This window comes from Halorussus salinus, assembly GCF_004765815.2.
GTDB classification, from domain to species: Archaea; Halobacteriota; Halobacteria; order Halobacteriales; family Haladaptataceae; genus Halorussus; species Halorussus salinus.
Window position 1 is genome coordinate 1,485,390 of the sequence record NZ_ML974127.1, and the last position, 99,813, is coordinate 1,585,202.

Here is a 99,813-nt window from a genome sequence, read left to right on the forward strand (position 1 = left end):
TCTGGTGATGAGCGGAGAAGTTCGAGAAGCTTCATCGCGTCCAATTCGTCCTCTCGGGGCCAAACCCGTTGCTGTTCACATTCTTTATTCGAGCATTTATACAGATACCGATCAGTGGAATCATGCAATGACCGTGGGCCGTTTTCCACCATTAGCGATCGGCAACATGGGCAGTGGATTTCAGTAACGGGACTTGTTTCGAGAACAATAAACACCCCATACTCGTCAACAAAATCATCAACGTCTTTCGCACTGTTCTCCTGTGAGTTTTCCCTGGAGATTTTACGAATTGTCTGTTGAGCCTCCTCCCAGAGGTCTTCATCGACGAGTTGGAGATTTGGTTCGTCAATCCAGCCCTTGTGGTCATATCCGTCAACACGTTCGATGGGAATCGACGGTTGGCCTATATATATCGGGTTTTTCAAACATCTTTTCACTTCGCCTTCCGTGAGTTCTGACTCGAGATACTTCCACTTTGTACAATTAAGTAGATTCGTGGTTTTTGCGTACGATTCTGTCATGAGGAAGTGATTGTACATCGAACGGGCGAGGTTACGGGATTGTTCTTTTGGTGTGGGCCATCTAGAGGTCAGGACATACCCTATGGGTACGCTGTTGTACCAAGCATCCCAGTTCTTGTCTTCGAGGAAGGAGCGTGCCTTTGCCCGCAAGGCCTTCGACCCCTGCTTTTGAACGTCCAACTCTGCGAAAAGTGTCTGCATTGTTGTGTTTATCTTCCCAGAGAAGCTATCAAAATCTAAATCACCATCGAGAGTGATGATTTGAACATCTAGCTCAACCTCAAGTTCATGGATGAAGTACAATGTCTGAACGTGACTACGACCTAATCGGTCAATCGAATCCACAAAGAGATGGGAGATTGTACCGTTCTTTGCAAGCCGAAAGACCGTTCTGATACCACTCCGGTTGAAGTCTGTCCCAGTTTCGCCCTCATCGCGAATCGGGTCTCGGACAAGTCCGACCTCTCGTCTCTCTGCCTCTTTCTTCAATTGGTCAACCTGTGCTTCTAGGCTTCTCCCTTCCTCCGCCTGTTTGTTACTACTCACCCTCGCGTAGATGACTCCGCCAACACATTCTTCATCCATCATTCTCATCTCCACCGTTGAAAGACTCCTCGTCGCTTACGAGCCAACTCTGACCAACCCCCAACCAAGAAGGTGATATTTTTGACATTGCGGCGGTACAAGCTCCAACCAGTTGGCCCTGAACCAAATCACCAACAACCGGCTCTTTTGGTGCCTTATTTAAGTACTGGACAGGATTGTTTATGTAATGTATGAGACGGTCTGCGATGGCTGAGCGACTCCTACGCATTATATGTATGTTGGCCAACTGCGTAAGCCCCTCCAACACCCTCTCGTTCTGACATCCAACTCTACCAACCTCCAAACTACGGATAGTGGTCTGAAAACTTTGACCGCACGCCAACACACAACAACAACTACTCATCCCCTTCGATGTGATATTCCAGTTCATTGGTTCTGGAGCACCTCCATGGGAACAGAAGAATCACCAGAGAGTGGGTGACCATCCGCTGAGTTAGTCTCACTAAGTACTGTCAATTGATCAAGCGCGTCACGGTACGCTTCCACTGGGATCTCCACGTAGACGAGTGTTGCTTGCATTGACATATGCCTAAGTTGACATTTAGCATGATGGAGACCCTCAACATAGGCCAAGTATGTTCCTGTCGACCTCCGGATCGACGTCCACGTGAGCCGCCTATTGGCCTGGCCAATCCCGGCTTCTTCCAAGAGATTATCCAATAGATAATTCAACGTCTTCGAACTGTACGGATTCCCTTCACGATTCAACCACAGATGTTCGGACTCGTCATACTTGTGCAGAGACGACCGTTGTTTCTCCCAGCGATCCAATAGCCGAAGAGTTCGGCTACTCACGGGATTGTTCCAGTATTGGTCGTTCTTGACCGCCCCTTCTTTTGGAATCTGAAACTCACCCTTCGCAGGTTTGTACCACTTAAGAAGACAACGTTCTATCAATTTTGGGCGCGGGCCAAGATCGAGACTTGCGCTAATCAGCGACGGGATTTCCCAACTCCGCCTGCATTGTTCGAAGTCGTCTGGAGTGACGTCTGATTTTGGTTTCCCCAGCTTCTGAGCTAGGTAGCCCTTCTGACGCTCCCGAGCCTCAGGTGAGAGGTCACTGTACCGTCCGAGGTCGTCATATGTGAGTGCGGCTTCGTAAAGTGCTTCTCGCTCTTCTAGCGTGAAGTAGTCCGACTGTTGAAAGTCCGATTGCGAAAACGTCAGGCTCGGCTTCCACGGTTCACCACCTTTCGTCCAGGAAACCCAGAGGAAATATTTCACGACGGCTTCTTGTAGTTTCCGCTTACTACTCTCTACATACGGCTCCCCGGACTCCTTCGTTACGTTGTCGTCCTTCAGATCTTGTTCGTATTCGTCAGCGTGTTCGTGCGTAAACCGCGTCGTGTACTTACCAAGTTGTTCCCAGACTCGTCGATGGAATTGGACGGTTCGACTGAAGACGATCGGGACATTACTTGAGGCAATTCCTTCATCTTCGTCCGGATTTTTCCCCTGTTCCCTTAGCCACACCACATATCCATGGTAGTGATCCTCCAAATCGACCACTTGGCGGTGGGAATACTCTTCTCGGAAGAAATCCGGAACCAACTGGATTGAGTAAGTCGTCTCCACACTGCGTTTGTCCCCGCCATTTTGTTTACTAATGTTCGTACGCTGCGTTTCAAATTCCGATTCGTTGTTCATTCTCTTGGTAAGTACTGGTGGTTATCTTTGATTCCTCACCCTCAGGGCCAACACTGACCCGTCGCTATTTATGCTGTGAAGCACAAAACCAAGATGGAGTACCCGCTCACGGGAACTCCACCAGAAGTTGTGCGTCCCTAAGGGCGTACACGCGTACACACTGACGGAACCAAGGCCTGGAAAACCGGGTTCCGTTAGTGTTTTCCATAGCGATCGTGCGTATCAAGTCACCTCTCCCGTACCACATCAAGAGGGTTCTATATACATGTTGTTGCCGACCAGTGTTACTGGACAAAGACCTCTGCTAGTACAGTCACTACCGTTTCGCTTTACGACATTTCGGAGAACCCGTTAGACGACTCGGGGAGCGCCGCCGCAGACTACTCCGAGGGCGACTTACGCCCGGTCTGCCTGAACAACCTCGCCGACGTACATCGAACGTGGGACTCGGAGAATTCGTCCGCCACTTTGTCTCCTCGAAAGACGTCACTGAGAAGAAGCTCTGAAACTGCCAATCCTTCTATCTGTATTCGTCAGTATATAATATCGTCGCGAATGGCGAATGTTGATATGTAAAGCTGGCTCAGAATCCAAACAGATGGATTCCGCGACTGTCGACGCCGCCGTCTCCGATCTCGGAACTGTGGTCGAGGACTTTCTCGATGAACTGGCCGACCGCAACCTCTCGGCAGACCGACTCGGCGAAATCGTCGAGGGCAACGCCGAGTTCGAAGGCGCCGACCTCCGCCAGTTCCCCGAGAGGTTCGTGGAGGATCACCTGATCTGGCCGGTACTTGACGTCCTCGGGTACGCGGTCACGCCGCGACCGGACTCTCCGGGTCAGAGCCGAGAGGAATACCCGGACTTCCGCGTGGACAATCTCCCGGCCCAAGTCATCGGCGAGAACAAGTCAGTCAACGACATCGAGACTGCCAAAACCGAACTGCTCGACTATCTAGACAACACCCGCTACGAGTACGGCATCGCGACTGACGGCTTTCGATGGGGCGTCTACGAGATTGCCGAAACGGACAGGCGCAGCCTCGTGCTCGAACCCGTTGTCGAACCCCAGAGCCTGAAGCAGGTCATCCAGTACTTTGCCCGCGAGGAGCGGATGGTGCCTTACGCCGACCTGAACGGGCTCCCCGAACCGGACGGCCCGCTCGCCACCTTCTTCCAGAATCTCGGCCATCACCATGTCCGTCGGGCCACCGGCGGCCTGTCGGACTTCCACGACCTGTACGCGGAGACGTTGGTCGGTGAGGGCGATTACGACCACGACGGTATCGAGACGTCGCTTGTCGAAGCCGTTGACGCGCCAGCCGACGCGGGCGAGGCCGAGAAGACAGCGTTCGCAGCCTTGCTGCTTGATCGGCTGGCCTTCGTCCGGCTGATGCGCGACCGCGGCGTGTTGGAGATCGAACTGCACGAGGAGTGGAGTCACCACAACAAGGGTCTGAACCGGTTCCAAGGTTCGTTCTACGATACACAGCTTAAACCTCTGTTCTACGACGTGCTGTCGGAGCCAAAGGGCAAGCGCGAGGAGGACGAGTTCAGCAGTCCTCCGCATTTCGCCGGGGGTCTATTCGAACCGGTGCTTGATGACGAGGACGCGTACGACATTGAGGATTACGTGATGCAAGACGTTCTGACGGTCTTCATCGAAGGCGAGTCGCGGACGGTAATCAACGAGGGGGCTCGCGGATCACTTCTGGAGTCATATCGGGCGACCGAGGAGACGGATCTGGCCGGGCGGATGGCTGAATGGTATGCCGACTTGACGGGGGCGTACGAGTCGGAGTTGGCGTACGTGGAGAAAAACATCAGCCCGACACTTCGACGGCATTCAATCGAGGCCAGGGAAGACTGACAGAAGTCACATCCAAGTGATCCGATAAGGGTGGTTGAGACTCGCGGCTAGTAGTCATCGAAGAGCGTTCGCTGTTTCTTGTAGTCGTACGGTTCCGTGAGTGCAGCCCGAATTGCCGAATAGTCGTGTTGGGCGTGCCTGTTCTCCTCAATGGCCCGGTCGACGATCCACGCCCGGAACTCCTTGTACCGACCTCGATCGTCGATTACCTCCTTGATGTCGACTGTCTGGAGTTCCCCATATCGGGCGTAATAGATTCCCACCCGGTTGATCTCGGGGTACTTCCCCTCAAAGGACTCCTTGCCGTACGTCCTGCCATCCACATCGTGCAGGACGCGTTGCACGTCGCTCAGCACGTAGTACATCAACAGTTGCCGCCAGAAGGCATTCGTGAACGACCTATCCTCGGTCGTCTTGATGTCGACAAGTAGATCGTCCACGATGAAATCTCCCTCCCCGGGAAGGATGTGGCGGTGACCCCCGAAGGCGGGTCGCTCAAATACGGTCTCGTCGTCAGTCCACTCGTTCTCACGCAACAGTCTGAACAACGCTTCCATCTCCTCGAGGACATCTTCCTCGAAGGCCTCACGGTTGATCCACGAGTGGACGGTGTCGTTGGGCTTCCAGCCGGCATTGACGAGTGCGGCTTTTACCACACCTTCGGTGTTCATACCCGTTTTGACGTACTGGTCGGCGAGCTTCGTCAACTCCTCGTCCTCCGTCCACTTGACCGGACTTCTCCGATACCATTCTGGCTCGTTATCCATCATCTCCTCCCATTCATCTCGGCTAGAGACGCCTACATAGTCATCTTCCCACTTCCATCCGTCGAATTTCTGAACGCCAATAGGCGGTGTTTCGTCGGTTGTAAAGCGGCGCTGGGAGTCACCGAATGTGCGTCGCCAAGGGATGATGACTTCGCTGCATCGCCGATACAGTAATACCTTACAGAGAAACTCGAATGCGTCCCCGATGAGCCGGTGACCGTAGCCGTTGTTTGCAACCTCCAATTTACCCTTAGAATTGTGTCCGGGGTTGGGATACGTGGAGTCAATCTCTTGCCTGACCTCGTCGATCTTGATAAAGTTCGTTACGCCTGTCGTCATCCTCAAGCAGGTTCTATCGTTCGGTCGTTACAACACGTACGTCTCTACGGTCAGTTCATGGTCGCCGATGGACAGGAGAAAATACCGAAGAGGAGAGACAAGTTATCTACGACCGCTGGACGCGCACGTCTTCAACAACAACTTCGTCTGTTCCCTCACCGCCGTTGGCGACGCCAACATAGAGGGCGGCAGTCGTCTCCCCAGCAATGCCCTCGACGGCTCCGTCCTGCAACTCGGCGAGTGTCGCCTGTGTTTCGGCAGGGACAACGGTGAACATCGTGTCGCCGTCGATAGTCACCTCTCCACTTGCAGCGGACGCCAAGAGCCCTTCTGCATCCCCACCGAACCCCACCCACCTATCGATTCCATTTGTGGTTTCCCACTCGAAGAAATCCGCATTCCCATCCCTGTTGAGATACAGCCCGAGAAACAGGACAGAGGGGCCCGTTGTGCGCGGCGTTTGGAGTGTGCGTGACGCGACGGTCACGGTCTCAATCGTCCCGAGCTGTCCGAGATGCACGTCAAACCCAGTATTCCGATTTGGCGGCTCTGTCCCCAGATTCTCCGCGAGAATACGCACACTCCCATCCGATTGAGGCTCTGCCATCCACCGGCTGTTTCCGTTTCGTGTATCGTACGGGATCGTTGACCGCCCCCACGACTCAGGGCCCATTGGGAACCACGCGTAGTGACCGTGGCTCTCAATCTTGGCCGCGAGCCCCGTTTGCTCATCTTGCGCGACTGCATTCCCGACGGCTGTCGTGCCACCGCTGACGACCGCTCCTGTGGCGATCGCTCCCTTCCGAAGGACACTGCGGCGTGAGATAGTATTCTGCTGTGTCATGTCTGTATTCTACACCCACATTCGTATCGTTACCTGTTAGCAAATAACATATGGAGTGTTTCTATCGTCCACCCGTCGTAATAAGGGATACAGTAGATTTAGTCCCTCAATTGAAAGCCGTGGCTGATGCGTAACATTCCGTTTCCGATACAAATTGCGCCACGTTTCCGGTACGCAATTGCCAAACGACCTATGGTAAGTACACGCTCTGTATTCAGCATGTCGATCAATTAAGTAACCTTTTCAGAGGAGCGCTCTTCGCTCGTATCTGTGGCAGTTCGCGGGTACGGATAATCGGATTTCAATCCGAAAATTCGAGCAACTAGAGCGAGAACGGGAAACAGAGTGCGCTGGACGGCCCGTGGTGGCCGCTCGGGAACAACCACATCCGGATATGTCCGAGCCAAGAGTACGGTCTGAAGAAGACCGATTACACCCGATGGATCACCGACTGCGTGGACAGTGGCAAATCGAGCGGTCAGAGCCTCTCGCCACTGACCAGGTGGCGTCACTTCGCGTCTGAACTGTGCCGATTCAGCCTCGGTATATGACACGTGTGGTGTCGCTGGTAGAACAACGATCTCCTCACCGGCTTTGACCTCGTGTTTCTCTCCGTCAACTTCGACTACGAGCAGCCCCTCAAACACCTCGAACCGTTCCTCGGTAGCGGGATGGTAGTGTACCGGTGGTGGCTCAATGTCTGGCGGTTTTAGTTCGTCCCAAACTAACCGCTCATTGTTCGAAGCAGTCTCGTCGAACACAATTTGTTCATTGGTTATCGGGTTGATGATTTTGGTCGGTAGATGCATACTATCTTCTTCATCGTGCTAGACGTTAACTATTATTGCGGTTTATGAGGTACTATCGATAACGGTTTTGGGTCTTCTTTCGACAGACCCATGTGTACCGCATTTATCGTAATTGATCGGATAAAGTAGCACAATGATCTACATCCAGGTTTAGTATTTAAGACTCATCTATTGTCACGACCAGAGCCTCAAAGGGGATAGTGGAAAAGTCAGCTGAGTGTATCGGGGCCAATCGGCCTGAACATTATGTCGGTGGTGTGTTGGTGATTGACGCAACACGTATACTGGCAGTAGAATTGACTCGTCACCCCACTAGCCATGGTGGAATTGGAACGTGTTAGTTATTGAATCGAATGTAATTAAGGTTTCGGTGGCCTGTATCGAACCTTCTCCTATGACGTGTGAAGGTGGTTACAGCCACGAAAATTTTCTGACTCTAGTTAAATATTTAATAGGGGAAAGATAGATTTCTGGTCTCTTGATACGCTGGGAGTGTAGGTGGGCTAGTCCTCTCGGAAGCCTTGGACTCGGTCATGCAGTTCCTCAAGCTGTTTGTTCGGTCGATACCGAATTGTTTGGCTTCGGATGTCATACTCGATGATGCCAGCGTCCGCTAACTTCGGCAAGTGGTGGTGCTGGAGTTCGACTTGCACGTCATCGTAATTTGGTTGGCGTCCCCGTTCTTGCGACACCTGTTTGAGGATATATCTGGCCGCTTCCTCTAACTCAACAGTCTCCTCAGGTTGGTCTCGCAAGAGTATAAGAAGCTCACGCCGAGCGTGATTGGCCAAAATGTCTAGCCTCGCATCCAATGAGAGTGGGATCTCCTCAAGCGCGGGTTCCGTAGAGTTCGTCTCTGCATCTTCTTTCTTATTGCCAGACATTGTCTATCAACTATAATCTATAATATGACTCTCCCACCATATAGTGATTGTGGTGAAATCCCGACTTATGTGCAACCTACGCTTATTTTTGCCAGAATAATAGATACGAACTTTAAATCAAATAATTTAGTGCGTGTACTGTCTGAGATAGAGTATCACCCTATCCGTTGTTATCCTCTGTGTTTCCATTCTTTATTTCTCCATCCGTATGGATGAGTTGGAGCGCTTGTCGGATGTGATATTTCGTCTCAGTCTGGTCGTCAGCCTCTAATGCCTCATTCAAGCATTCTGTAATCCTTCTTCTCAGTTTATTGTCCATGGCCAATTCACGTTAACATTCAACAAAGACTTTCGGCTAGTGCGCGATCTGCATCACAAACTGTGCGATTCAGAGCGTGTATTCATCAGGCCAGGTTCTCACCACACTCCTCTTCCTCCGGTTGCGGACGTCCGTATCAGACAACACGAACGAGTTGGAAAGAAATGATTCCTCAACCGGACGGAATCTCGTAGTCAGTCGTCTGAGGTGGCTTCGATTTCACTAGCGTTTGTGACTTCGAGTCCACCGGAGAGTTCGGTGTTGGGATAGGGCATGTCAAGACCTTCGGCGTCGAATCGCTCTTTGACGGCCTCCACGAACCGGGCGCGTACCGCTCCATAACTACTGTCGTCCGGATCGATCCAGAGACGCCCCGACAGCACGACCGCCGAGTCACCCAACTCCGTGACGGGGGCCGATGGTTCGGGGTCGTCGAGAACGCCCTCGATGCGCGCCGCTTCGTCGACGATGGCTTCCCGTGCCCGCTCGATGTCGTCATCGTACCCGATACCGAAATCATAGGCCACTCGACGTTCATCGTTGGCCACGTTGTTCAGGACTGCCGCACTAGCGAGGTCGCTGTTGGGCACCGTCACCAGTTCGTTGTCGAACGTGTCTAACTTCGTCGTTCGAAGATTCACTTCCCGAACTACACCGCTGTTCCCACTCCATTCGATCCAATCGCCAGTAGTGAATGGTTCGTCTTGAATGATGAAGATGCCCGCGACGAAGTTGGAGAGAAGATCTTGGGCGGCAAAGCCGACGGCGAGTGCGAGTGCCCCGGCCAAGGTGGCGAACGCGGCGAGGACGACCCCGAAGCCTGCGACCGTTGCGGCTAGCGCAACCGCCACGACCGCAGTAACCGCGGCAGTAGTGGTTACAGCAAGGTTGATGAGTAGTTCGTCAAAATTGCGGTGTTCGAGGCTTCGTCGTACGGCTCGGGTCATGAAGTATTTCCCGAGCCAGTATATGATGGCAAAGACGACAATAAATAACACGACGGTCGTGATCGCGCTGACAATCGCTGGTTGGTACTGTTGGGGATCGAGTGGCAATCCTTGTAGTGGTATCATAGCCTCGTGAACTACCACGGTTAATCATGAAAAGCATTGGGTCTTCTGGGATATGCGTATTCTACTTCGTCTTTTGGCCTCCGTGACGTGGTTGTGCCACGGTTTCACTAGATGGGGGAGAATACTATGGGCGCTCAGGACAGGTCTGTAAGTGTTCGGGGAATAGGGACTTCTGTACCGTGGTTCCACAAAACGGACACGTGGTGTCGGTGTTAGTGTTGTAGCCTGTTGATTCCTGTTGGGCGCATCGCCGACAGAGACGTAACTCAAGCGATTGCGCCAGTTCACGCGAGATACGGTTGTATTCCTGGGTAGGGTCACAGTATGGTCGAGTGTCTCCAGACTCGCACGGTTGGTGATAGCACCCTGCCGGTGGTGGGGGAAGGGAAGCCACGAGAATGTCGTCGTCCGCCATACTCGTCTTATCGGGTGTCTGCAAGAATAAGTGAAATAGTTTGGCATCGACCCTCAATTTATCTCCGTTAGTGAGTATTATTCATTAGTATAGATATGAATTTAACCGGGCGGTAATCGATGTATCTCATGAGAGGCGACCGGATCGAGTGCCTATTTTGGGCGATGCAGTTATGTTCTGAGAGAACTTGTAGACTCTATGTCTACGATTGCGACGTTTACTGTGCCTGCGGACGCCTTCCCACTTGGACACATCTTTGAGTCCTTTCCCGAGATTACGATCGAGATCGAACAAGTCGTCCCGACAAAGAACGCGATTCTCCCCTATTTTTGGGTGCGGGAGGAACCCGTTGGAAACGTTCAACAGGCCCTCGAAGCAGAAGGGGTACTCAAGTCGTACACGCTTGTCGACGACCTTGGCGACCAAGGCTTGTTCCGTGCCGAGTGGAACCCAGATGCTGAAGGTATCCTCACCGGGATTACCAATGCGCAATTGACGGTGCTCTCCGCGACCGGCACCGAAGACGAATGGGAGTTCAAGTTTCGGGCCGAAGATTCCGACCGAATCGCGGAGTTTCAACGATATTGTGCTGACCAAGGCATTGACATTACGATCGGACGCATCCATTCGGTCGGAGCGCGAACCGGCGAAGGAGCGTACGGTCTTACGCCGGAACAGCGAGAAGCCGTGTTACTAGCCTACCGAAGTGGCTACTATGAGGCGCCGCCAGAAACAAACCTAGGTGAACTTGCGGAGGAACTCGGAATAACTCACCAGTCGTTCTCTGACCGACTCCGACGAGGGACAAATAGCCTCATCGGGGAAACACTTGATGTAACGTGATTTATCCGCCCCCATTTTAAATGGGCTGAATATACTGCCTTGAGGCTCAACAGAATCAAGGGCTTACAGTAGAATAGGAGCCCAATAGTGACACGCCCTACCGAAACTGCTTCAACTGCGTCGCACACTACCGAGAAAACAGACGGAACGACGTACTCTGTTCAGGAAGATGAATCAGTGACCGAAGCTGTCGTCCGAGCAGTCAATACTGAAAAAGGATCTCATCTAACGGACATTGAACCACTCTATTCGGTCGTCGAAACTGATGCGCTCAATACACTGTTTTCATCACAGGTGAGCGGCGACCAACGGATGGGGAACGGAATGGTCACATTCACGTACAGCGGGTGTGACATCCGAGTCACGCATGATGGGGAGGTACTTGTGAAAGGGAGTGGTGCGGAGTAAATGTATCAGCTTGATTGTGACCATTGCGACATGATGGTCGAAGGAGAAGCCGTGGAGCAGGTGAAAGGAAATGCAAAGACGCATCTTAAAGAGAATCACACCCAAGACGTGATAACTGATCTCAAAGACCAGTACACACAGGTTTCATGCCAAGACGAGTGTGGATACACTGTCCCGATCGGTGTTGAGAGTGTCGCAGGGGTGGAGTGCCCAGAGTGTGGTCACGATAACTTTGCATCACTCTTGGAGCGATATGTCTTCTGGAGAATAACAGAAAGTAAGTGAAGGCGAATACAGAGAGTGAATGTATCACTTCCACTATTGACCTACCTCATGGCTAGTAGAAACTGCGTGCTGAATAGAGGGAGCGAGTCCCCCACTACGAGAGGCGAATAGGTTTGACATTGGAGCAATTGAGATTCGGTGTTAGCCTGTGAGGGCAAGTGCCGTGTCAATGTCTCCGCACCAAGGGTTACCGTGTCCGGGCAGAAGCGTCACCGACCCCAGTCCTTCGAGGTGAGCGAGCGACGCGTTGGCCTCATCGTGATCTTCGTCGGCTGCACCCAGCAGTTGCGGGTCGCCCTCCCGTTGGGTGAAGATATTCCGCGTGGCGAGGACATCGCCACAGAAGAGAACATCGCGGTCTTCGACGAACAACGCACACGACCCGGGGGTGTGACCGGGCGCGAAGATCACACGCGGTTCACCCGGCACGGGGAGAACATCCGCGTCGGTGAGCGGTTTAGCATCGGCAATGGGCTCAACAGACCCGACACCGTCGCGGATCATCTCAAGCGCGTAGGCGAAGAATCGTGGCCGCCAAAGGTTCCGCAGGAACCATCTGGGAGGTCTCTGTGGGTGGTTGCGCAGCAGAGGCAAGTCGTCCGGATGACAGTAAACGGGAACTCCTCGATCGGCCAAGATTCTGGTGAAGCCGACGTGGTCTACGTCCGCATGGGTTAGCACGACCGCAGCAACGTCGTTGAATTCGTAGCCATTCTCGTCGAGCCAGTTGTCGAGCTGCGGCCAATGGGCAGGAAGACCCGCGTCAATGATTGTCAATCCCTCGTCCGCTTCGAGAATGTACCAGTTAATCCGGCGCGTGCCGAATCGGTAGACACTCTCGGCCACATGGCGATTCGTGCCGTCGGCCTTGTCACCGGTCAGGGGGACGCCCATAGTATCCTTACGACACATAGCATATAGTAACTCTCTCTATTCAATGTGCCTCAACAGTTTGCTATGTACAGAGCGTGAATTGAGCACTCAAAAGAGAACTACCGTCATTACCCTATTTCAACTACCAGCCCCGCTCGTTCTATCAACGGAGACTTTTTGTTGGCATCCGTCTATGGAATACTATCATGGGTTCTGACCGGGTGACGGACACCGAGACGCTCACTGCGGTCAAGAGTACAGGGGCAGTCCATGACCCCGTCACGGCCAGCGAAATCGCTGACGCACTCGGCTGTACTCGGCACACCGCCTACGACAAACTCGAGAAACTTCACGATCAGGCCGCACTACGCACGAAGAAGGTCGGCGCCCGGGCGCGTGTCTGGTGGTACCCGGCTGACTCTTCACCTGGACATCCCGACCCCACCAACGGTGAGGAGTCTGAACACCTCTATCGTACCCTCGCCGCGCAGTTCCCGAACGGAGCCGTCGCCGTCTACGACCACAATCTCCAATACGAACTCGTCGAAGGGGCCGTGGTGGGTACCACGTTGCCCAGTCGCGAGCAACTCGAAGGCCAGACGTTCGCGGAGATCTTCGCCGACGATCTCGGTGATGGTTTCAATTCATTACTACGGACGGCTATTGAAGACGGGGCGACGAAGACCAGCGAGGTCACGTTCGGCGGGCGCGACTGGCGGGTATGGGTGACACCACTTTGCGACAGCGACGGTGAGATTGTTGCCGGTCTAAGCGTTTTCCAGGATGTCACCGAACACAAACGACTGCAAGCTGAAACCACTGAATCGACTTTCCGCCAACTGTTCGAGAACGTACCCGGAGCGTATCTCATTCTGAAGCCGGATGACTACGAGATCGTCGCGGTGACTGATGCCTACTTGGAGGCGACGATGACCGAGCGGACGGAGATTTTGGGCGAATCCCTCTTCGACGTGTTCCCCGACGATCCCCAAACGGATGCCGAGGGTGTCCACGCGTTACAGGCATCGCTCAAACGAGTGACAGCCGAACGGCAGGAGGACGTGATGCCGGTAACCCACTCCCCGATTCCCCTCCCTGAGTCCGAAGGAGGGGGATTCGAAGACCGCTGGTGGAGTCCGATCAACACGCCCATTCTCAATGCAGACGGCACTATCGAGTACATCGTCCATCGCGTCAAGGACGTGACGCCAATCATCCGACAACTACATATCGACGGTGCGGAGGAGCCGCTCCAACGGTTCGACTACGGCGAGTTACAACTTACGGCAGATATCCTTCAGCGTGGACAGGAACTCCAACAGGCCAAAGAGGAAGCCTACGACCGAGTGCGTGAAAGCGAGCGGAAGTACCGGACGTTATTCGAATCCATCAACGAGGGCTTTTGCATCATCGAGATGCTGTTCGACCAGGACGGTGACCCCGTGGATTATCGCTTTCTGGAGACGAATCCGGCATTCGAGGAACAGACTGGACTGACAGACGCAGAGGGCGAACGGATGCGCGACCTGCGACCGGATCACGAGCAATACTGGTTCGACCGCTACGGGGACGTCGCCAAGACAGGTGAACCAGTCAGCTTCGAAGCAGAGGCAGAAGCATTAGATCGGTGGTATAGTGTGTACGCCTTTCCGTTTGGAGAGCCCAAAAGCCAGCAAGTCGCGACCCTGTTCGACGATATTACCGACCGAAAGGAACACGAACAGCGGCTTGAACGCCAGAACGAGCGATTCGAAAACTTTGCTAGCATGCTCGCGCACGAACTCCGGAATCCGGTGACGATCGGCCAACTCTACAGTCAGCAACTGCCAACGGAGGCCGCCCCACAAGCGGTTGACTACGTGACGGAAGCATTCGACCGCCTCGAAGATATCATCGACGTGATGTTGGTGTTAATGCGAGGGCGCGAGACGGCCGGTGAGACGAGTTCAGTCGAACTGGCAGAAACGGCACAGGCGGCGTGGAGAGATGTGGATGCGCCGGAGGCTACACTTGAGCTGACAAGTGACTGGACTATTCAGGCAAATGAGACGTACCTGCGGCATCTGTTCCGGAATCTGTTCGAGAATGCCGTCGAACACGGTGGCAGGGATGTAACGATTACCGTCAGTGATCTCCCGACGGGATTTTACGTGGCGGACGACGGAGTTGGGATACCGCCCGACAAGCGGGACACGGTGTTCGAGCAAGGTTATACCTCGGCAGCTGAACAAGGGGGACATGGATTAGGGCTGGCGTTCGTCAACGAATTAGCCACCGTCTATGAGTGGACGTGTACGGTGACAGAGAGTGCGAACGGTGGTGCCCGGTTTGAGTTCCGGTACGTCGACCAAGACCCACACCAAGACTGAGCAATTTGCACCACGTATTGCTCATGTCAGCTACTGTCCAGAGAGAAGGGTTTCAACAGAGTCGCTTCAACCGAATTTGTTACCCCATCCGGTCTAGTGCGTCGCGACGATCTTCGACAGGTGCTTGGTCGTACTTCATCGTCGTCATTTCGCTCTTGTGTCGGAGTTGGCTTTGAGCGGCAGCCAACCCCTCCTCTCGAGTCATGTATGTCCCTACCGAATGCCTGATAGCGTACCAACTTAGCTTGCGGTTCGACGTATCGATGTCCGCAACATCGCAGAGACGGTCAAGCAGGTAACTAAGCGAATGCGAACTGTACGGGTTCTGCTCGCGCGTCAGCCAGAGCTGATCCGTCTCTTCGTAGTCGGTATACGCTTGACGTTCTTCGACCCACCGCGATAGCATCTGGGACGTACGGGATTGCAGACTCACGACCCAGTTTTCCCGATTTTTCGAGCTCTCTTCCTTGGGGACACGCAAAACGTCGTTTGCTGCATCAACCCACTGCACTCGGGCCCGCGCAACCTCAATTGGTCGAAGGCCAGCATCCAGACTCGTGGCCACAAGAGATGGAATCTTCCACCCGTTCGCGCGATCCCAGTCTTCTGGCGTCACATCCTCCTTCGGCTTCTCGAACCGTTGAGCAAGGTGAGCACGCCATCGGTCACGCTCCTCAGGGGAGAGGTCATTGTAGCTGGGAATACTTCCGTACTCGAGGGCCGCTTCGCGGAGCTTGCGACGTTCTGCGAGCGTCAAATAGTCCCGCGGCTGGCTCGCCCCGTTCGCTGTCGAAAAGGTAATCGAAGGCTCCCACGGATTCATCCCGTGTTCATGCTCTCGCCACTTGAATAGCATCTTCACCGCTTTCTGGTGATTAGCCTTATCGACATTACTGGTATCGCGATACGCCACGTATTTCATGTACTCGTCGGCGTGGTTGTGCGTGACATCCGCGACATACCCACTCTCTTGCTTCCACACCCATCGGTAGAACATGTCCATCCGACTCGCTCGCGCACGCACCGTTTCAAACGCGTATCCCTCGGCTTGATCTGGTTTCTTCCCGAAGTGCAGTAACCACTGTAGACAGTCCGTCCGTTGGGACTCGTAGTCCACTCGTTGGCGCTCATTCAATTGTTCTTGCGACGGTTGTGTGACCAACGTTATCTCTTCCAACTCACTCATAGGTGCACCCCGACTGTAGATCTGCCCCCCGGCGAGACCAACCACCCAACAACCAACAATCGCCAACCAAACAATCGGCCTGGTACAGCAACTCAACTCTTGACGCCCTATGTTGCAAACTGTTACTGGATGTCCTATCTAGATTCTTGATCTGATCGACCCTTTCCGAATATCCAAGTGCATGTATGCACTGCCCTCTTCGAGGCCATTGCTGGACGGAACGCGAGGGGGTGTTGAATCCGGCGAGTCGACGTGCCGGACAACGAGCGTAGATCGCCAGACTGCGGGCTAATCGGATGTTCCGAGTTTCGTGATTGCCCTGTGGTGGCATGGTGATTCTCCTGTGCCACAGCTCAAAACCGGGAGACGGCGTAAGGATGGGAGTGCTCCGTTAGGGATTTGAACCCTAGTCCTTGCCGTGAGAGGGCAAGATGATTGGCCGGACTACACCAACGGAGCGTCCCTCGCGTCTGCACTCTTTCGTAGTGGCACGGACTGTTTAACAGTTGCGCTTTCACGGCGCTGTGCCCCGGTTCCCCATATCAGCGAAACTATTGGAAACAGTTCACGCGAGCGAAACCTCGGGTTTCTACGCGTCTCATTTCGAACACTCCGGAGTATCGGCCAGCAAAAACGAACGTGAACGATTACTCGCCTTCGAGCGGCGAGCCAGCGGCGTCGGGTTCGTGACCTTCGAGGCTGATGATGTTCTCGCGGCCGACGCGAAGTTTGCTGATGTCGCCCTCCTCTTCCATCTCCGAGAGGAGCATGCTGACTTTCGACTTCGACCACCCGGTCTCCTCGACGATGTTGACTTGCTTCATCCGGCCGCCGTTGTCGTCCAGCAGTTTCTTGACGCGGGCCTCGTCGGTGAGCAACTCCTCGTCGCTGACCGACGGTTCGGAGGTCGTCGTGCCGCCGTTGCCCGCCGCGGCCGAACCCCCGCCGCCGTCGCCGCCGTCGGGCGCGTCGGTACTCCCGGCGAACGACCCGAAGTCGCCCTGCCGGTAGGCGAACGCGGCCGCGAGACCGAGGAGAACGACGACGGCTCCGATGAACATCATCAACAGCGACCAGTTCCCGCCGTCAGACGGCGGTTGTCCGGCCGGGTTCGTCGTGACCGTCGCGTTCTCGCCGCCGGAGTTGGTGGTCTCGTCGGTCGTCGTGGTCGTCGTCCCCTTCATCGGCTCGAACTTGACGCGGGGACGCTGGTCGATGAAGTCGCGCTCGCCCTGCCACGTCACCGACTCGCTACTGGCCAGCGAATCGCCAGAGGGTTGGGCGGAGGCGGCGGGCTGTGCCGACTCGAACTGGAGTCCGGTCCCGGTGTGGACGACCAGCGACTGGTTCGGGCCGATGTAGAGGCCGCCCTCGAACACGTCGCCGATGACGACCGTCTCGCCCTCGGCAGTCGCGAAGCTCGTCCACTGGAACGACATCTTGACGATGCCGCGGTTCTCGTTGACGAGGCCGCCGACGTAGGCTTCCTTCTTGAAGTGTTGAGCCTTCATCGCGCGGCCGGTCGCGTTCTGTCCGGCGCTGGCCAGTTGCCGGGCCTGCCCTTTGAAGTTCTCGTACAGTTGCGTGGAGTTGTTGTCGAACTCGCTGGCGAACCGCTCGAACTGCTGGCGTTCGGTCTCGTTGTTCAGCGTGCGCTGATAGGTGAACGTCCACTCGGCGGTCCCGTTCTCGTGGACCGTGATGTGGAACTCCACGGTGTCGAAGTTGTCCGCGACGCCGAGCGTCTCGGGCGTTCGCGAGAGTTCCGTCGAAGGGCCGTCTCGGACCTCCGTGGAGGACATCGTCGAGACCGGCGTCGCGTCACGCGCAGGGAGGACGCCCAGTACCGGCGCTACGGGCACCGTCCCGACGAGTAGCACGACTACGAGGCCGACAGCCAGCAGCCGTCTCATGTACTGTAATCCTCCATTGCCCGGTATAAAAGACCTTTTGACGTAGCCTTGTCACCGGACAGTGGTTCCACGACACACGACACGCGTTGGCGATTGCCACGCCGCTACCTCGTCCAGCGGATTCTCGTCCAGCACCACGAGGTCCGCGCGAGCGCCCTCCGCGACCGTCCCTACGTCGTCCAGTCCCAGCAAGTCGGCGGCGTTGACCGTTGCGGCCTCCAGCGCCTGTGTCTCCGTGAGACCGTGTTCGACCATCAGTTCCAGTTCTTCGGGGATGTCGGCGAAGAAGTTGAACGGCGTCCCGGCGTCGGTCCCCATCGCGATGGGGACGCCAGCGTCGAGGGCGTACTCGAAGGCGTCGGCCCATGCCTCCTTGGCCTCCTCGGCCTTCTCGACGGCGAACTCGGGGATTCCGGCCTCGGTCCCGGCCTCCACGATGCCGTAGAGCGCCTTCGCGGTCGGCACCCAGTAGGTGCCCCGGTCGGCCATCAGTTCGGCCGCCTCGCGGTCCATGAACGTGCCGTGTTCGACGCTGGAGATGCCCGCCCGGACCGCGTTCTTGATGCCCGCGGTGCCGTGAGCGTGGGCCGCGGTCGGTACGCGCTTTGCGCTGGCGGACTCCACGATAGTTTCGAGTTCCTCCTCGTCCAGTTCCGGCATCCCCGTCAGCGCGCCCTCGGTGAGGACGCCGCCGGTCGCCATGCACTTCACCACGTCGGCGTCCCGCTTGAGTTGCTCGCGGACCGCCTTCTTGACCTCGGGCACGCCGTCGGCCTCCCGGCCGAACCAGTGGCCGTGCCCGCCGGTCATCACGACGCTCTGGCCGCAGGCGCAGACCTGTGGGCCGTCGAGGACGCCCTCCTCGATGGCGTCTCTGGCGTCGAGCGCGAGCGTGCCCGCCGACCCGAGGTCCCGGACCGTCGTGACGCCCGCGTCGAGCGCGTCCCGGAGGTTGGCCGTCGTCCGGTAGGCCAGCGTCGCGTCGCTGTCGCCGTCGATCTCGCTCGGGTCGGGCCGCCCGTCCATCATCACGTGGACGTGGGCGTCCACGAGTCCCGGCGCGACGAACTGTCCGCTCGCGTCGATTTCGTCGTCGGGGTCGTCGGGCACGTCGCCGACCGCGGCGATTCGTCCATCTTCGACCGCTACGTCGGCCTCTCGGGTCCCGTCCGCGTCCACGACCGTCCCGCCTCGAAGTACGAACATATCTCCTCGTTAGCACGCACCATCCTAAGTTTCGTGGTTGCGGCACCGCTGTCCCGCGGAACGGAGAACCCTTCCACCGAAAGAGCCAATCTCCTCGTCGTCCCACTGCACGGTATGGCAGACGACCCACTCGACGGGAAGGCGGCGTTGGTCACGGGTGCCAGTTCCGGCATCGGCGAGGCGACGGCCCACGCGCTCGCCCGTGACGGCGCTCGCGTCGCGCTCGCGGCCCGCCGCCAGAAGGTGCTGAACGACATCGTGAAGAAGATAGAGAGCGAGTGGGACGCCGAGACGCTCGTCGTCCAGACCAACGTCCGCAACGAGGACTCCGTCGAGGAGATGGTCGAGACGACCGTCGCCGAGTTCGGCGGTCTCGACGTGTTGGTCAACAACGCGGGGATGGCCTGCGGGGAGTCGGTCGAGTCGCTGGGCACCGACGAGTACCGCCGGATGATGGAGACCAACGTGGACGGCGTGTTCTACGCGACGCGGGCCGCGATTCCGCACCTGACGGAGACGGCGGGCAACCTCGTCTTCGTCGGGAGCTTCGCCGGGCAGTACCCCCGGCCGTTTAACCCCATCTACGCCGCGAGCAAGTGGTGGGTCCGCGGATTCGCCCACAGCATCGAGGGGAACGTCGGCGAGGAGGGCGTCGCCGTCACCGTGGTCAACCCCTCGGAGGTCCGGACCGAGTTCGGGTCGGCCTACGGCGAGTCGTTCGCCGAGCGGTTCGGGGAAGGCGAAGTCACCGAACCCGAGGAGGTCGCCGACGCCATCGCGTTCGCGGCCAAACAGGAACACTCGACCGTGAGCGAACTCGACATCTACCGGCGCGACAAGTTCAGCGGATTCTGAGCGGGCGCAAACCGGGAGACAGCGAACGCCGGAGGAACGAACGCCGGAGAAACGAACGCCGGTCAGAGCGAGACGAACTCGCTCCCGGCCAGCGACGAGGGCACCGTGAGTCGGTAGACGGTCGTCGCGCCCGAAGGCGTCGTGAGTTTGAGTCGGACCTCCTCGCCGTTCGAGAGTGGTTCGGAGTACGGCGGCGTCACCGCGTCGCGGGACTGGGCTTCGATGAGACCGGCGTTGAGATAGATTTTGATGCGCTGGCCCTGTCCGCCGAGGACGGCGTGGTCGTCAGCGTCGAGCGCGTAGGTGTTGAACGTCTCGTGGGGATTGCTGTCGCCGCTCGGACCGCCGCCTCTGGTACCGCCGTCGTCCGGTTGCAGGCCGAACGTCCCAGCGTTCTCCTCGTCTTCGACGCCGGGCGCGTGGGCGACTTCGTCACCGTGAACGAGCGTCGTCGCGGTCTCCGGGCCGACCCACGAGAGGGTCGCTTCCGAGAGGTTCACCGTGCCCGACCCCGGCGACAACTTCACCGTCAACTCGACGGTATCGACGCTCTCGTTGGGCATGATGTCCTGCGTGGCCTTCGGCGCGGAGTTGTACACGTCGTCCGTGACGTGGCCGTACGAACTGACGACCATGAGCCGATTCGAGACCCGGTTCGTGGAGTCGAAGCTCGTCTCCTCGGCCTTCTCGGCCAGCATTCCGGAGGTGTTGAGAAGAACGGCCGCGGCCATCGCCGCCACCAACACCATCGCGATGAACACGATGAGCGTCCCGATACCCACCTGTCCGCGCTCGTGTTCTCGCCACCGAGATGGTAGTATTTCAATTCCGATAATAATCCCTCAGTCGAGAATAGAGTCCGACACGTACTTAACGCTTTACATGTATTAGAGCATATTTGTTTTGAACTAATTAAAATTTCCAATGGGTTGTGAATCCACAGACAGGGGGACGTTCCGAACGAGCGACCGTCGTCAGTCGTCGGCGGGACCCGCCGACTCGGACCACGCCGTTCCGCCTCCGATGGGGGTCTCGTCGGACGCCGACTCGCCGTTGTGCGTCAGCGATTCGCCGTCGCCTGCCAGCGACTCGCGTGCCGACACGACGAGCGACCGAACGACATGGCGGTTCAGCACCGCGAACCCGGCGAAGATGGCGGCGAAACCGACGAGCGTGGAGGGACCGACTAGCTCGCCCAGCACGGCCCAACTCGTCAGCGTCGCCACCACGGGTTCGAGGTAGCCCACGAGGTTGAGCCGCGTCGGGCCGAGTTCGTCCAGCAGGTGAAAGTACAGCAGGTACGCCACGACGCCGGAGAACAGCGTCAAGTACGCGAACGACGCCAGCGCGGTCGGCGTGGGCCGAATCGCGGCGAGCGACTCGCCGCGCGCCGTGCCGACGACGAACAGCAGCCCCGACCCGCCGAGCATCGCCCACCCCTCCATCGTCGCTATCGGCAGGTCGTTGCTGAGCGGTCGGGTCAGGACCCCGCCGAGCGCGAAGCACGCGATACCGGCGACGACGAGACCGACTCCGAGGAGGCTCGTCGAGGCCGCGCTGGTCGGGTTCAGCCCCGCGACGACGGCCACGCCGACGATGCCGAGTGCGAAGCCAACCGCCTTCGGCACGGTCAGGCGCTCGTCCAGCACGACGGCCGCGAACCCGGCGGTCAGGACCGGCGAGAGGCTGACGACGACCGACGCGACCGCGCCCGAGACGCGCAGTTCGCCCAGATAGAGCAAGCCGTGATAGCCCGCGACGACGAACGCGCCGACGACCGCGATTACGAGGTACTCCTCGCGCTCGCGGGGCCGCCAGCGGTCGGTCGCTACTGCGGCGTAGCCGAGCAACACCGCGCCAGCCACCGCGTACCGGAGTCCGGCGAACGTCAGCGGCGGGAAGTAGTGCAGGCCGATTTCGATGGCGACGAACGAACCACCCCACAGCGTAGCGAGCAAAACGAACATCACGGGAGAAGGTGGGATTCTACTCCCAATATCGTCCGAAATCATGATTCTGTTACAATCGTCTGTCCTCGAACGACTTAAACGCTTCTACAATAGATTGCAGTAGAATAGAATTGAGAGCGAAAATAGGAGTAAATCCAGTATTCTTCACCAATATTTAGTCCTATAGCCGATTCAGTTCTGTCGAGCTAGTGTTGCGTCCCTCTTCTGTCGGACACCGCGACACCGACAGACCCGAGGTTAAGTAGTCGGCGACGCAAGGTGGAGGAAAATGGACGAGCGCGACGTGACCATCCTCAAGGCCATCGCGGATTTGGGCACCGGCAGTCCCGAGAAGTTGAGCGAGGAGACCGACATCCCGGTCTCGACCATCCACTACCGACTGAACAACCTGCGCGAGGAGGGCGTCATCGAGAACGACCTCTACGACATCGACCTCGAAAAGGCGGGGCTGGGCGTCACCGTCCTCGTGGAGGTGCTGGCCGACTACAGCGACTCCTACGAGGAGTTCGGCGAGAAGTTGCTCGCCGTCGAGGGCGTCACCCAAGCCTACTTCGCGATGGGCGAGACCGACTTCATCCTCCTCGCTCGCCTCCCCGACAGCGACGCGGTCGAACGCCTCATCAGCGACTTCGAGGCCATCGACGGCGTCGAGCGCACCAACTCGACGTTCGTTATCTCGTCGCTCCGCGATACGGACAACCCGCTGGAGAGTTACAGTTTAGAGACGCTGGTCGAAGAACTCGCCGACGAGTAGCGGAGAGACCCGGACCAGAACCGCGACGAGGAATTAAGGCGCGAGTCGGTTCTTCCGGTTCTTCATGTTCTCCTCGTAGTACTCGAAGGTGATGGGGCACCACTCCTTCGCCAAGTCGAGGACCTTCTCTGTCATTTCTCTGACTTCCCACTGGGCGTCGGCCGCGGCACGCATATCGGCGACGTGCATCAGCATTCGCGGATTCATCGACATGACCATGTTGACCTTCGTGCCGATCGGGAGAACGAACCGGGCGTCCTCTGGCGGAACACCGAGGTCCAGCAGTTCCTGATACGCCTCGACCGATTCCGTGATCGAGGACTCGAACACTTCTTTGCGCTTTTCGACGGTTTCGTCGTCTACGGCCCCGCCTTTCTGATTTCGTCCGATCCAGTCGGGGTCGTCTATCGAGGGCGGCATCACGACCATCTCACCGTCGCCGACCTCGTCCGGGTCGATGTCGTCGAAGGAGACGTAGCGCATCGACTGCACGTCGAAACTGACGTGTCTGTGACGAGTGATCTGTGCCATACAAGAGCGACTGATGCCCTTCACGGCGAAGACGGCTTGTGGGTGTTCGAAAGGACCGAAGTGACCGTGACTCAGAAGGTGGCCGATGAGCGTCTCCTGTTTCGTCTTCAGGTCTTCGCCCTCGATGGATTCCATGACTTCTTCGAAGGACTTCTCGCCGACCCACTCGTTCATGTAGTCGTTGCGCGCCGCGGTGCAGATCGCCTCTTCCGGGTTCTCAGTCGCGTTCAGCAGTTTGACTTCCATAGTAGGCTCTCGGTTATCGGCATATCCCACAGAGCCACCTTCGGTGTTTCGCCTTTTTTGTTTCTCACTTTCGTCGGAGACAATTTCCGATTCGCCGACAACGACACCCACAAACCCTCCCCGCTCCTACCCCGACGCATGATTACGAACCTCGCGCGCGGCGTGCAGGCGTTCACGAGCAACGCCTTCCTCGTGGAGGGCGACCGGACCGTGCTGGTCGATACCGGGTCGAACTTCGACGCGGTGGCGCGAATCGAGGAGCGAACCACGGACCTCGACGCCGTACTCCTCACCCACACCCACCACGACCACCTCGGGAACCTCGACGCCGTGAGAGACGCCTTCGGCGTCGAGACGTGGGGCTTCGACACCGACCAGCCCGAGGTGGACAACGCCGTCGCAGACGAGGAGTCCGTCCGACTCGGCGACCACAGTTACACCGCGCTCCACACGCCGGGGCACAAGAACGACCACCTCTGCTTCTACTCGTCGGCCGCGAGCGTCCTGTTCGCGGGCGACCTGATATTCCAGAACGGGAGCTTCGGTCGGACCGACCTCGAAGAAGGCGACCGCGACCGACTCATCGAGAGCATCGACCGGGTGCGTGAGCGCGTGGACGAACATCTCTCGGAGATGTACGTCGGCCACGGACCGAGCGTCACGACGGACCCGTACCAAGACATCGAACTGGCCGGTCGCGCGGCCCGGATGCGATAAGCTCCGGCAGGACGACCCCTCGGTCAGTTTTATTTTCCGCGAGTTCGTTCCTCGTGTCGTGACCGAGCAAACGCGACTGACGACGGCCGAGACGGTCCGCGACGAGCGGTCGTGGCTGTTCACGGTCAGGGACCGCCACGACGAACTGGACGAAGTGATTCTGGTGCCCTGCGAGGAGGGACCGGCCGAGAGGGAGACTGACACGTCCGGCGTCGAGGCGTGGGTCAACCGATGCACCCACGAGGCCCAGCGACTCGACCGGGGGTTCGGCGCGGCGATGCGCGACGGGCAGGTAATCTGTCCGAAACACGGGTCGATGTTCGACGCCTGCTCGGGGTACTGCGACAACGGCGACGCCGCGAACACGACGCTGGTTGGCGTCGAAGTCGCCGTCGAGGAGGGCGCGGTCTACCTGACCGACGAGGACTACGAGTTCGTCCACGAGGGGAGCATCGAGGACGGCGGCGACGAAGGGGACGACGAGAAGTCGAATGCGGCGACGGACGACCCGGAGAACGCGGACGACGACGATGACGACGACATGCCGAGTTCGACCTCCCACATCGGGTTTTGAGCTTCGGTCGGGGTCAGGGTCGAAGTTCGGGTCAAGGTCCGGGTCCGGGTAGTGGGCGCAGTCGGGGTCGGCGTCGAACTACGACTCTCCCACCGCGACCAGTTCCCCGAACGCCTCGTCGTACGCTCGCGCGACCGCGGCGGGGTCCCGGCGGTCCTCGCCGGGGAGCGCCGGGAGCGCGGCGGTCGCCTTCGGGTCGGCGAGGTCCGTCACGTCGCCGGTGTGGACCTCCAGTCGGCCCTCGCGGGCGCTCCCGCCGGCGACCTCGCAGGCCTTCAGGAAGCGGTCGCCGTCGTAGGCTCGCATTCGGCCCGGTTCGACCACGGCCACTGCGTCGAAGTCGAGGCCGCGAATCGGGAGCGCCACGTCGCCGTACGACTCCACGACCGCGGTCCCGCCGGTCTCGTCTTGGAGGTCCCGGACGCGCTCGGCGAACCCCTCGAACATCGGGAGGTGGAGCCGTCTCGTTATCTCGTCCAGTCGCTCGACTGACTCGACTTCGGGCGCGTCGGCGATGGGGAGGTTCCGCCGGGCCGAGTCGGGCACGTCGGCGCGGGCGTTCACGACGAACGACTCGCCCACGCGGTCCAGCACGAACTCGCGGTGGGACTGGCCGACGAGTCCGGTGTCCGGGCCGGGCGAGGGTCGCCAGAGGCGGTGGACCGGGTTCAGGTCTTCGGGGTCGAAGTCGGTCCCGCAGGCGTCACTGCTCGCCGCGGCGAGGCGCTTGGCGTCCTTCCCGTAGAGGCGGCCCTCCTCGACCGCGCGCCGGTAGTCGTCGTGGTCGAACCAGTAGTCGTTGCCCGCGCGGGGCTTGAATCCGACCGCGCCGAGGAGGGCGACGAGACCGGTCGTGAACGTCGTCTTCCCGGCGTCCACCCGGTCGCCGCCAGCGACGAGGAGCCTCATCTGTCGTCGGACTTCAGGCCGTAGTAGCCCGGTTCGTCGTCGGCCTCGGGTTCGGCGATGACCAAGTCGTCGGCGTTGTTCATGACCCACGGAATCGCCCAGTCGAGCAGGATGTCCTCGGTCTCGGCCTCCAACTCGGCGTCGGGGTCGAGTCCCTGCAGGAGACGCGCGATTTCGTAGACGGTGTACATCTGGTCGGTCTTCAGTAGCTCCTCGGCGGTGTAGAAGTCGCAGGGGTGGAGCTGTTCGAACTCCGATTTCGGTCGGGGCATGGCCGAGCGTACGACCGAACGCGGGGTAAATGGTTCGTCTCGTCGTCGCGGAGTCGTTAGGGTATTTTCGCCGAGAGCGTCGCAGTGTCGGGCCTCGCGCTCCGAATCTCGTCGCTTCGACCTTTCGAGGAACTGCTCGGGCCTAATTTTTATATCTCGTCACGACGCAGGGCAAGTATCATGGGAGACGAGGAGGACGACCGCCGAGAGGCGAAGCGGGCGCTCGTCGAGGCGTTCTCGACGTTCGGGAGCGACGCGCTCCGAGACGTGTGGCTGTTCGACCAGCGGACTCACGAGCGACTCTACGTCCGCGACGACGTTGCCGAGAAGGTCACCGACCTCGACGTGCCCCGGTTCGTGGACAACGAGCGGTACGGCTACGTCACGCGCGACACCTACAGCGACCTCTACTACGCCGACTACAACTACACCGTCCGGGGGTTCGACGGGTTCGAGCAGTTCCGGACGTTCCTGTCCGAGGAGGACCGGCGGGTCGGTGTGTTCGGGAGTTTCGACCGACGGGAGGGCGGGTACGACTTCGGCGCGTTGAACGACGAACTCGCCGCCGTGGTGGCGGACTACTCCTTCGAGGCCTTCGTGCCGGAGTGACGCGGCGAGTCAGTTGTTGGGGTCGGGGAGAATCAGTTGTCGGGGTCGGGAAGCTTGTCGAGTTGCGTCGTCCGGCGCTCGTCGGTGAGCGCGGCGTAGCCCTGCGTCTTCACGTAGTTGTCCTGCCCGAACTCGCTGATTATCATCCGGAGGTACGCGGCTTCCTTCTTGGAGGTGCCCTCGTAGGTGTAGCAATGGAGGTCGCGCGAGAGGGGGTAGTCCTCGTCGGCGAGGTTCTCGCCGGGTTTGTAGGTCGTGCCGTCGAACGACAGCGAGATGGCGGGAACGTCCGAACCGACGAACGCCAGCGCCATGTACGCGACGACGTTGTCGGACTTGGAGACGAGCGTCTTGACCTGTTGGTTCTGGCCCTTGCGCACGTCCACGCCGGGCATCTTCGCGTCCGGGTCGCCCAGCAGGTTCGACCGGAAGGCGGTGTCGGTACCGGAGCCTTCGGCGCGGCCGACTGCCTGAATCTCTTTCTCCTCGCCGTCGTACGAGTCGATTTGCGACCAGTTCGTGATGTCGCCCGTGTAGATTTTCCGGACCTGTTCGGCTGTGAGTTCCTCGACGCCAGCCTCGTAGACCTCCTTGCTGACGACGATAGGTTGGGCGTCCACGCCGACCACGTGGTCCGTGTACTCGTTCAACTCCTCGTCGCTGGCGTCCGGGAACTCCGCGGCGACCGGCGCGCTGGCGTTGCCGATGTCCACGAGGTCGTTCTTGAGTTTCTCCAGTCCGGTCCCGGAGTGGCTCAGCCCGACCGACACGTCGAACGGCGGCGCGGCGTCCCCGGTCGCCTCGAAGCCGTAGAGACCGGCCCAGTAGTCCGCGAGTCGTTTCTCGGTGTCGATGTCGTAGTTGCTCGGTCCCCAGTACTCCTCGTCGCTGGCGGGCGGGTTCGACGACCAGACCGACCCCGCGGTACTCGTAATCGGGTAGACCGTAGACGAGCCACCGGCCTTCAGTTGCGACGGCTCGGACGACTGCCCCTCCGAGTCGCCGTCGTTCTGATTGCCGCTCTGGTTCGTGCCGCCACCGGTGCCGCCGACGCACCCCGCGAGCGCCAGCGCACCGGATGCTCCTGCGGCGGTCAAGAACTTGCGACGAGTCGATTTCCCTGTCATCGCCTGAGAGAAGCCGCGACTATCTGATAAACCCTCCGAAGGAAATATATATTTTCTCGATATCTATATATTGCTCTCCATTGCCACCGTTTCACGATGGAACGGACCGGTTTGTGAACTATTCGCAAGCATAGCTATCGAGAGCCGGACGTGTCGGATACGGGACCTTCGCCGACCGGACGCGCCACGCGCCGCTGGTCGGGCGTAGCGACCGAAAGAAAGCGAGTGATTCGGACTACTCGTGGTTGCCGACGGTCTTCTCGTACTGTTCGGCGACGTGGTCCCAATCGACGACCTCGAAGAAGTTCTCCACGAAGTCGCCGCGGTCCGGACCGTAGTCGTAGTAGTACGAGTGCTCCCACACGTCGAGGGCGAGGATGGGGTGTGCGCCCCAGAGCGCGCCTTGGTCGTGCTTGTCGACGGCGAGGTTACGGAGCTGCTTGGCGACCGGGTCGTAGACCAGCAGCGCCCAGCCACCGGCGGCGCTCGCTGCGGCCTCGAACTCGCCCTTCCAGCCCTCGTAGGAGCCGAAGTCCTCCTCGATGCGGTCGAGGAGGTCGCCCTCGGGTTCGCCGCCGCCGTTCGGGTCCATGTTGTCCCAGAACAGCGTGTGCAGGTAGTGACCCGAGCCGTTGTGGGTCACGTCGCCGAGCGCGCCCGCACTGGAGCCGAAGTCCCCGCTCTCGCGGTTCTCGGCCAGCGTCTCCTCGGCGCTGTCGAGCCCGTTGACGTAGCCCTGATGGTGGGTGTCGTGGTGCCACGTGAGCACCTGTTCGCTGATGTGCGGCTCGAGCGCGTCGTAGTCGTACGGAAGCGGCGGTAGTTCGGGGTTGGATCGCTCGGACATAATTGAACCTCGCTCCTATATAGACCCTTTTCGGTCTTAAACTTTGAGAAGTCGACTGGTAACACGCCTCTAGGTGCGAGCCGAACCCGGTTTTCGGGCGCTCTCGACGCTGTTTCGGTCCCCGCTGGTGAAACCGCTTAAAGTAAGATATTTTATGTATTCGGTCTCGGACCGGCCTATTCGACCCGTTCGGGTCTCCTCGTCTTCCCTCGTTCTCTCTTTCTTTACCGTTCCTCTTCTCTCATTTCTGCCCGTCTCTCGTCTTCTCCGTGTCCTCTCGTCTGTCGTCTTCTCGTCGCTACCGACTACTCCGGCTCAGTGCGAGCCGGTGTGGGTCGGAATCGCGTCGGCCTGCTTGGCCTGCTGGAAGCGCGCTTCCACGTCGTCCCAGTTTACGACGTTCCAGAAGTTGTCCACGTACTCTCCTCGGTTGTTCTCGTACTGGAGGTAGTAGGCGTGTTCCCACACGTCACAGACGAGGAGTGGCGTGGCTCCCTGCGGGTGCTGGTTCTGGTGATTCTCCGCGGCGGCGACGATGGGCTTGTCGGCGATGTGGTCGTAGACCAGCATGCCCCACCCGGAGCCTTCGACGCCTTTCGCGGCCTCCGAGAAGTCCTGCTTGAACCCGTCGTAGCCGCCGAAGTGGTCGTCGAGCGCATCGGAGAGTTCCCCGCCCGGTTCGCCGCCGCCGTCGGGGTGCATGTTGCTCCAGAAGACGGTGTGGTTGACGTGTCCCGAGAGGTTGAACGCGAGGCTCCGCTTGACCGAGCGCACGTCGCCGAAGTCGCCGGACCCGCGCATCTCTTCGAGTTTGTCGAGGGCGGCGTTCGCGCCGTCCACGTAGCCCTGATGGTGCTTGTCGTGGTGCAGTTCCATGATGCGCTGGTCGATGGCCGGTTCGAGTGCGTCGTAGTCGTACGGTAGTTCCGGTAGTTCGTAAGTAGCCATTGGTCTCTCCCCCGTCGTCCGGGGCAACGGCCACGCGGTTAAGTGTTAAGCCAGTGGTCGCGTCGGCGATATGCAGGCTGACGGACAGGCGCGTCGGAGGCCCGCGACGGCGCGCTTGCGTCGGGTCGCTCCGACGAGCGGTAACCTACCCAACAATTTTTACGCTCGGTTGCGAACCGACGGATATGAGCGGCGTCCTCCGAAATCGTCGCGCGGCAGTTCGCACGGGATTGGCGGCGCTCGTGGCCTGTCTGCTCGGCCTGTCGTTCGTCGCCGTCGCGGGCGGGCAGGCGTGGCACCGCGTCGAGTCGGTCCTCTCGGCGGTCGCGGTCGTCCTCGTCGTTCTCCTCGTTCTCAAAGCCGCGGTCGTCTTCGTTTCGGTTGGGCTTCGGCTCGTCCTCTCCTCGGGAGAGTGACGCGGTCGGTGCAGAGAGCGCCGACCGCGCGAATCGGTCGCTGGCGTGCCGAGAGGTCGGACTCCTCGGCGACCGAGACCGCGGTCAGTTCGGCCGCCGCCGCAACCGGCTTTGACTTCGGTCGCCACGGTAGACCCGTGACGCTCGAAGGCTCCGAGGCACCCGATTTCAGCCTCGAAAGCACGTCCGGCGGGCAAGTATCGCTCGAAGAAACGCTGGAGTCCGGCCCGACCGTCGTCCTCGTCAACCGCGGCCACTGGTGTAGCTTCTGCGCCGAACAGTTGGCGACCTTCAGCAGGGTCTACGAGGACCTCCACTTCAACGAGGGCGTGAGCGTCCTCCCGGTCGTGACCAGCGAGGTCCCGAAACTGGTCGAGATGCGCGACCGCTTCGACTACGACTTCCAACTCCTCGCGGACCCCAACGGCGAGGTCGCCGACCGGTACAGCGGCACCGAGGAGACCAGCCACGGCGTGACGGGCGTCGCCGGAACCTACGTCGTGGACGGCGACGGCGTGGTCCGATACGAGCAGGTCGCCGACGACTTGACCGACCGGACGTACGGCAACTGGGTCCGGTACTTCCTGCGCAACGACTTCGAGGACCCCTTCGGCGAGTAGTCGGGCGAGGCCGGGGCGCGACCGTCAGTCGTCGCCGCGCGCGTCCTCGAACATCGCGATGGCCTCCTCGCGGCGCTTTGCGTGGTCCACGATTGGCGCGGGGTAGTCGGGCGCGATGCGCTCGCGCTCGGCGTCGCTCAGTTCGTGCCAGCCGTGAACGTCCTCGGGGTAGGCGTCTTCGAGTTCCGGGACGTACTGCTTGATGAACTCGCAGTCCGGGTCGTAGCGTTCGCCCTGCGTCATCGGGTTGAAGATGCGGAAGTACGGCTGGGCGTCGGTGCCGGTCGAGGCGGCCCACTGCCACCCGCCGGTGTCGTTTCCGGTGTCGTGGTCGGCCAACTTCTCGCGGAACCAGTCGTAGCCCTCGCGCCAGTCCAGCAGGAGGTCCTTCGTGAGGAAGGAGGCGACCACCATCCGGAGGCGGTTGTGCATGTAGGCCTCCTCGCGGAGTTGGCGCATCGCGGCGTCCACGATGGGGTAGCCCGTCTTCCCCTCTTTCCACGCCGCCAACGCTTCGGGGTCCTCGCGCCACTCGATGTCGTTCTCGTAGGACTTGTAGTTGCGAGACACCACGTCGGGGCGAGCAGACAGGACGTGAGCGTAGAACTCCCGCCACGCGAGTTGGCTCTGGAACTCCCGGACCGATGCGGCCTCGGTCCCCTCCTCGGGTTCCGCGCCCTCGTCGTCCGGGACGCCTTCGGTGCGCGACATGGCCTCCTCGGTGGCGGCCCAGACCTCCCGAATTCCGATGGTGCCCCACTTGAGTTGCGCCGAGAGCCGCGAGGTCCCGTCTTCCGCGGGGTAGTCGCGCTCGTCGGCGTACCGGAAGATGGCCTCCTCGCAGAAGTCGGCGAGGAGGTCGCGCGCGACTTCGGTTCCAGCGGGCGGTACGTCGGCCTCCGGCTCGTCGAAGCCGAGGTCCGCGAGCGTCGGGAGCGCGGTCGTTCCCGGTACGTCCGGCGCGTCGTCCGGAGCGGCTATCTCGCCCTCGCTGGGCGCGTCGTAGGGCGCGTCTTTCTCCCGGTCGCGCCACTTCTTCCAGAAGTAAGTGTAGACGGAGTAGTGTTCGCCCTTGTTGGTCCGGATGGAGCCGGGTTCGTGGTGGACCGCGTCGTGGTAGGCCGCCCGCGAGATGGCGGCGTCGTCCAGCGCGAGGCGGACCTCGCTGTCGCGTTCGCGGGCCAGCCCGGAGTAGTCGCGGTTCCAGAAGACGGCTTCGGCGTCGTAGGCGTCGGCGATTCGGGGTAGCTCCTCGCGGGGGTCCCCGCGGACGACCAGCAGGTCGCCGCCCAGTTTGCGGTAGTCGGCGCGGAGCGATTCGAGCGCGTCGAGCATGAACGCGACGCGAGGAGGCGAGGCGTGTGCCAGAATCTCGGGGTCGAAGACGAAGACCGGGAGGACCGGCCCGTCGGCGGCCGCCTCGGCGAGCGCACGGTTGTCCGAGAGGCGGAGGTCGCGTCGGTGCCAGTGGACGTTCATACTCGGAGCGTAGGACCGATGGACCGTCAAACGATGGGGTCCGGAGAGAAGTGGGTCCCGTTACTTGTTCGGCAGGTACGCCAGCGCGACCATCGTGAACGCCGCGAGGACGCTGAGGATGAAGACGCCCCAGAGACCCGCGAAGCGTTCGTTCTGGTGGCGAACGCTGTCGAGTTGCGCGTGGTACTCAGCGGGCTGGCTAGAGAGGACGAGCGTCCCGTTGTCGGGGTAATGAGTCGTGTACGTCTGGCCGTTCAGCGTCACGTTGTTGCCCCCCGCGGCGAACGCCATCTTCGCCGGGGTGCCGCCGCGGACGAGGGTCGTCCGAATCGGCGTGGTTTCCCCGAACTCGATGGTGTTGGTCCGCGGCGCGGTCCACGTCAGCTTCACCGCGCTCGCGGTGATATTCGAGACCGTTGTGCTGTTGTTCGCGTACTGGAGCGTGCCTCCGGCGGTGAGTCGCTCGGTGTTCGGCTCGCCGAACTGCTGGCGCTTGTATTCGGAGACCGGGACGAGCGTCCGGGTACCGTTCCGCTCCTCGACGACGAAGGTCCGGTCGTTCTGCTGGATTGTCGTCGTGTTGTTTCCGAGCGGTTGGACCTCCCGGAGCGTCGCCTCCGAGGGGTTCGAGACGTTCGGTATCAGGACGCGGTACTCGTCGCTCTGATACGTCACCGTCGAGTTGTTCGTCCACGTCTCGGTGTAGCGCGCCGACTCGTTCACCCACGTCGCCGACGCGGAGCGGACGACGCTCCCCTCGGACATCCGGGCGGACACGTCGCTGACGTTGTAGGTTCGGCCGTCAACCGTGAACTCGTCGCCAGTCCCGAGTTCGTAGTCGGGGTTCTCGACGGACGCGGTCGGTTGCTCTGTGACCGACAGGGCCGTGAACGCTGCCGTCGCTACGAGGAAAAAGAACGCCACGTACAGCGCAGTAGTGCGCTTTTGCATACGATTTAGGTTTCGATTCGGACCATAAAACAGTTGCTAAACTCGGCATCGTTCTCGGAATTATAAATTGACAGTCGCTACGGTATTCGAAATTCGAATCGGCATCCGAACCCCGTTTTCACTCGAAGAGTGATACTCGAATAGATTATAGAACGAGAACTGTTCGGACCTCCGAGTCCCGTCGAGTCGCCCGTCTCGGGTCGGTTTCGCCGGTCGCTCCTCGCATCGGTCCGTCCTCGCGTCGGTCGGCCCGATTCGGAACCTCCCTTCGACGGCCCTCACTCGTCCGGCCGCACGAGGACCGACGAGTCGAGTTCCGAGGCGGCGTCTCGGCCGCTCAACGCCATCGTCAGGTCGAAGTCCGCGAGGAAGTTCCGGACGACTTCGCGGACGCCCTCCTCGCCGTCGATGGCCAGTCCGTAGACGTAGGGACGCCCCAGCAACACCGCGTCCGCACCGAGCGCGAGCGCCTTGATGGCGTCCGCGCCGCGGCGAATCCCGCTGTCGAACAGCACCGCGAACTCGTCGTCGCTTTCCCCATTCGTCGTGTCTCCCGCGTCGCTCGCCGACTGGGCGTCCGCCGCCGACTGCGCTTCCGCGGCCGAGAGGGTGCCCTCGACGGCTTTCACGACGCCGGGGAGCGCCTCGACGGCCGAAATCGCGCCGTCCACCTGTCGTCCGCCGTGGTTCGAGACGACCACGCCGTCCACGCCCCTGCGGACCGCTTCGCGGGCGTCCTCGGGGTGGAGGATGCCCTTCAGGAGGACGGGCAGGTCGGTGGTCGCCTGCACGCGCTCGACGGTCTCCCAGTCCATCGAGAGGTCGCCGAACTGCTCGATGAACCGCCAGAGTGCGGCCTGCTCGTCCTCCTCGGGCGGCGCGTCGAGCGAGTCGCGGAACGCGGGGTCCGAGAGGTAGTTCGCCACGCCCTCGCCGTCGAGGAACGGGAGGTAGGCGTTGGCCACGTCGCGCTCGCGCCACCCCATCGTCGGCGTGTCGAGCGTTATCACGATGGCCTCGTAGCCCGCCTCCTCCGCCCGCCGGACGAAGCTCTCGGTCACGTCGGGGTCCGCACTCGGGTAGAGTTGGAACCACCCCGGCGCGTCGTCCAGTTGGTCGGCGACCTCCTCCATCGTCGCCGACGCCGCGGAACTGGAGACGAAGGGCACGCCGAGGGAGTCGGCGGCCCGCGCGCTGGCGAGTTCGCCCTCCTTGTGGATGATGGACTGGACGCCGATGGGTGCCAGCAGAACCGGCACCGAAAACTCCTGCCCGCAGACCGTCACGGAGAGGTCCCGGTCGGCCACGTCCCGGAGCATCCGGGGGACGATGCGCCAGTGCCGGAACGCCTCGCGGTTCCGGTCGGCGGTGTCCTCGCCGCCCGCGCTCCCCGCGACGTAGGCGCGGGCCTCCTCGGAGAGGGCTTCCATCGCGGCCTCCTCCAGTTCGTCGGGCGAGACGGGCATCTCGGGGCGCTGGTCGGCGAGCATCCCGCTGGCGTAGACCTCGCGCTGGCGATTCGGGCCGTAGGCCTCGGAAGGGTCGTCCATGCGTGGTCCGTCGTCCGGCGGGGTGTTATAACTTGACGTGGGTTGGCGTCGTCGGTACTGTCGTCTTCTCCGGAGTCGGAGTCGGAGTCGGAGAAAGCCCCCGCCCGCTCGCGGTCGCTCTGCGGGATATTCTCGCGTCTCGCTTCGCTCGGCGCTCCGAATACTGGCCCGCAGAGACGACCAAAGTAAACGCGAGCGGGCGGCCCCTTCCAGTCCACCCAGACGATTCGGTCGGCAGTCGAGCGTTCGTCGGTGGATTGGGTCACCGAGCGTTCGCCAGTGGTCGAGTGGCCGACCGTCGAACTACACTCCGAGGTAGCTCACGACGCGCGGGAGCTTCGAGAGGTCCTTGCGCTTGAAGGGGTAGAGGCGCGCCAGCGAGAGGGGGTCCAAGTCGTAGCGGCGCAGTCGCTCGGCGGCCGACCGCGAGAGGCCGTCCACCCGGCGGACGAACTCGTCCTGCTGGTCGGCATCGAAGTCGTAGAGGAGTTCGCTCACGACGCGTTGGAGCTTCCACGACCACCCCTTCGCGTCGTTCCAGCGGCGTTCGTACTCCCGGAGTCGCGCTCTCGAACAGTCGCCGTCGGCCACGGCCCGAACGGCCACCTCGGCGGCGAGGTCGGCCGACTCCATCCCCGGCCGGATGCCCTCGCCGAACAGGGGGTTGATGCTCGAAATCGCGTCGCCGACCGCCAGAAAGCCGTCGGTCGCGCGCCGGTTGAGCGAGTCGTTCCAGACGCCCTCGCCAGCGTGGCGCGCCCGGACGCGCTCGACGGTCCAGCGCGGGTCGGTCTCGACCCACCGCTCGACGCGCTCGTGGATGGAGTCGGCCCCGGCGCGGGTCTCGTGGTGGGCGTCCATCCAGCAGACGCCCGCCTTGAAGGCGTTCTCCCCGGCGGGGAACGTCCACGCGTACCCGCCCGGCGCGAACTCGTGGTCGAACCGGAACAGCAGGGTGTCGTCGGTGTCGTACTCCCCTTCGGCCTCGATTTCCAGTCCGACGCCGTGGCGCGCGTCGTCGGTGTCGAACAGGCCGAGCTGGGACGTGAGGACCGCGCTCGGCCCGCTGGCGTCCACCGTGACCCGCCCCCGAACTTCGGTTTCGCTCCGACTACCCGTCCCACGGTAGCGCACGCCGCGGACGCGACCGTCTTCCACGACTGGCTCGGTGACCCGCGCCCCGGTCCGAATCTCGACGCCCTGCGAGGAGGTCTCCTCGCCCAGCACTTCGAGGAGCCGGGGGAAATCGAGGACGTAGCTCTCGAACTCGTGGCGGCTCTGCTCGCTGGGACTCTCGAACGTCACCGACGACGCTTCGCTCATCACCACTTCGTCCGGCAGGTCGTAACCCTCGACGACCTCCGGGAACGTCCCGCCGGTGGACTTGTCGTTGTCCGCGAGCGCGTCGTTGCGCTCCAACACCACGACCGAGTGGTCCGACCGCGACGAGACCGCTCGCGCGAACTGGAGTCCCGACGGGCCAGCGCCGACGACGACGAAGTCGTACTCCTCGTCCATATTCGCCCGTCGGAACTCGGCCAGTAAAACGTCGTTCACTGACGACCGGCCTCCAGTGCGGTGATATCGTACCCCGAGAACGCCGAGTTCGTGGAGGACAGAGAACGCTATAGCTGTGCCAAAGATATCTATTCCGTTTTTATAACACGCTATAGATTTTCGAGCCGTCGTCCGTCCCTACTCGGACCCTCGGACGCGGGCCAGCACCGCCGACGCCGCGATTCCGGCGACGAACGCCGCGCCGACGTTCGTCGCCACCCCGAGGAGACCCACCCCCACAGTCAACGCGAGCGAGTCGGTGTCGAGGCTGGCCCGTCCCAACTCGACGGCGACGAGGACGAGGAGGACTCCGAGCGCGGCCATCGGGAACGCCGCGACCACCCCGGCCGCGCCGAGCGCCGCGACGGCGTAGAGGACGCCCAGTAGCAGGTTCGCGCCCGCGGTCCGCGCGCCGAAGGCGTGCTTGCCGGCGACGCCGCCGCTCCCGTGGCACATCGGGAGCGCGCCGAGCGGCACCGCCGCCAGATTCATCGCGCCCATGCTCGTCGCCAGTTCGTCGGGCGAGACCTCGGCGTCGAACAGGTCCCCGAGGAGCAGCGAAGTCGCCACCGCGGCGTTGCCCACCGTCATCGCCAGTTGCGCGCCCGTCGCCGCGAGCGCGTCGGTCGTGAGCGCGAACTCCTCGCCGGTCGTCGCCGGAGCGCCGACCGCGACGCCACCGGGCGAGACGGCGGCCTCGAAGTCTGGCACGACGACGCTCGGTGCGCCGGTCTCGGCCACCGCGAGACCGAGACCCACCCCGAGGACGGCCAGTGCGGCCGCGCGCCGGTAGCCGAGCGCGACGACCGCGCCGCCGACCGCCGCGGCCGCGAGCGCCGTCGTCGGACTCCCGACACCGAGTTCGAGGCCGGTCCGCGCGAGGACGAGCGCCACCGCCAACTGGACGCCCCGAATCACCGCCGGGTCGATGCGGTCGGCGAGCGCACCGAGCGCGCCGACCGCCCCGAGTCCGAGGAGAACGCCCCCCGCCAACGTCCCCGCGACCGCCAATTCCGGCACCGACAGCGACCCCGCGATGACCAGCGCGGCGAGCGCCTTCATCGGTTCGACCGAGACCGGCGCGCCGTAGCGAAGCCCCCAAACCACCTGAAACGCGCCGAACCAGAGCAACAGAATCGGGAGTCGAAGCTCCGTGAGCGCCGAGACGGCGACCACGACCGGCAGGACCGTCACCGAGTCGCCGACCGCGCCGGTCACGTCGCCCGCCGCCAGCGTCGGCGTGCGCTCCCGGAGGTCGGCGGTCGAGAACTCCATCGTGAAAGCAGTCGGAGGTAACGAACTTAGGTTTACTGTGAAACTGAAATCGGGGAGAATAGCTGACTTCGTAACTGTATCCAGTTACCCGCCGGTCGGAGGCGAACAACTCCTTGTCCGTCGTCGCCGGTTCAACGTATCCTTACAAAGCGCCGCCCTGTAGCCCACGACGATGACACGCACTGTCACGCGACACCGACCTACTGCCACGCGACGCCGACCCACTGCCACCCGACACCAACACACTGCCGACCGGCGGAGAGCTACCGATGCGCGAGCGAGGAGCCAACGATGACCGACCACCGCGAGCGCTTCTCGGTCGGCGGGAAGACCGCCGTCATTACCGGCGCGAGTTCCGGCATCGGGCGGGAAATCGCCGAACTGTTCGCCGCTGACGGCGCGAACGTCGTCGTCTGCTCGCGCGAGCAGGAGAACGTAGACCCCGTGGCCGAGGACATCCGCGACGCGACCGCCGACGCGGGCGGCGACGCGCTCGCGGTCGAGTGCGACGTGACCGACCGCGACGCCGTCGAGGCGCTCGTGGAGGCCACCGTCGAGGAGTTCGGCGGTCTCGACGTACTCGTCAACAACGCCGGAGCGAGCTTCATGGCGAACTTCGAGGACATCAGCCCCAACGGCTGGCAGAAGATTCTCGACATCAACTTGGGCGGGACCTACAACTGCGCGCAGGCCGCCGAGGAGTACCTGAAAGACGGCGGCGGGGCGGTGATAAACGTCGCCAGCGTGGCGGGCCAACAGGGCGCGCCCTACATGAGCCACTACGGCGCGGCCAAGGCCGCGGTGGTCAACCTCACCTCGACGCTCGCCTTCGAGTGGGCGGGCGATGGAGTCAGGGTCAACTGCATCGCGCCGGGGTTCGTCGCCACGCCCGGACTCGCCAGCCAGATGGGCATCTCGGCCGACGAAATCGACCGCGAGTCCGTCGAGCGCCGCGTCGGCGTCAGCGAGGAGATAGCCGACGTGGCCCGGTTCCTCGCCAGCGACGCCGCCTCGTTCGTCGTCGGCGAGACCGTCACCGCCGCGGGCGTCCCCGACGTGATGGAGTCACCCGACGTGTGAGAGCGGTCGTCCCGCCCGACGGTCAGAACTCGCCGACGAACACGCGGTCTTCCAGTTGGTACCAGTGGCTCGGGTCCGGAGCGTCGTCGTCGGTGGCGTTCTCGGCCGCGGTGTCCGCCGAGTCCGCGTCGGCGGCGTCCGCGTCGCCGAGACCGACCTCCTCGCGGTAGACTAACGCGAGTTCTTGGTCCTCGAACCGCTCGAAGAACGTCTCCCAGTCGAGGCGCTCGACGTATTCGTCGTCCTCGCCGGGGAACAGGATTCGCAGGAGACCGGCCTCCTCGGGCGCGTCGGGCGCGACGGCCGCGGGGTGGCCACCCCGGCGCTCGACCCACCGCCGGACCGTCTCGTGGTCGATGGTCGTCCGCCGGTCGGCTTCGGAATCTGTCACGACCGACCGGTTCAAACGCCGAGGATTTAGGTTTTCTGCCCGTCGAATCGAGCGGTCTGTAGCGTAGTCCTGTGCGTATCTTGATTCGTCGGTTATTCGCTGGTCGTGAGGCGTGCCCGATGTCGAAGTCACTGCGGGAATCGTCACAACGACGTTTTCGAAGTCCCCCGCTCGCGGTCGGCCAGCGGCGGCGAGAATCGGGGGGTCGGCCGAGTCAGTTGCCGGAGAGCGCGAGGCGGACGTGCCCGAGTTCCGGAATCGTCAACTCTGCGGTCCCGCGGACCCACGACGGCCTGACTGGCCGGGTTCGCCCGACCGCTTGGTCGTAGTAGTCGTTGGCGTCGCCCAAGGTGACGAACCCCGCGTTCGGGGCCGGGCAGTTGGTCACCTCGGCGCAACTGTCAGCGGCGAGGTAGTCCGAGTTCGCCTTCGCGTACCAGTTCTCCGAGTCGTTCACCCAGAATCGCGCCCGGTGGATGATGGGCGTCGCTCGCTCCCTGCCGTCGGGTCGGTAGACGATTACGTCGCCGTAACTCCCCGACTTCCGGAAGCCCCGTTCCTTCCCGACGCGGTGGGTGACGACCCCGGTGTCGCCGGTCGCGGCGTCCGGCGCGAGCCGTCCCTCGTCCATCACGAACACGAGGTCTCCTCGTTCCATGTGCGGTTCCATGCTCCCACTCTCGACGGCGACCATCGGCGGCCAGACGCCGCTCGCGGCGAACAGCACGAGACCGACGAGCGCGACCGTCAGCGCACTGCTCGCCACGTCGCGGCCGAGCGCGACCGCGCCGTGGTCGGTGCGGCGGAGCCACGTCAGCCACTCGCGGACTCCCTCGGGAGAGGAGTCGGGGGACTCCTCGGAAGAGTCAGCGTCCGAATCCCGCGGCGTGTCGTCGCTCATCGGTTCGGGGGTAGCACGGCTATCGTATCAATCTTCTGCCGTCTCCGCACGGTGCGACGAATCGACGAGCGCGACCCCAGCCGAATACGCGCCGAAAAAATGAGGATCGTCGGTCGCTAAATCGGGACGCTGACCGGGTCCAGACCGGGAACCGGCGTCCATCCGGTCACGCCGCTGTAGTCCCACGAGACCTCGATGAAGTACTCGTCGGAACCGGGGTCGTACACTTCGTCCGACTGGGTGGTACCGTATGGGTCGTTGGCACCGCCCTCCACCAACTGGTCGAAGTCGTCGGCGTCGGGGGTGTTGAACACCGCCACGGTGCCGTCGTCGTTGCCGTCCGTGACGCGCTGGCCTTCGTAGAGTTCGGTGGACACGTCTCCGGACGATTCGGCCACTTTCCGCGCGCTCGCTGGAACTGTTGCGGCGAGACCCGCGGTGACGAGACCTGCACTCTTCAGGAACTGTCGTCGGCTGGATGGGTTTTCTCTGTTCATTGTTACCCAAAAATTAGTTAGATAAATAACGTAATTTTCTCACTGGTCGGGAGAATCCCCGCGAAGTTACGACTGATACATATATTTTCTCCTCGCTTTTAATGATTGATGGCCAACAAGTGCTGCGGCTGTCTCGGCGTCGTAAACCGGGCCTTGAATAAACGACGTTTCTCACTTCGACGGTTGACGGGGGAACTATGGTGGCCGGTTCCGTCGTCTCGTCTATGACAGCACGCACCATCCACTTGCCGGTCGCCGCCCGACCGTCCATCGGCGACATCGTCTCGCTCGCACAGCAGGCCGAGGAGTGCGGCTACCGCCGCGTCTGGCACCCCGAGACGTGGGGCCGGGACGCCGCGACGGTCCTCTCGGCCATCGCCGAGCGCACCGACGACATCGGCATCGGTCCCTCGATTCTGAACGTCTACTCGCGGTCGCCCGCGCTCGTCGGCCAGACCGCGGCCTCCCTACAGGAACTCTCGGAGGGCCGCCTCCGACTCGGCATCGGTCCCTCGGGTCCCGCCGTCATCGAAGGCTGGCACGGCCAGAGCTTCGAGCGACCGCTCCGGCGCACCCGCGAGTACGTCGAAATCGTCCGGCAGGTCCTCTCGGGCGAGACGGTCAACTACGCGGGCGACATCTTCACAGTCGGTGGATTCCGCCTGCGGAGCGACCCGCCCGACGAGACAGTCCCCATCGACGCGGCCGGGATGGGACCGAAGTCCGTCGAGTTGGCCGGGCGCTTCGCCGACGGGTGGCACGCCCTGATGCTCACGCCCGACGGGATTCGGGACCGACTCGAAGACCTCCGACGCGGGGCCGAGATGGGCGGCCGCGACCCCGACGACGTGCGGGTCACGCTCTCGACGACCTGCGCAGTCTCGGAGGACGGCGAGCGCGCCCGCCGCCTCGCGCGCCAGCACCTCGCGTTCTACGTCGGTGCGATGGGCACCTTCTACCGGGAGGCCCTCTCGCGGCAGGGTTACGAAGACACCGCCGAGGAGGTCGCCACCGCGTGGGGCAACGGCGACCAAGACGGCGCAATCGAAGCCATCGGCGACGACCTACTGGACGACCTCGGCGCGGTCGGGACCCCCGACGAAGCCCGCGAGCAGGTCCGCAAGTTCGAGGAGATAGACGGCGTGGACCGCGTGGCGGTCTCGTTCCCCCGCGGTGCCGAGCAGGACGAGTTGGCGGCGACCATCGACGCGCTGGCTCCCGAGAACTGAGTCGAACCGCGTCCGGGAGATGGGATCGACCGTCTCCGGTCGTCTCCGTACCGCTCCGGAGGGCTACCCGCGGAACGTTTTTATCACGGGACTGAGGATTCCCGTATGCATCATGAGCAAAGCCACGTTCGAACTGTACGAGGACAAGAGCGGAAAATGGCGCTGGCGTCTCGTTCACGACAACCGTAACGTCGTCGCGGACTCGGGACAGGGCTACGCCTCGAAGCAGAAGGCCGAGCAGGGAATCGAGAGCGTGAAAAACAACGCGGCCGACGCCGACGTTGTCGTAGACGACTGAAGCCGTCCCCTCCCGTTCCGTCCCGTCCCGCCGGTCCGCGGTTTCGATGCTGATTTCTCCGGCGACCCCGCGGAAGGATTATTTCGGTCGGTCCCGACGAGTGAGGCATGACCGACGCGACCGACCCCGAAACGCCCGAAATCCGCGTGGACCACGTCGGCATCGCGGTCCGCTCGGTCGCCGACGCCGAACCGCTGTTGGAACTCCTCGGGGCCGAGAAGTTGGTTCACGAGGAGGACCCGACCGGCGCGTTCCGGTGGGCCTACTACCTGCTGGGCGACGCCTCTCGAATCGAACTTATCGAACCAATCGAGGGCGAAGACTCCTTTCTGACCGACTTCCTCGCTGAGAACGGGCCGGGGATGCACCACGTCACGCTCGAAGTCGCCGAGATGGACGCCGCCATCGCGGCGCTGGAAGCCGAGGGAATTCGGGTCGTGGACCGGACCGACTACGACGAGTGGCGCGAGGCGTTCGTCTCGCCCCGCAATCCCACGGGCGTCCTCTGGCAACTCATGGAGTACCGCGAGTCGTTCGCCGACGAGCGGCCCGACCCCGACCGCCTCTACATCGGCGGGAAGCGGTTGGCGGAGTAGTCGGTTCGGTCGGGAGCGTCGCCCGCGTCGTCGCCCTCGTCGGCGGCGTCGCCGGTCTCGTCGGTTTCGGCCCGTGCTTCCGCGAGTCCGGCCATCCCGCGTCCGGGCGTTCCGGCACGCCCTCCTCGGGGTCGCCCGCTGTCTCGGGAATCGTCGCTCGCCAGCAGGCCGAGAAAACAGAGCAGCAGTCCGAACAGCATCCCCCACGTGACGATGCTCTCGCCGACGATATCGAGGGCCTGCCCCACGATGAAGAAGCCGCTGAAGCAGATAAACGCGATGCCCATGAGCATCGCTTTGAGACCGTTCATGGAACCGTAACCTCGCCAACAGCTCAAAACTGTTTCTCACCGGACCCGGAAGAACTCACCACGGCCTGAGAGTTTATCCGGGACCGGACCGAAGTCGGGACCATGAAGCGAGTCGAAGTGACGGAGTTCGGCAGTAGCGACGCGCTGGAAGTCACCGACGCGGAGACGCCCGAACCGGGACCGGGCGAGGTCCGCATCGCGGTCGAGGCCGCGGGCGTCAACTTCGCCGACATCATGCAACGCCGCGGTCACTACGTCGGCGGCCCGGAACCGACCTACGTACCGGGGATGGAGGCCGCGGGAACCATCGACGCGGTGGGCGAGGGCGTCGAGCGCGAGGAGGGCGAGCGCGTCGTCGCGATGACCGGCCGGAACGCCTACGCCGAGTACGTCGTCGCCGACGCCCAGTCGGTGTTCGAGGTGCCCGAGGAGATGTCCTTCGACGAGGCGGCGGGCTTCCCGGTCCAGTTCATGACCGCCCACGCGGTCCTCCACGAGTGGGGCGAGTTGGAAGAAGGCGAGCGCGTCCTCGTCCACGCCGCGGCGGGCGGGGTCGGCACCGCGGCGGTCCAGTTGGCCAGCGCGGCAGGCGCGGAGGTGTTCGGCACCGCCAGCACCGACGAGAAGTTGGCACTCGCCGAGCGGTTGGGCTGTGACCACCCCATCAACTACGAGGAGGAAGACTTCCGCGAGGTCGTCGAGGACGAAACCGACGGCGAGGGCGTCGATTTGGTCCTCGACGGCGTGGGCGGCGAGACGTTCGCCCGGAGCCTCGACGCGCTCTCGCACTTCGGGCGAATCGTGGCCTACGGCGCGGCCAGCGGCGAACCCGGACGGGTCGAGACGACGCGACTCCTCTTCGAGAACAAGTCGGTCGAAGGGTTCCACCTCGGAAACGCGCTCCAGCGGGACCCACAGCGCATCCTCCGGTCGGTGCCCGAACTGCAGGGACTCCTCGCGGCGGGCGAGTTGGAAATCGTGGTCGGCGAGCGGTTCCCGCTCGAAGACGCCGCCGAGGCCCACGAGGCCATCGAGAACCGCGAGACGACCGGGAAAGTCGTCCTGAACCCCTGAGCTACCCGCTCGTTTCGATTCGCCAGTAGACGTACTGCCGGGCGAAGGCGTCGAAGTGGTCGTGGCTACACCCCGGACAGTCGAACCCCGCGACCTCGGCCACCGTCGTCGGGAAGACGTACCCGCAGTCGTTCTTGCATGCGGTTCCGCCGTAAGTCGCCGTGAAGTCTTCGCGGAGGCCGTCGCGGTGGTCCGCGTCGAGGTGCGTCGTCGCTCGGTCCTTCAGCGTCCGACTCGTGGCCGCGCTGACTACCGTCTCGCAGATGTCGCAGTCGAATCTGAACTCGGTCATCGGACGCTATCGGTAGACCCGAACGGTGCCGCCGCTCTCGACGCAGACCTCGTAGTCCCCGTACTGGAAGACGACGCGACCGTCGAGCCGACGCTCCGTCCCGTCCGGCATCGCCCCGAAGATGTCTTCCAGCGCGTCGGAGTCGATAGCGTCGTAGAGCGGCGGTAACTCCCGCGGGTCGCGGTCGGCCGTCGAACGTACCGCCGCGACGACGGCGCTCGTAACTGACTCGCCGTCGCCGACCTCGCGGGTCACGACGGGCTTCTGTGCGTTCTCGGTGCGAAGCGATGGGCGCTCTTCGACGTTCATCGTTGGAGAACCGACAGCGATAGTTGTGACGCCCTCTCCTAAGACGCGTTGTGTGAATGCTACCACTCTTTTATATGATGGCGCATCGCGCTCGCCGGGCCCGCCGCGCGGACGACGAGCGCCCGGTCACTCGTCGTGGACAAGCGTGTTCCCCAACAGGTTCCGGTGTCCCCGCCGGAGCCGCGCCGACAGCGCGTTCCGCGAGATGCCGAGGTCGTCGGCCAGTTCCGAGAGGTCGGTCTCCCGCGGCACGTCGAAGTAGCCTCCGTCGTAGGCCGCGGTCAGCGCCTCGCGCTGGTCCTCGGTCACGCCGTACGAACCGCGCTCCTCGGGGTTCTCGGGCTCGTACACGCGGTCGAGTCGAAACGAGAACTCCCGTTCGAGACAGTAGTCGTGGAACGTCGAGAGCGCGTCCCGATTCGGGAACAGCACCTTGAGTTCCCACTGCTCGCCGTCGTCGCTCACGGCCTCCAGAATCGTCGCCTTCGCGTCGGAGATGCCCGTCATCAGGCTCTCGACGTTCGATTGCCACGTGACCCGATAGAACCGCTCGTCGCCCTCCTGTTCTTCGAGCGTCAGGATGTCGGCTATCGTCTCGTCGTCCCGAAGCGCCGTCTCGAACTCCTCGAAGTCACCGTCCGACGCCCAGAAGTACGGCGTCACGCGCTCGGTGCCCGCGACGACGCGTTTGATCTCGATTCGCATGCCGGGGGCGCTCGACAGGGTGTCGGCAAGCACGAACTCGTTTGCGGGAACCGTCAACTCCGCCAAGACGCTCATTGATGCTCTTCTCGGCTATCGGGCGCTTTCTATAAACGCTCGTCGGCGGAGACCGGTTCGATTCGCTCGCGTCGCCCGTCCAGCACGGCGAACTCCTCGTCGCGGCGTCGCTCCAGCCAGTAGAGGAGTCGTTCGGCCCACGCCAACTTCTTCGCTTTCATCGGGTCCACGTCCGGGTCGTCGAAGTCCCAGCCGACGAACCGGAGTTCGGCGGCCCCGAGACAGTCCGCGAGGAACGCCGCCCGGTCGCCGTCGGTGAACCCGCCGGGGTTCCGGACGTGGGCGACCGGCCGGGCCTGCGTCGTCGGCAGGACCCACTCGGCGTCGAACCGGGGCACCCACTCGCGGACCGCGGGGACGTTGTCGCCGTGGGCGTGGGCCGCGACGGGGACTCCCTCCTCGGTCAACTCGCGGGCGGTCTCGGGGTTCTTGTCCAAGTCCGTGACCATGCAATCGACGCCGACGCCCGCGTCCCGGAGGTGGTCGGCGGCGGTCGAGGCGGCGAACACCGCGTCTGCTCGTCGCGCGCGGTCGAGTTCGGCCGGGCGCTCGGGGTGGTCCGGGTCGGTCAGCGACGGCCCGGCACCCGCGACGGCGACCGTCTCTTCCGACGCGTCGAGGAGGTCGAGGTCGAACGGTTCGGTCAGGTCGGCCAGCGCGTCGCGGGCGCGTTCGTCGCTCTCGCGGTCGAACCCGAAGTCGGCCAGAATCCGCTCGTAGACGGGACTCCACGTTTCGTAGTTCATGTCAGAATCGCTCGAGCCGGAAGTTCGCAAGCAAGTACCCCTACCCGCGAGCGCCCTTCCGGCTTCCCAAGCCGGATTTCTTCCTCCCCCGCCATAAGTTTTCTCTTACTGTTCCGGGTCGCTGACAGCATCGAGGGTTTCGACCAGTTGGCTCGCGGCCCCGTCGCCCTCGGATTCGTCGGCCACGCGCGAGCGCAGGCGGGCCAGCGCGCCGGGCGTCCCCGCCAGCAGGACGCCGCCGCGTCCGGGCGCGACGGTGACGCCAGCGTCCACCGCGGCCGCGGCGAGGCGTTCGCGCTCGGCGTCCGCGAGGTCCGATAGCTCGAACACGCGCGTCGCGGCCTCGTCAGCCGCCTCGGGGTCGGCTCCGAGTCGTTCGAGGTGGCGGGCGGCTTCCCCGGCGCTCGTCACGTCTAGCTCCTCGACGCCCAACTCGTCGTCGCGGAGTCGGTCGCGGGCGAACGCGTCGCCGATTTTGGCGGCGTCCATCGTCTCGGCCACGTCGTGGGTCCGGACGACGTGCGCGCCGCGCTCGACGGCCATCGAAGTCGCGGCGAGCGAGACGGGCAGGGCCTCGTCGGTGTCACGGCCCGCGAGGTCACGGAGGAAGTTCTTCCGGTTGATGGAGACCAGAATCGGCTGACCGAGACCGCGGAACTCCCGGAGGCGGTCGAACGTCTCGCGGTCGTCTTCGAGTGTCTTCTCTTCCGACCAGCCGCCAAACGCGGGGTCCACGATGGTCTTGTCCGTCAGCCCTTCGCGCTTCAGCGCGTCGTAGATGTCGTCCACGCGCTCGACCGCGCCGGGGCGTTCGAGGTCGGGCGGACTCGCCATCTTCGCCACCGCAACGTCGTACTCCCGGCACACGTCGGGCATCCGCGGGTCGGCGAAGCCGCAGATGTCGTTGACCATGTCGAATCCGCGCGAGATGGCCTCCTCGGCGACCTCGGCGTATCTGGTCTCGATGGAGAAGACCGCATCGCCCGACACGCTCTCGATGGTCTCGACGGCGGTGTCGAGGCGGTCGAGTTCCTGCTCGGCAGAGAGGACCTCGAACCGCTTGTTCGCGGATTCGAGGCCCACGTCCACGATGTCCGCGCCCTCGCCGATGAGTTCCGAATCGACGTACGCGGCGGCCTCGCCGGGGTCGTCGTAGACGCTCGGGTCGTAGGGGGACTCCTCGCTGACGTTCAGCACGCCCATGATTCGGGGCGGGTAGTCGTCGCCGATGCCCAAGCCCGCGGCGTTGACGTTCTGCATGTGCGAATCCGAGGACGGGAGCGACAAAAAGGAGGCTGTTCCGGAACGCACCGTCGCGGTCGTCGCCACGCTACGCGTGACCGAACTGACGCATCGAAGCCCATTAACCGACCGCGCGCCAACCGACTCCCGAGTAACTCGGTCGCATCTCGCCATGTCACTCCTCGTCATCGACAACTACGACTCGTTCGTCTACAACCTCGTCCAGTACGTCGGGGAGTTCGACCCCGAGGTCACGGTCCGGCGCAACGACGCCGTGACCCTGCCCGAAATCCGGGACCTCGACCCGGACGGCATCGTCGTCTCGCCCGGACCCGGCACGCCCGCCGACGCCGGTATCTCGATTCCGCTGTTCGAGGAGACCGCCTATCCGATTCTCGGGGTTTGTCTCGGCCATCAGGCGCTCTGTGCCGCCGCGGGCGCGACGGTGGGCCACGCGCCCGAGGTGGTCCACGGCAAGCCCTCGCTGGTGACCCACGACGGCGCGGGCGTGTTCGCGGGCCTGCCCGACCCCTTCGAGGTCGGGCGATACCACTCGCTTGCGGTCGAACGCGCCGAGATTCCCGACGACCTCGAAGTCGCGGCGCGGACGGTCGGTGCCGAGTGCGGGGGAGATGAGAGAGAAAGCGTCGTCATGGCGGTCCGCCACCGCGAGCGCCCCCACGTCGGCGTGCAGTTTCACCCCGAGAGCATCCTGACCGACGCGGGGAAACGACTGGTCGAGAACTTCTGTGCGTCGTGTCGGTCCTGAGCGCGAAGCCGACGGCGACCGCTCGGCGTCACTCGGTCTGCCGCACGTGGTCGAGCCACTCGTCCAACCACTCGCGGCCGAGATACTCGACCGACCGCTCGGCCGGGTCGTAGCGCACGACGCCGTGGGACTCCAGTTTCGGCAGGTGCCTGTGGTGGAGTTCGACCGCCAGCGACCGCGCTCGGGTCGCGTCCTCGAAGGTCCGGTCGCCCGCGTTCGCGGCCTGCCGCTTCGACGCGACCGCGGTGGCGAGCGAGTCGACGGCGTAGACGGTCTCGTCGCCCTCGGCGAGGGTCGCGAGCGCGGCCCTGCGCACCGGGTCGGCCAACAGCGCGAACGCGGCGTCGAGTTTCTCGGAGGACTCCTCGCCCGTCCGCAGGTCCGCGGTCGGCGCGGCGTTCACGGTCGGCACCGTGCGCTCCTCGGACGGTGGGGTCGCGCCCTCCTCGCTCGGCTCCTCGGACACCTCACGCCCACCTCCGGGTCGCTCGTCGCCGCTGGACGGACTGCCGGGTCCGGCCGACCTGTCGTCTCCGACTACTCCTCTGGAACGGTACCATGTGGCTATATACAGCGGAGCTACGCTTAAACCGACTGCTTGGACTGTCAACGTCCGGACGGTATCCCGAACGTTAATTTCGCGGTACTCGTACACCGAGACGTGTTCCCCGACATCGCGTATCTCGACTGGATTACCGGACGACCCGAGAGCGCCGACTACGACCTCGGGTCGTCGGACCTCCGGCGCGCTCCCGCCGGACCCGACGAGGTGGTGCCCCCGGCGCTCGCTGGCGTCGTCTCCGGCGAGGCCACCCTGCGCGAACGTCTCGCCGAAATCTACGGCGTCGAACCCGAGAACGTCCTCGTGACCGCGGGTGCGACCCACGCCAACTTCCTCGCGGCCGCGGCGACCGTCACCGACGCGGAGGTCGCGGCCCGAGCGACCGAGGAGTCCGGCGACGGCGACTCCACTGCGACGCCGCGCGTGCTGGTCGAGAAACCCGGCTACGAACCCCTGCTAGCGACCCCGGAAGCGGTCGGCGCGACGGTTGACCGATTCCTCCGGCCGCCCGACGACGAGTATCCCCTGAACCCCGAGCGCGTGGACGCCGCACTCGTCGAAGACACCGCGCTCGTCACGGTGACGAACCGCCACAACCCGAGCGGTCGCTCGACCGACCGCGAGACGCTGGCCGAGACCGCTCGGGTCGTCGGCGACGACGACGCGCGACTCCTCGTGGACGAGGTGTACGCACCCTTCCGCGCCGAACCGGGCGATGGACCCTTCGGCGGTCCCACCGCGGCGGGACTCCCGAACACGGTCGTCACCAACTCGCTGACCAAGTTCTTCGGCTTCGGCGACCTGCGAATCGGCTGGCTAATCGCGGACGCCGCGTTCGTCGAGCGCGCGCGCTCGGTCGCCCACCACGTCCCTGCGGTCGCGGAGCCGAGTCGGCGACTCGCTGGCCGGGCGCTCGCGGCCGCCGACCGACTCGCCGACGAGTCCCGCCAGCGCGTCCGAACCAACCGCGGGGCGCTGGCGGAGTTCGTCACCTCGCGGCCGGACCTCTCGGGCACCGTCGAACCGGGCTGTCCGTACGCGCTTCTCGACCACGACTACGCCGACGGCGACGTGGTTGCCGAGGCGGCGTGGGACGAGGGCGTGCTGGTCGTGCCGGGGCGGTTCTTCGACGCTCCCGACCAGTTCCGCGTCGGCGCGTGCCAGCGCCCCGAGCGCGTTCGGGACGGGTTGGACCTCCTCGGCGGCGTCCTCGACTCGCTCGCGGAGTAACTGGACTCCGGGTTCGTCTCCGGGATTCGACCGGCGGCCGGACGACTCGGCCGCGAAACTCGACCGACGGTCCAGCGACTCGACTCCGATATTCGGACAGTTCACCTCACAGATGATTTTGGCTCAGTCTACCAAAAGTTAATACTGCCCCCGCTAGTTACTGCCAACATGGACGGAACTCCGCAGGAGATTACGAATCTAGTCGGTCGGGAGGTGTACTCCAACAGCGGCGTCTTCGTCGGGGAAGTCGAGGACGTGCGTCTGGACGTGGACGCCGTCACCGTGACCGGAATTGCCCTCGGCGAACTCAACCGTGACCTGTTCGGCGATGTCGTCGGCAACGAGAACGGCGTGATGATTCCGTATCGGTGGGTACGCGCGGTCGGGGACGTGGTCCTCATCAACGACACCATCGAGCGACTCCAGCAACCCGAGACCGACGACGAAGAAGCCGCGGTCTGAGCGACGGTTCCGAGTTCTTTTCGCGAAAGTCGAGGCGACTGCACCGGAAACGGCGAAATCGGCCGGTCAGCTTCCGTTACTCCCCTCGCCGCTCTCGACGCCCATCGCGTCGAAGAGCTTGCGCTTGACGGCCTCCTCGGTCAGCGACAGCAGGGTGTCGCGGTTGTCGTCGGTCGTCTCGATGCCGGTGAAGATGCCGAGCGGAATCTCGACGCTGGCCTGCGTCGAGTGGCCCGCGGCCTCGCCGATGTCCGAGAAGGCGTCCTGTAGCACCTTGCCGATGTTCATCCGGATGTCCTTCGAGCGCGCCGCGAGGTAGATGGTCTCCTCGGCGATGCCGAAGACCGCGGTCGTCGTGATGCCCTCCAGATTCAGCAGGTGGGAAGCGGCCTGCGTGAGCGCGTCGCGGTCGCGGATGAACCCCGCGTTGCTCACGAGGTGGCTCCCCTGCACCTCGCGGTTGGTGATGGCCTCCGCCAGCACGTCCAGCGTCTCGGGCGACATCGAGGGGGACTCGACCTGTTCGAGCGTGTCGTGGTTGGCGAAGGGGTAGAGGTAGGCGGCGGCGGTGAGGTCCGCGGGCGTCGTGTCGCGCTTGAAGTCCAGCGTCTCGGCGCGGATGCCGTACAGGAGCGCGGTGGCGACCTCCTCGCTGACGTTGAGGTCGAACTCCTGAATGTACTTCGTCATGATGGTCGAGGTCGAACTCACCGAGGGACGGATGTCCACGAACTCGGCCTCGTACTCCTCGTCCGGTTCGAAGTGGTCGATGAGGATGTCTACAGGCTCGTCGAAGGTCGTCTCGGTCGCCTTGGCGTGGTCCACCAGCGCCATCGTGTCGTAGTCGTCCACGTCGGCGTCCGCGTACGGCAGGAGTTCGATGCCCAGCAGATTGACGAACGCGCGGTTCTCTTGGTGGCCGATGTCGCCGATGTAGAGGATGTCGGCCTCGACGCCGAGGGTGTCGGCGATGGCTTGGAGCGCGACCGCGCTGGCGATGGAGTCGGGGTCCGGGTTGTCGTGGGTGACGATGGCGAGTCGGTCGCCGGTCTCCTCGATAACGTCGGCCAGCTGTTGGGCCTTGTACTCCAGTTCGCCGGTTTCGAGCGCGCGGAGCGCCGAGTCGGCGATGACCTCCGAGGGGTTGATGACCACGTCCGCGCCCAACTCGGTGAGTTCGTCCTCGGAGACGGGGTCGCTCGCGCGCACGACGACGAACTGCTCGCCGTCGTTCTCCCGAATCGTCCGGACCGCCTGCTTGTTGGCCTCCACGTCCGAGGACATGATGAGAACGACTTCGTTGTCCGCGATGGTTTCGTAGAGGCCCTCCTCGCGGATGTCGGCGGTCTGGGCGTTGAGGTCTTGGTCACGCAGGGCCTCGACGCGGTCGGCGTCCCGGTCGATGATGAGTACGTCTTTGCCCTGCTCCACCAGTTCCTCGGCGACCGCGTGCCCGACGCTCCCACAGCCCAAGATAGCGTAGTCGGACATCGAGGAGATGGTAATCCCGGCGCTCATGATACTGTGGCGTTGCTTCGGACCACACTTAACGTTCCCGGAGCGACGCTATCCGCCGTCCGCCGGGGGTTCGCCCCCGGACGACGGGGAACCGACGCTCGTCAGGGGAAGGGGTGCCCTCGCTCGACGAGGTCGTCGCCAACGAACACCGGGTGGGCGACCGGCGGGAGACCCGGCGGGCACAGCGCCACGAGTTCGGGCACGACCACGCGAACGACCCGGAGACCGGTCGATTCGACGCCGGTCGTCGTGAGGTCGTACGCCACGGGGGTCGCGCCGATGGCCTCCAGTGCGTCGAGGCACGCGTCGAGTTCGCGCTCCGGGCTTTGGAACGCCCGCGACCCGTGGTCGGGAGCGACCGCCTCCGGCCCCTCGAAGAACAGCGAGACCTCCTCGAAGTTCTCGGGCCGGGAGTAGTACTTGAAGTTCTCGTCGAGATTCAACACGTTCGGCGACGGCACGTCTCGGGGACCTTCGTACGCCAGCGAGGTCTTCATCGAACGGAGACCCTGCGTGGCCTCGACCAGCGCGTCGCGGACCGCCTCCTCGAAGTCGAGGTCGGCGGACGCCCCGAAGAGGAACTTCGGCGCGCGGTCGCGCTCGTCCACGTAGACGCCGCCGAGCGTGTGGAACTCGCTCTCGGTCTCGAACCGGTACAGCCGGTACTCGCCGAAGTCGTTACCGAGTCGTCGGCGCTCGCGTTCGAGGGCGGGCCACTCGTCGAGCGAGAGCCGCGTCGGCGGGTCCTGACGGTACCACGAGCGCATCACCGCGTCGCGTTCGACGTACTCGTAGATGGCCCCACACAGCGCGGACGCGAGGTCCGGACCGCAGGCGAGACCGCTAGACGACGTGAAGAAGTACGGGTCCCCGCCGGTCGATTCACCGAGCGAGACCAGCGGCACCGGCACGAACGTCTCGCCGCCGCCCAGTAAGTCGGTTCCGGCGGCCCACTCGACCTCGGTCGCTCGGTCGAACGGCTCCGCGCCGAACGCCCGGACGGTCTCGGGGTCGAACGGCGCGACGCACTCGAACGCCGGGACCGACGCGTCGCTGGCGGCCATCTCTTCGTAGGTCGCCTCGACGGTCCGGTAGTCGTGGACCGCGCTCGGCCAGAGCGCACAGTAGCGTTCGGTGAACTCCCCGACCGCGGTCTGGACGCCCTCGGCGACAGTGTGCCCTTTACCGCCCGCTTCGGGGTCCGGGTCGGTCTCGGTGTCCTGCGGGAGGAGTCGCCCCACGGAGGCGGTCGCGATATCGGCTCCGAGTATCGAGTCGTCGTCGCGGGGCGGGTGGTCGAACTCGACCTCGGAGACGATGCCGGTTCGCTCGCCCACCAGTCGCTCGACAGTCGCGGTCTCGGACCGACTGCGGACGCGCGGCCTAATGGCCCTCGCCCCCGTTGCGGTCCCGAACCATGTCCTCGATACCGACGTGTCGGCTGTGGTCGATGTCGTCGCTCGACTTCCCGCAGACCGGGCATCGAGGCATCCGCAACACGTCGTCGGCCCCGACCGAGAGGTCGGCGAAGTCGTAGTGGACGACTCGACCGACCGTGAACCCGACGCCGCTCACCAACTGGTTCACGAGTTCGAGACCGAGACACCCCGCGACGATGCGGCCGAATCCGGGGAGGTTCGGTCCCGGCGCACCGGGCGCGTCGGCGACGACCTCCTCGTAGGCGCGGTAGCCCTCGGGCGCGTCCACGTTCGCGTACCGGCGCTGTCTGAAACACTCGTAGCAGGCCGTCTCGCCGGGAAGTATCGTCGGCCCGACAACCCCGTCCAGCCCGGCCACCTGTCCGAGGAGTAGCGGCGTCTCGGTCTCGTGGACGAGTCGATTCAGCCGGTCGGTCGCGTCCGGGTCCGGCCGGTCGGCGGCGTAGACGGCGCAGTCGGTCGCCACGAGCGCGTCGCGTAGCTCCTCGCGGTCCAGCGTCGAGACCTCGGGAGCGGCCGCGAGGTCGTCGGGTATCGACGCGCCGTGGAGACCGAGCAGTCGCACGTCGCCGACGCCCATCTCCACCGCGTCGCGCGCGAGGTAGGTCGCGGTCCGGCCGGACCCGACGAGCGTCACCGTCGCGGCGTCGAGGCGCGCCAACTCGCCGCCAGCGAACTGGTCGGTCGCCGAGAGGTACCCCCGGACGCCCTCGCGGTCGATAGCGCCCTCGCCCCCGTAGACGACGCCCTCGTCTTGGAGGAGATAGAGGACCTCCGCGACCTCGTCGGCGTCGTCGCCGAACGAATCGAGTATCTCCTCGACGGTGTTCGTGCCGTCGAGCATGGCGACGAGGTCCGCTAGCGTTCCCTCTCGATCGTCGTCCGAGAGGTCGAAGACGGTCCCGCTCCACGGTCCCGACCGGAAGTGAACGTCGTCGGGGGAGAGCCGCACCGGAACGAGCGACGCATCGACTTTCGGATACTCGACCAGCACCTCTCGGAGCGAGTCGGTCATCGGGCGACCACCTCCGGGGAGGGGTGACCGGTGCCAACGGCGTAGACCACCGCCTCGTTGACGCCGTCCACGTCGAGGAAGTCGTTCATCGCTCGGTCGCGGAACGCCGCCGCCGGGACGCTGCCGAGACCGAGCGCCTCGGCGACGAGCAGGAGGTTTTGTGCGGCGTGGGCCGACTCTTGGAGGACGTACCGATAGCCTCGCGGGCCGTATTTCGCCTTGTTCCGCGGGAACGCACCGGTCAGCACGAAGACGACCGGGGCGGACGCGAGGTCCAACTGGTCGCTGGAGATGAGAGCGTCCGCGAAGTCGTCCGCGAGTTCGTGGTCGCCGCTCCGGAGGCGTCGAAGCCCGTGTTCGGTCGTGCTGTAGTAGTAGAGTCCGGCGTCGAGACCGTCCACGTCGAGGACGACCGGGTAGAGTTCGACCGGGTAGAGACCGCCCGCGGACGGGTACGTTCGGAATCGTTTGGTGTTGCCCGCACCGTCGCTGCGAGTCGCCGAGACGCCGACGCCGTACCGGAGCAGTGTCGCAAGGTCACCCTTCGAGAGCGGTTCGTCGGCGTACTCGCGCACGGACCGCCGCTCGTTCAACACGGTCCCGAGGTCGGCGTCGAGTTCGGCGGCGGAGGGGAGTTTGATTAGCTCCGAGCCGGTGTAGTCCGCATCGACGTTTGCGAGGACGTGGTGCATCCCCGGCTCGGACAACCGCTGCGTGGACCGGGTCTGCTGTCGGTCGTGAACCGGGTCGCCTTTCGTGTTCTCGTGGAATATCTCGGCCACGTCGCCCGGCTCGAACTCTCGACGCTGGAATCGGTCGATGTAGCTCTCATCTGGCCAGAAATCGACGCCCCGGTCGCCGTACGACTGCACTTGGAAGGCACGGACGTTCTCGTATCCTTCCGTCGATAAGTCCATGTTAATATGCATCACGAACGGAATCATATCAATGTTTTCGAAGATTAATCGAACATATACGATGGGTGCGGAAATTCAATCACGAACCGGAAAGTTACTGATTACCATACAGGAATAGCTGGCGGTCGAAGCCACGGGGTTGCAGACCTCAGATCGTACTATCGGCGGGAGATAGTGGTGGTTTCACGGGATACACCTCACGCCTGAGACCGCAGATACGCACGTTGAGCTATATACCACGATAGCGAACATAATTATTCCACAATAAAATTATTAATATATTATAAAAAAGCTTATTCATATACCCCAACTACTCCTTGATGGATCACACCATGGAAGTGAATGTCAACCGGTTCGAGAAGCAGAACAAAGTCGAAAAGAGCCTCGAAGAAGTCGCGTGTTGCTGCGTCGGATTCTGTACCGGCGGCGGGTAATCTGACATCCGGAATCAGCGGCGGTTTTTTGTGAGCGATTACCGGGAGACGCGGTCTCCTCGGTGGAAACGGAAACGTATTTACGTTGCACCCGGTAAGAACCGAATGCGTTGGGCCGGTAGCTCAGTTAGGGAGAGCGTCTGACTCTTAATCAGACGGTCAGGGGTTCAAATCCCTTCCGGCCCGCTACATTTTGCGCCGAACTACACTGCGAGCAGCTTGTCTGCTCGCATCTTCCGTGAGGCCAAATTCGCCTAGCCGGAAGGATTTGAAGTAGACGAGTCGCACGCCCGGAATGGCCCGGAGGGCCACACGCCCGGACCGTCTCGGCGTGGTTCAAATCCCTTCCGGCCCGCTACATTTTGCGCCGAACTACACTGCGAGCAGCTTGTCTGCTCGCATCTTCCGTGAGGCGCAAATTCGTCTCGCCGAAGGATTTGAACCCTGCAAGTCGCAGGCCCGGAAGCGCAACGAAGTGAGCATCCCGGAACGTCTTGCTCCGGTTCAAATCCCTTCCGGCCCGTATTCTCCAGCGAACTACACTACGAGCAGAAACCGCTTCACTCCGACTGCGACTCGCGGAACGCCGAGAGCGAGTCCGCGTCCGCACCGGCTCTGGAGAGAACGGTCACGATGTCGTCCGGCCGGACGACCGTGTCGCCGTGCGGAGTAAGTTCGCGGTCGTCGCGTTCGATGGCGATGACCAGCGTCTCTTCGTCCAAAATCTCCCGTCCGGCGGCTTCTTCGAGGGTGAGGTCGGCGATGGGGGCCGCGGACCGGACGGTGACTTCGACCACGCTCGCGTCGCCGGTGAGGCTGATGAAGTCGTTCGGCTCGGGCGGTCGGTCACCGTCGTCCGGGTCGAACGGCCCGTACGGGGCGAACAGTTCCTCCTCGACGAGGTCCTCGTCCTCGATGTGAATCCCCATGTCGGTGAGTTGTCGGGCGACGCGTCGGAGGTCGCTCGTGTCTTCGCCGACCGCGAGGACGTGGAGATTGCGGCGGCCGGTCATCAGCGTCCGGACGTTGACGACGCCCGGAATCGACCGCGCTTCGTGGGCACGTGCTTCGCGCTCGGTCACGGGCACGTCACAGAGGTAGAGGTTGGTGAGTTTTCCGCCCGCCCGCTCGAAATCGACCTGCGTGGTGTAGCCGCGAACGATTCCGGCGTCTTCGAGCTTGTGAATGCGATTTCGAATGGTCGCCCCCGAGACGCCAGCCTCCGCCCCGAGCGTGCTGGCGGAGGTGTTTCGCGCATCGTCCATGAGCGCGTGGAGGATGCGTCGGTCGATTTCGTCGAGCCGGTGGTCGGTGTTACGGTGAGACATATTCGGTGGGGCGAAATTTCGATTTCCGAAATACGGTACCTGCCGTAGTTATATAACGCTTGTCGAAATCGGCTCGATTTTCGATGTAGAACCACTCGCGCCCGGCAACGTCGGTTCGACTTCGAGGGCGCGAGTCGGGCGAGCGCGTATCGGCGTCTTCGACCCCCAGTAAATTCGATATCAAAAATTAGCTGTGGCCTATTTTTCTGTATCAGAAAATAATATGCGACCTTTTATATAATCTGCAATCTTCGGGGCGAACATGGACAGAACGACACTCGACCGCGACTCGGTCGGCACGCACACACCGGATGCGGTATCCCGCCGCTTCGTTCGGCCCTCGCGACGGCCGACACTCCCAGTCGTCTCGCTCCGCACGTCGGACGAGACGTACTCGACTCCTGAGAATCGTGGGCGAGCGACCGACAGGGAGGTCGGCGGATGAGCGACGAGGAGTTAGCGAAAGACCTCGGACTGCTGTCGGCGCTGACCATCGGTATCGGGACGATGGTCGGGGCTGGCATCTTCGTGTTGCCCGGCGTCGCCGCCAGCACCGCCGGTCCCATCGTCGTCGTGTCGTTCGTCGTCGGCGGACTCATCGCATTGGTGAACGCGCTGTCCGTCTCCGAACTCGGAACGGCGATGCCGAAAGCGGGCGGTGGCTACTACTACGTCAATCGCGCCCTCGGCCCGCTGTTCGGTTCCATCGCGGGTCTCGGCGACTGGATGGGGTTGGCGTTCGCCTCCGCGTTCTACAGCATCGGCTTCGGCCAGTATCTCGCCACCTTGCTACCGATGCCGGATATCTTCTTCCTCACGGAGGTTCAGGTCGGTGCGCTCGTGGCCGGTGGCGTCTTCGTCGGCGTCAACTACATCGGAGCCAAGGAGACCGGCGGCCTGCAGACGGTCATCGTGACCATCCTGCTGGCGATTCTCGCCCTGTTCGCAGTGCAGGGGTGGCTGTCGTTCGAGTTCGGAACGCTCCTCGGTGACGGCGGCGCGGCACCGTTCGGATACGGTGCCATCCTGCCGGGGACGGCACTGGTGTTCGTCTCCTTCCTCGGGTACGCGAAGATAGCGACCGTCGCCGAGGAGTTGAAGAATCCCGGTCGGAATCTCCCGCTGGCGATTATCGGGAGCGTCGCCATCGTGACCGTTCTCTACGCGCTCCTCGTGAGCATCATGCTCGGCGTGGTTCCGTGGACGGAACTCAGCCAGAGCGCACCGCTGACGCAGGCCACGCAGGTCGCGTTCCCCGGCGGTCTCGCCGGACTCGCGGTCACCATCGTGTCGCTCGGCGCGTTGCTGGCGACGGCCTCCAGCGCGAACGCGTCGATTCTGGCGTCCGCTCGAATCAACTTCGCGATGGGCCGCGACCGAATCGTCACCAACTGGCTCAACGAGATTCACCCGAAGTACGCGACCCCCTACCGTTCCATCGTCGTCACGGGGGCCGTCATCGTCGTCTTCATCGCGGCGCTCGGCCGGGACATCGAGGTGCTGGCGAAGGCCGCGAGCGTCCTCCACCTCGTCGTCTACGCGATGATGAACGCCGCCCTCATCGTCTTCCGGGAGACCGACCCCGAGTACGACCCGGCGTTCACCGTCCCGTTCTATCCGTTCACGCCACTCGTCGGCATCGCGCTGTCGCTCGGCCTGCTGGCGTTCGTCGGCGGACAGGAACTGCTCCTGTCGGGGCTGTTCGTCGTCGGTGCGGTAATCTGGTACTTCCTGTACGCGCGCAGGCACGCGACCAGACAGGGACTGCTCGGACGCCACGTCCTCGACCGAGACGACGACCTGCCGCCCTCCGTCGTCGGTGCGGCGGCGACCGTCGCGCCGGACGGTTCGGGTCGCGGCGACGACGCGCCGACGACGATGGTCGCGCTCTCGAACCCCAGAACCGAACGGTCGCTCGTGACGCTGGGGGCGACGCTCGCGAAACGCGACGGCGGGCGCGTACTCGCGACTCACGTCGTCCAAGTGCCCGACCAAACGTCGCTGGAGGCCGCCGCCGAGCAACGCGACCGCATCTCGAAGACATCCGAACAGCTCGTGGCCGACGCGCGAGACGACGCCGAACGGCTGGGCGTGTCGGTCGAGACGAAGACGATTCTCTCCCACGAGGGGCTGGCCGAGGTGTTCGACGCGGCACGCGAGCGCGGCGTCGATAGGCTGGTCATGGGCCACAGCGGCACGAAACTCGCCGGAGGACGAGTCGAAGGCAAACTCGACGAGTTGACTCACGACCTGCCGTGTGACGTACTCGTCCTCGACGAGCGCGGATTCGACGCGAGCGAGGTACTCGTCCCGACCGCGGGCGGCCACTCGTCGGACCTGTCCGCCGAAGTCGCGCGGACCTTGCAGGAGACGCTCGACGCGCGCGTCTCGGTACTGCACGTCGCCGACGACGCCGCGGCCGGGCAGGCGTTCCTCGAAGAGTGGGTCGCGGAACACGAACTGGAGGAGGTCGAGATGCTGGTCGAGACGGGAGACGTGGAGACCGCCATCGGAGAGGCGGCGGCCGACAAGTCGCTCGTCCTCGTCGGCGCGACCGAGCGGGGCCTGCTGTCCCGACTCGTCGGCGGGTCGCTGAAGCTGTCCGTACTCGACGACCTTGACGCGACCGTGCTGTTGGCGGAGCGGCCGCGGAGACGGTCGGTTCGGGAGCGATTGTTCGGCCGCCCTTGAGGCCTCCCTCACGCTTTCGTAACCGAGGAGATTGCCGTGCCGTAGTCGGCCCCTACGGTGCCCACGTTTCGACGTATCGTTCCAGCGCATCCACCGCTTCTCTCACCGACAGCGTCTCCGTATCGAGCGTCAGGTCAGGATGGCGTGGCTCCTCGAACTTCCCGTGCATCGCCCGAACTCCCTGCTCGGAAATCGAACTCTCGCGCTCCCGATTTCGCTCCAGTGCAGTGCCCAGACTCGCGGTGAGGGACACGAGGTGCGCGTCGGGAAGGTCGCGAAAGCGGTCCTGCCACTCGCGCCGGTAGAAGGTCCCGTCCACGAGCCAGTCGGCGTCGAGGTCGGCCGTCACGCGCTCGTACATCCGGCCGTAGGTGTTCCGCGAGAAGTCGTCGGAGTGCAGGACCCGAAAGTCGCGGCCCGCCTCGCGCAGTCGGCCGAGGAGTCCCTCGCCGACGGTCGTCTTGCCGACGCCCGGCGGGCCACAGAGCAGGAGCTTCACGGGCGACTCGACGCCGAGGAGTCCCAAAAGCCTACGCCAGCGACTTCGCCATCTCGACGTGGGCAATTCCGGCCTCCTCGAACTCGTCGCTGGTGGTCTCGTAGCCGAGGTCGCGGTAGAAGCCTTCGACCGGGGTCTGAGCGTGCATGACGAGTTCCGAGAGGCCGCGCTCCGTGGCGGTCGCTTCGAGCGTTCGCATAATCTCTCGGCCCACGCCCTCGCCGCGATGAGGTTGCAGGACCGCGATGCGCTCGACTTTGGCGACGCCCTCGCCGACCTCGCGGAGTCGGCCCGCCCCGATTGGTCGGCGGTTGTCGGGTCCGGGGTCGGCGTCGTCGCGCTCGCTCGATTCTCCCGCGGCGGCGTCGGCGTCGTACGCGACGAAGTGAATCGACTCGCCGTCTCTCCCGTCCATTTCGAGGTCTTCGGGAACGCCCTGCTCCTCGACGAAGACCGCTCGACGGACTTCCAGCGCGTCCGCTCGCTCGGCGTCGGTCTCGGCGCGTCGGACTTCGACGGTCATCGGTCGGGCTTCCCGTCGGAGCGCCCTGAGCGTTTCGGACCGTCCGCCGACCTGTACCGGCCGTGAAATTCTTCCGGCGCGAGAACCCAACTGCCCACCGCAATGTCGGACTTCGAGACTTACACCTGCGAGAACTGCGGCGACGAGTTCAAGGCCCAAGAGAGCGCGAACGCCGCGGACGAATCGTACTGTAGTCCGAAGTGTCAGACGGCGGCGTGAACGGAACCGCCGCCGCGTTTCGACTCGTTACTCGGTGGGGCTGTAGTTCGGCGCTTCGTCGGTAATCATCACGTCGTGGGGGTGGCCCTCGGTCTGGCCAGCCGACGAGACCCGGACGAACTCACTGCGCTCTTTGAACGCCGGGATGGTCTCCGCGCCGACGTAGCCCATGCCCGACTGCATCCCGCCGACGAGCTGGTGGAGTTCGCTTTCGAGGCTCCCCTTGTAGGGTTCGGCGGCCTCGACGCCCTCAGGAACGTACTCCTCGTCCTCCTCGGGTTCGTCTTTGAGATAGCGGTCGCCGTCGCCCGACTGCATCGCGCCGACCGACCCCATGCCGCGGTACTGCTTGTACTTCTTGCCATCGACCGTAATCACGCGGCCGGGCGCTTCGTCGGTACCCGCGAAGTACGACCCGAGCATTACGGCGTCCGCGCCCGCCGCGACCGCCTTGATGGCGTCGCCGGAGTACCGGATGCCGCCGTCGGCGATGACCGGCACGTCCTCGTCGGCCGCCACGTCGGCGACCTCGGCGACCGCGGTAATCTGGGGCATGCCAGCGCCGGAGACGACCCGCGTCGTGCAGATGGAACCCGGCCCGATGCCGACCTTGATCCCGTCCGCGAAGTCCACCACGTCCTCGGCGGCCTCGCGGGTGCCGACGTTGCCGACCACTACGTCGGCCTCGACGGACTCCTTGATTTCGCGCGCGCCGTCGATGACGTTGAGATTGTGCGCGTGCGCGCAGTCGATAAAGAGAACGTCGGCACCGGCCTCGTCAACCGCGACGGCACGGTCGGTCTCGAAGGGGCCGACCGCGACGCCGACGCGCAGGTGGCCGCCCTCGTCGCGGGCGGCGTTGCCGTACTCGCGGCGCTGGAGGATGCCCTGCATCGTGACGAGTCCCGTGAGACACTCGTCGTCGTCCACGATGGGGACGCGCTCTATCTTGTGTTCGTACATCAGTTCGAGGGCTTCGCGGGCGGTGACCTCCTCGCTGGCCGTGACGACCTCGTCGGTCATCGCCTCGCGGACCTCGTCGCGGTCGCCGACCTCCAGATACGGTCGGATGTCGGTCCCCGAGATGATACCCAAAACCGTCCCGTCGTCGTCGGTCACGGGCGCGCCCGAGACGCCCTCGCGGTCCATCATCGCGTCCACGTCCCGGACGGTCTGTTCGGGGTCGGCGGTCACCACGTCCCGGATGACGAGTTCGTCCGCGCGCTTGACGCGTTCGACCTCCACGACCGCTTCGTCCACGTCCAGATTCCGGTGGAGGACGCCGAGACCGCCCTGTCGGGCCATCGCGATAGCCATCTGGCTCTCGGTCACGGTGTCCATCGCCGCCGACAGGATGGGGACGTTCACCTCGACGTTGGTCGAGACGCGCGTCGATACGTCGGCCTCGTCGGGTTCGACGCGGCTCTCCTTCGGTCGCAAAAGTACGTCGTCGAAGGTCAACGCTTCCGGTACGCGGAGTTTCTCCGTGAACTGCCCCGTCCGCTCAGAATCTCTCTCCATGTAAGGCGAAGGTAGTCCCCCGTCAAAAACGTTGCGAGATACTGCACCATCTCCGGACGTTCGTGTCGCCGATGTGCAAGGATGTGCAACCTCGTCGGAGTCCGGTTCGTCAGCGAACCGAGAACGACCGGAAACGAATAGTAGAAATACACCCGTCCGAACCAACCGTAATTGATTGAGTATTCAGGGGGAATCTATAATTTTCTTTTGAATGTGGTTCTCTCTCACGCAACGTTTATGCTCGAAAATCGTTTTGTTACGAATATGGACTCTACCAGTCCCATCGCCACGCGTACTGCAGGCCAGACGACCGCTGTCTCCGGCAGCTCCTGCAAACCGATTTTTGCGATGGGATTCCTTACACTGGTAGACAATCTCTTCGTGGGACGCCGATGGAACCTCCAACTCGACGGCCATCGTCGGTACCGCGACTATCACCACCGTTCGGCCGATGGATACGGCCACGCCAGCTAACGTCCGATGAGTAGCTCACAACACCCAGTCGCCCTTCGCCTAGAGCAACAGGTAGGCGGCGCGACGAAGTTACTGGCGATGGTCATGGGGCTTCCCCTCGTCGACGGTATCTTCCCCGCGCTCGTCCTCGCGGACGGCGTGGACAGCCTCGCGGGCATCCTGCAGGTCGGCCTGCTGGTCTTCGGCGGGAGCGCCACCGTCGCGGTCATCCTCGCCGAGATGGACGGCACGCCCCGCGAGCAGGCCGGGACCGTGCTGACGGTCGGCGTCGGCATCGTCGCGCTCGCGGCCGTCGAAGCCGCGTTCGCGCCGACCATCGAGAGCGTCCTCGACACCGAGACGTTCAAGCGGTTCGCCGCGCTGGTCATGCTGGCCATCGCTGCCAAGACCGCGAGTTCCCGCATCGGCGAGTATCTGCCCGGTCCGGGCGTCATCGTCGGTCTCGGCATGATAGCCACCTTCCAGCCCGCGGGATTCAACGTGGAAATCGTGAATTACGAACTCGTCCTGCGGGCCACCGCCGCGGCGGCGACGGGCGTCGCGTTCGCGCTCGTCGTCGCGCTGACCTCGCCGTGGCTCCGCGAGGTCGTGGACATCGACCGCTTCCGGTTCGGAAGCGCAGTCGCGCTGGGCGTGTTGCCGTTGAGCCTCCTCGGGCACGCGCCCGGCAACGCGCCGCTGGCCGTGCTGGCGGTCACCAGCCTGCTGGCGTTCGACCCCAACGCGGACCAAGACGAGGCCGACGCCGACGAGGACCCGGCCACGGCCGCCGAAGCGATGCACGCCGAGGAGACGAGCGGAAGCGACGCCGCCCCGAGTCCCGAAGGCACCCAGACCGTCGCCACCGATGGCTCGGGCGGGCCGGACTCCGACGCGGGCTACGGCTACCCCGGCGAGGAGGACGGCGACGAGCGCGAACCGTGGCTGTGAGACGCGAGTAGGTCGCTGGTTTTACGGTCGGTTCTCGGTTCGCTTTCGCTTCGATAGCGGTTGGCGTGTCGTTCGTTCGCTCTCTCCTCGGGGTCGAGCGTGCGACGAGAAAGCTTACCCGCCCGGACCTGCTTTGGTCGGACATGGCCGACAACCGCGTCGTGCAGGGTCGCATGGTGACGCCCGCGGCCCTCGCGGAGATGATCGAAGGCGAGGACGTGATGGACGCCGAAGCGATTTCGGAGACCGACCGCGAATGTCCCGACTGCGGGGGCGACGTACTCGAAGTCGGATACATGCCGAGCGTGACGGAGTTCGTCACGGGGTGGAAATGCCAAGACTGCGACTGGGCCGACACCGACCGCGACTGAGAAAAATCGAAACCCCTTTACGGTGAATGGACCAACGAAATCTTGCGGGGTCGTGGCCAAGTCAGGGATGGCGACTGACTCCAGAGGCTACGCGCCCGGGACGAGACTCCAGCTGATATACCGAGCGGCCGACTGATCATCGGTCCGCGACGACGACCCTCTGGAGTTCCGAGGCGCACACACCGGAGATATCAGTCGATCGGGGGTTCAAATCCCTCCGACCCCATTCTTTCGGACGAACGACACTACGAGAAGTCCGTCTACTCACCGATTACGACCTCGAAAGAGCATGCGACGGTAGACACGCGTGGAATATCGTTCACTTCTCGCCATCAGTTTCAAATAGCTCCTCTGCTCACCCTGTCGTAACTCATGCCCGGCCTGCGGACAGTCGCTCTGGTCGCGGTCGTTCTCCTCGCGGGATGTGGCGGCGGATTCCAAGGAGCGACGACCACCGAGGAGACGACCGTGACGACTCCGGAGTCGCCGACTGCGACCGCTCTCGCCCCGACAACCACGACATCGGACGCGGCGAGTTCGTCGTCCGAGGCGACAGCGACCAGTAGAAATACTGAGACTCCAACCGCGGTCACAGCGACTGTGACGGCTACAGTGACCGCGACGACAACCGAGGAGACCGAGGCCGACAACCCGTGGGGCAGACGGCACGTGACGGTCGCGGTCCGGAACGAGGCCGCCCCGTCGCGGAACGTCGCGGTGCTGGTTGAGGAGGCGCTGGCGTACTGGAACGGTGAGGGCCGCGAGTACGCCGACTACGACGTGACCTTCGTGCCCTCCTCGAACGCGGACAAAGCCGACGTGGTCGTCGAGTTCGTCGGGCGAATCGAGTCCTGCGACGGGAGTGACACCGACTCCACGGTCGGATGTGCGCCACTCCTCGGCGCGCGGACGACGCCGAGCGACCCGACGCGAGTGCAAGTCGTCGCAGGGTACTCGAACGAATCGACGGTCGAGATTCTGAAACACGAGTTCGGGCACGTCGTCGGCGTCGAACACGGCGAGGAGCCGACCGCCACGATGCGGGCGATGTCCGCGGTCACGTACCTCTCGCAACCGGACCTGCGCGACCGGGCGGTGCCGTGGCGAAACAGCACGCTCGCGGTCAACGTAGACGTGTCGGCGCTACCGGACCACGACCGCGAGGAGGCCCGCGAGCAGATTCGCCACGCGCTCGACTACTACGAGTCGGGGGCCGATGGCGCGGTTCCGAGCAACGTCTCGTTCGTGGCGGCGTCTAACCGGTCGGCCGCCGACCTGCGGATTCGCGTCCCCGAGGAGGCGTTCGACTGCGGCGGCGAGCGTCTACGGGAAGGTTCCTGCGGAGAGTCGTGGGTGTACGACACCGACACGGACGACGCGCCGGAGTACTTCGCCGAGTACGAGATTCGCGTCCGAGGTATCGACACCGACGCTATCGGCTGGCACGTCGGCTACTGGCTCTCGGACGCGATGGGCCTCTACGGAGACGAACTTCCCGAACCCTTCGTCGATGGGGGAGACGGCCACCGTCGAAACGACTGGTGGGAGTGACCGACGCCGCGATTCGGAGACGACCAACCGTCAACAGTTTCGTGCGCGTATCTGCTACTTCTCCCCTCGATATCGGATGCCCGAGAGATTTTCAGTAAATAAAGAAAAACTTTATTCTAATTTAATGCGTAAGGGCGATTTCTAACAACAAAACGTCGGGTTCGGCGGAACAACCGGAATAATTATATTTGGAATGTAGAAACGTTCCGACGAATGGCATCAAACCTATCTAGAAGAGAATACCTGAAATTATCTGTCGGCTCGATAGGTGTTTCGACCGGGACGACCGGCTGTCTCGGCGGCTCGATCGGCGACTCACCGGTTCGGGTGGGAACTATCCTACCGCTCTCGGCGTCGGGGCTGAAACAAATCGCCCAAGACCACCTCGAAGCCGTCAAACAAGCGGTCAGGGACGTTAACAGAGCGGGCGGACCTCTCGGTCGAGAGGTGAAACTCTCCGTCGAGGAGACCGACGGCACTCCGAAACAGACGAACGCCGCCTTGGAATCGCTCGCCGGAGACGGCGTGGTCGGCATCGTCGGCCCGCTCACATCGGGTAATTCTCTCTCGATTACCGACCGACTCGCCGAGGAGCGAATCGTGGCGGTGAGTCAGTCCGCGACGAATCCGAAGTTAGAGACGGCGGGCGTCGCCGACGAGCGCAAGTTCTTCGGCCGGACGATAGCCAACGACGCCCAGCAAGCGACGGTGATGGCGAAGGTCCTCGAAGAGGAGCGATACATCGGCGCCGACGAGGCCGCGCTCCTCTACGTTGACAACGCCTTCGGCACCGGACTCGCGGACGAAATCGAGCGAAAGGTATCGGGAACCGAGACGGTTCGAGTCCCCTTCGAGGCCGGAAACGACTCGTACGCCGACGAGGTCGGTACGGTGATAGACGCCGGAGTCGATGCGGTCGCGTTCGTCAACGTGCCCGGAGAGAACGCGGTCGTCGAGACGCTCGGCACGAGCGATTTCGAGGGTCAGACGGTGCTTTCCACCGGATACGTGACCGGAGACCTCCCCGACTACATGGACGGCATGTACAGCGCGTCGGTCGCGGAGGCCGATGCCGCAGGCGAAGTCGAACTCCGCCAGAAGTTGCGTGAGTTCGCACCGCTGACGGCGTTCACCCTCCAGTGCTACGACGCGCTGTTCCTACAGGCGTTGGCCATCGAGCGGGCTGGCGAGGCCAGCGGCCCGGCGATCAGCGAGAACATTCGAGCGGTGTCCGGGGGCAGGGGACACACCGTCTCGGTCAACGACTTCGGGCGCGCCGTGGACCTCTTCGACGCGGGACGCGAAGTGAACTATCAGGGCGCGTCGAGCAGCGTCGATCTGAACGAGAACCTCGAACCGCTCAACCCCTACATCGTCCAGCGCGTCGAGAACGGCGAACCGACCAAACTCGAACTCCTACAGGAGTCGTACTTCTCCGGAGGAGACGCGGCATGAACGGCCCCGACCGCGAACGACTCGACGAACTCACGACTCGAATCGAAAGTCGGCTCCCGCGACGGATTCGCCGGAGCTACGCGGCGAAGTTCGGCGCGGTACTCGTCGGAGTGGTACTCCTGATGCTCGTCGTCGGCCTGTACGTCCAGATACAGGCTGGCGACATCGTCAGGGAGGACACCCGCGCACAAATCAGCGGTGCGGCCACCGACGAGGCCGAGGCGTTGCAGAAGTGGGTCACCAAACAGCGTTCGACGACGCGCTTCCTCGCCGAAGCCGTCAGTCGGGACATGACCACCGCCGAACGCCGGGCGCTGTTGGAGCAGAAACTCATCGACCTGCCGAGCGAAGTGCAGGCGATTCACTACGTCGATACGGAGACCGGCGAAATACTTGCAAGTACAGACGACGATGCGATAGGGACGACGCCCGCGGGGTCGCAGGCCAGTTGGGCGGGCGGGTCGCTCTCGTTCGAGGGTCCTAGCGAAGTCGTCGTCACCGACCCGTACGAGGTCGGCGACGACCCTGTCGTCGCCTTCGCGACGCCGACCGACCGGTCCGGACGGATGCTCGTCGTGACCGCGTCGCTCGCCAAGCGGTCCCACGCGCTCTCCTCGCCGATGGCGACCGGCGACATCAAAGTCGTGAACGAAGACGAAACCATCGTCTTCGACAACCGCAACAGCCGACTGTTGGGGACGTACGAGCGCGATTCGAGCGTCGTCGAGAAGGGACTCGTCGGTCAGAGCGGCGTCAGTGACATGCCGCTGCTCCCGCTGTTCGACCGCGGCGGAGAGGTCCGGGCCTACACGCCGGTCGTCGGCACCGACTGGGTACTCCTCTATCACGTTCCGACGAGCGACGCGATGGCGGTGCAGACGAAGGTCACGGAGAACGTGGTCCTGATAGTAATCGCCGCGGTGTTGGGCTTGGCGCTGGTCGGCCTCACTATCGGGCGCGGCACCGCCAAGTCCCTCGAACAGGTCGCGGACACGGCCGACGACATCGCGTCGGGGAAACTCGATGTCGAACTCCCCGAGACCACTCGGGAGGACGAGATGGGGCGGCTGTTCGGGTCGTTCGGTTCGATGCGCGAGTACCTGAACACGGTCGCGGACCAAGCCGATGCGCTGGCGAAACAGGAGTTCGACGACCCCGTCCTCGACGAGCCGGTTCCGGGCACGTTCGGCGAGTCGCTCGAACGGATGCGCCACGACTTAGAGGAGATGGTCACGAACATCGACGCCGCCCGCGAGGAGGCCCAGAGCGCCAAGGCCGAGGCCGAGGAGACGAACGCCGCGCTCGAACGGAAGGCCGCCGAGTTCGGTCGCGTGATGGAACGGGCCGCCGACGGCGACCTGACCCAGCGCATGGACACCGAGAGTCCCACCGAAGCGATGACCCAGATCGCCGAGGAGTTCAACGCGATGCTCGCGGAACTCGAAGCCACGGTGGCGGATGTCAGTCAGTTCGCGGAGACCGTCGCGGCGTCGAGCCAAGAGGTGACCGCGAGTACCGCCGAGATAGAGGACGCGAGCCAACAGGTGAGCGAATCGACGCAGGTGATGTCGTCGGCCGCGGAAGACCAGTCCGCCCGCCTCGACAGAACCGCCGGGGAGATGAACGACCTCTCGGCGACCATCGAGGAGGTCGCCGCGTCCGCAGAGCAGGTCGCGAAGGCGGCGACTCACACCGAGTCGTTGGGCCAACAGGGTCGCGAGGCCGCACAGGAAGCCATCGACGAGATGCGACGCATCGAGGACGGAACCGAATCGACCGTCCAGCAGATGGAGGAGTTAGAGGCCGAAATCGCCCACATCGGCGAGGTCGTGGACCTCATCCGGTCTATCGCCGACCAGACGAACATGTTGGCGCTGAACGCGAACATCGAGGCGGCCAACACCGACGAGTCCAGCGACGGGTTCGAGGTCGTCGCGAACGAGGTCAAGGCCCTCGCAGACGAGACGAAGGAAGCGGTCGGCGACATCGACGACCGCATCGAGGCCATCGAGTCCGGAGCGACCGAGACCGTCGAAGACATCCGGGAGACGCGCGACGCCGTCTCCGAGGGGGTCCGGACGGTCCGCGAGGCCCAAGAGGCGCTAGAGAAGGTCGTCGACAACGTCGAGGAGACGACGGACGGAATCCGCGAAATCAGCGACGCGACCGACGACCAGTCGATGACGACCCAAGAGGTCGTCGGGATGGTGGACGAAATCACGGATATCAGCGACGACACCGCCGACGAGGCCACCGACATCGCCGCCGCGACCGAGGAGCAGACGGCGTCGCTCAAGGAGGTCTCCAGAAGCGCGGAAGAACTCTCGGAGCGGGCCGAGGCGCTCGCGGCCACGGTTGACCAGTTCGAGGTGGGCCACGAGGACGAGCGGGTCTCCCAACGGACTGACTCGCCGCCGTCTCGCTAACGCCCCGTTCTCGGGGGGCGAACCGTCCGTCTATCGCGTTCGATTTCCACGCCGCAAGCCAGCAAAATTCCGCCCGAGTCCGCTTTATCTGAGCGCATCTGTCCGAGGATAACAACCCTTAACCTCCCATCGTACGCGTTCGTGGATAGAATGAGTTCCGTCTTCACCGACGAAGACCGTCGCGAAATCGCCGGGCGCGCGCGGACGCTCGCGGAGCGCCTCGACGGCCCGGCCAACGTCGCCGAGGAGTCGCCACCTATCGACCCCGAGCGCGTCCTCGACGAGTGGCGAGCGACGTTTCCCGACGAGGAGTCCTTTCGGGCGCGACTCGCGCACGAGGACCTCACCGAGGAGACCGTGCGCGAACACATCGCGGCGACGCGATGGCCCGCCGACGAACCGCTCCCCGACTGGATAGACCGCTTGTCGAGGCTCGTCGGCCGCGTCGAGTCGAGTACCGAAGCCGACCGGGACGCCGCGGCGACCCCCGACGAGACGCCGTTCGAGGAGTTGCTCGCCGCGGTCGTGAGCGTCGCCCGCGAGGGGGTAGCCGTCGATTCGGTCCCGGTGGAGACGATTTCGTCGCTGGAGCGCCAACTCGCGGAGCGACTCGAATCGCTGTGCGTCCGGCCGCTGTACGTCGAGTTCAAGAGCTTCGTGGAGCATCACGACCCCGAACTGGCGGCGACGAGTCCCGACGAGGTGGCCGACCCGCCGACCGACTACTACGAGCGGTTCGTCGCGGCGATGTTCGACGGCGGGTTCCGGAGCCTCTGTCTGGAGTACCCCGTCCTCGCGCGCCAGTTGGTGTCGCTCGTCGGCGACTGGCGGGAGGCGGTCGAAGAACTCTGCCGACGCGTGGCGGCCGACAGCGACGCTCTGCGCGACGAGTTCGACGTTCGAGGCGACGTGACCGACCTCGACGCGCTCGCCGCGGACGCCCACGCTGGCGGCCGGGTCCCGGTTCGGGTCGCCTTCGAGGAGGGCGCGGTCGTCTACAAGCCCCGGCCGGTCGGCGGCGAGGTCGCGTTCTACGAGATTCTCGGCCGTCTGGACGACCACCTCTCGACGCCCGACTTCGACTCGCCGACGCTCCTCGAACGCGAGGGGTACGGCTGGATGGAACTGCGCGAGTACCGCGACCTCTCCGACCAGTCGGCCGCCGACGAGTACTACGAGCGCGCCGGGGCCGTCCTCGGTCTGGCGTACCTCCTCAACTTCACCGACTGTCACTACGAGAACGTCGTCGCCGAGGGCGACGCGCCGACGATACTCGACGGCGAGACGGTCTTTCACCCCCACGTCGAGTCCGAGGCCAAGCCCTTCGAGACCGAGGCCAGCGCCGTGGTGGACCGGTCGGTCCTGCTGTCGGTGCTGTTGCCGTTCTCGGTCGGGGACCCGCGGGCCGACCGCGGCGGCCGGTTCGCCGACAAGGTGGCCGGACTCGGGAGCGACGGCGACGAGACGCCGCTCCCCGGCAAGTCCGAACCGACCATCGAGGCGGTCGGGACGGACGTGATGAGCGTCGAGATGGAACCGGTGACGGTGGACCCGAGCGAGAACACGCCCTCCATCGACGGGACCGACCTGCCGCCCGAGGAGTCCGTCGATGCCCTCGTCGCCGGGTTCGAGGAGACCTACGAGACGGTCCGGGACCTCCACGACGAGGGGCGGTTCCTCGCAGACATCGCCACGCCCGAACTGGTCGCGGGCGTCGAGACGCGACTCCTCTATCGCTCGACCGGTCGGTACGCCGAACTCCTCCGGTCGACGGCGGCCCGGAACCCGCTCCGGGACGGCGCGCGCCTGACCGTCGAGTTCGAGGAGTTGGCGGTGCCGTTCTTCGACGGAACCGTCGAGTCCGACCGGCTCTGGGAGCTGTACGACGCCGAGCGGCGCTCGCTCCGGAAACTGGACGTGCCGCGGTTCGCGTCGCGGGCCGACGAGTCGAGCCTGTTCCACCGCGGCGAACGACTCGACGCGACGGTGGACCGCACCGGCTACGAGTTCGTCCGCCAGCGACTCGACGCGATGGACGATTTCGACCAGCGGCGACAGTCGTGGCTGATTCGGGAGGCGGTCGGCGAGGTCACGACCGCCGAGGGGCCGCCGCCGTCCGGCGACGAAGCCACCGGAAGGGACGGGAACGGGGACAGAAACGGGAACGGGTCTCGCCGGGACGACCGCTTCCGGCGGGAAGCCATCGACCTCTTCGAGGAGGCCGCCGACGCGCGGGTCGAGGCGACCGACGAGCCGAGTTGGGTCTCGATAGTCCCGGAGTCGGGAATCAACCTCTACCCGGCCGACGACTCGCTGTTCTGGGGTCGAGGCGGCGTCGCGCTGACCGCGGCCGCGCTGGCCGACGAGACCGGCCGGGACCGCTACCGGCGACTCGCCGACGAGACGCTGGCCCCCGTGGTCGAGCGAATCTTCGAAGGGAGCGTCGAGTTCGACCACGGCGGGATGCAGGGCATCGGCTCGGTCGTCTACGTCCTCTCGGTGGTGGCGGAACTCCTCGGCGACGACCGCTACCGGGAGGCCGCGCTCGCCGCGGCCGAGACCGTCACGTCCGAGCGCGTCGCCGAGGCCGACACCTTCGACGTGGTTGACGGCGTGGCGGGGACGCTACTGGGCCTGCTGGCGTACTACGAGCGGTACGGAGATGAAGACCGTAGCGGAGACGGTGGCGACGAGGAGGGCGGCGACGATGGCGACGCCAGCCCCGATATCCTGCGGCGCGCGGCCGACTGCGGCGACCGACTGCTGGACGCTCGAACCGAGGTGGACGGCTACCGCGTCTGGGAGACGACCAGCGACGACGTGCCCTACACCGGGTTCGCCCACGGCTCCAGCGGCATCGCCTACGCGCTCGCCCGCCTCGCCGCGGCGACCGACGAGGATGCCGACCGAAATGGCAACGCCGACCGAAATGGCAACACCGACCGAGACGGCAACACTGACCGAGACGGCAACGCCGACCGATACGCCGACGCGGTTCGAGAGGCGCTGGCCTTCGAGTCGTCGCTCTACGACCCGTCACGGACCAACTGGCGACAGGCCGCGACCCGCGAGACCTACCAAGACCGCTGGTGTCACGGCCGCACGGGGATGGCGCTCGCCCGAATCGGTATCGGCGAACTCCTCGGCGACGACGCGCTGGTCGCGGACGCCCGCGAGGCGCTGGCCGCGACCGCGGCCGACGACGGGGCGTCGCTCGACAATCTCTGCTGCGGGAACTTCGGCCGGGTCGAAGCCCTGCTGGTCGGGGCGCGCCGCGCCGGGTGCGACGACGCGCTCGCGGGTGACCTCGCCGGGCGGTGTCTCGCTAGACGCGAGCGCGACGGTCTCCTCTCACTGCCCGCCCACGACTCGGCGTTCGTGAACCCGACGTTCTTCGACGGAGTTTCCGGGCCGTCGTACACGCTACTTCGCCTGCGGAACCCGGAAACGCTCCCGTCCGTCCTCTTGCTGGAGTGACGGCGCGGGAGCGCGTACCCGCTACAAATAAGACTAAACAAGATACATAAATCAATAAATTTAGAAATGATATAAATATTGGAATATATTCTAGGTTATTCACCATGAATATTTAGATTTTTTAGAGTTAATAATAGAAAATTCTCACAAAAAGATTTAACAGTAGAGAGTCCGTCGAAAACATCTGCAATGTCAGTTGCAATCGAAGCCGACGCCGGTAGCAAGGAACAGTACGACAGCGAGTTCACCGTCGAGACCACCGAGGACGTGCCGGAGCAGGAAGCCGGTCACCGCGACGGATGCGGCTTCACGTGCAGTCCGTTCTCCAGCTGGTAACACCCGAAACGACTCTTCGTTTTTTACCGCTGATCGGGACACGAGACCCGCGAGATACCGTCGGGTCGTCGCGTAACCACCTGCCTCGGAGCCGTGTCCGCGGCCAGTCCAGCCGTAGTTCGAGACCGACGAGCCGTGACTCGAAGGTTCTTGAACGAAGTACAGTGACCGAATGGAGTTCTCGATAGCGGTCGGACTGAGAAGCGGGCGCACACGTCTCGAAACTACCTGACGGGAAGCTGTCACGACGGTCGCTTCGTCGAAGCCCAACTCGGCCTGCCACAACAGTCACCCGTTCTCGGCCGCTATCCAACAGCGAATGACCACCCACCACCTCGCCTCGTGGCTCCTGAAACACAGCGACGTTCCGGTCACGGTCCTCAAGCCCGTGGCCACCAGACTCGGCGTCTCGACCAACTACCTCGGCGCGGCGCTGTTCGCGGGGCAACTCGTCTACGAGAATCAGGAGACCATCGTCAAGTACGCCGACCGAGGAGGCGTCCGGGTGGGCGGGTTCCTGCACCGCAGAGCGGTCGAACGCTACGGCGAGGACCACGCGCTGACTCAGCACCTCGGCGAGAACGTCGCGGCGCTGGACGAAGCCTTCGAGGGGACCGAGGAGGAAGCTGTCACGTTCGCGGAGTTCTATCGGCGACTCCGGGCGGTGGACCGCGACGCGCCCCGACTCACGCCACCGGCGGAACTCCTCGACGCCGACTTGCCCGACGCGGACCTGCCCGACGCGAGGCTCCCCGACGACGCGATGCCGGACGTTGATTTCTCCGACGAGCGATTGCCGGACGTGGACCTCCCCGACGGCCGACTCCCGGACGTGGACGTGTCGGGGGTCCTCGGCGGCGCGACCGCCGCGGTCGCCGACCAGCGCGACCGCCTGCGGGACCTGCGGCCCGACTTCGGGGACGACGCTGACGACGAGAGCGACCCGGTCGAGATTCCGGTCCGCGACGAAAACTGACCACATCTATTCTCAAACCGTTTACATCGTTTTGGGAAGCGTATCCTCGATTCCCTCGACTCGACCGAACCGACTGGACCCGACCCCTCGCCGGTTCGCCGCGCGCGGTCGAACGGGAGAACTAAGTTCCGGACCGGCCATCCTCGGGACGATGACCTCCTCGCGTGCCGACCGCGCCGGGCGACCAGCGACCGGAGACTCCTCGGGGAGACTCCGGACCGCGGACTGCACCGACCGACCCCGGACCGCGGACCGCACCGATCGACTCCCGACCGCCGACGCGCCGCACCGATGAAGTCTCCCGAACACGCCGCGCTCGGGAGCGTCGCCTCGCTACTCCTCGTCGCGGCGCTTCCCATCTCGATACCCGTCGAAGCCGCGCTGCTGGTCGCGTACGGCGTCCTGCTCTCGGTGTTCGTGGACCTCGACCACTTCGTCGTCGCGCGCTACCTCGCGGGCGACTGGTCGCACTTCCGGCGGTGCGTCGCCGACCCCAAGTTCGCGTTCACCGAGCAGGAGTCGGTGTTCGACGGCGTGGACACCCAGACGCTGGAGACGCTTCGCCTGCTGAGTCACCTGCTTCTGGGCGGCGCGTGGGTCGGTCTCCTCGGACTGGTCCGACCGGTCTACGCGCTGTTTACCGCGGGCGTCCTCTACGTTCACGTCGTCGCCGACCTTCTGCGGGACGCGGACGTGGCGTGACTCGTACCAGTTTCGTCCCGAACTGAAGCTTTAACCGACCGCGGAAACCATCCCCGACAGATGACTGGCGGGTCCCGCTTGCCGGGGACGCCCGACGACGACGAGACCGGCGACCCCATCGTCCTCCATGTGGACATGGACTGCTTCTACGCGGCCTGTGAGCGGCGGCGCGAACCGCGACTGGAGGGCGAACCCGTCGTGGTCGGGATGGGCTACGAGGGCGGCGAGACCCACGGCGCGGTCGCCACCGCGAGTTACGAGGCCCGCGAGTACGGCGTGGACAGCGCGCAAGCCATCTCGACTGCACTGGAGCGACTGCCGCGGAAGGCGGCGGTAGCGGCCGAGAATGGCGAGGATTCCGACCGACCCGCCAGCGACGTGGACCCCGAGGAGGCGGGTTACTACCGGCCGGTGGACATGGACTACTACGAGGAGGTCAGTTCGGAGGTCAAGGAAATCCTCCACGAGTCGGCCGACGTGGTGCGGGAGGTCAGCATCGACGAGGCGTACCTCGACGTGACCGACCGGACCGCGTGGGAGGTCGCCGAGGGGTTCGCCCGCCACGTCAAACACCGCATCGACCGCGAAGTCGGCGTGACCGCGAGCGTCGGCGTCGCGCCGAACATGTCCGCCGCGAAAATCGCCAGCGACCACGACAAGCCCGACGGTCTCGTCGTGGTCGAACCCGGCGAAGTCGGGGACTTTCTGGCACCCCTCGACGTGGGCGAGATTCACGGCGTCGGCCCCGTCACGGCCCGCAAGTTGCGCGGGATGGGCATCGAGACGGCGGCGGACCTCGCGGTTGCCGACCGCGCGGAGTTGGAAGCGCGATTCGGCGAGCGCGGCGCGGAGATGCACCGCCGAGCGCGCGGCGAAGACCGACGCGAGGTCACACCCACGGGTCGCCCCAAGAGCCTCTCGCGGGAGTCGGCGTTCACCGAGGCGACCGACGACGACGAGCGCAAGCGCGACCAGATTCGAACGTTGGCGGAGGCGGTGGCCGACCGCGCCCGGCGGAAGGGCGCGATGTACCGCACCATCGGTATCAAGGCCGTCACGCCGCCCTACGACGTGAACACCCGCGCGAAGTCGTTGCCCGGCCCGGTGGACGAACCCGAACTGGTCGAGGAGGTCGCGCTCGAACTCCTCGGCGAGTTTTCCGGCGTCGAGGTCAGGAAGGTCGGCGTCCGGGTCTCGAACCTCTCCTTTGCCGACGGCGAGCAGGCGAGTCTGGGCGACGCGTGGGGGTCGAGCGGAGACGATGCCGAACGGGCCGCGAGCGAGGCCCCGAATCCGGAGGACGACGGACAGGCTTCGCTCGGTCGGCAGTGGGACGACGATTCTGCCTCCGGTGACAACGACGACGATTCCGGCGGCGACTCGGCCAGCGAACCTCCCGCGAGCGACCTCGACGGTCAACTCTCGCTGGCCCGCGAGTGGGACGTGGCGGACGACGCGTCCGGCGAGTTGGCCGTGAACGACGCCGAAGAGACGGACTCGGACGGAACCGACCCCGACCAACGCGACGAGTCGGACCCCGAGGGGCAGGTGTCGCTCGACGACTTCGGGTAGTCTTCGACGCGAATCTCGGTTGCCGGACCGGCGCGCGGTGGCGGTGCGGGGCGGGGCAGTGCGGTGCTGTGCGGCGACTCCTTTGTTCAAGCCTGTAGCTAGCTCCTCGACACTCTCCTCGGTCACTCCGAAATTTCCGAGATTACTCGACTTTGTGAGGTTTTCGGGCTACCCGCCCGTTCCGAGACTTCGCCGACTCACCTCGCCGCGCCGCGATACTTCGCCAACTCCGCCGCCAACTCCCGATTCTTCAGCAGGACGAATCCCGCGACGACCACGCCGAACCCGACCAGCGTCGAGGAGTACACCGGTTCGTCCAGCAACCACCACCCGACCCCCACCGAGACCACCGGCACGAGGTAGGAGACCAGATTCACCTCCAGCGGGCCGACCCGCGACAGGAGGTCGAAGTAGACGACGAAGCCCACGCCGCTGGCGAACACCGCGAGGTAGGCCACCGCGAGCAGGGCCGGGAGCGCGAGTCCGGCGACGGGGACCTCCTCGCCGAGCGCGAGGCTCAGGCCCGCCTGTATCGCCGCGCCCACCGCCATCGCCGCGCCGGTCAGCGAGACGGTGGGCATCGACGGCCTGAACCGCCGGACCAGCACCGTGCCGAGGGTGACGCTCACCGCCGCCGCGAACACCAGCGCCGGACCGAGGAGCGCGGTGGCGAACGCGCCGAGTTCGAGCGAACCATCGCCGACCGCGGCGCTCGCGCCCGCGTCGCCACCGAGCGTCGCGGGGTCGGGTCCGACCACGATGGCGACGCCGAGGAACCCCACGACCAACCCGAGCGCGCCGCGAGGAGAGACGGTCTCCTCGGGGAGCAGGATAGCGCCGACGAGGACGGTCAGAATCGGAATCGCGCTGAAGACGATCGCCGCGACTCCGGCGGTCGTGAACTGCTGGCCGACGAAGGTCAGACCGCTCCCGCCGATGAAGAAGACGCCGCCCGCGAGGACCGCCAGCCAGTCCGCCCGCGTCCGGGGCCGCCAGTAGTCGGTCGTGGCGAGCGCGTAGCCGAGGAGAAGCGCCGCGGAGACGGCGTAGCGCACCGCCGCGAGCGCCAGCGGCGGGAGGTAACGGAGGCCGACCTCGATGGCGGGAAAGGCTCCGCCGAACAGGAGCGTCATGACCGCGAAGGCCGTCAGGTCGCGCGTGCGGGACACTCGGCGGACTACGGCGAAATCCCGGAAAGGTGTTCTGTCGGGCGAGTGGCGCGACTTTCGGGCCGCGACCGACTCCAGCGCCGACGCCCCGACAGTTTATGGTGGCCCGGTGAGAGGTAGCCCGCAAGAATGTCGCAGGAGACCATCGACGTGGCCGAGGTGAGCGCCGGGAAAGGGGGCACCGCTGGCGACCCCGGCGACCCCGTCGAGTTGCCGGTCGTGGAAGTGTTGACTGGCAGAGCATTTATCACCGGAAAGTCCGGGTCCGGTAAGTCCAATACGATGAGCGTCGTGGCCGAGAAGCTCTTAGACGGTGGATATCCGGTAATTCTCGTGGACACAGATGGTGAATATTACGGTCTCAAAGAAGAGTACGAACTTTTACACGCCGGAGCGGACGACGAGTGCGACATCCAAGTCAACCCCGAACACGCCGAGCGGCTGGCCTCGCTCGCGCTGGAGGACAACGTGCCCATCATCCTCGACGTGTCGGGGTACCTGAACGAGGAGGACGGCAAGGAACTCCTCAAGGCGGTCGCCCAACAGCTGTTCGCCAAGGAGAAGAAACTCAAGAAGCCGTTCCTGATGGTGGTCGAGGAGGTCCACGAGTACATCCCTGAAGGGGGCGGAATGGACGAGTGCGGGCGGATGCTCATCAAAATCGGTAAGCGCGGGCGCAAGCACGGACTCGGCATCGCGGGCATCAGCCAGCGCCCGGCCGACGTGAAGAAGGACTTCATCACGCAGTGCGACTGGCTGGTGTGGCACCGACTCACGTGGAACAACGACACGAACGTCGTGCGGCGCATTCTGGGGGGCGAGTACGCCGACGCAATCGAGGACATGGGCGACGGCGAGGCGTTCATGACGACCGACTGGTCCGAGGAGACCCGCCGGGTGAAGTTCCACCGCAAGCAGACGTTCGACGCCGGAGCGACGCCGGGGCTGGACGACTTCGAGCGTCCGGATTTGAAGTCCGTCAGCGACGACCTCGTGAGCGACCTGCGCCAGATAAGCGAGGAGGAGAGCCAGCGCGAGGACCGCATCGAGGAGTTACAGCAACAACTCCGCGAGAAGGAGAGCCACATCGAGGACCTCGAACGACAACTGGAGGAGGCCCGCGAGATGGAGGAGGTCGCCGACAAGTTCGCCAAGGCGATGCTCGACACCTCCCAGAACCGGCGCGCGAACCCCTACGTCGATACCGGCGGTCCGGCGATGCACGGCGGAAGCGCGCAGGCCCCGCAGGGCCACCGGACCGGCGAACAGGTGCAACAATCCGGCGAGCAGGCACAGCAGGCCAATCTGGGCGGCTTCGAGCAGGCCGAGGCGAGGGCGGCCGCGCCGACGGAGGCCGAGTCGGCGGACGCCGAGTCGAGCGACGACGCGAGCGGCGAGGAAACCCCAATCGACGCCATCCGGACGGAACTCGACGACCTCGAACCGGTCGAGCGCGCGATGCTGGCCCACTACCTCCGGCAGGGTCCCGCGACTCCCGTCGAGACCCACGTCGCCGCTGGCGGCCCGGAGGACCGGGAACTCGCCTACAACCACAACCGCACCCTGCGCCAGCGCGGGTTCGTCCAGCACGCCGGGGGTGGCGAGTACGTCGCGGCCCTGCCGAGTCTGCTGGCGGCGCTGACCGACGGCGAGATGGACGACGACACCCGGAAAGAGGCCCTCGAAGCGGTCGCCGACGAGTTACCCGACGCGGAGTAGGGCGGTCGCGGAGTATAGCAGGCGTAGAGTGAGCCTTGATTGGTAAATGGTAACAACTAACGAACTGCGCGGCGAAGTGTCCCCGAAGTACTCGAGGAGAAGCTACGGAGGAGAGGCGTCGTCACGCCGAATCGAGTGCTTCGCCCGGAGGAGACCGATGAAAGTAGCGAAAGAAGACATTCCGACCAAGATAGACAGCCCGGACGCTGTAGCTCAGCACCAGCCCGACTTCGGTGACGCGACCGACTACGGGGACATGGCCGCGGAACACTTCACGGTAGCGAACGGGACCGACCTCACTCCGCTTCTGGAAGGTCTGGAGAACGACCTCTGCCAGTCGCCCCACTGGGGGTACGTGGTGAGCGGTGCGCTGACCGTCGCCTACGCCGACGGGAGCGAAGAAGCCGACGAGGGCGGTGACGTGTTCTACTGGCCGCCGGGACACACGGTCCGGGCCGACGAGGACGCGGAGTTCGTTCTCTTCAGTCCGCAACACGAACACGGCGAAGTTCTCGACCACATTCAGCAGAAACTGGAGGGGAGTTCCTGAGAGGTAGCTCCTCCGCTTCGTATTTCCGCTTCCTCGTGGCACCGGGTCGGTAACGGAGTCGCTGGCTCTGCGAGCGTGCTGTCCGATTTATAAGCCGTCCGCCTGAACGGTCTCCTATGCCAACACGACGACGCCTCCTCGGTGCCATCGGTGCCGCGGGCACGACCGCACTCGCGGGCTGTCAGGGAATTATCAAAGTCAGCGCGAGCGCAGACGCCTCACCCGCCGCAGTGGACGACTCCGCGGCCGACGACGCGGGGTTCACGCACGTCGAGACGAAACCGGACACGCTCGCGACCGAGGTGTCGGCGTTCCCCTACGTCGCGGACTTCGAGGCGACGTGGTGGCTCTCGCGCTATCGCAAGTCGGTCGGCGACGGCGGTCTCGCCCGGTTCGAGGTCCTGTCGTCGCCGACGAAGGAGGCGAAGGGCACGCAACTGAACCCGATTTCGAGCTTCGAGTACGGCGCGCTCGTGACGACGTTCTCCACGAGTAGCGGCGAAGGCGCGGTCGGAAAGGCGTTCTCGTCGGTCCTCGGCGACGGCGACTTCGCGGACGTGACCCGCGTCGAGACGACCGAGAGCGACCTGCTGGGCGAGTCCGCGGAGTTCGGCGTCTTCGACGCGACGTTCACCAGCGCGCGCGAAGGAAGCGACGAACCCGTCCCGGTCCGGGTCCTCCTCGCCGTCGCCGAGCGCGGCGGCGACGTGGTCGTGCCGGTCGGCGTCTACCCGCGCGAGCGAGACGAGTCCGACGCCATCTATCGGTTGGTCGAGGGTCTCGAACACCCCGCCGAGGAGTCCGACAGCGAAACGCAGTCCAACTGAAGACGATGCCACGACGACTACGAGAGCGGTGGGGCTTCGACCGACGCCAGACGGCCGCGTTCGCGCTGCTCGGCGCTGTCCTCGTCGGCGCGCTCGTCGCGGGCGTCTCGAACGCCGACGGCCCGCTCGGACTCGCCAGAGCCGTCGTCATCGCGTGTTCGTTGCCGGTCGTGCTGGCCGCCCACCGACTGACGCATCTCTTCGAGGACGTGACCAGCCAACAGGAAGGCGCGGTGATGCTAGTCGCTGGACTCGTGCTACTTGGCGGGATGACGCTTTTCGGCGACCGACCGGACGACGAGTTCCTGCTCGCGCTCGGTGCGTACTGTCTCCTCGGCGTCGCGCAGTTGCTCCGGCCGTACGTGCGGTCGTTGCGCGACGACGAGCGATGAGGATGGCCGAGCCTTTTACGCTTCCCCGCGGAGAGTCCGTATGAACAAACTCGCGGACGCGGGCGAGGACCGGTGGCGTCTCCCACAGCACGCCTACGTCGTCGTCTACGACGAGCGCGAGACCGAACTGCTGACCATCTACGACTGCGGCGCGGCCCAGAAACCGCCCTCGGCCCGGATACTCGGCAATCTCGTCCGAGTGCGTCCCGACCACGAGTTGGAGAACACCCCCACCGGCTACGTGGTCCGGATGCGCGAGGAGTCCGTCCTCGAAAAGCAGGACGACGACCACTGGATTATCCTCGAAGGCGAGTAGAGCGTATTCATCCGGAGGAGTGACAGATTTGTTCGCGGTGACGGTAATCGAATTAGCGAACCGCACGCCACGAATCGCACCACGACCACGAATCGCACCGTGACCGTGAACCGTGGCGTGACAGCAAACCCCACCGCGAACATCCCCGATGCCGACTCGAAGGAGTTGACCGCCCCGCACAGCACCGCGCCGCACCGCGACCGCGGGCCACACCCTCCCCAACCGATTGCGGTCCTCGGTCGCTTCGCTCCCTGTGGTCCTCATCCCTCGCACGACGATGACGCGGCCACTTCGGGCCGCGCCAGCGCGCGCCGGGTCTTGGTGTAGTCGGACACGAATCGCGGAACGTTCGCCTCTGGACGGTCAGTCGCCCGAACTCAGACGTGTTCGTCCAAGAACGCCGCGATTTTCTCGAACATCTCGACGCGATTGCCGAGTTTCGTGGTGTGGTGGCCCTCGTCCTCGAAGACCAGCGTCTCGACCGGCACGCCCTGCGACCGGACCTCCTCGGCGATTTGGCGGGCCTCGCCGACCGGGACGCGGGGGTCGTTCGCGCCGTGCTGGACGAAGAGGGGACACCGAATCTCGTCGGCCGAGTGGATGGGACTGATGGACGCCAGCAAGTCGCGGTCGTCGGCCAGCGAGCCGTACTCGGCTTCCCGGTGGGAGCGCCGCCAGTCGCCCGTGTTTTCGAGGAACGTGACCCAGTTGGCGATGCCCACGAAGTCCACCGCGGCGGCCCAGAGGTCCGGGTACTCCGTGATGGCCGAGAGAACCATGAATCCGCCGTAGGAGCGACCGTAGGCGACCACGCCCTCGGAGTCGATTTCGGGCCGGTCGGCCAGCCACTCGACGGCCGCCGCGATGTCCCGCACCGAGTCCATGCGCTTGTCCACGTCGTCGAGCGCGGCGTACGCCTTCCCGTAGCCCGACGACCCCCGGACGTTCGGTTCGAAGACGGCGTAGCCCGCGTCCAGCAGGTACTGGCGGATGGGTCGGAACCACGGCCGACGCTGGTGGTGCGGGCCGCCGTGTACGTCCACGACGACGGGGACATCGGTCTCCTCGGACCCCGATTCTACGCCGTCGGGGAGCGTGAAGTACGCCGGAATCTGCCTTCCGTCGAACGTCTCGTAGCGCACGAGGTCCGGCGAATCGTAGGCGTCCAACGCGACGCCGCCCGGCGAGGGTCGCGTCCAGCGTTCGGCGGACACGGAACCGGTCTCCGCCGACACGCCCTCGGGCAGGTCCGCGACGAAGATAGAGTGGTTCAGGTCCGGCGTCGAGACGGTCGCGGCGACGCGCTCGCCCGCCGGGCCGACCGCGAGGTCGTGGACCACGCCGTCGGGGATTTCGGCGGCCGCGAGCGAGCCGTCGGCGAACGACGAGTCTCCGGTGTCGGTCGCGTCACTGAGTCGCCCGACGCGCAACTCCGAGTAGCCGTCTACGTTCCGGGTCAGCGCGAGAAGGCCCGACTCGGCGTCGAGGGCGAACCGGTCGATGCTCCACTCGCCGCCGGAGACGACCGTCTCGACGGCGAGCGAGTCGAGGTCGATGCGGACCAGTTCTTTCGCGTCGGCGTTGGCGTCGCTCAGGCAGTAGACCGCGTCACCGTCGGAACCGAACGCTGGCTGGCGGTAGCGGACGTGGCCGTCGTGGGGCGTAACGTGGCGGCGCTCGCCGGTCTCGGCGTTCACCACGTAGAGGTCGTCGTCGGAACTCGCGCGCGAGCGCCGGACGACGAGGCGGTCGCCGTCCCACGCCTCGACTTCGAGGAAGCCCTCCTCGTCGCTCTCGGCGACGAGTTCCGGGTCGCCGCCGTCCGCGGCGTCGCCGCCCACGTCCATCGCGTACACGTCGAATCGCGCGGCGTCGTCCCGGTTGGCGGCGAAGGCGATGCGGTCGCCGTCGGGGTGCCACGCGCCCCAACTGTGGATGGCGTCGGGGTCGTCGGTCAACTGCTCGACGGCGTTGGTCGCGGGGTTGAGGCGGAACAGTTGGTCGTGTTCGTCCGCTCCGGCGTCCTTCCCGAAGACGACCGCGCCGCCCGCTGGCGACCACGAGACGAACGAGACCCGTTCGTCGTAGAAGGTGCGCTGGCGCGGCCATCCGGCGGCCTCCTCGGCGGTCCAGACCTGCGCCGTGCCGGTCGTGTCGGCGAGAAACGCGATTCGACCGTCGGGCGAGAGCGTCGGCGCTACCGTCCGTCGCGCGGTGAAGTACCGCTTGACGTTCTCTGTCACGATTCCGGACTCTCGGCGAGCGCAGTTCAACCTGTGGATTGCGGAAGGGGCGTCGGGTTCGGCCGGGCGCGGCCGGGCGGGTCGCCCGGTTGCGCTCGGTGACACGTCCCACCGCGGATACGCTCGACCGTCCATCCGCCAAAGATACGCTCGGTAACACGGACTATCGCAAACGCTCGCCGACACGCCCACCATCGGGTGGGATAAAGGGGCCGCCCGCTCGCGTTCAGTTCAGTCACCTCAGCGACCACTATCCGCGCCGGGCGGTGCGGAGAGGCGCGGATATGTCGCTGAGCGACCGCGAGCGGGCGGGGGCTTTCGAGGCGTTCATCGCGACGACTCTCGACGGTCGGTTACACATCGCAACTCACGGGAAGATACCTCCACCCACTCTTACGCAGCATAAAGGAAATCAAAAGAAATAAAAATATTTCTAAAGCGTGACTACAGCGGGGCGACCAAATCTTCGAGCGCCGCCTTCGGGTCGTCGGCCTTCGCCACGCCGCTGGCCAGCAGGACGCCCTCGGCACCGAGGTCTTGGGCGGCGGTCAGGTCCTCGCCGGTCGAGATGCCCGCGCCGCAGTAGACCGCCACGGAATCGTCGGCCTCCTCGGCCGCTTCCACGGCGTCGGTCACGATGTCGGGGTCGGCCTTGCTGACCGGCGTGCCGGTGCCGATGAGTTCCGGCGGTTCGACCGCCACGGCGTCGGGACCGAGACCCGCGACGGCACCGATTTGCTCGGGGTTGTTCGCGCAGACGCAGGTTTCGAGACCGACGCGCTCGGCGGCCGCGAGCGCGGCGTCGATGTCCGCGAGTTTGAGGCGGCGCTCGGAGTGGTTGAGCATCGTCCCGGTCGCACCCGCCTCGGCGGCGGCCTCCGCGAGCGTCGAACCGGTGTGACTGCCGTGTTCGACCGCGCTGACGTGCTGTGCCCACGTCTCAACGCCCGTCTCGGCGACGCGTTCGAGGAGCGCCGCCTGCGGCGCGACGGCGATGGGAACGCCGGACTCCTCGCTCACGTCGCGCGCGGCGGTGGCGACTTCGACCGAATCGCAGGGGTAGGCCTTGAGGTTGACGACGACTTTCATACCCCGAGTGTTCGTCGGGCCGGACTAATAGGTTGCGAGAACAGCTAGGCACGACCGTCGAAAGGAACTCAGAGAGGAGCGTGTAGAAAGTCTCCCGTTCGATACAAATTGGATTCGACTCCGGAGTGGCCGTCAGAGCCGAAACGACGAACGCCTCGAAAGCCCCGCCCGCTACGCAAAGATAGAAATCTCGTGGAAACGGCCGTAGGAATCGTGATGGTGAACGCCTCGAAAGCCCCCGCCCGCTCGCGGTCGCTGGCCGACATATCTTCGGCGCGGCCCTCGCTTCGCTCGGGCCACGCCTCGATAGCGGTCGGCCAGACGACTGTATAAACGCGACCGGGCGGCCCCTTTCAGTCCACCCACACGGTCGGTTGCGGAGTCGAGCGTCTGCCGGTGGAGTGCGTCACCGAGCGCAGTCCCGTCGGTTGCGGAGTCGAGCGCACGCCGCGGTGGTCGGTCGGCCGAGCGTTCGTGAGTCGGTCGTCAGTCCTTGCGCTTCACCACGTCGCCGAGGGTGTACTCGCCGGTGGAACTGCCGCCGCTCCACTCCTCGTCGTCGTCGGCGGACCCGCCCGCGCTCAGCGAAATGTCGAGTTCGCGTTCGAGTTTGGTCTGGACCTCGTCGCTCGGGAGCACGTCGCCCCGTTCGAGTTTCCGGATGAGGCTGGCCTTCTCGTTGAGTTCGTCCGCGAGGTCCTCCTGACTCATCCCGGTGTTCTCGCGGGCCTTCCGGATGCGGTCGTCGTAGTCTTGGGCGAGTTCGTCCATGTCGTCGAACATGTCCGAGCGCCGCGATTGGGAGGAGCTAGAGGACGTACTCGACGACGACGAGGAGGAACTGCTGGAAGACGACGAACTGGTCGAGTACTTCGTAGACGAAGAACTAGCGTCTTGAGTCTTGACCTCGGTCCCGAACTCCGAGCAGTTGTCGCAAACGTCCAGCTCGGCCCCCTCAACCTTGATAGTCTTGGGAGAACTCGTCTCGGCACCGCACATCTCACACTGAACCATGCCAGAGGGTAGTCTGTCGGCGCTCTTAAATTCCACGCCGCGAGAATCGCCGAGCGGCGGCGAGATTCGAGCCCACCGCGCTACAGCACGCGGTCGTCGTCGCTCTTGTCACGGAGATAGCCGAAGCCCTGCTTGACCTCGCCGTCGCGCTCGAAGTACTTGAGAATCCGGCGACACCGTTCGCGCGAGAGGCGGGTCTCGCGGCTCAACTCGAACAGCGAGTCTACTTCTTCGGCCACTTCGAGGAACTCGTCCATCTCGATGTGACTGTTCGCTGGTAGGATGTCGTCCAACTCGACGTTGATACCCGATTCGCCCGGACGTTCGTCCGTCATTACTCTTTGGACTCCGGTTTGTTTTGACACTATCCGGGTTGAAAAAGGTGACTGAACCGTCGGGTCACGCCAGCGCCCGCCACGAGTAGTAGAACCGCTGGAGGGCGGTGAAGTGGCCGACCACGGCGAAGACGACGAGCAACCACGCGACCACCGAGAGACCCGCGGGCGTCGCCGTCACGAAGGCCGCGAGCGCGCCCGTCACGCCGATGAGCGCGAGGCGGTCGGCCCGCCCGAGGAGGCCGCCGTACACGCGGTCGAGTCCGACCGCTTGGGCCTGCGTGCCCAGATACGAGGTCATCAGCACGCCCGTCACGGCGGCGAGACCGAGGGCGTACCGGCCGAGTCCGGCCGCGAGACCCGAGATGACCACGATGTCGGCGTACCGGTCCAGCACGTGGTCGAGCAGGTCGCCCGCCTTCGAGTCGGTGCCGAGTTCGCGGGCCAGCGCGCCGTCGAGCAGGTCGAGCCAGCCGTTGAGGAAGACGAGGACCGCTCCGGCGAGATACCAGAGCGGTTCGTCCCCGCCCAGATAGAACGCGCCGCCAGCGCCCCCGGCGAGTACGAACGCGACGACGCTCACCGAATCGGGCGTCAGGCCGAGTCTGGTCGAGAGCGAGACGAACGGGTCGAGCATCCGGTCGGCGACGTGTCGGAACTGGTCTAAAGTCATCGTATCAGCACCTCACAGGTAGTCGATGTACGACACGTCGCCCGCGCTCGGTTCGCGCTCGCCCGCGACGACGGCCCGAATCGCGTCGGCCACCGCGTCGGGGTCCCGGTCGGTCGTCTCGATTTCGTAGACGTTCTCGACGCCGTGGGCGTTCACCGCCTCCGAGAGGATTACGTCGAGGGCTTCGCTCTCGGCGTTCTCCGCGGCCTTGGCCTCGGACTCGCCGCGCTCGGTGAGGCGGCGCTCCAACTCCTCGGGGTGACACCGCAGGACGACCACTCTATCCGCGTCGAGGTGGTGGGCGAGGTGCGACTCAACGAGGAGGTCCTCGCTATCGCCCGACGAGTCGGCGATTTCGCCGATTCGCTCGGCGATGGCGTCGAGGTCCGCCACGAGGCTGTCGCGCTCGTCGTCGCGCTCCGTCCAGAGGTCTTCGGACTCGATGAGGTCGTTGAGGTGGACGACTTCGAGACCGGAGTCGGCGAACGCCGGGTCGGCTTCGAGGGCTTCGACCGCCGACGTTTTCCCGGTTCCGGGCGTCCCGGTCACGACGACTCTCACGACGACAGCACCTCGTTGAGTTCCGAGACCGCGCGCCGGGTCTCGTCTTTGGTTCCGCAAGTGATGCGGACACACTCGGGGAGGCCGAAACTCGTGCAGTCCCGGACGATGACTCCTCGGCGCTGGAGTTCGTCGGCGACCGCTTCGGCGTCGCCGACCTCCGCGAGGACGAAGTTGGCGTGGCTCTCCCACGTCGGCGCGTCCAGATGCTCGTACACGTATTCGCGCGCCCACGCCGCGGTCTCGACGGTCTCCTCGGCGTGGTCGTCGTCGTCCAGCGCGGCGAGTCCCGCCCGGCAGGCGATTTCGCTCGCGGCGAAGGGCGTGTTGACGCGAGCGTAGGCGTCGGCCCACGACTCCGGAACGATGCCGTAGCCGAGGCGGACGCCCGCGAGGCCGTACACCTTCGAGAACGTCCGGAGGACGGCCACGTCGTCCCGCGTTTCGACGAGTTCGACCGCGCTCGGGCCGTCGTGGAACTCGCCGTAGGCTTCGTCCACGAGGACGAGCGTGTCGTCGCGGGTCTCGTCGGCGACGGTCTCTATCGCGTCCAACGCGAACCGGTTCCCGGTCGGGTTGTGCGGACTCGTCAGGTAGACGATGCGCTCGCCGTCGTACTCCGAGAGGACGGTCTCGCTGTCCAGCGCGAAGTCGTCGTCCTTCGAGAGGTGGTACTGCGCGACTTCGCCGTGGTGGAAGCGCGCGCTCATCCCGTAGTACGCGAAGCCCGGTTCGGGCACCAGCACCTCGTCGCCGGGGTCGAGCATCGCGCGAGCGAGGTAGTCCAACACGCCGTCGCCGCCGTTGCCGAGCCAGACCTGCGCGGGCGCGACGCCCCACCGGTCGGCCACCTTCTCGGTGAGGTCGGCGTGGGACGCCTTGGGGTAGGAGTGGGCCGACCCCGCGGCCTCCTCGATGGCCTCGACTGCGGCCGGACTCGGGCCGAACGGGTTCTCGTTCGACGCGAGTTTCACGAGGTCGTCGGGGTCTAATCCGAGGTCGCGGGCGACCTCCTCGATGCCCCGCCCGGCCTGATACACGGTGTGCGAAGAGAGGTCCCGTGGTTCCATGTGAGAGAGGTGTAGGCCGCCCGTCTTAAGACTGCTTACCTCCGGCGAACGCCGCGGAGCCGAACTGGTAGCTCTCAGTCCCTCGAAATCGCCGCTCCCCCGACGCCGGACGGTATTTTTGTCAGAATCCGCCCAGTACACATAAGGAAAGTCCTGTGGTCGCTCTGGTGGGGAGAAACACGATGTCACACGAAAACCGCAGCGATTGGGGACGCACCGAGGAGCAAAGCCACGAGCGCAGTTCGCAGGGCGAAGGTGACACCCGAGGCGGCCGCTACTCGGCGGGCGGGCGGGAGCGAAGTCAGTCCGGACGACGGGAGTCCGAGCGGAACCTGCCCGGCCAGCACCAGACCGGCCGCGGCCACGAGTCCGGCCAGCAACAGCAGGCGGGCCGACAGCAGTTCGGACAGCAGAACGGCCAACAGCAGACTGGCCAACAGCAGACCGGTCAGCACCAGAGCAGTAGTCAGCAGGGCAAGCGATACGGAAGCCGACGCCAACAGCAGGAGAGCCAGCACCGGACTGGCCAGCACCAGCAAGCGGGACACCAACAGAGCGGTCAACACCAGCAGACAGGTCGGCACCAGCAGACAGGCCAGCAGAGCGGTCAACATCAGCAGGGTGGTGGACACCAGCAAACTGGCCAACAACAGTCCGGGAGCCAGCAGGGCAAGCGATACGGGAGCAACCAGCGCGGCCAGCAACGGACCGGTCGCCACCAGAGTAGCCAGCGTCACGAAGTCGGCCAGAATCAGGAGCGAGGAGGGCAGAGCCGCCAGTCCGGGAGCGGCGTTCACCAACTGAGTCAACACGGCGGAAGCGGTGGCCAGTACTCCGGTCACGAACAGCAGTCCGGACAGCAGACCGGCCGACAGAGCGGCCGGACCGACCAGTCGAGCAGTCAGATTGGCCAGTCCGGGAGCCAGCACGGAGGTCGGCAGTCCGACCGGACGAGCCACCAGTCCAGCCAGCACCAGCAGTTCGGGAGCGACATCCAGAGCGGCCAGCAGTCCGGTCAGCACCACCAATCCGGTCGGCAGGGCGACCGGACCGGCCACGGACAGCACGGCCAACAGACCGGCCGCGAGGAGGGCCAGAACCAGTACGGCGGAAGCTCCGAGAGCGGATTCAGTCCCGTCCAGCAGACCATGATGCGCGGCGAGGAGCAACACGACCAGCAGAGCGAGTCGCGGCGATAGCCCTCGTCCGCCAGTCGCCAACGCCCGAACGACTCGTGCAATCGTCCGAAGACGCCTTTTTTCGCTCGACGCGCCGACTGTGACAGACGTTAGCACTATTGACGCGCGGCACCGACTTTCGGCCGGGAATGGGACTGTTCAGGACACCGATTCGGGCCGAGCGGCGGGCCGACCGCGAAGCGGGTGGGACGCGATGAGCGACGCCCCCGAGACCGACCCCGAGGTCGGCGCGCCAGCGCGACCCGGCGTCGATTACGACCGTCTCGAAGACCTCCTCGGCGACCGCGTACTCGGACGCGAGAGCCACCTGAACGCCGAGGGGTTCGTCGTGCGCCCGGACGCCGCCGAGTCGGTCCTCCGGACGCTCAAGGACGAGGCGGGGTTCGACCACCTCTCGCTGTTGACCGCCCAAGAGTACGAGGACCGCTACGAGAGCATCTACCACCTCAAGAAGTACGACGACCCGACCCACGAGGTCAGCGTCGTCGTCCCCACCGACCCCGAGGAGCCGTGGAATCGAAGCGCCTCCTCGGTGTACAAGACCGCCGAGTGGCACGAGCGCGAAGCCTACGACCTCGTGGGTATCGAGTACGAGGGTCACCCGGACCTGCGGCGCATCCTCCTGCCCGAGACGTGGCAGGGCCACCCACTGACCGACGACTACGACCAGAACAAGCCGCAAGTCGTCACTCTTCAGAAGCACGTCAACCCCCTCGCCGAGGACGCCCGCGACGAGGAGAGCGAGTCGGACACGATGTTCCTCAACATCGGACCCCACCACCCCGCGACCCACGGCGTCCTCCACCTGAAGACGGTGCTGGACGGCGAGCAGGTCGCCGACGTGGAACCCGACGTGGGCTACCTCCACCGGTGCGAGGAGCAGATGTGCGAGCAGGACAACTACCGCTACCAGATAATGCCGTACCCCGACCGCTGGGACTACACCGCGAACATGCCAAACGAGTGGGCCTACGCCCGAACCGCCGAGGCGCTCGCGGACATCGAGGTGCCCGAGTACGCCCAAGTCATCCGGACGATGGCGACCGAGTTGGGCCGCATCATGGGCCACATGCTCGCACTGGGCACGTTCGCGCTCGACGTGTACGGCGACTTCACGGCCATCTTCATGTACGCGGTCAGGGACCGCGAAATCGTCCAGAACATCCTCGAAGACCTCACGGGCCAGCGCATGATGTTCAACTACTTCCGGTTGGGCGGCGTGGTCTGGGACCTGCCGGAACCCCGCGACGAGTTCTTCGACAAGATTCGGGACTTCCTCGACGGACTGCCCCAGCACGTCGAGGAGTACCACGACATGATGACCGAGAACGAGATTTTCCAGAAACGGACTGTCGATACCGGCGTCATCTCGGCCGAGACCGCGAAGGACTACGGCTGTACCGGCCCGGTGGCCCGCGGTTCGGGCGTCGATTACGACCTGCGCCGCGACGACCCCTACGGCTACTACGACGAACTCGACTGGAACGTCGTCACGGAACCGTACGGTGACAACTACTCGCGCGTGCTGGTCCGGATGCAGGAGGTCGAGGAGTCCGCGAAGATAATCGGCCAGTGCGTCGATATGCTGGAGGATTGGCCGGAAGACGAGCGCAACATTCAGGCCAACGTTCCCCGGACGCTCAAGCCCGACCCCGACACGGAGGTTTACAGGGCCGTCGAGGCCGCGAAGGGCGAGATGGGCATCTACATCCGGTCGGACGGGACCTCGAAGCCAGCCCGGTTCAAGATTCGGAGTCCGTGTTTCAACAACCTCCACGCGCTCGAAGCGATGGCCGAGGGCGAGTACGTGCCCGACCTCGTGGCCGCGCTCGGGAGCCTCGACATCGTGTTGGGGTCTGTGGACAGGTAGTGTCGCTACTGTCCGGTCGAGTCGAGTTCGGTCGCCCTGCCGACGGGGTTCTCGACCGAATCGGCGTCCGCCCCGTCGAGTAGGTCGTCGTCGGCTTCGACCACCCCGTCGAGTCGTCGCTCGAACTCGTCTTGTCCGATCTCCCCGGCGGCGTAGCGTCGTTTCAGCGTCTCGACCGGACGCTCCTCGCGTGAGTCGTCCGTCCGAGTCGAACTCGACGCCGAGGAGTCGCCCCGAGTCAGCCCCGAGTCGGGCGCGAACAGCGTCGTCGTCGCGACGACGGGCAAAACGAGAGTCAGCACGCCGAACAGGAGCGCGAGGAGATTGTAGACGACGCCGCTTTTCACGCCGGAGACGATGGCGAACGTCGCGTACAGCGAGAGGACGGCCCCGACGGCCGCGATTCCGGCGACGCGTCGTCGCCACCGAGAACTGTCCGGAGTGTGTCTGGCCAGCGGTCGCGGGAAACTGGAGGAGTCGCCGGGCGGGCTCATGTCAGATGGGATATTTCATACCGAACTGAAACGCCTTTCGGTGGGTCGGGAACGATTCGGATCCGGTGGCCACAACCGCCTTGCCCGACCCTCCCGTGGCAACTCCATGGTCGAACTCGGCTACACGCTCTCCAGCGAGGAACACGGCCCGACTGACCTCGTGAGTCACGCGGTCAGCGCGGAAGAACACGGCTTCGACTTCGCCTCCATCTCGGACCACTTCCACCCGTGGATAGGCCAGCAGGGCCACGCGCCGTTCGCGTGGGCCACGCTCGGCGGGGTCGCCGCGGCGACCGACGACTTGGACGTGGGCGTCGGCGTGACCTGTCCCACGGTCCGAATCCACCCCGCGATTCTCGCGCAGGCCACCGCGACGATAGCGACGATGTTCGAGGAGTCCGGCCAGCAGTTCTACTTCGGCGTCGGGACCGGCGAGAACCTGAACGAACACGTCCTCGGCGACCACTGGCCGCCCCACGACGTTCGCCTCGACATGCTCGAAGAAGCCGTCGAGGTGATTCGGAAGCTCTGGACCGGCGAGATGGTCAGCCACCACGGCGACCACTACACCGTCGAGAACGCGAAGCTGTTCACCCTGCCCGACGAGAATCCGCCCGTCTGCGTGTCGGCGTACGGCGACCGGACCGCGAGCCACGCCGCAGATTTGGGCGACGGCTTCTGGTCGGTCGGCCCGCAGGACGTGGTCGAGACCTTCGAGGAGGACGGCGGCGAGGGACCGAAGTTCAGTCAGCTCACGGTCTGCTACGCAGACGACGAGGACGAGGCGGTCGAGACCGCCCACGAGTACTGGCCCAACAGCCTCCTGCCGGGGCAACTCGCCACCGAACTCGCCACGCCGCAGTTCTTCGAGCAGGCCTGCCAGATGGTCGAGAAGGAGGACGTGCGCGAGGCCGACAGCATCGTGACCGACCCCGACCCGCAGGCCCACGTCGAGAGCGTCCGGGAGTTCGTGGACGCGGGCTACGACCACGTGTACGTCCACCAAATCGGCCCGGAGCAGGAGGAGGCCATGGAGTTCTACGAGCAGAACGTCCTGCCGGAGTTCCGATAGGACGGCCCCGAACCGCGGCCGTCGCTCGGCGACTGCGACCCGTTGCTCGGCGACTGTGAAGTCACTCGGGGGCGACAACCTCGACTTTGACTCCCTCCGGGCCCTCGCAGTAGAGCGCGTAGTAGCCGCCAGCGAAGGGATGTTGCTCCTCGAAGAGGAGACCCGCGTCGTCGCGCTCGCGGACGCCCTCCGTAATCGCATCGACCTGCTCGCGGGACGCGGCGTGAAAGGCGAGGTGGTTGAGTCCGGCGGCGTCACGGTCGAAGGGGTGGTCGGACTCGTCGGCCCGCACGAGGACGACGTACGTCGGGTCGCGAATCCACGAGCGACCGGCCTCCCAGTCGTTCTTCGGTTCGTATCCCAACTCCCCGAGCAACCAGTCCCAGAACGGGACCGACGCATCGAGGTCCGAGGCGTACAGTTCGACGTGATGGAGTTGCCCCGCCCGCTCGGGGTCGGCGTGGTCACGGCTCACGAGAGCCGATTCACGGACGACTTACAAATGCGTTCGGCCAGCGGCCGAACGCCGAAGAGAGGGGGAGCCTCAAATCGGACAGCCGCGAATCTCGCCGCCGCGCATCCCGTCGGCGACCCAGTAGATGGACAGCACGAGCGCGACCAGCGCGAGGACCGAGAACTCCAGTCCGTCGAAGGGGAGCAGGGTCGCCGCGCCCGCGACGCCGAACAACGAGAGGAGTCCCGCCAGCACGGCCGACCCGCAGGCGGCACAGCCAGCGCCGAGCGCGCCGAGGACGAGACCGACCGTGCTTCCGCCCGCGGCCCCGCCGCCAGCGCGCTCTCGCTCGCTCGGTCCGACCCCGTGTTCCCGGAAGTGGTAGACGACCATCGCCACGTCCACGCCCGCGAGCGCGGCGATGGCGACGAGCAGGACCTCCGCGACCGGCCCGTAGTTCGTGCCGAGGAGGGGGTAGAGACCGAACAGGATGGTCGCGCGGTCGCCGAGTCCGATAGGAGCGGTCAGCGCGAACTCCGCCAGCGCGAGGTTCTGCCCGAGAACGAACGCCGAGAGCGCCAGCAGGGCGGTGACGACGGTGAGCGCGGCGTAGACCGGGCCAGCCAACACGAGACGCGCGGTCCGACCCATGAGTCGCCAGTCGTCGGGGCGAGTCGGCAGGCGCGGACGGAGCCGCCGGAGTCCGGCGAGACTCACGGTCACACCCCGAGCGCGGCTTTCACGACCTGAAAGCTGATGCTCCCCTTCGCGCTGGTCCGGAACTCGTCGCCGCGGAACAGGAATACGGTCGGGGTCGTCTGGCCGACGCCCGCCTTCTTCCCGGCGTCGAGGTCGGCCTGCACCGCGTCGTCGTGGACGTTCTCCTCGGCGTCGGCGACGACGGCCTCCGCGTCGAGGTCGGTCTCGTCGGCGAGGAAGGTTCTGGTTCGCTCGAAGACGTTGTTCGTGTCGAACTGCTCTTGGGTCTCGAAGTAGTGGCCGACGAGCGCCCACGTCGCTTCCGACCCCTGTCGGAACCCCGGTCGCGCGGCGGTCGAGGCGTCGGCGGGCGGGTCGCGGTCGGAGTCCGAATTCGCCATCTCGTGGGCGAACGCCGACTCGATGGCCTGCGTCGCGGGTTCGCCCCACGGGTAGACCACGGGGTAGCTCCGGAGGACGAACGACACGCGGTCGCCGAGTCGCTCGCGTATCTTCGGCACCGTGTTGCGCTCGAAGGCCGCGCATCGCGTACAGGAGGGGTCCTCGAAGGCGACGACGGTTCCCTCGGCCTCGGACGGCGGCGGGCCGAACCGCGGTTGGGCGGCGAGACCCGCCGCGGCCGAGTGACCCCCGAGCGGCGCGGTCGCCGTTCCGGTCGCTCCTGTCGTCGATTCGGTCGTCCCGCCGGTCGTCTCGGGCGACGCGCCGGACTCCTCGCTTTCGGAGCGACCGCCGATACAACCCGCGAGCGAACCCAGCGCGGTCGCTCCGCCGACGCCGAGGAGTCGGCGGCGAGTCCACGACCGAGACGCTGTGTCTGTCATACGTACATCGGAGACGCCGACCGGTATATGCGTTGTTCCAATTTCGTGCCGAGACCGGGCCGATTCTCCGCGCTCGTGCCCGCGAAGGTCAAACGCGCGTTTCACTCATCCGCAGGTTTACGGTGGTAGAATATGACAACCGACCTATGGCACGCGACAGTGTACTCGGAGGCGGCGGCGCGCGACGGTGGGCGCTCGCGCTGGTACTCGCTTCGCTGGTTCTCCTCGCGGGGTGTTCCGGCAGCGGGGGCGACGCCGCGATGCAAGCGACCTCGGGGCAGAATCTCGACGTATCGACCGACGCGGAAGCGACTCAGCGCGCGAGCGACGGCGGCGGCACGAACTCCCAGAGCGACGCGGCGGCCCGGAACCGGGCGCTGATTCGGACCGGGACGGTCGAGGTGACGGTCGAAGACTACGACGACGCTCGTCGGAACCTCACGCGCCAGACCGAACGACTCGGCGGGTTCGTCAGCGACTCGGCCCAGCAGGTCGAGACGCGCGGGAACCGGACGTGGACGAACGGGAAACTCGTCCTGCGAGTTCCGAAAAAGAACTTCTCGGCGCTCGTCGCGCGGGCCAAGGCGACCGGCGAGGTCCGCGCGGCCAGCACCAGCACGAAGGACGTGACGAAGAAACTCGTGGACATCGAGGCGCGACTGACGAATCTGAAGGCCCAGCGCGAGGAGTTGCGCGACCTCTACGCCGAGGCCAACGACACCGAGAACGTTCTGGAAGTCCAAGAACGCCTCTCGGAGGTCCAGTCCGAAATCGAACAGTTGGAGGCCCAGCGCAAGTCGTTGAACCGACAGGTCGCCTACTCGACGCTGACGGTCCGCCTCCACGAGCGTCCGCCCGAGCAGACCGCCCAACAGAGCGCCGCGTGGTACGACACTGGCCTCGTCGCCGCGTTCGTCTCGTCGGCCAGCGGCGTCGTGGTCGTCGCGCGCGGACTGGCGGTCGGCACGGCGTACGCGCTCCCGTACCTCGTCGCGTTCGGCCTCCCGGTCGTCGGGGTGGTCGCGCTCTGGCGACGGCGCTCGGCGGACTCCTCGGGCGCGGACCTCCCCGACGCTCCCGAATCGCCGGAGGGCGGAGAGTCTGGCGAAGACGACGATTGACGGGATTTTCGGGGGCTGTGCTTCTCGGTCGCGCACGTTCGTTTCTCCCGGTCGGTCAATCCCGGCAGTTTTTATTACCGGGAAGCGTAAAGCCCGCATAGACCGATAGCTCGGAGGACGTGGCACTGCCACCGCGCGGTCCCACCGATGGCTGTAAGACGCCACGGCGGGGACCGCGTCGCTCCGAGCAGGTTTACGTGCGTACGGACGCCATCGGCGTGGCCTTGCCGTGTAGTGTGGCGCTGTCACGTAGCGTGGGTTTCCCACGTAGCGTGGGTCTCCCACGTAGCGTGGGTCTCCCACGTAGCGTGGCCTTGCCACGGAAGAAACGACGCGGCTCCGCCGCAGGAACGCAGACGGACGCGGCTTCGTCACGAACGGTGGCTTTGCGTACACTAGGGTGAAACTATGGAAATCGAAATTGCAACCATCGGCGGTTACGAAGAAGTCGGACGGCAGTGTACTGCCGTTCGCGCAGGCGACGACGTTGTCATCTTCGACATGGGGCTGAACCTCTCGAAGGTACTGCTCCACGACAACGTCGAGACAGAGAAACTACACAGTCTGGACCTCATCGACATGGGGGCCATCCCGGACGACCGCGTGATGTCGGACCTCGAAGGCGACGTGCAGGCCATCGTCCCGACTCACGGCCACTTGGACCACATCGGGGCCATCTCGAAGCTGGCCCACCGGTACAACGCACCGGTCGTCGCGACGCCGTACACCATCGAACTCGTCAAACAGCAGATTCAGGGCGAGGAGAAGTTCGGCGTCGAGAACGACCTCGTGAAGATGGAAGCTGGCTCGACGATGTCCATCGGCGACTCCGGGAAGGTCGAGTTGGAGTTCGTCAACGTGACCCACTCCATCATCGACGCCATCAACCCCGTCCTCCACACGCCGGAGGGCGCGGTCGTCTACGGTCTCGACAAGCGCATGGACCACACGCCGGTGCTGGGCGACCCCATCGACATGAAGCGGTTCCGCGAAATCGGCCGCGAGGGCGAGGGCGTGCTGGCCTACATCGAGGACTGTACCAACGCGGGCCGGAAGGGCCGCACCCCGAGCGAGTCGGTCGCTCGCCGCCACCTCAAGGACGTGATGACCTCCGTCGAGGACTACGACGGCGGCATCGTGGCGACGACGTTCTCCAGCCACATCGCCCGCGTCAAGAGTCTCGTGGAGTACGCCCACGACATCGGCCGCGAGCCGGTACTCCTCGGGCGCTCGATGGAGAAGTACTCGGGCACCGCGGAACGACTCGACTTCGTTGACTTCCCCGAAGACATGGGGATGTTCGGCCACCGCAAGTCCGTGGACCGAACGTTCAAGCGAATCATGAAGGAGGGCAAGGAGAACTACCTCCCCATCGTCACGGGCCATCAGGGCGAGCCGCGCGCGATGCTCACCCGGATGGGCCGCGGCGAGACACCGTACGAACTGGAAGACGGCGACAAGGTCATCTTCTCGGCCCGCGTCATTCCGGAACCGACCAACGAGGGGCAGCGCTACCAGTCCGAGCGCCTCCTGAAGATGCAGGGCGCGCGCATCTACGACGACATCCACGTGTCGGGTCACCTCCGCGAGGAGGGCCACTACGCGATGATAGACGCGCTCCAGCCCCAGAACATCATCCCGGCCCACCAAGACATGAAAGGGTTCGCGCCGTACGTGAGCCTCTGTGAGAGTCAGGGCTACGAACTCGGCCGGGACCTCCACGTAACGAGCAACGGCAACCTCATCCAACTCGCCGAGTAACATGACAGACGCGAGCGCCGAGACACTGGAAGAGCAGGTGCTTGGGGCGGTCGAACAGCGGCGGGAAATCGTCAACGCCGCCATCGAGGAGGACCTGCCCGTGGACGAGCCCGAACGGCTCTACGAGGCGGTCCGCTACCTGCTCGACGCGGGCGGCAAGCGCCTCCGGCCGACCGTGCTGTTGCTCGTCGCCGAGGCGTTCGCGGACGTAGACGCCACCCCCGAGAGCATCGACTATCGGGACTTCCCCGACAGGGACGGTGACAGCGTGGACGTGATGTCCGCCGCGGTCGCAATCGAGGTCATCCAGTCGTTCACGCTCATCCACGACGACATCATGGACGACGACGACCTGCGCCGGGGCGTCCCCGCGGTCCACCGGGAGTACGACACCGAGACCGCGATTCTCGCGGGCGACACGCTCTACTCGAAGGCGTTCGAGATACTCGTGGAAGCCGACGCCGACCCCGAGCGCGTCGTGGAAGCGACCGACGTGTTGGCGACGACGTGTACCAACATCTGCGAGGGCCAAGCTCGCGACATCGCGTTCGAAGAGCGCCCGAACGTCGTCCCCGACGAGTATCTGGAGATGATAAAGGACAAGACCGCGGTGCTGTACGGCGCGGCGGCGACCATCCCGGCCATCCTGCTCGGCGCGGACGACGAGACCGTCGAGGAGTTGTACCAGTACGGTATCGACGTTGGCCGGGGATTCCAGATTCAGGACGACGTGCTGGACCTGACGGTCCCGAGCGAGAAGTTGGGCAAACAGCGCGGGAGCGACCTCGTGGAGAACAAACAGACCATCATCACGCTTCACGCCCGCGAGCAGGGCGTTGACGTGGATTCGCTGGTCGAGACCGACGACGTGGAGTCGGTCACGGAGGCCGAAATCGACGAGGCGGTCGCCCGCCTTGAGGAGGCCGGAAGCATCGACTACGCCAAGGAGACGGCCCAAGAGTTGGTCACGCGCGGCAAAGACCGACTCACCGTCCTCCCGGAAAACGAGTCGCGCGACCTGCTGGAAGGCATCGCCGACTACCTCATCGAGCGCGGCTACTGACCCGCTCGTCGGGACCGTTCTCCTCGGCGTGCTTTTCTCGTCGCGCGCTTCTCCTCGCGGTCTGGTTCTGTACTCGGCGAAATGATACGAAACGAGAGCGACGATACGGAGCGAGCGACGTGAAGAACGGAGGGCGCGTCAGCGGGGACTGACGGTGGTCGGCGGGGCGGTGCTTCTCGGCCGCGGGCGCTACTCGATACGAGTCCGAAGAAGGGCGCCAGCGCGACCGGCCGCGGTCATTCGTTCGGGAACTCTTTGTAGTGGGTGTGTTCGAGATACTCTTCGAGCGTGGGCTGTCGCCAGTAACGTACGACATCGCTGCGCTCGTCGTACTCCACGATGTCGGCCTCGCCGAGACGGGGGAGGTGGGTCTCCCGAAGCTCCTCGGCGATAGCCTCGTGGCGGGCGTCCGTGATCGGCTCGTCGCCGGTCCGGGCCTCCCACATGGCCACTTCGTCGGCCAGTTGCTCGACCTCGGCGAGACCGTCCTCGGTTCCGATAAGCGTGTAGAGTGCGTACCGGCGTCGGCTCTCCGCGAGGAGGTCGAAGAGCTCGTCGAACGAGGGCGTCGTGACTGCGCGACCGTTCTGGAGGGCGTGGTCGCCCTCGGTACCCGAGCGAATGGTCGTGTTAAGTTTGGCATGAATTGTGCCAGACGGCGAAGGCTTGCAACCACGATTCTGCTGTTTCTAGCTCGGCGTTGCGGAACGCGTTCGAAAACGAAGAAGTTCGTCGTTTTACCTCGCGGAA

100 protein-coding genes, 3 tRNA genes and 1 pseudogene (1 of these 104 cut by a window edge) are annotated in these 99,813 nt (G+C 64.4%); 45 read left to right on the forward strand and 59 right to left on the reverse strand.

Going from position 1 to position 99,813, the window contains the following annotated elements; translation table 11 throughout:
* The 3 genes in view from EPL00_RS07435 to EPL00_RS07445 are tightly spaced (each overlapping or abutting the next) and all read right to left on the reverse strand, a layout consistent with a single transcriptional unit that may run on beyond the window.
* Nucleotides 1-1,109: the 5' portion of a recombinase family protein gene (locus EPL00_RS07435; RefSeq protein WP_162224170.1), read on the reverse strand. 28 nt of this gene lie to the left of the window's left edge; the window shows 1,109 of its 1,137 coding nt (coding positions 1-1,109); its start codon is at nt 1,107-1,109; the stop codon falls past the left edge of the window.
* Entirely contained in the window at nt 1,099-1,497 is a 399-nt protein-coding gene (locus EPL00_RS07440) for a hypothetical protein (protein ID WP_162224171.1), read from the reverse strand. Before EPL00_RS07440 ends, EPL00_RS07435 begins: the two co-directional genes overlap by 11 nt.
* Nucleotides 1,494-2,774, reverse strand: coding sequence for a site-specific integrase (locus EPL00_RS07445; RefSeq protein WP_135851102.1), 1,281 nt, complete (start codon nt 2,772-2,774; stop codon nt 1,494-1,496). Before EPL00_RS07445 ends, EPL00_RS07440 begins: the two co-directional genes overlap by 4 nt.
* Before the next feature lie 598 nt (nt 2,775-3,372).
* Here EPL00_RS07445 and EPL00_RS07450 point away from each other — a divergent pair.
* Nucleotides 3,373-4,644 (forward strand): hypothetical protein, encoded by a 1,272-nt coding sequence (locus EPL00_RS07450; RefSeq protein ID WP_135851101.1) that lies wholly within the window; start codon nt 3,373-3,375, stop codon nt 4,642-4,644.
* A 47-nt stretch (nt 4,645-4,691) separates the two neighbouring features.
* On the opposite strand, the gene EPL00_RS07455 is transcribed toward EPL00_RS07450, so the two are convergent.
* The 5 genes from EPL00_RS07455 to EPL00_RS07470 all read right to left on the reverse strand — a co-directional run bounded on the left by EPL00_RS07455 (nt 4,692) and on the right by EPL00_RS07470 (nt 9,679).
* On the reverse strand, nt 4,692-5,750 hold the full coding sequence (locus EPL00_RS07455; protein ID WP_135851100.1) for a hypothetical protein: 1,059 nt from the start codon (nt 5,748-5,750) through the stop codon (nt 4,692-4,694).
* 106 nt (nt 5,751-5,856) lie between these two features.
* Nucleotides 5,857-6,594 carry a hypothetical protein gene (locus tag EPL00_RS07460; RefSeq protein WP_135851099.1) on the reverse strand — a complete coding sequence of 246 codons (738 nt, stop codon included), beginning with the start codon at nt 6,592-6,594 and terminating at the stop codon, nt 5,857-5,859.
* Between the two features lie 230 nt (nt 6,595-6,824).
* Complete coding sequence (locus tag EPL00_RS07465; RefSeq protein ID WP_135851098.1) at nt 6,825-7,403, reverse strand: cupin domain-containing protein; 579 nt, start codon at nt 7,401-7,403, stop codon at nt 6,825-6,827.
* A gap of 503 nt (nt 7,404-7,906) precedes the next feature.
* Entirely contained in the window at nt 7,907-8,287 is a 381-nt protein-coding gene (locus tag EPL00_RS24295) for a DUF7344 domain-containing protein (RefSeq protein WP_449405120.1), read from the reverse strand.
* A gap of 513 nt (nt 8,288-8,800) precedes the next feature.
* Nucleotides 8,801-9,679 (reverse strand): mechanosensitive ion channel family protein, encoded by an 879-nt coding sequence (locus EPL00_RS07470; RefSeq protein WP_135851097.1) that lies wholly within the window; start codon nt 9,677-9,679, stop codon nt 8,801-8,803.
* A gap of 613 nt (nt 9,680-10,292) precedes the next feature.
* Between EPL00_RS07470 and EPL00_RS07475 the strand changes: the two genes are divergently transcribed.
* The 3 genes from EPL00_RS07475 to EPL00_RS07485 all read left to right on the forward strand — a co-directional run bounded on the left by EPL00_RS07475 (nt 10,293) and on the right by EPL00_RS07485 (nt 11,630).
* Nucleotides 10,293-10,937, forward strand: coding sequence for a helix-turn-helix domain-containing protein (locus EPL00_RS07475; RefSeq protein ID WP_135851096.1), 645 nt, complete (start codon nt 10,293-10,295; stop codon nt 10,935-10,937).
* 177 nt (nt 10,938-11,114) lie between these two features.
* A complete protein-coding gene (locus tag EPL00_RS24165) occupies nt 11,115-11,345 on the forward strand; it encodes a HalOD1 output domain-containing protein (RefSeq protein WP_162224172.1) in 231 nt (76 codons plus the stop codon).
* A gap of 30 nt (nt 11,346-11,375) precedes the next feature.
* Nucleotides 11,376-11,630, forward strand: coding sequence for a hypothetical protein (locus EPL00_RS07485; RefSeq protein ID WP_135851095.1), 255 nt, complete (start codon nt 11,376-11,378; stop codon nt 11,628-11,630).
* A 141-nt stretch (nt 11,631-11,771) separates the two neighbouring features.
* Here EPL00_RS07485 and EPL00_RS07490 read toward each other — a convergent pair whose 3' ends face one another.
* Nucleotides 11,772-12,524, reverse strand: coding sequence for an MBL fold metallo-hydrolase (locus EPL00_RS07490; RefSeq protein WP_162224173.1), 753 nt, complete (start codon nt 12,522-12,524; stop codon nt 11,772-11,774).
* A 185-nt stretch (nt 12,525-12,709) separates the two neighbouring features.
* Here EPL00_RS07490 and EPL00_RS07495 point away from each other — a divergent pair, with 185 nt between their 5' ends.
* Entirely contained in the window at nt 12,710-14,872 is a 2,163-nt protein-coding gene (locus EPL00_RS07495; protein WP_135851093.1) for a PAS domain-containing protein, read from the forward strand.
* 79 nt (nt 14,873-14,951) lie between these two features.
* Here the strand turns inward: EPL00_RS07495 and EPL00_RS07500 are convergent, their stop codons facing one another.
* From EPL00_RS07500 to EPL00_RS07515, 4 genes are all read right to left on the reverse strand, one after another.
* The gene (locus EPL00_RS07500) at nt 14,952-16,058 is read right to left on the reverse strand and encodes a tyrosine-type recombinase/integrase (RefSeq protein ID WP_135851092.1); all 1,107 of its coding nucleotides are present in this window, start codon (nt 16,056-16,058) and stop codon (nt 14,952-14,954) included.
* 384 nt (nt 16,059-16,442) lie between these two features.
* Nucleotides 16,443-16,517 (reverse strand) — tRNA-Glu (locus EPL00_RS07505).
* A gap of 188 nt (nt 16,518-16,705) precedes the next feature.
* Nucleotides 16,706-17,971 (reverse strand): helix-turn-helix transcriptional regulator, encoded by a 1,266-nt coding sequence (locus EPL00_RS07510; RefSeq protein ID WP_135851091.1) that lies wholly within the window; start codon nt 17,969-17,971, stop codon nt 16,706-16,708.
* 51 nt (nt 17,972-18,022) lie between these two features.
* Entirely contained in the window at nt 18,023-19,177 is a 1,155-nt protein-coding gene (locus EPL00_RS07515) for a metal-dependent hydrolase family protein (RefSeq protein ID WP_135851090.1), read from the reverse strand.
* A gap of 114 nt (nt 19,178-19,291) precedes the next feature.
* Here EPL00_RS07515 and EPL00_RS07520 point away from each other — a divergent pair, with 114 nt between their 5' ends.
* Nucleotides 19,292-20,032 carry an SDR family oxidoreductase gene (locus tag EPL00_RS07520; RefSeq protein WP_135851089.1) on the forward strand — a complete coding sequence of 247 codons (741 nt, stop codon included), beginning with the start codon at nt 19,292-19,294 and terminating at the stop codon, nt 20,030-20,032.
* Between the two features lie 62 nt (nt 20,033-20,094).
* On the opposite strand, the gene EPL00_RS07525 is transcribed toward EPL00_RS07520, so the two are convergent.
* Both EPL00_RS07525 and EPL00_RS07530 read right to left on the reverse strand, forming a co-directional pair.
* Nucleotides 20,095-20,814, reverse strand: coding sequence for an archaellin/type IV pilin N-terminal domain-containing protein (locus EPL00_RS07525; RefSeq protein ID WP_238398145.1), 720 nt, complete (start codon nt 20,812-20,814; stop codon nt 20,095-20,097).
* A gap of 192 nt (nt 20,815-21,006) precedes the next feature.
* Nucleotides 21,007-21,999 (reverse strand): DMT family transporter, encoded by a 993-nt coding sequence (locus tag EPL00_RS07530; protein WP_238398146.1) that lies wholly within the window; start codon nt 21,997-21,999, stop codon nt 21,007-21,009.
* Nucleotides 22,000-22,270: 271 nt separating this feature from the next.
* Between EPL00_RS07530 and EPL00_RS07535 the strand changes: the two genes are divergently transcribed.
* Complete coding sequence (locus EPL00_RS07535) at nt 22,271-22,756, forward strand: Lrp/AsnC family transcriptional regulator (RefSeq protein WP_135851087.1); 486 nt, start codon at nt 22,271-22,273, stop codon at nt 22,754-22,756.
* A 33-nt stretch (nt 22,757-22,789) separates the two neighbouring features.
* Here EPL00_RS07535 and thyX read toward each other — a convergent pair whose 3' ends face one another.
* Nucleotides 22,790-23,533 (reverse strand): FAD-dependent thymidylate synthase, encoded by a 744-nt coding sequence (gene thyX / locus EPL00_RS07540; RefSeq protein ID WP_135851086.1) that lies wholly within the window; start codon nt 23,531-23,533, stop codon nt 22,790-22,792.
* A 138-nt stretch (nt 23,534-23,671) separates the two neighbouring features.
* Here thyX and EPL00_RS07545 point away from each other — a divergent pair, with 138 nt between their 5' ends.
* Nucleotides 23,672-24,250 (forward strand): MBL fold metallo-hydrolase, encoded by a 579-nt coding sequence (locus EPL00_RS07545; protein ID WP_135851085.1) that lies wholly within the window; start codon nt 23,672-23,674, stop codon nt 24,248-24,250.
* 58 nt (nt 24,251-24,308) lie between these two features.
* Nucleotides 24,309-24,824, forward strand: a complete 516-nt coding sequence (locus tag EPL00_RS07550; protein ID WP_135851084.1) for a Rieske (2Fe-2S) protein — start codon at nt 24,309-24,311, stop codon at nt 24,822-24,824.
* Nucleotides 24,825-24,902: 78 nt separating this feature from the next.
* Here EPL00_RS07550 and EPL00_RS07555 read toward each other — a convergent pair whose 3' ends face one another.
* Both EPL00_RS07555 and EPL00_RS07560 read right to left on the reverse strand, forming a co-directional pair.
* Nucleotides 24,903-25,733: an ATPase gene (locus EPL00_RS07555; RefSeq protein ID WP_135851083.1), complete on the reverse strand. Its 831-nt coding sequence runs from the start codon at nt 25,731-25,733 to the stop codon at nt 24,903-24,905.
* Nucleotides 25,730-26,005 carry a DUF5827 family protein gene (locus EPL00_RS07560; RefSeq protein ID WP_135851082.1) on the reverse strand — a complete coding sequence of 92 codons (276 nt, stop codon included), beginning with the start codon at nt 26,003-26,005 and terminating at the stop codon, nt 25,730-25,732. The genes EPL00_RS07555 and EPL00_RS07560 overlap by 4 nt, the downstream gene beginning before the upstream one ends.
* A gap of 180 nt (nt 26,006-26,185) precedes the next feature.
* On the opposite strand from EPL00_RS07560, the gene EPL00_RS07565 reads away from it, so the two are divergent.
* Complete coding sequence (locus EPL00_RS07565) at nt 26,186-26,614, forward strand: DUF7522 family protein (RefSeq protein ID WP_135851081.1); 429 nt, start codon at nt 26,186-26,188, stop codon at nt 26,612-26,614.
* 32 nt (nt 26,615-26,646) lie between these two features.
* Here EPL00_RS07565 and EPL00_RS07570 read toward each other — a convergent pair whose 3' ends face one another.
* The 3 genes from EPL00_RS07570 to EPL00_RS07580 form a co-directional block, all read right to left on the reverse strand.
* Nucleotides 26,647-27,741, reverse strand: coding sequence for a PstS family phosphate ABC transporter substrate-binding protein (locus tag EPL00_RS07570; RefSeq protein WP_135851080.1), 1,095 nt, complete (start codon nt 27,739-27,741; stop codon nt 26,647-26,649).
* 235 nt (nt 27,742-27,976) lie between these two features.
* Nucleotides 27,977-28,588, reverse strand: coding sequence for a superoxide dismutase (sod, locus tag EPL00_RS07575; protein WP_135851079.1), 612 nt, complete (start codon nt 28,586-28,588; stop codon nt 27,977-27,979).
* A 315-nt stretch (nt 28,589-28,903) separates the two neighbouring features.
* Entirely contained in the window at nt 28,904-29,536 is a 633-nt protein-coding gene (locus EPL00_RS07580; protein ID WP_135851078.1) for a superoxide dismutase, read from the reverse strand.
* A gap of 185 nt (nt 29,537-29,721) precedes the next feature.
* Here EPL00_RS07580 and EPL00_RS23780 point away from each other — a divergent pair, with 185 nt between their 5' ends.
* Together EPL00_RS23780 and EPL00_RS23785 are read left to right on the forward strand one after the other, a co-directional pair.
* Nucleotides 29,722-29,952: a hypothetical protein gene (locus EPL00_RS23780; protein WP_135851077.1), complete on the forward strand. Its 231-nt coding sequence runs from the start codon at nt 29,722-29,724 to the stop codon at nt 29,950-29,952.
* 137 nt (nt 29,953-30,089) lie between these two features.
* Entirely contained in the window at nt 30,090-30,572 is a 483-nt protein-coding gene (locus EPL00_RS23785; protein ID WP_135851076.1) for a peroxiredoxin family protein, read from the forward strand.
* Nucleotides 30,573-30,596: 24 nt separating this feature from the next.
* Here the strand turns inward: EPL00_RS23785 and EPL00_RS07595 are convergent, their stop codons facing one another.
* The 5 genes from EPL00_RS07595 to EPL00_RS07615 form a co-directional block, all read right to left on the reverse strand.
* Nucleotides 30,597-32,051: a cryptochrome/photolyase family protein gene (locus tag EPL00_RS07595; protein WP_135851075.1), complete on the reverse strand. Its 1,455-nt coding sequence runs from the start codon at nt 32,049-32,051 to the stop codon at nt 30,597-30,599.
* Between the two features lie 60 nt (nt 32,052-32,111).
* Entirely contained in the window at nt 32,112-33,002 is an 891-nt protein-coding gene (locus EPL00_RS07600) for a hypothetical protein (protein WP_135851074.1), read from the reverse strand.
* Between the two features lie 278 nt (nt 33,003-33,280).
* The gene (locus tag EPL00_RS07605; protein WP_135851073.1) at nt 33,281-34,552 is read right to left on the reverse strand and encodes an alpha-hydroxy-acid oxidizing protein; all 1,272 of its coding nucleotides are present in this window, start codon (nt 34,550-34,552) and stop codon (nt 33,281-33,283) included.
* Between the two features lie 303 nt (nt 34,553-34,855).
* The gene (locus tag EPL00_RS07610; RefSeq protein WP_135851072.1) at nt 34,856-36,070 is read right to left on the reverse strand and encodes an NAD(P)/FAD-dependent oxidoreductase; all 1,215 of its coding nucleotides are present in this window, start codon (nt 36,068-36,070) and stop codon (nt 34,856-34,858) included.
* Between the two features lie 177 nt (nt 36,071-36,247).
* Complete coding sequence (locus tag EPL00_RS07615) at nt 36,248-37,384, reverse strand: putative sulfate/molybdate transporter (RefSeq protein ID WP_135851071.1); 1,137 nt, start codon at nt 37,382-37,384, stop codon at nt 36,248-36,250.
* Between the two features lie 291 nt (nt 37,385-37,675).
* On the opposite strand from EPL00_RS07615, the gene EPL00_RS07620 reads away from it, so the two are divergent.
* The gene (locus EPL00_RS07620; RefSeq protein ID WP_135851070.1) at nt 37,676-38,464 is read left to right on the forward strand and encodes an SDR family NAD(P)-dependent oxidoreductase; all 789 of its coding nucleotides are present in this window, start codon (nt 37,676-37,678) and stop codon (nt 38,462-38,464) included.
* 22 nt (nt 38,465-38,486) lie between these two features.
* Here EPL00_RS07620 and EPL00_RS23485 read toward each other — a convergent pair whose 3' ends face one another.
* From EPL00_RS23485 to EPL00_RS07635, 3 genes are all read right to left on the reverse strand, one after another.
* On the reverse strand, nt 38,487-38,855 hold the full coding sequence (locus tag EPL00_RS23485) for a hypothetical protein (RefSeq protein ID WP_202932558.1): 369 nt from the start codon (nt 38,853-38,855) through the stop codon (nt 38,487-38,489).
* 214 nt (nt 38,856-39,069) lie between these two features.
* On the reverse strand, nt 39,070-39,756 hold the full coding sequence (locus tag EPL00_RS07630) for a S26 family signal peptidase (RefSeq protein ID WP_135851069.1): 687 nt from the start codon (nt 39,754-39,756) through the stop codon (nt 39,070-39,072).
* Between the two features lie 116 nt (nt 39,757-39,872).
* The gene (locus EPL00_RS07635; protein ID WP_135851068.1) at nt 39,873-40,253 is read right to left on the reverse strand and encodes a twin-arginine translocation signal domain-containing protein; all 381 of its coding nucleotides are present in this window, start codon (nt 40,251-40,253) and stop codon (nt 39,873-39,875) included.
* A 224-nt stretch (nt 40,254-40,477) separates the two neighbouring features.
* Here EPL00_RS07635 and EPL00_RS07640 point away from each other — a divergent pair, with 224 nt between their 5' ends.
* From EPL00_RS07640 to EPL00_RS07650, 3 genes are all read left to right on the forward strand, one after another.
* On the forward strand, nt 40,478-41,482 hold the full coding sequence (locus EPL00_RS07640; RefSeq protein ID WP_135851067.1) for a TIGR04024 family LLM class F420-dependent oxidoreductase: 1,005 nt from the start codon (nt 40,478-40,480) through the stop codon (nt 41,480-41,482).
* A 112-nt stretch (nt 41,483-41,594) separates the two neighbouring features.
* Nucleotides 41,595-41,780, forward strand: coding sequence for an HVO_2922 family protein (locus EPL00_RS07645; RefSeq protein ID WP_135851066.1), 186 nt, complete (start codon nt 41,595-41,597; stop codon nt 41,778-41,780).
* A gap of 107 nt (nt 41,781-41,887) precedes the next feature.
* Nucleotides 41,888-42,376: a VOC family protein gene (locus EPL00_RS07650; RefSeq protein WP_135851065.1), complete on the forward strand. Its 489-nt coding sequence runs from the start codon at nt 41,888-41,890 to the stop codon at nt 42,374-42,376.
* Here the strand turns inward: EPL00_RS07650 and EPL00_RS07655 are convergent.
* The gene (locus tag EPL00_RS07655) at nt 42,346-42,687 is read right to left on the reverse strand and encodes a hypothetical protein (RefSeq protein ID WP_135851064.1); all 342 of its coding nucleotides are present in this window, start codon (nt 42,685-42,687) and stop codon (nt 42,346-42,348) included. The genes EPL00_RS07650 and EPL00_RS07655 overlap by 31 nt on opposite strands.
* A gap of 102 nt (nt 42,688-42,789) precedes the next feature.
* Here EPL00_RS07655 and EPL00_RS07660 point away from each other — a divergent pair, with 102 nt between their 5' ends.
* Nucleotides 42,790-43,761: a quinone oxidoreductase family protein gene (locus EPL00_RS07660; protein WP_135851063.1), complete on the forward strand. Its 972-nt coding sequence runs from the start codon at nt 42,790-42,792 to the stop codon at nt 43,759-43,761.
* A 1-nt stretch (nt 43,762) separates the two neighbouring features.
* On the opposite strand, the gene EPL00_RS07665 is transcribed toward EPL00_RS07660, so the two are convergent.
* From EPL00_RS07665 to folP, 5 genes are all read right to left on the reverse strand, one after another.
* Entirely contained in the window at nt 43,763-44,053 is a 291-nt protein-coding gene (locus tag EPL00_RS07665; RefSeq protein ID WP_135851062.1) for a hypothetical protein, read from the reverse strand.
* A gap of 6 nt (nt 44,054-44,059) precedes the next feature.
* Nucleotides 44,060-44,362, reverse strand: a complete 303-nt coding sequence (locus tag EPL00_RS07670; protein WP_162224174.1) for a HalOD1 output domain-containing protein — start codon at nt 44,360-44,362, stop codon at nt 44,060-44,062.
* A 126-nt stretch (nt 44,363-44,488) separates the two neighbouring features.
* The gene (locus tag EPL00_RS07675) at nt 44,489-45,142 is read right to left on the reverse strand and encodes a helix-turn-helix domain-containing protein (protein ID WP_135851061.1); all 654 of its coding nucleotides are present in this window, start codon (nt 45,140-45,142) and stop codon (nt 44,489-44,491) included.
* Between the two features lie 29 nt (nt 45,143-45,171).
* Entirely contained in the window at nt 45,172-45,888 is a 717-nt protein-coding gene (locus EPL00_RS07680; protein ID WP_135851060.1) for a 6-hydroxymethylpterin diphosphokinase MptE-like protein, read from the reverse strand.
* Nucleotides 45,889-45,993: 105 nt separating this feature from the next.
* Complete coding sequence (folP, locus tag EPL00_RS07685; protein ID WP_135851059.1) at nt 45,994-47,148, reverse strand: dihydropteroate synthase; 1,155 nt, start codon at nt 47,146-47,148, stop codon at nt 45,994-45,996.
* Nucleotides 47,149-47,302: 154 nt separating this feature from the next.
* Between folP and EPL00_RS07690 the strand changes: the two genes are divergently transcribed.
* A complete protein-coding gene (locus tag EPL00_RS07690; protein ID WP_135851058.1) occupies nt 47,303-47,899 on the forward strand; it encodes an anthranilate synthase component II in 597 nt (198 codons plus the stop codon).
* A gap of 28 nt (nt 47,900-47,927) precedes the next feature.
* Here EPL00_RS07690 and EPL00_RS07695 read toward each other — a convergent pair whose 3' ends face one another.
* The gene (locus EPL00_RS07695; RefSeq protein ID WP_135851057.1) at nt 47,928-48,365 is read right to left on the reverse strand and encodes a DUF7344 domain-containing protein; all 438 of its coding nucleotides are present in this window, start codon (nt 48,363-48,365) and stop codon (nt 47,928-47,930) included.
* Nucleotides 48,366-48,560: 195 nt separating this feature from the next.
* On the opposite strand from EPL00_RS07695, the gene EPL00_RS07700 reads away from it, so the two are divergent.
* Together EPL00_RS07700 and EPL00_RS07705 are read left to right on the forward strand one after the other, a co-directional pair.
* Complete coding sequence (locus EPL00_RS07700; protein ID WP_135851056.1) at nt 48,561-49,691, forward strand: pyridoxal phosphate-dependent aminotransferase; 1,131 nt, start codon at nt 48,561-48,563, stop codon at nt 49,689-49,691.
* 168 nt (nt 49,692-49,859) lie between these two features.
* The gene (locus EPL00_RS07705) at nt 49,860-50,153 is read left to right on the forward strand and encodes a PRC-barrel domain-containing protein (RefSeq protein WP_135851055.1); all 294 of its coding nucleotides are present in this window, start codon (nt 49,860-49,862) and stop codon (nt 50,151-50,153) included.
* A gap of 66 nt (nt 50,154-50,219) precedes the next feature.
* Here EPL00_RS07705 and EPL00_RS07710 read toward each other — a convergent pair whose 3' ends face one another.
* The 4 genes from EPL00_RS07710 to EPL00_RS07725 form a co-directional block, all read right to left on the reverse strand.
* Entirely contained in the window at nt 50,220-51,671 is a 1,452-nt protein-coding gene (locus tag EPL00_RS07710) for a DHH family phosphoesterase (protein ID WP_135851054.1), read from the reverse strand.
* A gap of 101 nt (nt 51,672-51,772) precedes the next feature.
* Nucleotides 51,773-53,008, reverse strand: a complete 1,236-nt coding sequence (locus tag EPL00_RS07715) for a YcaO-like family protein (RefSeq protein WP_162224175.1) — start codon at nt 53,006-53,008, stop codon at nt 51,773-51,775.
* Between the two features lie 46 nt (nt 53,009-53,054).
* Nucleotides 53,055-54,125 (reverse strand): TOMM precursor leader peptide-binding protein, encoded by a 1,071-nt coding sequence (locus tag EPL00_RS07720; RefSeq protein WP_135851052.1) that lies wholly within the window; start codon nt 54,123-54,125, stop codon nt 53,055-53,057.
* The gene (locus EPL00_RS07725; protein WP_162224176.1) at nt 54,122-55,042 is read right to left on the reverse strand and encodes a SagB/ThcOx family dehydrogenase; all 921 of its coding nucleotides are present in this window, start codon (nt 55,040-55,042) and stop codon (nt 54,122-54,124) included. The genes EPL00_RS07720 and EPL00_RS07725 overlap by 4 nt, the downstream gene beginning before the upstream one ends.
* A 546-nt stretch (nt 55,043-55,588) precedes the next feature.
* Between EPL00_RS07725 and EPL00_RS07730 the strand changes: the two genes are divergently transcribed.
* A tRNA-Lys gene (locus tag EPL00_RS07730) sits at nt 55,589-55,662 on the forward strand.
* A gap of 374 nt (nt 55,663-56,036) precedes the next feature.
* Here the strand turns inward: EPL00_RS07730 and EPL00_RS07735 are convergent.
* Nucleotides 56,037-56,804 carry an Lrp/AsnC family transcriptional regulator gene (locus tag EPL00_RS07735; protein ID WP_135851050.1) on the reverse strand — a complete coding sequence of 256 codons (768 nt, stop codon included), beginning with the start codon at nt 56,802-56,804 and terminating at the stop codon, nt 56,037-56,039.
* 441 nt (nt 56,805-57,245) lie between these two features.
* Here EPL00_RS07735 and EPL00_RS07740 point away from each other — a divergent pair, with 441 nt between their 5' ends.
* Nucleotides 57,246-59,495 carry an amino acid permease gene (locus EPL00_RS07740; RefSeq protein ID WP_135851049.1) on the forward strand — a complete coding sequence of 750 codons (2,250 nt, stop codon included), beginning with the start codon at nt 57,246-57,248 and terminating at the stop codon, nt 59,493-59,495.
* A 52-nt stretch (nt 59,496-59,547) separates the two neighbouring features.
* On the opposite strand, the gene EPL00_RS07745 is transcribed toward EPL00_RS07740, so the two are convergent.
* The 3 genes from EPL00_RS07745 to guaB form a co-directional block, all read right to left on the reverse strand.
* Nucleotides 59,548-59,994 carry an AAA family ATPase gene (locus EPL00_RS07745; RefSeq protein ID WP_135851048.1) on the reverse strand — a complete coding sequence of 149 codons (447 nt, stop codon included), beginning with the start codon at nt 59,992-59,994 and terminating at the stop codon, nt 59,548-59,550.
* Between the two features lie 31 nt (nt 59,995-60,025).
* On the reverse strand, nt 60,026-60,517 hold the full coding sequence (locus EPL00_RS07750; RefSeq protein ID WP_135851047.1) for a GNAT family N-acetyltransferase: 492 nt from the start codon (nt 60,515-60,517) through the stop codon (nt 60,026-60,028).
* Nucleotides 60,518-60,763: 246 nt separating this feature from the next.
* Entirely contained in the window at nt 60,764-62,257 is a 1,494-nt protein-coding gene (gene guaB, locus EPL00_RS07755) for an IMP dehydrogenase (RefSeq protein ID WP_135851046.1), read from the reverse strand.
* A gap of 480 nt (nt 62,258-62,737) precedes the next feature.
* On the opposite strand from guaB, the gene EPL00_RS07760 reads away from it, so the two are divergent.
* From EPL00_RS07760 to EPL00_RS07815, 12 genes are all read left to right on the forward strand, one after another.
* Nucleotides 62,738-63,661, forward strand: a complete 924-nt coding sequence (locus EPL00_RS07760) for a DUF5794 domain-containing protein (protein WP_135851045.1) — start codon at nt 62,738-62,740, stop codon at nt 63,659-63,661.
* A gap of 143 nt (nt 63,662-63,804) precedes the next feature.
* The gene (locus EPL00_RS07765; RefSeq protein ID WP_135851044.1) at nt 63,805-64,032 is read left to right on the forward strand and encodes a DUF5795 family protein; all 228 of its coding nucleotides are present in this window, start codon (nt 63,805-63,807) and stop codon (nt 64,030-64,032) included.
* A gap of 46 nt (nt 64,033-64,078) precedes the next feature.
* A tRNA-Trp gene (locus tag EPL00_RS07770) sits at nt 64,079-64,258 on the forward strand.
* A 374-nt stretch (nt 64,259-64,632) separates the two neighbouring features.
* On the forward strand, nt 64,633-65,583 hold the full coding sequence (locus tag EPL00_RS07775) for a matrixin family metalloprotease (RefSeq protein ID WP_135851043.1): 951 nt from the start codon (nt 64,633-64,635) through the stop codon (nt 65,581-65,583).
* A 327-nt stretch (nt 65,584-65,910) separates the two neighbouring features.
* Nucleotides 65,911-67,038, forward strand: a complete 1,128-nt coding sequence (locus EPL00_RS07780; protein ID WP_135851042.1) for an ABC transporter substrate-binding protein — start codon at nt 65,911-65,913, stop codon at nt 67,036-67,038.
* The gene (locus tag EPL00_RS07785; protein ID WP_135851041.1) at nt 67,035-69,464 is read left to right on the forward strand and encodes a methyl-accepting chemotaxis protein; all 2,430 of its coding nucleotides are present in this window, start codon (nt 67,035-67,037) and stop codon (nt 69,462-69,464) included. Before EPL00_RS07780 ends, EPL00_RS07785 begins: the two co-directional genes overlap by 4 nt.
* 150 nt (nt 69,465-69,614) lie before the next feature.
* Nucleotides 69,615-72,941 (forward strand): type 2 lanthipeptide synthetase LanM family protein, encoded by a 3,327-nt coding sequence (locus tag EPL00_RS07790; RefSeq protein WP_135851040.1) that lies wholly within the window; start codon nt 69,615-69,617, stop codon nt 72,939-72,941.
* A gap of 189 nt (nt 72,942-73,130) precedes the next feature.
* Complete coding sequence (locus EPL00_RS07795) at nt 73,131-73,277, forward strand: hypothetical protein (RefSeq protein ID WP_162224177.1); 147 nt, start codon at nt 73,131-73,133, stop codon at nt 73,275-73,277.
* A gap of 319 nt (nt 73,278-73,596) precedes the next feature.
* Nucleotides 73,597-74,253 (forward strand): hypothetical protein, encoded by a 657-nt coding sequence (locus EPL00_RS07800; RefSeq protein ID WP_135851039.1) that lies wholly within the window; start codon nt 73,597-73,599, stop codon nt 74,251-74,253.
* Between the two features lie 151 nt (nt 74,254-74,404).
* Nucleotides 74,405-74,548, forward strand: coding sequence for a hypothetical protein (locus tag EPL00_RS07805; protein WP_162224178.1), 144 nt, complete (start codon nt 74,405-74,407; stop codon nt 74,546-74,548).
* Nucleotides 74,545-74,955, forward strand: a complete 411-nt coding sequence (locus EPL00_RS07810; protein ID WP_135851038.1) for a hypothetical protein — start codon at nt 74,545-74,547, stop codon at nt 74,953-74,955. The genes EPL00_RS07805 and EPL00_RS07810 overlap by 4 nt, the downstream gene beginning before the upstream one ends.
* A 60-nt stretch (nt 74,956-75,015) precedes the next feature.
* On the forward strand, nt 75,016-76,527 hold the full coding sequence (locus EPL00_RS07815; RefSeq protein ID WP_135851037.1) for a DNA polymerase Y family protein: 1,512 nt from the start codon (nt 75,016-75,018) through the stop codon (nt 76,525-76,527).
* 197 nt (nt 76,528-76,724) lie between these two features.
* Here the strand turns inward: EPL00_RS07815 and EPL00_RS07820 are convergent, their stop codons facing one another.
* Nucleotides 76,725-77,696 (reverse strand): DMT family transporter, encoded by a 972-nt coding sequence (locus EPL00_RS07820; RefSeq protein ID WP_238398147.1) that lies wholly within the window; start codon nt 77,694-77,696, stop codon nt 76,725-76,727.
* A 129-nt stretch (nt 77,697-77,825) separates the two neighbouring features.
* On the opposite strand from EPL00_RS07820, the gene EPL00_RS07825 reads away from it, so the two are divergent.
* The 5 genes from EPL00_RS07825 (at nt 77,826) to EPL00_RS07845 (ending at nt 81,500) form a co-directional block, all read left to right on the forward strand.
* Complete coding sequence (locus EPL00_RS07825; RefSeq protein ID WP_135851036.1) at nt 77,826-79,415, forward strand: helicase HerA domain-containing protein; 1,590 nt, start codon at nt 77,826-77,828, stop codon at nt 79,413-79,415.
* A 157-nt stretch (nt 79,416-79,572) separates the two neighbouring features.
* Nucleotides 79,573-79,965: a cupin domain-containing protein gene (locus EPL00_RS07830; protein WP_135851035.1), complete on the forward strand. Its 393-nt coding sequence runs from the start codon at nt 79,573-79,575 to the stop codon at nt 79,963-79,965.
* A gap of 116 nt (nt 79,966-80,081) precedes the next feature.
* Nucleotides 80,082-80,792: a DUF6517 family protein gene (locus EPL00_RS07835; protein ID WP_135851034.1), complete on the forward strand. Its 711-nt coding sequence runs from the start codon at nt 80,082-80,084 to the stop codon at nt 80,790-80,792.
* Between the two features lie 5 nt (nt 80,793-80,797).
* Nucleotides 80,798-81,184, forward strand: coding sequence for a hypothetical protein (locus EPL00_RS07840; RefSeq protein ID WP_135851033.1), 387 nt, complete (start codon nt 80,798-80,800; stop codon nt 81,182-81,184).
* A 40-nt stretch (nt 81,185-81,224) separates the two neighbouring features.
* Nucleotides 81,225-81,500, forward strand: coding sequence for a hypothetical protein (locus EPL00_RS07845; protein ID WP_135851032.1), 276 nt, complete (start codon nt 81,225-81,227; stop codon nt 81,498-81,500).
* A 377-nt stretch (nt 81,501-81,877) separates the two neighbouring features.
* On the opposite strand, the gene EPL00_RS07850 is transcribed toward EPL00_RS07845, so the two are convergent.
* Both EPL00_RS07850 and tpiA read right to left on the reverse strand, forming a co-directional pair.
* Nucleotides 81,878-83,743, reverse strand: coding sequence for a S9 family peptidase (locus EPL00_RS07850; protein WP_135851031.1), 1,866 nt, complete (start codon nt 83,741-83,743; stop codon nt 81,878-81,880).
* Nucleotides 83,744-84,187: 444 nt separating this feature from the next.
* On the reverse strand, nt 84,188-84,832 hold the full coding sequence (tpiA, locus tag EPL00_RS07855; protein WP_135851030.1) for a triose-phosphate isomerase: 645 nt from the start codon (nt 84,830-84,832) through the stop codon (nt 84,188-84,190).
* 192 nt (nt 84,833-85,024) lie between these two features.
* Here tpiA and EPL00_RS07860 point away from each other — a divergent pair, with 192 nt between their 5' ends.
* Complete coding sequence (locus EPL00_RS07860; protein WP_162224179.1) at nt 85,025-85,165, forward strand: hypothetical protein; 141 nt, start codon at nt 85,025-85,027, stop codon at nt 85,163-85,165.
* 153 nt (nt 85,166-85,318) lie between these two features.
* On the opposite strand, the gene EPL00_RS07865 is transcribed toward EPL00_RS07860, so the two are convergent.
* The 6 genes from EPL00_RS07865 to EPL00_RS07890 form a co-directional block, all read right to left on the reverse strand.
* A complete protein-coding gene (locus EPL00_RS07865; protein ID WP_135851029.1) occupies nt 85,319-85,846 on the reverse strand; it encodes a multiprotein bridging factor aMBF1 in 528 nt (175 codons plus the stop codon).
* Nucleotides 85,847-85,926: 80 nt separating this feature from the next.
* A complete protein-coding gene (locus tag EPL00_RS07870) occupies nt 85,927-86,181 on the reverse strand; it encodes a hypothetical protein (RefSeq protein ID WP_135851028.1) in 255 nt (84 codons plus the stop codon).
* A gap of 64 nt (nt 86,182-86,245) precedes the next feature.
* Nucleotides 86,246-86,854, reverse strand: coding sequence for a CDP-alcohol phosphatidyltransferase family protein (locus EPL00_RS07875; protein ID WP_135851027.1), 609 nt, complete (start codon nt 86,852-86,854; stop codon nt 86,246-86,248).
* Between the two features lie 12 nt (nt 86,855-86,866).
* Nucleotides 86,867-87,415: an adenylate kinase family protein gene (locus EPL00_RS07880; RefSeq protein WP_135851026.1), complete on the reverse strand. Its 549-nt coding sequence runs from the start codon at nt 87,413-87,415 to the stop codon at nt 86,867-86,869.
* Entirely contained in the window at nt 87,412-88,485 is a 1,074-nt protein-coding gene (hisC, locus tag EPL00_RS07885; protein WP_135851025.1) for a histidinol-phosphate transaminase, read from the reverse strand. The genes EPL00_RS07880 and hisC overlap by 4 nt, the downstream gene beginning before the upstream one ends.
* Nucleotides 88,486-88,670: 185 nt before the next feature.
* Complete coding sequence (locus EPL00_RS07890) at nt 88,671-89,705, reverse strand: hypothetical protein (protein ID WP_135851024.1); 1,035 nt, start codon at nt 89,703-89,705, stop codon at nt 88,671-88,673.
* A gap of 172 nt (nt 89,706-89,877) precedes the next feature.
* On the opposite strand from EPL00_RS07890, the gene EPL00_RS07895 reads away from it, so the two are divergent.
* Nucleotides 89,878-91,554 (forward strand): NADH-quinone oxidoreductase subunit D, encoded by a 1,677-nt coding sequence (locus EPL00_RS07895; protein ID WP_135851023.1) that lies wholly within the window; start codon nt 89,878-89,880, stop codon nt 91,552-91,554.
* Nucleotides 91,555-91,559: 5 nt separating this feature from the next.
* Here the strand turns inward: EPL00_RS07895 and EPL00_RS07900 are convergent, their stop codons facing one another.
* Nucleotides 91,560-92,048: an SHOCT domain-containing protein gene (locus tag EPL00_RS07900; protein ID WP_135851022.1), complete on the reverse strand. Its 489-nt coding sequence runs from the start codon at nt 92,046-92,048 to the stop codon at nt 91,560-91,562.
* A 106-nt stretch (nt 92,049-92,154) separates the two neighbouring features.
* Between EPL00_RS07900 and EPL00_RS07905 the strand changes: the two genes are divergently transcribed.
* Nucleotides 92,155-93,120, forward strand: coding sequence for a TIGR03557 family F420-dependent LLM class oxidoreductase (locus EPL00_RS07905; protein WP_135851021.1), 966 nt, complete (start codon nt 92,155-92,157; stop codon nt 93,118-93,120).
* A 61-nt stretch (nt 93,121-93,181) separates the two neighbouring features.
* Here EPL00_RS07905 and EPL00_RS07910 read toward each other — a convergent pair whose 3' ends face one another.
* From EPL00_RS07910 to EPL00_RS07920, 3 genes are all read right to left on the reverse strand, one after another.
* Nucleotides 93,182-93,595: a VOC family protein gene (locus EPL00_RS07910; protein WP_135851020.1), complete on the reverse strand. Its 414-nt coding sequence runs from the start codon at nt 93,593-93,595 to the stop codon at nt 93,182-93,184.
* 69 nt (nt 93,596-93,664) lie between these two features.
* The gene (locus tag EPL00_RS07915) at nt 93,665-94,225 is read right to left on the reverse strand and encodes a hypothetical protein (RefSeq protein WP_135852429.1); all 561 of its coding nucleotides are present in this window, start codon (nt 94,223-94,225) and stop codon (nt 93,665-93,667) included.
* A 68-nt stretch (nt 94,226-94,293) separates the two neighbouring features.
* Nucleotides 94,294-95,118 (reverse strand): DsbA family protein, encoded by an 825-nt coding sequence (locus EPL00_RS07920; protein ID WP_135851019.1) that lies wholly within the window; start codon nt 95,116-95,118, stop codon nt 94,294-94,296.
* A gap of 146 nt (nt 95,119-95,264) precedes the next feature.
* On the opposite strand from EPL00_RS07920, the gene EPL00_RS07925 reads away from it, so the two are divergent.
* From EPL00_RS07925 to idsA3, 3 genes are all read left to right on the forward strand, one after another.
* Entirely contained in the window at nt 95,265-96,239 is a 975-nt protein-coding gene (locus EPL00_RS07925; RefSeq protein WP_135851018.1) for a DUF4349 domain-containing protein, read from the forward strand.
* 408 nt (nt 96,240-96,647) lie between these two features.
* Nucleotides 96,648-98,000 carry a ribonuclease J gene (locus EPL00_RS07930; RefSeq protein ID WP_135851017.1) on the forward strand — a complete coding sequence of 451 codons (1,353 nt, stop codon included), beginning with the start codon at nt 96,648-96,650 and terminating at the stop codon, nt 97,998-98,000.
* Between the two features lies 1 nt (nt 98,001).
* Nucleotides 98,002-99,063 (forward strand): geranylfarnesyl diphosphate synthase, encoded by a 1,062-nt coding sequence (gene idsA3, locus EPL00_RS07935; protein WP_135851016.1) that lies wholly within the window; start codon nt 98,002-98,004, stop codon nt 99,061-99,063.
* Between the two features lie 236 nt (nt 99,064-99,299).
* Here idsA3 and EPL00_RS24300 read toward each other — a convergent pair whose 3' ends face one another.
* Together EPL00_RS24300 and EPL00_RS07945 are read right to left on the reverse strand one after the other, a co-directional pair.
* Entirely contained in the window at nt 99,300-99,710 is a 411-nt protein-coding gene (locus tag EPL00_RS24300) for a DUF7344 domain-containing protein (RefSeq protein WP_449405121.1), read from the reverse strand.
* Nucleotides 99,694-99,813, reverse strand: a pseudogene (locus EPL00_RS07945) (IS6 family transposase); the annotation flags it as partial. The gene EPL00_RS24300 and the pseudogene EPL00_RS07945, both read right to left, overlap by 17 nt.

What these genes read in the sequence shown, in the direction of transcription:
- EPL00_RS07900 (WP_135851022.1), bottom strand. Translation starts at nt 92,048, where the DNA reads ATGAGCCCGCCCGGCGACTCCTCCAGTTTCCCGCGACCGCTGGCCAGA.
- EPL00_RS07795 (WP_162224177.1), top strand. Translation starts at nt 73,131, where the DNA reads ATGTCAGTTGCAATCGAAGCCGACGCCGGTAGCAAGGAACAGTACGAC.
- EPL00_RS07445 (WP_135851102.1), bottom strand. Translation starts at nt 2,774, where the DNA reads ATGAACAACGAATCGGAATTTGAAACGCAGCGTACGAACATTAGTAAA.
- tpiA (WP_135851030.1), bottom strand. Translation starts at nt 84,832, where the DNA reads ATGAAAGTCGTCGTCAACCTCAAGGCCTACCCCTGCGATTCGGTCGAA.
- EPL00_RS07535 (WP_135851087.1), top strand. Translation starts at nt 22,271, where the DNA reads ATGGACGAGCGCGACGTGACCATCCTCAAGGCCATCGCGGATTTGGGC.
- EPL00_RS07520 (WP_135851089.1), top strand. Translation starts at nt 19,292, where the DNA reads ATGGCAGACGACCCACTCGACGGGAAGGCGGCGTTGGTCACGGGTGCC.
- EPL00_RS07725 (WP_162224176.1), bottom strand. Translation starts at nt 55,042, where the DNA reads ATGGACTTATCGACGGAAGGATACGAGAACGTCCGTGCCTTCCAAGTG.
- EPL00_RS07875 (WP_135851027.1), bottom strand. Translation starts at nt 86,854, where the DNA reads ATGACTTTAGACCAGTTCCGACACGTCGCCGACCGGATGCTCGACCCG.
- EPL00_RS07740 (WP_135851049.1), top strand. Translation starts at nt 57,246, where the DNA reads ATGAGCGACGAGGAGTTAGCGAAAGACCTCGGACTGCTGTCGGCGCTG.
- EPL00_RS07915 (WP_135852429.1), bottom strand. Translation starts at nt 94,225, where the DNA reads ATGGGTCGGACCGCGCGTCTCGTGTTGGCTGGCCCGGTCTACGCCGCG.
- EPL00_RS07475 (WP_135851096.1), top strand. Translation starts at nt 10,293, where the DNA reads ATGTCTACGATTGCGACGTTTACTGTGCCTGCGGACGCCTTCCCACTT.
- EPL00_RS07660 (WP_135851063.1), top strand. Translation starts at nt 42,790, where the DNA reads ATGAAGCGAGTCGAAGTGACGGAGTTCGGCAGTAGCGACGCGCTGGAA.
- EPL00_RS07790 (WP_135851040.1), top strand. Translation starts at nt 69,615, where the DNA reads ATGAGTTCCGTCTTCACCGACGAAGACCGTCGCGAAATCGCCGGGCGC.
- EPL00_RS07665 (WP_135851062.1), bottom strand. Translation starts at nt 44,053, where the DNA reads ATGACCGAGTTCAGATTCGACTGCGACATCTGCGAGACGGTAGTCAGC.
- EPL00_RS24295 (WP_449405120.1), bottom strand. Translation starts at nt 8,287, where the DNA reads ATGTCTGGCAATAAGAAAGAAGATGCAGAGACGAACTCTACGGAACCC.
- guaB (WP_135851046.1), bottom strand. Translation starts at nt 62,257, where the DNA reads ATGGAGAGAGATTCTGAGCGGACGGGGCAGTTCACGGAGAAACTCCGC.
- EPL00_RS07925 (WP_135851018.1), top strand. Translation starts at nt 95,265, where the DNA reads ATGGCACGCGACAGTGTACTCGGAGGCGGCGGCGCGCGACGGTGGGCG.
- EPL00_RS07500 (WP_135851092.1), bottom strand. Translation starts at nt 16,058, where the DNA reads ATGAGTGAGTTGGAAGAGATAACGTTGGTCACACAACCGTCGCAAGAA.
- EPL00_RS07460 (WP_135851099.1), bottom strand. Translation starts at nt 6,594, where the DNA reads ATGACACAGCAGAATACTATCTCACGCCGCAGTGTCCTTCGGAAGGGA.
- idsA3 (WP_135851016.1), top strand. Translation starts at nt 98,002, where the DNA reads ATGACAGACGCGAGCGCCGAGACACTGGAAGAGCAGGTGCTTGGGGCG.
- EPL00_RS07450 (WP_135851101.1), top strand. Translation starts at nt 3,373, where the DNA reads ATGGATTCCGCGACTGTCGACGCCGCCGTCTCCGATCTCGGAACTGTG.
- EPL00_RS07495 (WP_135851093.1), top strand. Translation starts at nt 12,710, where the DNA reads ATGGGTTCTGACCGGGTGACGGACACCGAGACGCTCACTGCGGTCAAG.
- EPL00_RS07565 (WP_135851081.1), top strand. Translation starts at nt 26,186, where the DNA reads ATGGGAGACGAGGAGGACGACCGCCGAGAGGCGAAGCGGGCGCTCGTC.
- EPL00_RS07800 (WP_135851039.1), top strand. Translation starts at nt 73,597, where the DNA reads ATGACCACCCACCACCTCGCCTCGTGGCTCCTGAAACACAGCGACGTT.
- hisC (WP_135851025.1), bottom strand. Translation starts at nt 88,485, where the DNA reads ATGGAACCACGGGACCTCTCTTCGCACACCGTGTATCAGGCCGGGCGG.
- EPL00_RS07645 (WP_135851066.1), top strand. Translation starts at nt 41,595, where the DNA reads ATGAGCAAAGCCACGTTCGAACTGTACGAGGACAAGAGCGGAAAATGG.
- EPL00_RS07555 (WP_135851083.1), bottom strand. Translation starts at nt 25,733, where the DNA reads ATGAGGCTCCTCGTCGCTGGCGGCGACCGGGTGGACGCCGGGAAGACG.
- EPL00_RS07600 (WP_135851074.1), bottom strand. Translation starts at nt 33,002, where the DNA reads ATGCAAAAGCGCACTACTGCGCTGTACGTGGCGTTCTTTTTCCTCGTA.
- EPL00_RS07530 (WP_238398146.1), bottom strand. Translation starts at nt 21,999, where the DNA reads ATGTTCGTTTTGCTCGCTACGCTGTGGGGTGGTTCGTTCGTCGCCATC.
- EPL00_RS07720 (WP_135851052.1), bottom strand. Translation starts at nt 54,125, where the DNA reads ATGACCGACTCGCTCCGAGAGGTGCTGGTCGAGTATCCGAAAGTCGAT.
- EPL00_RS07830 (WP_135851035.1), top strand. Translation starts at nt 79,573, where the DNA reads ATGAAAGTAGCGAAAGAAGACATTCCGACCAAGATAGACAGCCCGGAC.
- EPL00_RS07610 (WP_135851072.1), bottom strand. Translation starts at nt 36,070, where the DNA reads ATGGACGAGGAGTACGACTTCGTCGTCGTCGGCGCTGGCCCGTCGGGA.
- EPL00_RS07815 (WP_135851037.1), top strand. Translation starts at nt 75,016, where the DNA reads ATGACTGGCGGGTCCCGCTTGCCGGGGACGCCCGACGACGACGAGACC.
- EPL00_RS07690 (WP_135851058.1), top strand. Translation starts at nt 47,303, where the DNA reads ATGTCACTCCTCGTCATCGACAACTACGACTCGTTCGTCTACAACCTC.
- EPL00_RS07545 (WP_135851085.1), top strand. Translation starts at nt 23,672, where the DNA reads ATGATTACGAACCTCGCGCGCGGCGTGCAGGCGTTCACGAGCAACGCC.
- EPL00_RS07670 (WP_162224174.1), bottom strand. Translation starts at nt 44,362, where the DNA reads ATGAACGTCGAAGAGCGCCCATCGCTTCGCACCGAGAACGCACAGAAG.
- EPL00_RS07680 (WP_135851060.1), bottom strand. Translation starts at nt 45,888, where the DNA reads ATGAACTACGAAACGTGGAGTCCCGTCTACGAGCGGATTCTGGCCGAC.
- EPL00_RS07870 (WP_135851028.1), bottom strand. Translation starts at nt 86,181, where the DNA reads ATGACGGACGAACGTCCGGGCGAATCGGGTATCAACGTCGAGTTGGAC.
- EPL00_RS07635 (WP_135851068.1), bottom strand. Translation starts at nt 40,253, where the DNA reads ATGAACAGAGAAAACCCATCCAGCCGACGACAGTTCCTGAAGAGTGCA.
- EPL00_RS07465 (WP_135851098.1), bottom strand. Translation starts at nt 7,403, where the DNA reads ATGCATCTACCGACCAAAATCATCAACCCGATAACCAATGAACAAATT.
- EPL00_RS07655 (WP_135851064.1), bottom strand. Translation starts at nt 42,687, where the DNA reads ATGAACGGTCTCAAAGCGATGCTCATGGGCATCGCGTTTATCTGCTTC.
- EPL00_RS07710 (WP_135851054.1), bottom strand. Translation starts at nt 51,671, where the DNA reads ATGAGCGCCGGGATTACCATCTCCTCGATGTCCGACTACGCTATCTTG.
- EPL00_RS07580 (WP_135851078.1), bottom strand. Translation starts at nt 29,536, where the DNA reads ATGGCTACTTACGAACTACCGGAACTACCGTACGACTACGACGCACTC.
- EPL00_RS07485 (WP_135851095.1), top strand. Translation starts at nt 11,376, where the DNA reads ATGATGGTCGAAGGAGAAGCCGTGGAGCAGGTGAAAGGAAATGCAAAG.
- EPL00_RS07490 (WP_162224173.1), bottom strand. Translation starts at nt 12,524, where the DNA reads ATGGGCGTCCCCCTGACCGGTGACAAGGCCGACGGCACGAATCGCCAT.
- EPL00_RS23780 (WP_135851077.1), top strand. Translation starts at nt 29,722, where the DNA reads ATGAGCGGCGTCCTCCGAAATCGTCGCGCGGCAGTTCGCACGGGATTG.
- EPL00_RS07675 (WP_135851061.1), bottom strand. Translation starts at nt 45,142, where the DNA reads ATGAGCGTCTTGGCGGAGTTGACGGTTCCCGCAAACGAGTTCGTGCTT.
- EPL00_RS07750 (WP_135851047.1), bottom strand. Translation starts at nt 60,517, where the DNA reads ATGACCGTCGAAGTCCGACGCGCCGAGACCGACGCCGAGCGAGCGGAC.
- EPL00_RS07470 (WP_135851097.1), bottom strand. Translation starts at nt 9,679, where the DNA reads ATGATACCACTACAAGGATTGCCACTCGATCCCCAACAGTACCAACCA.
- EPL00_RS07605 (WP_135851073.1), bottom strand. Translation starts at nt 34,552, where the DNA reads ATGGACGACCCTTCCGAGGCCTACGGCCCGAATCGCCAGCGCGAGGTC.
- EPL00_RS07930 (WP_135851017.1), top strand. Translation starts at nt 96,648, where the DNA reads ATGGAAATCGAAATTGCAACCATCGGCGGTTACGAAGAAGTCGGACGG.
- EPL00_RS07595 (WP_135851075.1), bottom strand. Translation starts at nt 32,051, where the DNA reads ATGAACGTCCACTGGCACCGACGCGACCTCCGCCTCTCGGACAACCGT.
- EPL00_RS07905 (WP_135851021.1), top strand. Translation starts at nt 92,155, where the DNA reads ATGGTCGAACTCGGCTACACGCTCTCCAGCGAGGAACACGGCCCGACT.
- EPL00_RS07570 (WP_135851080.1), bottom strand. Translation starts at nt 27,741, where the DNA reads ATGACAGGGAAATCGACTCGTCGCAAGTTCTTGACCGCCGCAGGAGCA.
- thyX (WP_135851086.1), bottom strand. Translation starts at nt 23,533, where the DNA reads ATGGAAGTCAAACTGCTGAACGCGACTGAGAACCCGGAAGAGGCGATC.
- EPL00_RS07455 (WP_135851100.1), bottom strand. Translation starts at nt 5,750, where the DNA reads ATGACGACAGGCGTAACGAACTTTATCAAGATCGACGAGGTCAGGCAA.
- EPL00_RS07735 (WP_135851050.1), bottom strand. Translation starts at nt 56,804, where the DNA reads ATGTCTCACCGTAACACCGACCACCGGCTCGACGAAATCGACCGACGC.
- EPL00_RS07650 (WP_135851065.1), top strand. Translation starts at nt 41,888, where the DNA reads ATGACCGACGCGACCGACCCCGAAACGCCCGAAATCCGCGTGGACCAC.
- EPL00_RS07560 (WP_135851082.1), bottom strand. Translation starts at nt 26,005, where the DNA reads ATGCCCCGACCGAAATCGGAGTTCGAACAGCTCCACCCCTGCGACTTC.
- EPL00_RS07865 (WP_135851029.1), bottom strand. Translation starts at nt 85,846, where the DNA reads ATGGTTCAGTGTGAGATGTGCGGTGCCGAGACGAGTTCTCCCAAGACT.
- EPL00_RS07785 (WP_135851041.1), top strand. Translation starts at nt 67,035, where the DNA reads ATGAACGGCCCCGACCGCGAACGACTCGACGAACTCACGACTCGAATC.
- EPL00_RS07845 (WP_135851032.1), top strand. Translation starts at nt 81,225, where the DNA reads ATGAACAAACTCGCGGACGCGGGCGAGGACCGGTGGCGTCTCCCACAG.
- EPL00_RS07440 (WP_162224171.1), bottom strand. Translation starts at nt 1,497, where the DNA reads ATGAACTGGAATATCACATCGAAGGGGATGAGTAGTTGTTGTTGTGTG.
- EPL00_RS07765 (WP_135851044.1), top strand. Translation starts at nt 63,805, where the DNA reads ATGGCCGACAACCGCGTCGTGCAGGGTCGCATGGTGACGCCCGCGGCC.
- EPL00_RS07810 (WP_135851038.1), top strand. Translation starts at nt 74,545, where the DNA reads ATGAAGTCTCCCGAACACGCCGCGCTCGGGAGCGTCGCCTCGCTACTC.
- EPL00_RS07760 (WP_135851045.1), top strand. Translation starts at nt 62,738, where the DNA reads ATGAGTAGCTCACAACACCCAGTCGCCCTTCGCCTAGAGCAACAGGTA.
- EPL00_RS07515 (WP_135851090.1), bottom strand. Translation starts at nt 19,177, where the DNA reads ATGTTCGTACTTCGAGGCGGGACGGTCGTGGACGCGGACGGGACCCGA.
- folP (WP_135851059.1), bottom strand. Translation starts at nt 47,148, where the DNA reads ATGCAGAACGTCAACGCCGCGGGCTTGGGCATCGGCGACGACTACCCG.
- EPL00_RS07510 (WP_135851091.1), bottom strand. Translation starts at nt 17,971, where the DNA reads ATGAGACGGCTGCTGGCTGTCGGCCTCGTAGTCGTGCTACTCGTCGGG.
- EPL00_RS07895 (WP_135851023.1), top strand. Translation starts at nt 89,878, where the DNA reads ATGAGCGACGCCCCCGAGACCGACCCCGAGGTCGGCGCGCCAGCGCGA.
- EPL00_RS07805 (WP_162224178.1), top strand. Translation starts at nt 74,405, where the DNA reads ATGACCTCCTCGCGTGCCGACCGCGCCGGGCGACCAGCGACCGGAGAC.
- EPL00_RS07630 (WP_135851069.1), bottom strand. Translation starts at nt 39,756, where the DNA reads ATGAGCGACGACACGCCGCGGGATTCGGACGCTGACTCTTCCGAGGAG.
- EPL00_RS07835 (WP_135851034.1), top strand. Translation starts at nt 80,082, where the DNA reads ATGCCAACACGACGACGCCTCCTCGGTGCCATCGGTGCCGCGGGCACG.
- EPL00_RS07640 (WP_135851067.1), top strand. Translation starts at nt 40,478, where the DNA reads ATGACAGCACGCACCATCCACTTGCCGGTCGCCGCCCGACCGTCCATC.
- EPL00_RS07825 (WP_135851036.1), top strand. Translation starts at nt 77,826, where the DNA reads ATGTCGCAGGAGACCATCGACGTGGCCGAGGTGAGCGCCGGGAAAGGG.
- EPL00_RS07705 (WP_135851055.1), top strand. Translation starts at nt 49,860, where the DNA reads ATGGACGGAACTCCGCAGGAGATTACGAATCTAGTCGGTCGGGAGGTG.
- EPL00_RS07615 (WP_135851071.1), bottom strand. Translation starts at nt 37,384, where the DNA reads ATGGAGTTCTCGACCGCCGACCTCCGGGAGCGCACGCCGACGCTGGCG.
- EPL00_RS07920 (WP_135851019.1), bottom strand. Translation starts at nt 95,118, where the DNA reads ATGACAGACACAGCGTCTCGGTCGTGGACTCGCCGCCGACTCCTCGGC.
- EPL00_RS07620 (WP_135851070.1), top strand. Translation starts at nt 37,676, where the DNA reads ATGACCGACCACCGCGAGCGCTTCTCGGTCGGCGGGAAGACCGCCGTC.
- EPL00_RS07840 (WP_135851033.1), top strand. Translation starts at nt 80,798, where the DNA reads ATGCCACGACGACTACGAGAGCGGTGGGGCTTCGACCGACGCCAGACG.
- sod (WP_135851079.1), bottom strand. Translation starts at nt 28,588, where the DNA reads ATGTCCGAGCGATCCAACCCCGAACTACCGCCGCTTCCGTACGACTAC.